Genomic DNA, 95,439 nt, shown 5'->3' on the forward strand with positions numbered 1-95,439 from the left:
ACCTTTAAAGTCTGACTTTCCTTTGATTGCAATACTGGTATTGTCCATATTCCACTAGTTGGATTATATTTTCCCGCAGAAGCTTCCGAAGCTACATAAGCATATCCCGAAGGAAGTGCTTCGCTAATCGTTATATCCTTAGCTTGGTTAGTTCCAAAATTCTCTGCTGTAATCGTAAAGACAACCTCTTTTCCGATAAACGGATTAGCATTATCTACTACCTTTTTCAAACCAATATCCGAACAGGAATTAATCGTTACAGGGAAATCTACAGATACCAAAGGATCGAATTTCGACACATCAATATAGTCCACTTTTACAATCGCTTTCCCTACACTATTCCATAGAACAGTTATGTAATCGTCTGTTAGCTGTCCTCCCGCAACGATAGTACCTTCTTTAGAAACAAACCAATTATAATTTGACATTCCACTAAGTACCTTGTAAGTTGTTTCATCAAAAGCACAACCGTTACCATTCCAGTTTGGCGCAGGCTCCGGTGTACAACTTTTTACAATCACTTTTACCTCCAGACGTATCGGACTCTCACAAGCGCCTTCTTTTAATGAACCATAATAGTCCTTATTGTGTTCCAAAAGTGTAGACGGATCTACTTTGTTGCCTCCTGTCGCAGCATCGTACCAAGTCACTCCTGATTCATTGGTGATTAAATCTCCTGCTGTTTTATTATCCGTTTTACAAAATTCCTGTATGGTATTGGCAGTTGTTGGTGTTTTTGGATCGCTCAAAGTAACTGTCACCGCCAATCTTGTCGGGCTTTCGCAAGTTCCTACTTTTAGAGAACCGTAATACACTTTATTGTTTTCTAAAGCGGTTGTTGAAGCGATAACATTTCCTGCTGTTGCAGCATCGTACCAAGTCACTCCTGATTCAGTGGTAGCCAAATCAGAAACTTTTTTATTATCCACTTTACAGAATTCCTGTGTCGTTTGATTTGTCGTTGGCGTTTGCGGATCACTCAAAGTAACCGTTACAGCCAATCTTGTTGGGCTCTCGCAAGTACCTACTTTTAATGAACCGTAATACACTTTATTGTTTTCTAAAGCGGTTGTCGAAGCGATAACATTTCCTGCTGTTACAGCATCGTACCACGTCACTCCTGGTTCAGTGGTAGCCAAATCAGAAACTTTTTTATTATCCACTTTACAGAATTCCTGTGTGGTATTGGCAGTTGTTGGTGTTTGAGGATCACTCAAAGTAACCGTTACCGCCAATCTCGTTGGACTCTCGCAAGTACCAACTTTTAGAGAACCGTAATAAACCATTCCGTTGGTTAATGTTGTCGTTGATGGTACAACATTTCCTGCTGTTGCCGCATCGTACCAAGTCACTCCTGATTCAGTCGTAGCCAAATCAGAAACTTTTTTGTTATCCACTTTACAGAATTCCTGTGTGGTATTGGCAGTTGTTGGCGTTTGAGGATCACTCAAAGTAACCGTTACAGCCAATCTTGTTGGGCTTTCGCAAGTTCCTACTTTTAGAGAACCATAATACACTTTATTATTTTCTAAAACTGCTGTCGAAGCGATAACATTTCCTGCTGTGGCAGCATCATACCATGTTACACCACTTTCTGTCGTAGCCAAATCAGAAACTTTCTTATTGTCTATTTTACAGAATTCCTGTGTGGTATTGGCAGTTGTTGGCGTATGAGGATCACTCAAAGTAACCGTTACAGCCAATCTTGTTGGGCTTTCGCATGTTCCTACTTTTAATGAACCGTAATAAACCGTTCCGTTGGTTAATATTGTCGTTGATGGTACAATATTTCCTGCCGTTACAGCATCATACCACGTCACTCCTGATTCAGTGGTAGCCAAATCAGCAACTTTTTTATTGTCTATTTTACAGAATTCCTGTGTGGTATTGGCTGTCGTTGGCGTTTGAGGATCACTTAAAGTAACCGTTACAGCCAATCTCGTTGGACTCTCGCAAGTGCCAACTTTTAGCGAACCGTAATAAACCGTTCCATTGGTTAATGTTGTCGTTGATGGTACAACATTTCCTGCTGTGGCAGCATCGTACCAAGTCACTCCTGATTCAGTCGTAGCCAAATCAGATACCTTCTTATTGTCTATTTTACAGAATTCCTGTGCAGTATTGGCAGTTGTTGGCGTTTGAGGATCGCTCAAAGTAACCGTTACCGCCAATCTTGTTGGGCTTTCGCATGTTCCTACTTTTAATGAACCGTAATAAACCGTTCCGTTGGTTAATGTTGTCGTTGATGGTACAATATTTCCTGCTGTTGCAGCATCGTACCAAGTCACTCCTGATTCAGTCGTAGCCAAATCAGAAACTTTCATATTATCCACTTTACAGAATTCCTGTGTCGTTTGATTTGTCGTTGGCGTTTGAGGATCGCTCAAAGTAACTGTTACCGCCAATCTTGTTGGACTTTCGCACGTTCCAACTTTTAGAGAACCGTAATAGATTTTATTATTTTCTAAAACAGTTGTTGAAGCGATTGCAGTTCCTGCTGTGGCAGCGTCATACCAAGTCACTCCTGATTCTGTCGTAGCCAAATCAGCAACTTTCTTATTATCCACTTTACAGAATTCCTGTGTGGTTTTGCTGGTCGTTGGTGTTTGAGGATCGCTCAAAGTAACTGTTACAGCCAATCTTGTTGGGCTTTCGCAGGTTCCTACTTTTAGAGAACCGTAATAGATTGTTCCATCGATTAGTGCCTGAGTTGATGGTACAACATTTCCTGCTGTTACAGCATCGTACCACGTCACTCCTGATTCTGTTGTAGCCAAATCAGCAACTCTTTTGTTGTCTATTTTACAGAATTCCTGTGTGGTATTGGCTGTCGTTGGTGTTTTTGGATCGCTCAAAGTAACCGTTACAGCCAATCTTGTCGGGCTTTCGCAAGTACCAACTTTTAATGAACCGTAATAAACCGTTCCATTGGTTAATATTGTCGTTGATGGTACAATATTTCCTACTGTTGCCGCATCGTACCAAGTCACTCCAGATTCTGTTGTAGCCAAATCAGCAACTTTTTTATTATCCACTTTACAGAATTCCTGTGTAGTATTGGCAGTTGTTGGCGTTTTTGGATCGCTCAAAGTAACTGTTACCGCCAATCTTGTTGGGCTTTCACAAGTTCCAACTTTTAGAGAACCGTAATAGATTTTGTTATTTTCTAAAACTGCTGTCGAAGCGATTGCATTTCCTGCTGTGGCAGCATCGTACCAAGTCACTCCCGATTCAGTCGTAGCCAAATCAGCAACTTTTTTATTATCCACTTTACAGAATTCCTGTGTGGTATTGGCAGTCGTTGGCGTTTGAGGATCACTCAAAGTAACTGTTACAGCCAATCTTGTCGGGCTCTCGCAAGTACCAACTTTTAGCGAACCGTAATAGATTTTGTTATTTTCTAAGACTGCTGTCGAAGCGATTGCAGTTCCTGCTGTTGCCGCATCGTACCAAGTCACTCCTGATTCAGTCGTAGCCAAATCAGAAACTTTCATATTATCCACTTTACAGAATTCCTGTGTAGTATTGGCTGTCGTTGGCGTTTGAGGATCACTCAAAGTAACTGTTACAGCCAATCTTGTTGGACTCTCGCAAGTGCCAACTTTTAGAGAACCATAATAGATTTTGTTATTTTCTAAAACTGCTGTTGAAGCGATAATATTTCCTGCTGTGGCAGCATCGTACCAAGTCACTCCTGATTCAGTCGTAGCCAAATCAGAAACTTTCTTATTATCCACTTTGCAGAATTCCTGTGTGGTATTGACAGTCGTTGGTGTTTGAGGATCACTCAAAGTAACTGTTACCGCCAATCTCGTCGGGCTCTCGCAAGTGCCAACTTTTAATGAACCATAATAAACCGTTCCATCGGTTAGTGCCTGAGTTGATGGTACAATATTTCCTGCTGTGGCAGCATCATACCATGTTACACCACTTTCTGTCGTAGCCAAATCAGATACCTTCTTATTGTCTATTTTACAGAATTCCTGAGTAGTTTGATTTGTCGTTGGCGTTTGCGGATCACTCAAAGTAACCGTTACAGCCAATCTTGTTGGGCTCTCGCAAGTACCAACTTTTAGAGAACCATAATAAACCGTTCCGTTGGTTAATATTGCCGTTGATAGTACAATATTTCCTGCTGTGGCAGCGTCATACCAAGTCACTCCTGATTCGGTGGTAGCCAAATCAGACACTTTCTTATTGTCTATTTTACAGAATTCCTGAGTAGTTTGATTTGTAGTTGGCGTTTTTGGATCACTTAAGGTAACTGTCACCGCCAATCTTGTTGGGCTTTCGCAAGTGCCAACTTTTAATGAACCATAATAAACCGTTCCATTGGTTAATGTTGTCGTTGATGGTACAATATTTCCTGCTGTGGCAGCGTCATACCAAGTCACTCCTGATTCTGTTGTAGCCAAATCAGACACTTTTTTATTATCTATTCTACAGAATTCCTGAGTAGTTTGATTTGTAGTTGGCGTTTGAGGATCACTCAAAGTAACCGTTACAGCCAATCTCGTCGGACTCTCGCAGGTTCCTGCTTTTAGAGAACCGTAATAGATTGTTCCATCGGTTAGTGCCTGAGTTGATGGTACAACATTTCCTGCTGTTGCCGCATCATACCATGTCACTCCTGATTCAGTCGTAACCAAATCAGAAACTTTCTTATTATCCACTTTACAGAATTCCTGAGTAGTTTGATTTGTCGTTGGCGTTTGAGGATCACTCAAAGTAACCGTTACCGCCAATCTTGTTGGGCTTTCGCAAGTACCAACTTTTAGAGAACCATAATAAACCGTTCCGTTGGTTAATATTGCCGTTGATGGTACAACATTTCCTGCTGTGGCAGCATCATACCATGTTACACCACTTTCTGTCGTAGCCAAATCAGAAACTTTTTTATTATCCACTTTACAGAATTCCTGTGTGGTATTGGCTGTCGTTGGTGTTTGAGGATCACTCAAAGTAACTGTCACCGCCAATCTTGTTGGGCTTTCGCACGTTCCTACTTTTAGCGAACCGTAATACACTTTATTGTTTTCTAAAGCGGTTGTTGAAGCGATAACATTTCCTGCTGTTGCCGCATCGTACCAAGTCACTCCTGATTCTGTTGTAGCCAAATCAGAAACTTTCTTATTGTCTATTTTACAGAATTCCTGTGTGGTTTGATTTGTAGTTGGTGTTTTTGGATCACTCAAAGTAACCGTTACGGCCAATCTCGTTGGACTCTCGCAAGTACCAACTTTTAGAGAACCATAATAGATTTTGTTATTTTCTAAAACTGCTGTTGAAGCGATTGCATTTCCTGCTGTTGCAGCATCGTACCAAGTCACTCCTGATTCAGTCGTAGCCAAATCAGAAACTTTCTTATTATCCACTTTACAGAATTCCTGTGTAGTATTGGCTGTCGTTGGCGTTTTTGGATCACTCAAAGTAACTGTTACCGCCAATCTTGTTGGGCTCTCGCAAGTACCCACTTTTAGAGAACCATAATAGATTTTGTTATTTTCTAAAACAGTTGTTGAGGCAATAACATTTCCTGCTGTTGCTGCATCGTACCAAGTCACTCCTGATTCGGTTGTAACCAAATCAGAAACTTTCTTATTATCCACTTTACAGAATTCCTGAGTAGTTTGATTTGTAGTTGGCGTTTTTGGATCGCTCAAAGTAACTGTTACCGCCAATCTTGTTGGGCTTTCGCAAGTTCCTACTTTTAGAGAACCGTAATAAATTGTCCCATCAGTTAGTGCCTGAGTTGATGGTACAACATTTCCTGCTGTTGCCGCATCGTACCAAGTCACTCCTGATTCAGTGGTAGCCAAATCAGAAACTTTCTTATTGTCTATTTTACAGAATTCCTGTGTGGTTTGATTTGTCGTTGGCGTTTTTGGATCCCTTAAGGTAACCGTTACCGCCAATCTTGTTGGGCTTTCGCACGTATCTAATTTTGAAGATCCGTAATAAATTTTATTGTTTTCTAAAATAGTTGTCGGCACCACTACATTTCCTCCTGTCGCGGCGTCATACCATGTTACATTTGATTCTGTTGTTACTAAATCAGCAACAGTTGAATTATTTACTTTACAAAATTCTTGTATTGTATTTGCCGTTGTTGGCGTTTTTGGATCACTCAAAGTAACCGTTACCGCCAATCTTGTTGGACTTTCACAAATACCTGCTTTTAGAGATCCGTAATACACTTTATTATTTTCTAAAGCCGTTGTCGAACTGATTACATTGCCTCCAGTTCCAGCATCAAACCATGTTACATTTGATTCTGTAGTCAATAAATCAGCAACTGTAGCATTACGTACCTTACAAAATTCCTGAATTGAAGTTCCTGTCGGTGTTTTAGGATCGCTCAAAGTAACCGTTACAGCCAATCTCGTTGGACTTTCACAAGTACCTACTTTTAGAGAACCGTAATAAATTTTATTGTTTTCTAAAATAGTTGTCGGCGACACTACATTTCCTCCTGTAGCGGCGTCATACCATGTTACATTTGATTCTGTTGTTACTAAATCAGCAACTTTTTTATTGTCAACTTTACAGAATTCCTGACTTGAAGTTCCTGTTGGTGTTTTAGGATCACTTAAAGTAACTGTCACAGCCAATCGCGTTGGACTTTCACAATTTCTCTCTTTCAGCGAACCATAATAGATCTTATTGTTTTCTAAAGCCGTTGTCGAACTGATTACATTGCCTGCTGTAGCGGCATCGTACCAAATTACATTTGATTCTGTGGTCGACAAATTGGCAACAGTTGCATTGTTTACTGTACAAAATTCCTGATTTGAAGCTCCTGTTGGTGTTTGTGGATCATTAACTGTAATGTTTACAGATTCGGTAAAATAACATCCGCCTAAGGTATTTAACTCGACTTTATACAAACCGCTTTGAGCTGTCGTTAAATTATCCAATGCCAATTCGGTTGTGTTCAAAGTACTGCCATCCGGCAATGTCCATTTAATAGAAGCAATAGGCCCCATTGGATTTAGACCAAGTTTTAAACTTTCGCCTTTACAATAATAAGACGAGTTACCGGCTATTAATAGAGAAGAGGGTACCCTTAAAATTAGGGGCTGCTCAACATCATAACAATTCGTTCTTGCTCTTACCACATAATTACCTGCCGTGAGTCCTCTAAATACCAAATCAGTCTGCCCCGTTGCGGGAAAATTAGTGTCAGTATCCTTCTTTAAAAAATAAGTAGCAGTAGCGTCTACGTTATTTACTTTGGTATAAAGATCACCGGTTGTATTTCCGCTACAAATTATACCTCCGGATTGAGATAAATCAAAAACCGGAAAATTGGTTTTGATTTCTATCGTCTTTGTTGTCGTGCCTTCCCATAAATTGGCGGTAGTTAAAAAACCACCTGGAAGAAGATTTCTCGAAAGGCCTATTTCGTAAGTACCATAGGTTTGATCAGGATAAACAAACTCGTAAGTTCCCTCTCTTAAAAGGTCGTTAAGAGAACCTGAGGACCCTGCAGAACCAGTTCCGGATACCGGGCCGGAAACTGTGCGTACGTATATAACGTGACGTGAAAAAGGGTCAGAAATAGATGAAAAAGAATCTGCCGTACCAACCATAGAAACCCTAACCCCTACCCTTTTTACATATCGGTCGCAGGCTGTCGCAGAGAGCGTTGACGAGATGGATGTAATTTCGATTTGAGAAAAGTAACAATTCAGCACCACATCAAATACCTCATCAAAACAGCCCGAATCCTGTACCCTGATTTTGTAATTCCCCTGATTTAAATTTTCACCTAAAATAGAGTGTCCCGTTCTGGCAGTCACTGTTAATGGCGAAGGGCCGTTTACCAGGCTCACAGTAACTATTCCCTGTAAACCAGGGGTGTACACTGCTAAGGCCGACTTACCAAAATTAGTACCACTGGGTCTGCGATAAAAACGTATCTGACTTTTTTGATCGATTGGTGCCGGAGTAAAATAAACAGGATCTATAAAGACATTATTAGGACCTGTTACAGCAGGCAGCGGCTTGTTTGGATTTGATGTAACATTAAGAAAGCGATAGTCTGGCGCTTCTGCTCCGCTCCTGTCCGTCAGTTTAAAAGTATAAGTTTGGCCAATATCTACCAAAAAATCAACAGTAGTATTAGTTCCAGTACTAGTATAACTTTGAGTCGTATTAGTAGCCGTATCGGTCACCTGCACTGTATAAGGCGCACATCCTCCACTACCATAAGCAGTTATGAAAACTTTTCCGGTCGTACCACAATTTGTATTTGCCGGATCATCCGCAATTCTAAAACTTGAAAGTTTAAGAGCTTCTACTTTACCCTGACTGGAGGCTCCATAATCCATTGTCACTGTTTTTGAAACTCCGCAATAGCTAGCTGTCAAACGAACGAGTCCCCATTTAGATCGATCGGTGGGTAGTGAAAAACGTCCAATAACCTGTGTATAAGTTAAATTATCATATACATCCCAATCAGCTCCATTTTGTATTTCCAATTTATATGAAAAAGAATCTCGAGTAACGGCACTAAAGAGCGCGGGCGAGATAGACTGAGTGTAAGCAAACCCGCCCCTATAAGAAGCGCTTGCAATACCGGAACAAACATCTCCGGGAGTATTGTAAATTATCTCTAAACTACCAGAACTCATCGTTATGTTATCAGAAGTAAACTTTACATTGGCAGCAAGTGTAACAGTATTGATACTAGCGGTCTTTACTCCGCAATTGTCCGTTAATTCTACTCTATAGGTTCCGGGAAGCACATTTTTAAAATCATAAGAGGAAGTAGCGGCTGTTGTTATTTTTTGGACTTCACTGTTATCCGAGGCTCTGAAAAGGCTTATCGTATAAGGCGGATTTACTCCTGCCATACCAACTCTAATAGTACCTAAAGGATCCGGATCGGTACCGCAATACGTGTAATTAAACCCGGCAAAATATGTGATCGTAGGGGAAACTGTGGTATAAGCCCCTCCTACACTTATTGGGTTCGTTGCTCTAACAAAGGTAGTCCCATTATAATAACCGTAGTAGTAGTCACCCCTCGCCAAATGCGTAATTAATGGATCAATTGACCTGATCACAGTAGCTTCATCAAATGGCAATTTTGCCACAGCATAAATGATAGGTCCTGTAGCATTAGTAACATTTATGCTAATTGTTCCATCTCCTACACAAACCGCATCAGTCGCGGTAGCCGTGATAGTTACCTGAGAATACCCCGCAAAAGGTATTAAGTATAACAAAATAAGTAATACTTTAAATAATCTAATGTTAATTGCCATTCTTATTGGGTTTTATACAGTTAAATCCGTGCACTGTGGCACGTTGAAATTTTGCACAAAACTACCCTACCACTAGTGTATCCATAATCCATTTGTTACAAAAGGCAGATTGATGTAATAATTGGTCGAACTACGTAATAAGTGGTAATTAACAACTTCTTTTTATACTATTAAATACCCCAAAAAGGTCTCGATAAAACCTTCCGAATACTCATTTTTTAAAATATAAACCCGACGGATTTTAAAAAACTGCCGGGTTAGAAACAGAAAAATAGAGATCTTATACTACCTAATAATCAAAATATAACCTGCGGTTTCAACCGCAGGAACACAATACAAAACACCCTAACTAATGCATCCCGCAGTTGAAACTGCGGGCTATGTTGAAATATGTGAAGATTCAAAAGATCGTTTTCAATTTATCTAATCATCCTGATTCTCAAAACCAATTTGACACATAGAAATAGAGATCTTATACAATCAAATAATCCGAAGATAACCTGCAGTTTTAACCGCAGGAACGCAATGCAAAATACCCTAACTAATGCATCCCGCAGTTGAAACTGCGGGCTATGCTGAAATATGAGAAGATTCAAAAGATCATTTTCAATTTATCTAAGCATCCTGATTCTCAAAACCAATTTGACACATAGAAATAGAGATCTTATACGATCAAATAATCCGAAGATAACCTCTAGTTTAACCGCAGGAACACAATACAAAACACCCTAACTAATGCATCCCGCAGTTGAAACTGCGGGCTATGTTGAAATATGAGAAGATTCAAAAGATCGTTTTCAATTTATCTAAGCATCCTGATTCTCAAAACCAATTTGACACATAGAAATAGAGATCTTATACTACCTAATAATCAAAATATAACCTGCGGTTTCAACCGCAGGAACACAATGCAAAATACCTAACTAATGCATCCCGCAGTTGAAACTGCGGGCTATGTTGAAATATGAGAAGATGCAAAAGATCATTTTCAATTTATCTAATCATCCTGATTCTCAAAACCAATTTGACACATAGAAATAGAGATCTTATACGATCAAATAATCCGAAGATAACCTGTAGTTTCAACCGCAGGAACACAATACAAAACACCCTAACTAATCCACCCCGCAGTTGAAACTGCGGGCTATGTTGAAATATGAGAAGATTCAAAAGATTATTTTCAATTTATCTAATCATCCTGATTGTCAAAACCAATTTGACACATAGAAATAGAGATCTTATTCGATCAAATAATCCGGATATAACCTGCGGTTTTAACCGCAGGAACGCAATGCAAAATACCCTAACTAATGCATCCCGCAGTTGAAACTGCGGGCTATGTTGAAATATGAGAAGATTCAAAAGGTTATTTTCAATTTATCTAATCATCCTGATTCTCAAAACTAATTTGACACATAGAAATAGAGATCTTATACTACCTAATAATCAAAATATAACCTGTGGTTTTAACCGCAGGAACGCAATGCAAAATACCTAACTAATGCATCCCGCAGTTGAAACTGCTGGCTATGTTGAAATATGAGAAGATTCAAAAGATTATTTTCAATTTATCTAAGCATCCTGATTCTCAAAACCAATTTGACACATAGAAATAGAGATCTTATACTACCTAATAATCAAAATATAACCTGCGGTTTTAACCGCAGGAACGCAATGCAAAATACCTAACTAATGCACCCCGCAGTTGAAACTGCTGGCTATGTTGAAATATGAGAAGATACAAAAGGTTAAAAAAAAAACCGACAGGTCTTAAGACCTGTCGGATTTAGAAGAAAAGATGACTTCTCTCTTAATTTTTAACATAGAGATACCCGCTTTTTTCGTTCATTGTACCATGTGCTTCATATCGAAGAACATAGAAGTAAGTTCCCGTTGGTACTCCGCGTTGTTTATCGATTGTAACTCTCCCTTCTGAAATTCCTCGAAAAACATTGGCATTACTTCCATAATTACTAGTCTTGAAGATCTGAACGCCACCTCTATTAAAAATTTCTACTGTATTATTGGGGTACTTATCCAATCCGTCAATTTTAAAATAATCGTTCAAACCATCTCCATCAGGCGAAATCGCATTGTAAACAATCACACCCTGAGCGGTAACCGAAGCTTCTGCTCTATTATTTGCTTCATTGTTATCTACGGGATTTGAAGCTTTTAAATAGGCTATATTCAGATAATCGCCCGATCCTTTCACTTTTGCTATGATCGTAAGAGTTTGATCTTCGTGTATCTGTAATATGGGCAATGTCCAAATACCGTTGCCAGCATTATAATTTCCCGAAGAAACTTTTGATGTAACATACTCATATCCTGAGGGAAGTTTTTCGCTAATGATTATGTCTTTAACCTCATTTGTTCTTAGATTCTCTGCTGTAATCGTAAAAACTACCTGTTGTCCCACATCTGGTGTGGCATTATCTACTGTCTTTTTTAAACCAATATCCGACGAAACAGTATCCGAAAAAAGATTAACTGTCACAGAAAAATTCACAGACACCAAAGGATTACATTTCGAAAAATCCATATAGTCGGCTTGTATCGTTGCTTTCCCGGCACTATTCCATTCAACAGTTATATAATTGTCTGTTGGCTGACCACCAGCAACTATAGTACCCTCTTTAGAAACTAACCAATTATAGGAAGACATTCCATCTAATAAGCTATAGGTTATTTTGTCAGAAATATAAGCTACAGAGTTCCAATTGGGAGCCGGTTCTGTCAAATCACTTTTTAAAATTACTTTTACCGCAAATCGTATTGCACTTTCACAATTTCCTGCTTTTAAAGAACCGTAGTAAATCTTATTATTTTCCAAAGCACTTGTTGAAGCGATTATATTTCCTCCAGTTACAGCATCATACCAAGTCACTCCCGATTCAGTAGTCGCTAAATCAGCAACGGTATTATTATTTACTTTACAAAATTCTTGTTTTGCAGGTCCCGTTGGAGTTTGCGGATCGCTCAAAGTAACCGTTACAGCCAATCTTGTTGGACTTTCACACGTTCCAGCTTTTAGAGAACCGTAATACACTTTATTATTTTCTAATGCTGTTGTTGAGGCGATTGCAGTTCCTGCTGTCGCAGCATCATACCATGTCACTCCTGATTCTGTTGTAACTAAATCAGCAACAGTTGCATTGCTTGCTTTACAAAACTTCTGCGTTGCAATTCCTATAGGAGTTTGAGGATCACTCAAAGTAACCGTTACAGCTAAACGTGTTGGACTTTCACACGTTCCGGCTTTTAGAGAACCATAATAAACCTTATTATTTTCTAATGCTGTTGTTGACGCGATTATATTTCCTGCTGTCGCAGCATCATACCATGTCACTCCTGATTCTGTTGTAACTAAATCAGAAACAGTTGCATTGCTTGCTTTACAAAACTTCTGCGTTGCAATTCCTATAGGAGTTTGAGGATCACTCAAAGTAACCGTTACAGCCAATCTTGTTGGACTTTCACACGTTCCTGTTTTTAGAGAACCATAATAAACCTTATTATTTTCTAGTGCTGTCGTTGAAGCGATTGCAGTTCCTGCTGTCGCAGCATCATACCAAGTCACTCCTGATTCTGTTGTAACTAAATCAGAAACTTTTTTATTATCAATTTTACAAAACTCCTGCGTTGCAATTCCTGTTGGAGTTTGAGGATCGCTCAAAGTAACTGTTACAGCTAAACGTGTTGGGCTCTCGCAAACGCCCGCTTTTAGCGAACCGTAATACACTTTATTATTTTCTAAAACTGTTGTTGAAGCGATTGCAGTTCCTGCTGTCGCAGCATCATACCATATCACTCCTGATTCTGTTGTAACTAAATCAGAAACTTTTTTATTATCAATTTTACAAAACTCCTGCGTTGCAATTCCTGTTGGAGTCTGAGGATCGCTCAAAGTAACTGTTACAGCTAAACGTGTTGGACTCTCGCAAGTTCCTATTTTCAGAGATCCATAATAAACCTTATTATTTTCTAAAACAGTTGTCGAAGCGATTATATTCCCTCCAGTTGCGGCATCGTACCAGATTACGCCTGTTTCGTTGGTTGTCAAACTAGCCACGGTAACATTATTTGCTTTACAAAATTCCTGGTTTGCAGCTCCAGTCGGTTCCTGCACTTGGTTCATCGTAACAGTAACAAACTCAAAAAAATTACAGCCTCCTTGCGTGTTTGCTTCAACCTTATATACACCAGCATCTGTTGTTGTTAAATTATCAAGTTTTAAGTCTCTAGTGTTGTAAACCTTTCCATTTGGTGCTGTCCAGTTTACATTGCTAAGAGGTACTGTAGGAGCCAAAGTAAGTGACAGACTCCCTCCCTCGCAAAAACTTGGAGTACCCGAAACGAGATTGTTTAATGGTGGTCTTAGAGTTAGAGGTTGTTCTACTTCATAACAACCTATTTTTACTTTTACCACATAGTTACCAGCCGTTAAGCCGGTAAATATCGAAGATTGCTGGCCAGTGGCGGGAAAAACTGCATCTGTATCTTTCTTAATAAAATAAGTTTCGGTACCATCTACATTATCTACTTTCACATATAGATCACCAGTAGTATTTCCGGTACAGACAATTCCTCCTGAGGCTTTTAAATCAAAAACGGGGAAATTCGATTTTACTTCCAGCGAAGCCGTAATGGGTTTTGCAACTCCTTCAAATGCAGTATACAATCCTATTACATAATTCCCGGCTACTTCCGGGGCATAAACCATATTACTAATTCCTCCTCTGATTGCATTTTTTCGGTAATCATACATTGGGTAAGCTTCATCATTTGCACTGCTTATTACGGGCCCCGTTACAGTACGAACATAAAATAAATAATCAGTTGTGTAAAACTCCATCAATTCTTTGTCTGCCATTGCATTGCCCACATAGGAAACGTTAACTTTCGCAGATTTAACGTAACGATCACAATCTGTAATAGAAGGTACAGAAGACACGGTGGTAAATTCAACATTGGTAAAATAACTGTCTAATACCACATCATATAGTTCGTTAAAACAGTCAGAATCCTGTACTCTTATTTTGTAGGTTCCGGGTGCCAAATTATTTCCTAACCCAAATCTCCCGTATTGATCTTTGTTTATGTCCAGAGTCGAAGGACCACTCTCCAGAGTTATCGTTGCGGTCCCTTCTAATCCAGAGCTTGCCGGAAATGCTGGGTCTCTGTAGATAATTTTAGCCATTAATGCTGATTTTCCAAAATATTTCCCACTAGGTCCCTTGTAAAATAGAACAGAACCTCTACGATCCTTAGTCGCAGGAGTAAAGTAAGCCGGATCTATCAATATATTTTTAGCATTGTTTAAGATTGGCTGTTTAACTGCCGATGTGGTATTATTTTGATAAATATAAATTGGCGGTTCGACACCTTTAGCATCAGTGATTTTAAAGTTATATATTTTCCCGACAGATAATAAGGCATCAAAAGTACTACCACTACTATAAGTCGTTATAGTACCGGAATCCATCTCTGTTACTTCAAGGGTATAAGGGCCACATCCTCCACCTGGCCTCACATCCAATCTAACTTTTCCGGTACTCGCACAATCTTTATATGCAGGATCGTTTAAAAAATAGAAACTAGCCGTGTCAAAAGGAAAATCTTTTCCAAATGAAGAACTGCCGTAAAACAGTGTCAATGTCTTGGATACACCGCACGCACTTGCAGTTAATCGCACCAATCCCCATTTAGAACGATCCGCAGGCAAATCAAAGTCGGTAGATAAATCCGGATTAGACCAGGATAAATTATCGTATACTTCCCAATTAGATCCGTTTTGAATTTCAAGCTTGTAGACAAATTTAGGTGTAAAACCGGGCGCAAAAGATGGTGTCATGCTCCCAAAATAAGCACCACTATCTCTGTAGGTATTTGTAACCAAATCGGTGAGTTTAATCGTGGCTTTGCTAATACCCGAACAAGGATTAGCGGGGTCGTTGTAAACTATGGTTCCCTTAGGAAAACCTGCCGTAAAGTTTATTACACTGTTAGCTGGCACTGGTACATTTGCAGGAAGATTAACTGCTACGGGATAAAAAACAACCGTACCACATCTGTCAACAGCTTTTAAATTATAATCACCCGGAAGTACATTTTTAAAGCTAAAACTACAACCATTGCACCCCACGACAGAGCTCACTTCGCTATTATCTGATACCTTTGTTAAAGTTACCGTATAAATGCTATTCCCGCCTCCCACAATTCCGGTAATTTCACCAAATGAAGGCAAATCTCCAGGGCAATACGTATAATTTCTTGCTGCGACATTCCTAATGGTGGGTGAAGAGGTGGAATAAGATGCGACAATACTAATAGTTGCCGGGCTCTTAATAAAGGTTGTACCATCATAATACCCAAAAACATAATTCCCAACATCTAAATTGGCAAAAACAGGGCTACTGCTTGTTATAACATTAGCTTCCAAATAAGGCATTTTTGCAATAGCATAAGTAATAGTGCCTGGCAAATTAGTAATCGAAACGGTGATTTTCCCGCTACCCGGGCAACTTGCGTCCTCACTAACAGCCGTAATACCAACTCCGGTACATGGACTACTACCTACGGTAATTTCTTCAATGGATTCGTCGTACTCCGTAAAATCGTTCTTGAAAAAACCATAGAAATAATTCCCTGGATTTACATTTGAAATTACATTGCTACTGCTTTCTAAATAGTCAACATCATTATAAATATAATACGTTATATCCCCACTGACATTATCAGCCGTAATAGTGATTGAACCGCCAAAGCAGGAGGCAGCTGTTGCTGTTGCCCTTAAATTATACTGAGCCTGCACTGCAATAGGCAATACACACAATAAAATAAATAATAACCGAAATAATCTAATATTTGTAATCATTCTTAGTGGATTTTATATAGATTAAAATTTGCGTGCTGTTGCACCTTGGAAATTTTATACAAAGTTAGCCTTACAGCTGTGGGTTCACACCCTACTTGTTACAAGAGGTAGATTGACGTAATAAGTGGTGCCATCTACGTAATAAATGGTAATCATAAGCTTATTCTTGTACTATAAGCCACACAAAAATACTGTTTATAAAATCTTAAAAGTGTTAATTTTTTCTAAAAAAACAAGCCCAAAGGGTCAAAATAACCGGTCGGGGTTTGAAATAATATCATTCTATAAAACACTTTTTTTTAATTATCAAGTCATTTCATTGGAGCAATTACTTTAAATATTATAAAAACTTGTTTTTTTATTATGAAGTATCCAAACATTGTCTGCGGTTTCAACCGCAGGAACACAATGTAAAACATCTTACTAATGTATCCCGCAGTTGAAACTGCGGGCTATGCTGAAATATGAGAAGAAGTAAACGCTACAGGTTTAGAATATTGCCAATATAAAAGCACTGTCTTCAAACTAACTAATCATCTTGTTTGTTACCACCAATTTAATACATAAAACTAAAGATCTTATACGATCCAATAATCCGAATATAACCTGCAGTTTCAACTGCAGGAACGCAATACAAAACATCTTACTAATGTACCCCGCAATTAAAACTGCGGGCTATGCTGAAATATGAGAAGCTCTAAAAGGTTTAAAACGAAGAAACCCGACAGGATTCAAAAAAATCTGTCGGGCTTATCAACATTCTAATAGCTGTCTACAACACTCCCATAAATTTTAAGTAGGGAGTCATTAATTTTTTATCAAAAACCGGTGGTTTTAAATTCGCGTCCGATAAAAAATGTCTCGTATTACTTCTGTCATAATAATAGGTATTTTCATAGGCTTCAACCAGTGATTTTCCTTCATGTACGTCTTCGGTAAACAAACTCAATAAAGGATAAATTGGCAAACTACTGTCATGTTTCCATTGGTTTAGCCACTTATGATACTCCATTCCTTCTAAATCTGTAGTATAATATTCGTTCATTTTAGCACAAAAATCGGTGAGAGATACATCATTTTCAGCCAAAGGAGACAGATGGAAATTTAAACCAACTGCTTCTTTCTTTTTACTAATATGTGTGATGGCTTTACACATATAGTCTACTGTTGTGAGTTCATCTTTTAACCCCATTACCAGCGGAAAAGATTTGAGTTTAACACAGCTTCTGATTAATGCCCCCCACCACTGATTTAGTACTGTCGCTCCCGAGGTACTGTGACATACAGCGAAACCAAGTCTGAAATTGATAATTGGCAGCCCTTTTGCCCGTGCTTTTTCGGCAATACTTTCCATCACCCATTTGCTTTTAATATATCCCAAATCGCGGGAGACAGCGGCCATATTCTGGTCGATCGTATCATCTTCATACATCCATGTTTTTTGGGTAAAAGACCTTCCCCAGCTAAAAACACCCATTGAAGATAAAAGTATCAGATATTTTACCTTTTCTTTTACGGCAAGCTCAATTATAGTATGCAAACCGTCGATGTTTGATTTTTTTATTAAAGAATACGGCTGTACATAACTCACAGAACTTCCGGAATGATAAATAAGGTCGATTTGTTGTGCAATAAAAGAATAGTCATTCACCGTCATTCCAAACTGAGGCAATGACAAATCCCCTGTCATAGCCACTACCCGATCGTTATATCCTGGAAGCCATGTCAATTTAAATTTATCAAATGTCGTTTTAATTCTTTCCAATCCGCTTTCGGGAGACAAAGCCCGTACCAGACAATATATTTCAGCAGCGGTATTATGCAAAAGTTCTTCTAACAAATGCGATCCAACAAAGCCGGTAACGCCTGTTAAAAAAATACGTTTCGGATTAGCCAGCACCGCAGCATCCGGTATTTCCTTTATATCAAAATCAATATGCAATTCTGAGTCGCCAATTAATTCATCAACCATCAGCCCGGCTCTCTTCTGTTGAGAAATTTCGGTTTCCTGCATTCTTTTTTCAACTTCTTGTACAAAGGTCGAAACGGTCTTAAAAATGTAAAGCTCCGGAAGACTGATGCAATTTTTAACGGGTTCAGGAAGCAGTACATGAAGTTGTGTCAGAAGTAAAGAATGTCCGCCTAACTCAAAAAAGTCGTCGTCGTCGTCAATCTCATCTATAGCAAGTAAACTTTTCCAGATGTCTTTTACCATTTCGGGAAGATTGCCTGTCTTGCGTTTCGCAACTGCTTTGTTGTGAGGATGATTTTCGGGAATTTCCAATAATAATTTATCAATTTTTCCGGCATGTGTCAGCGGCATTTTATCGATCACAATAATTTTATCGGGCAACATATATACCGGCATAACCTGTTGCAGTTTTGCTCTTATGTGTTGCAGTGATTGTATTTCGTCATCGTGTGCGGTCATCAATTGTATAAAAGCAATCAGAGCGGGAAGACCATTCTCTTTGCGATGGACTTTTATCGCTGCCTTAGAGATCTGTGGAAGCTTTGCCATATGATGTTCGATTTCACCCAATTCAATTCGGTAGCCTCTAATTTTGACCTGATCGTCTTTTCGTCCATAGAACTCTAAGTTTCCATCAGACCTTTTCAGAACTAAATCTCCCGTTTTGTAGATTATTTGTCTTTCCTCTAAATCATTTGTAAGCCATTCAGGAGCCTTTACAAAAGCTTTTTTAGTATCCTCCGGACGGTTCAGGTAACCTAAAGCCAATTGCGGTCCGCCAATATAAAGTTCTCCAACCGAACCTTCTTTCACCGGTTTTAAATCTCCGTCCAGAATAAATAAATGAGCAAGTGGCATCGCAGCTCCAATAATTCTGGGATTGGTTTCTTCTCTAAATTCATAATTTGTAACAGCAACGGTAGCTTCCGTGGGACCATAACTATTGATAAGCCGAATCTTTTTGTACCAGAATTTAATAGTAGCCTCACTACAAGCCTCACCTCCTATAGCAATCGTTTTTAGGTTTCCAATAGGCCTGTTCACTGGCAGTGAAGCCAGTACCATAGGTGGTAGTAATGGAATAGTATCTATATTTTGCCTGACTATAAAATCTAAAAGAGGTTCGCCAACAATTTTGTTATTGGGATACAAATACATCGTTGCGCCTTTAATCAAAGGTGTCCAGATGTCGATAACCGCGGCATCAAAACTTGGAGAAGCAAATTGCAGTGTTGTACTTGCTGTAGACAATCGCAAGACAGCTGATTGATATTCAACAAAATTGTAAAAAGACTCATGGCCAATAATAACTCCTTTGGGTAATCCCGTACTTCCCGAAGTATAAATAATATAAGCAGGGCTTTCGGGTGCAATAGAAATTTCAAAATCGGCTTTGGAGCTCTTTTTGTAATCCTCATTTTGAAACAAAAAATCCAGGGCAATACTTTCGTTGGTATTGTTGTAAACTTTATTCAAATACTGTTCGACCGTTAACATCACATCTATTTCCGAGTCTTCGATCATCATTTGTATGCGGGACTCCGGCAATTCTCCGTCAATAGGAAGATAAGCCGCACCTGTTTTTAAAATTGCCAAAAAAGCAATAATCCGATCAACCGATTGCGGAATACAAACCCCAACCACTCCATTTTGTGTAATCCCTCTTTCTCTCAAATAATGAGCCAATTGATTCGTTTGTTCATTAAGTTCTTTGTAGGTGATTTTTTCAATGTCGTCAATAATTGCTATTTTTTCGGGATACTTTTTAAAAATTTCTTCCATCTTCCTGACAATATTAAGGGAAGATTCTTCTAAATTATTGTTCAAAAAAAGACCTTGATTCTCATTCACAGTTGCATTCATTTCTTCGTTCATGGTGATTTCAATTTAGGGTTAAACATTAATTACTTATAAAAATCTAAATAACAAACAGTTACGTATTTTTAATATTTAAAAACGGACAATAAATTTAATTCAAAAAAGTCTTACCTTTTACAATGAGATTATTAAATCGGTGTTAATAAAAAACACCTTAAACAACTCATATTCACAACATTAAATCACTACCAATCGTTAATCAAGTTATCTAAAAACATGATAATTAGGAGTATGTTTGCCTCCTTCCCGGAAATAAAATCCAACAAGTTTTAAAAACCTTTACGGTTTATTGGATAGTTGCTGATTTTATTGACCTATATCAAACTTTTGCGTTTGAAACAAGGCTAGCTTTGCTGCTCTTTAATTCAAAAAACTCACATAAAAATGATCACTACATTACCTTATCCTTTAGAAAAATTTGGTTTAACCAGCATTGAACGTGTCGAAAATGCCCTACAGCAACTGCGAAACGGAAAAGGAATTTTACTAACCGACGACGAAAACCGGGAAAACGAAGGCGATTTAATTTTTTCGGCACAACATATCAACGTACAAAACATGGCCATGATGATACGCGAATGCAGCGGAATCGTTTGCCTGTGCCTGACCAATGAAAAAGCAGATCAGCTTGAATTACCTTATATGGTAAAAGAAAATACCAGTAGTTTCCAGACTCCTTTTACGATCACGATCGAAGCAAAAGAAGGAGTAACCACCGGAGTTTCGGCAGCAGATCGAATTACTACCATTAAAACAGCATGTGCACCAAATGCTAAGGCTTCGGATTTGGCAAGACCCGGACATATTTTCCCATTACGAGCCAAAAACAATGGAGTTCTTGAACGAAACGGACACACTGAAGGCAGTGTCGATTTAATGAAACTGGCGGGTTTACAGCCCGAAGCCGTTTTATGCGAACTAATGAACGAAGACGGAACCATGGCCAAACTGGACAAAATCATTAGCTTTGCAGTACAACACGATTTGGTAGTATTATCGATAGAAGATATCATTTACTACCGAAAATTTGTAAAAGACTATTTTTAATTGTTGATGGTTAATGGTTGATTACCCAATAACTAATTTTCTAATTACCTAATTATCTAATTATCTAAATGCCGTACGAACAACTTGGTGCTTATATAAAAAATCGTATTGCTGTTTCTGAGGAAAATCTCGATACTATTTTATCTTATTTTAAACCTTTAAAACAAGGCAAAAATGAATTGTTGCTTTCGGCGGGACAGACCAGTCAGCATACTTATTTTGTGAGTAAAGGCTGTTTGAGAATCTACTTTATCAATGAAGAAGGAAAAGATGTTACCCGTTATATTGCATTCGAAAACCAAATTGCTACGGCTTTGGTCAGTTTTATCACCAAAATGCCTTCAACAGAATACATTCAGGTTATTGAGAAGTCGGAATTATTATACATCAGTCATGACGATTTTAATCATTTGATGATCATTATTCCGCAATGGCGGGAATTTTATTGTTCCTATTTAGAAAAAGCCTATGTAAATAATACCAACAGACTGATGTCCTTTACCACTATGGATGCCTTAGAAAGATACAGTCAGTTGCTTAAAATTAATCCGGCAATTGTAAAACGACTTCCCAATAAAATTGTAGCTTCGTACATTAATATTTCGCAGGAAACACTAAGCAGGCTAAAATCTAAGGTTTCGATTTAGTTTACATTTTACATTTCACATCTCACATTTTACATTTTACATCTCACAACAATGGACATCGATACAATTCTTGACGACATATTTCAGCTTCCGGAGGAGTCCAAAAATGCATTAAAACTAGGCATTAATGAGATAAAATATCCCAAAGGACATATTCTGTTAAATGCGGGAAAAGTTGAGTCCACGCTCTATTTTATAAAAAAAGGAATCGTACGGGCCTATGTTGATGAGAATGATAGTGAAATTACTTTTTGGTTCGGAAAAGAAGGACAAACTGCTCTTTCGATGAAAAGTTATGTCGAAGAGCAAAAAGGTTATGAAACGATAGAGCTTCTGGAAGACTGTGAGCTCTACGAATTAAAGAAAGAACACCTTCAGCAGTTGTTTGAAACCGATATCAATATTGCTAACTGGGGCAGAAAATTTGCCGAACAGGAACTTATTAAAACCGAAGAACGCTTAATTTCAAGACAATTCAGAAACGCAACTGACCGTTATCTGGAACTGATGAAATACCATCCCGAACTGATTCAAAGAATTCAATTAGGACATATCGCTTCCTATCTTGGCATTACACAAGTAAGCCTAAGCAGAATAAGAGCCGAGTTAAAATAAATTCATTTTTTATCATATGTTAAATTTTTATTGCTGGAGTTAAAGGAACTTTGCCCTATAAAATTTTAACAATTATGAACTGGATTATTCTAATTATTGCGGGACTTTTTGAAGTCGCTTTTGCAACCTGTCTCGGAAAAGCCAAAGAGGCAACTGGTACCGATGTTTACTTATGGTACACAGGCTTTTTTGTATCACTAACTGTAAGCATGCTGCTTTTGATTAAAGCTACCGAAACCCTTCCTATTGGAACAGCTTATGCGGTCTGGACCGGAATTGGCGCTGTTGGAACAGTGCTGATGGGAATTTTTGTTTTTAAAGAACCTGCTGCCTTCTGGAGATTGTTTTTTCTTTTTACCCTGGTAAGTTCTATTATCGGACTTAAAGCGGTATCACACTAATCAGACTATACCATTTACAATAGTTACTTCAAATTCATTTGTCAATTCAAGGGACGGGAAATCACAAACAATAGTAATGTGGTTACTCGTTCCCTGAGCTGATACAAAAAATCAGACTCATTCTTTATTTCAGATTTATCTTTCTAATTTTTTCTTTATTTTTTTAATGAAACAATGTTGCATTTACAAATAAGAATTCTATATTTGTATTCCATTGTCCTATAAGTTATGGATTCATTAGAATGAAAAAGGAATTTAAATTTATAAATCTTTTGATGCCGTTGGTGGTAGTATTTGCAATACTATTTCCGGCGATACATTCATATGAACACATTCAAAGTCACAATTCAGCTTCTAAAACAGCCGTACATTATCAGACAGATAAAAGCGAATTTAAAGTACACGATCACTCCAATGAAGAGTGTGCCATTTGTCATTTTAAATTTAGTCCTGTTGGTACTTTCAACTTTGTAACTTTTCAGTTTTATAAAAATAGTACGCTAATTCCTTATGTACATTTTTATTCTCAATCCAATACTCCTTTTTTCAAAGGTTCTTTATTTGCCCTTAGAGCACCACCTATTTTCTAAAACGATAAAAAGTAAATCATTTCAATTCTGAAATGGTGTGTCTCTATACGTTTTAGATATTTCAAATACCGAAAAAGTATCACTTTTTCAGGACAGCTGTTATTTTATATCTTTTCTATACCCTACCGGCTTTAGAAAAACCTATTTGACTGATACCGACTGCGGATTCATTTCTTTACGGATGAGATCTTTTGTTTGAAAATATCAATTCAAAGCCCACACTGCTGTTAATTGATTATCCACTACTACGCAATTCAATAGCTGTAATCAGGTATTGTCTGAGCCTGGCTTCACACCTTTTTACTTTTTAGTTTATCGAACTCCATACCGATAAAAGTAATGCTTTTTGCGACATAATGCCGTGTCGTAAAACCGCTATTCTTTTGCTATTTCCTATGCGAAATAAGGCTTCCGTAACCCACATTTTTTACATATGAATACCGTTAAACTCAAATTAAACCGAATGAAAACGCCTAAAATTCTTCTGGCCTTTTTGGCGATTGGCTTTATTTTCACAGCCTGTAACAGTGACAAAGACGAAATTGACACGGAATATCCCGTAATTGATATTTCGGCAGCAAATGCATTTCCGATACAATGTAGTACAGTTTCCCGTGGTCAAAAAATTACTTTTAGAGCAAAATTCACAGACAACGCTCAGTTAGGTTCTTACAGTCTGGACATTCACCACAATTTTGACCATCACACGCACAGCACTGAAGTAATGAACTGTACCGCCGATCCTATCAAAAAACCGGTAAATCCAATGCTTTACATCAATTCGGTTACGATTCCTTCCGGACAAAAAAGTTATGAGGCTCTTCAGGAAATCAGCATTCCTGCAGACATTGACCCGGGAGATTATCATTTCATGATTCGTTTAACGGATAAGGAAGGCTGGCAGACGATTAAAGGCTTAAGCATTAAAATTTTATAAGTTGATTTTAATGAACAATTATAATTCCAGTCCCTTGCGAACGTATTGTCTGCTGCTCTTTTGTTTTGCTTTGGTTGTGGTTACAAAAGCTGCAGCGCAATCTGTTCGTGTTTCCGGCAGTGTATTTTCTAAAGAGCGAAAGCCTTTAGAAAGTGCTGTCGTTACTCTTTATCCGGCTCATATAAGCACTGTTACCAACAAAAAAGGGCAATTCTTTTTGAATCAGGTTCCTAAAAATACAAAACGGTTAACGATTACTTATTCCGGGTATTCTTTTTATGAAATGCCTCTTTCTATAGACCAAAACACTATTGCGCTTCCTGACATTTTTTTAAAACCGGAAGTAAATGAATTACTGGAAGTTGTGATTAGTGAAGGTTACGAAACAAAACGCAAAAAACAGGAGTCACTGAATCTTGAAATTGTAAACAGCAGTTTTATCCAACGGAATCTTGGAGGAAGTCTGATGCAGTCTTTACAAAGACTTCCGGGAATTAAAACCATTTCTATAGGTTCAGGAGGTTCAAAACCACTAATTCGCGGACTCAGTTTCAATCAGGTTATTGTGGTCGAAAACGGCATCAAACATGAAGGCCAGCAATGGGGCGCCGATCATGGTTTAGAAATCGATCAGTATGCGGTAAACCGTCTGGCAATTATCAAAGGTCCTTCATCGTTTATGTACGGTTCTGATGCAATTGGAGGTGCCATAAACATACAGCCAGTTCCCTTTCCTGCCCAGCATGTTCTAGGCGGAAGTGCTAATTTTACAGGCAAAAGCAATAATGCGCAATTTGGAGGATCGATGAACCTCTACGGACGGAATGAAAACTGGTTCTTTGACACCCGAATTACCGCTATGGAATACGGAGATTATCGCGTTCCGACCGATACGGTGCATGTTTATAATTATGCCGTTCCATTATACAAAAATCACTTACGCAATACGGCAGGGCGCGAACTCGATGTGCACGCCAGTACCGGATATGTCTCTGATAAGTTCAAATCGGTTTTATATTTCAGTAACATTTATACCAAAAGTGGCTTTTTTGCCAACGCACACGGACTCGAACCCCGAAATGTAGATACCCAACTTCATGATCGCTCGAGCAGAGATATCCTCATGCCTTTTCAGGAAGTTACTCATACGAAAATCAGTAATACAACTTCCTTTACCCTGGGTTCACATCGTCTGGAAACGCAATTGGGATTTCAAAAAAATTTCCGTCGTGAACGGAGTCATTATGTCAATCATGGATATATGCCACCACTATATCCTGTTGATATGTATGCTCCGAAAGATTTAGAAAGACAATACGATAAAGAAGTGTTTTCTGCTGCTCTAAAAGATGAATTTACCATTCAAAATCATCAATTCACCGCAGGAATTAATGCCGAACAACAACAAAATAGTATTAACGGCTGGAGTTTTTTAATTCCCGCTTTCAAACAATTCAATGCAGGAGCGTTTGTGTATGATAAAATTCAACTTAGCGAATTATGGCTGCTTCATGCTGCCATACGACTGGACTACGGCAGAATCAAAATGAAACAATACACCGACTGGTTTCTAAGTGAAGTCACTGAAAATGGACAAACTACTTCCGAATATTTAAAGCGCTCGCAAGAGCTGACCCGAACTTTTCAGAGTTTCAACTGGTCTGCGGGTGTTAATTATACTCCGGGGCAATGGTCTTTAAAAGCCAATCTGGGAACGAGTTTCAGAATGCCAATTGCAAAAGAACTGGCTTCAAATGGTGTTAATTATCATTATTTCAGATTTGAAAAAGGCAATGCCAATTTATCTCCCGAACGTTCTTATCAGTTAGATCTTGGTATGGAATGGCAGGAAAACAAATGGTCCGTGCAGTTGAGTCCATTCTTAAATTATTTCTCTAATTACATTTATCTCAATCCAACTTCGCAACATGACATTTATTATGGAGCAGGCAATCAGGTTTTTGAATATGAGCAAAGTAAAGTCCTGCGTTATGGTGGTGAATTACAAGTGCGGTACCAGTTTCTAAAAAATTTAAGTGGTGAAATCCTGGCGGAATACCTTTATAGCGAGCAAATGTCGGGGGATAAAAAAGGATATACATTGCCTTTCTCTCCTCCCCCTTCTGTTTTGTTTGGTGTTACGTACAATCCGGAAATAAAAAACTTAAAAGGAACCTATTTCTCCCTTGATTATCGTTTTACCGCCGAACAGAACCAAATTGTTCCGCCGGAAAGGAAAACAGCAAGCAGCAACGTCTTTAATCTTGCCATGGGAACCCAACTAAAAGCCGGACAGCAAGATTTTATTCTAAGTCTTCAGGTTCAAAACCTATTCAATACAAAATATCTTAATCATACCAGCTTTTACAGGTTAATAGAACTTCCTGAGGCTGGCAGAAATATTATTCTATCGCTGAAAATTCCATTTCTAATACACAAATAAATACAACATGAATTCAATTAATCAATCCAATTTCCTTATGAAAAAACTAAAATTAATACTACTCTTTGTAGCCGTAAGTACAGCTTTTACAGCCTGTAATAACGACGACGACAAAGAAGCTACAAAACCCAAAGCCGAAAATATTGAAATTGGAACTGCCAATAATAAAAAAGCCCTGATTGGCCGCGATTTTCACTTTAATGCCGATGTACTTGCCGGAGATAAAATTGCCGATGTACAGTTAAAAATACTTCCAATAAAAGGGGAAGTCTATACCAAAGACTGGAAGTTCGAATTGTCCTGGGCAGAATATAAAGGCACAAAAAATACCAATGTACACAAGCACTTCAATATTCCCGCCGATGCTCCGGAAGGCAAGTTTGATTTCCTTTTTATTGTTCTGGATGAAAACGGATCGAAACTAGAAATTAAAGAGGTAGTAACCATTACCGATCCTGCAAATATGCCTGTCGATCCTTTAATTGGCCGCGATAATCTATCCCGAAACGATAATCTGATTTACTATATGAATACCTGGGTTGAACCGGAACTTATTTTCAAAAAAAATGATCTCCTGACTGCGCATGCGCAGGTAAGTCAAATTATGGGGGATGGAATTTTATATTCTGTTTTGATTAAAAAAAATGCCAATTACTATCCTGAAAGTATCGACAAGCTCGATTTCAAAAAAGTAATCGTCATTTCAAAAGTCGAACATAAAGGTCTGGGGGCTGCTTCAAAAATTACTACACTTCAAAAAATAAATGGTGTTTTTGGTGGTCAAAGCATCACTATTGGTGCAGATACAGATTTCGTAGGAACTCCAATAACCGCAGACAAAGCGTGGCAATCCGGAACATACAATTGGGTTGTCCTTTATAAAAACACAACTTACAATATGAGTGTCTACAAGTCGATGCCTATTACAATTAATTTTTAAATATCAACTTTAATATACCATTACAATGAAAAACAACTATTACAAACTAATTTTCCTATTCGCCTTATCTACCGCTGTACTTTCCTGCAGCAACGACGACGACAATACTCCTGAAACACCTAAAGAGGCCTTAACAGAATATAAATTCTTAAGAATTTTACTTTCTGATGAGAAAACAACCGAGATTACGCTGGTTAATCCGGTCGATGCTACTGCAAACTCTTTTAATGCCAAATTTGCAAAATCTACGCTTTATACCACAGAATCTAAACGATACGCAGGAATTATTCACAGAGCCAGCAATACAGTTGAAACTTTCGATAGCGGTTTTGAAGGTCATGGCGATCATGTTGATGTAGACGGAATTCCGAAATTTGGTACTTTAATTGGTCAGGCTCCTATGCCTACACATTTTAAAAGCAAAAGCGGAGAACTGATGACTTTTAACGATGGAGACGGAACACTGGCTGTAGCCAAAGAATCTGAAGTCAATACTGCGGGATCTAAATTTAAAATTATAAATGCAGGATTATTAGCCCATCACGGTGCCATGGCTACTTTTTCTAACGGTAGTTATGCCATTACCGAAAAAGACAATTCGGTAGCAGGAACTCTTCCTGAGAAAGTAAAAATCATCGATAATTCGGGTAAAACTCTTTTTCCTGCTACTGTTATAACCAAAGGAATTCACGGAAATGCTTCAGACGGAACCTATGCCGTTTTTGGATCGGCAAGCGGTGTTCTTGTAGTTGAAAGTACCGGAAAACAAAAACTTATCGCACTTCCTGCCGATTTTGGAACTGCCTGGTTTGGAACTATTTTAGAAACCAAAGCCAAAGGGAAATTTGTAGGCTATACTGCTGCTAAAGGAGCTTTCCTTATTGATGTGGCGAGTGAAACGATTAAACCTATTTTACAAAATACTACTATCATGCAATGTAAAGTGAGTTTCAATGCCACTAAACTTGGGATTCTGTTGCATAACGGTGAATTCAAACTATACAACCTTACCAGCCTGCAACTTGAAAAAGAAGGTAAAGTTATTGCCGAAACTGCTACAGACGCAGCTTTAAAACCACAAGTTCAATTAACAGAAAACTTTGCTTACCTTACTTCTCCAACTACAGGAGAATTACTGCAACTGAATTTGTCTACTATGACAATTGCAAAGAAAATAAAGGTTTCGAATACACCTTATATGATCACAATTCTTGGTTTTGAAAACAGTAAAGGTCACTAAATGTTAATTTTATCATTTATTTTATCAAGAAGGCTGGATCATTTATCCGGCCTTTTTAAATATACTTCAATCTGAAATTGTAAATCCGGAGAAGGAATAAATCTCGCAAAGTCACAGAGTCACAAAGCTTTTATATTTTTTGGCGTTATGACAACTATTACTATTTGGATCAAAGATTAAAATTCATTCCTAGAATATCTTCCCGGGAGGCATAAATCTCGCAAAGTCGCGGAGTCGCAAAGATTTTATATTCTTTGGTGTTATGACTAGTATGACTATTTGGATCAAAGATTAAAATTCATTCCTAGAATATCTTGTCGATCAAGACGCTCGCAAAAACAGTTCCCTAGGAACGCTCTATTTTATAGCAACGGATTTTAATCCGTTGAAAAAAAACACAAAACGGGAAAGTTCCGTAGGAACGATGCATATAAATTATGATTGCGCGGAGTTTTTGCCACAGATTAAAAGGATTATGTAGATTGTATATCTGCTAAATCTGCCAGATCTGCGGGAGGCATAGATCTCGCAAAGTCGCGGAGTCGCAAAGGTTTTATATTCTTTGGTGTTATGACTAGTATGACTATTTGGATCAAAGATTAAAATTCATTCCTAGAATATCTTGTCGATCAAGACGCTCACAATAGTAGTTCCGTAGGAACGTTGTATTTTATAGCAACGGATTTTAATCCGTTGAAAATAAAACACAAAACGGAAAAGTTCCGTAGGAACGACATATTATATCTGCGGGAGAAATAAATCTCGCGAAGTCGTGGACTCGCAAAGGTTTTATATACGATGGATTTTAATTCGCTACGACCAAAATTCCCTTATAAAAACAGAAAAGCCGGATGATACATCCGGCCTTTTTGTTTATGATTCGCAGCTGCTGCAGCTTACCAAACTTGTCACAAGTTCTTTAGATACACTTTGACTGCGTTGGTAATACAAACTCTTGATTCCAAGTTGCCAGGCTTCTATAAGCAGTCGGTTTACTTCTTTAATAGGTAAATCAGCAGGGATATTCAAATTGATACTTTGTCCCTGATCTACAAACTTCTGACGTATTGCGGCCTGCTGTACAATTTCTAACTGACTGATTTCTTTAAAGGTTTTAAAAACATCTTTTTCTTCTTTTGTCAGTTGGGTCATGTGCTGTACGCTTCCGCCATTTAGCATAATCTCTCTCCATACCTCTTCATTATCCAATCCTTTTTTCTCCAGTAAAATTTTAAGGTATTTGTTTTTACGCATAAAATTTCCTTTGCTCAAACCTGCTTTGTAATAATTGCTGCTGAAAGGTTCAATTCCAGGTGAAGTCTGTCCTAAAATAGCCGAAGATGAGGTTGTTGGAGCAATAGCCATAGTGGTCGTATTACGTTTTCCGTATCCTTTTAGCAATTCTGGTTCACCATAAATTCTGGCCAGATCCTGAGTAGCTTTATCGGCCTTATCACTAATATGTTTAAAAATTTCTGTGGTTTTCATCTTAGCTTCCATTCCTTCAAACGGAATCATGTTTTTTTGCAGATACGAATGCCATCCCAAAACGCCAAGTCCAAGCGCACGGTGTCTTTTGGCAAATCGATTGGCTGCTGAAAGGTAATAATTGCCCTCTGTTTTTTCTATAAATTCCTGCAATACAGCGTCCAGGAAAAAGATTGCCAGTTTTACTGCTTCTGTATCTTTCCATTCTTCATAAAGCTCCAGATTCATTGACGAAAGACAGCAAATAAACGATTCATCAATGCTTGAAGGCAGCATGATTTCGCTGCACAAATTACTGGCATTAATACGCAGATTCTTGTCTTTATAAACTTGTGGTTTGTTTTTATTTACGTTGTCACTGAAAAAGATATAAGGCAATCCCTTTTGCTGACGGCTTTCTAACACCTTAGCCCAGATTTGTCTTTTATCAGAATCTCCATCAATCATTTCCTGCATCCAGTAATCCGGTACACAGATTCCGGTAAACAAGTTCTGAATTGGATTTCCAATACTCTTAATCTTCAAAAATTCCTCAATATCCGGATGATCCACGTCTAAATAAGCTGCAAATGCTCCGCGACGGACTCCTCCCTGAGAAATAGTGTCCATCGTCGTATCAAAAAGCTTCATAAAACTTACGGCTCCACTACTCTTACCATTGTCTGTAACAGCACTTCCTCTTTCTCGTAGCTCCCCAAAATATCCCGATGTTCCTCCGCCAATTTTGGTTTGCATGATCACTTCACCCAGTTTATGTGTAATTCCTTCTATTTCATCCGGAACGTGTACATTAAAACATGAAATTGGTAAACCACGTTCGGTTCCCATATTGGCCCAAACGGGAGAACTAATACTCATCCAGCCTCGTTCGATCATTTCTACAAAAGATTCCTTTAATTCGGGTTTGTATAATCTTCTGGCTGCAGCCGTGCAAATTCTGTCAATTGCACCTTCTACAGTTTCTCCTTTTAAAAGATAACCACGATTTAAAATTTGCTCACTTTCAGAGTTTTTCCACCACATTTTATTATCGGCCTCACTTAACGGAAGGCTGTTTGCTGAAGTTGTATCTATTGTATTCATAATTGTAATTTGCTTTTTAGAACAGGTCGTTTGCGGTAATGCTTTTGTCATGTTTGGTATATTCTACCGGTCTTTTTGCAAAGAAATCATCAAGGCTGTTCGCAAAAACTTCTTCTTCAAACCATGCCATTGCTTTATAATCGTGTGCTGCAACATTAAAAATTGTTGGAATGTTAATTTGAATAAGGCTTTCGTCTATTCGAAACTTCATAAAATTAACTAAATCTGTTTTATTAATGGTTTCGATTTCTCCCTCTTCAAAAATCCAGTCTAAAATATCGGCCTCTACTTCAATCGAATTTTTAACCGTTTCACGAACAAGGTTTAACGTCTCTTCATCAAAATAATCCGGAAATTCTTCACGGATTTTGTTTACGATATAAATTCCGCCATTGGCATGAATTTGCTCGTCGATAGAAGTCCATGCGATAATATTGCTCACATTTTTCATGTATCCTTTAAATCTTGTAAAAGACAATAAAATCGCAAACTGACTGAAAAGCGATACGTTTTCGATCAAAATACTAAACAGAATCAGAGAAATAACATATTTTTTGTTGTCCTGGGATTTGGTATCCTTAAGTACATCTGACAGGTAATCGACACGTTTGCGGATTACAGGGATATCCATGAGTTTTTCGAATTCATCGTTGTATCCTAAAACTTCCAGAAGACGTGAATAGGCCTCAGAGTGTCTGAATTCACATTCGGCAAAAGTACTCCCCAGTCCGTTGAATTCCGGCTTTGGAAAATGTTCGTAGATATTTCCCCAAAAACTTTTTACAGCTACTTCTATCTGAGCAATTGCCAGTAAACTATTCTTAATTGCCGTTTTCTCTGCGGAATTTAAATGCGAATGAAAATCCTGTGTATCAGCTGTAAAATCAACCTCTGTATGGACCCAATACGCTTTATTTATGGCTTCTGTAAACTGCAAAACCTCCGGGTACTCGAAAGGTTTATAATTGATTCTTTTATCAAATATAGACATATATGTAAGTATTAAATGTTTGACTGAGTTCGAATAAAAATGCTTCGTTCTTGGGGAGGTTTTGACGACATTTCTATAATTACAAATTTAACCCGGAGATCTTCTTTCACCCCTTTTTTGATGTTAAAAAACAACGCAATTATCAACAGGTTGATCCTATGAAATACTCCACCCATTTTACGTTTTATCAACAGCCGGAAAATAAACTGTAAGAGACGATATGTCAGTTATTTATACTAAATCTAAATAGAGTTATCAACAGGAAAGTAGGCAAAAAACCAGCTCTACTTGTAAACAGTTATCAACAATTACTTTCAAAATTTTAGTCTTTATACTACAATAATACCCATTTTCATAAAAAAGTAAAACGCCGACTGTTACACTTTTTTAAATATTAGAGTTTGGATAAACATGCGAAAAAGCACACTCAGAAACACATGTAAACACTTAAAAACAAAACACTTAACATTTACAAGTCACGTATCACATCGTTGATTATTCTCTTAAAAATTAAGAAAAAAACAATTATTCAGCAAAAAATTTAAGCAAAAATGATTGATCTGTGAAAGTTGGCGTAATTTTGCAGACTAAACGCATTTATCATGATTATCAGAAAAGCAACTATTGAAGATTCAGAAAATATTGCAGCACTTTTATTGCTGGCAATGGAGGACATTATCTATAAATTTATTGGTGAAAAGAATCCTAAAACAGCCTATTATTTCTTGCTTCATTTTGTTGAAACCGAAAATAACCAGTACTCCTATCAAAACTGTTTTGTAGCAGAGGAGGAAAACGAAATCATAGGAGCAGTTTCTGTTTACGATGGAGCTCAATTGCATCCGTTACGAAAACCAATTGTCGATTATGTCCGCCTGAATTTCAATTCTGATTTTAATCCGGAAGACGAAACACAAAGCGGTGAATTTTATATTGATTCGGTTGGGGTAAGTCCAAATCATCAGGGAAAAGGAATTGGCTCAAAACTCCTGCAATTTTTAATTGATGAATATGTAACGCAAAACCACCGGACTTTAGGTTTATTGGTAGAAGAGGCCAATCCTAATGCCAAGAAACTGTACTTAAAACTAGGCTTTAAGATCGTTGGCACCAAAACTTTGGTGGGAAAAACGATGGAGCATTTACAGATTTCGTAGGTTTTTGTTTCTGATTTCAGGTTTCAGGTTTCAGGTTTCAGGTTTCAGGTTTCAGGTTTCAGGTTTGAAATGTGGGTAGAATTACGATATGATTTAACCGCAAAGTCCGCAAAGATTTTCGCATGGCTTGCAAAGTTTACATAGAGCTTTGCGGTTAAATTTTAATTTGTAAATCAACTATCTCAGTATAAAACCATTTTTCATAGGATCTTTTGGATCTATCAAAAACGTATTTACTCCTGTTACAAAAGCCGTTCCTTCAACTTGCGGAATTACAGCCTTGAAAGGTCCAAATTTTTCTTCTCTGACAAGAGATCCTGTAAAAGTACTTCCTGTTATACTTTCTATCGTAATAAATTCGCTCTTATTTATGGCGTTTCTGGCCTTTTCAATAGCAATTCTTCCCGAAACACCAGAACCTGTTGGAGAACGATCGACTTCTCCATCGGCAAAAACACAAACATTTCGACTGTGATTAGCAGTATCCAACGGCTCATCGATGAAAATAGTTCCGTATAGAAAACTCAAATCCTTCTCAAACGGATGCTGAATTTCGCTATCATGATTCATTACTGCATGTTTTATAGCTACACCATTTTGAATAATGGCACGGTAATTTTCCTCGGTTAATCCAAAATTCAAATGCGGATTTTTTCTCAAATCAACATAAGCATAAAAAGCGCCACCATAAGCCAGATCATAAACAACATCACCAATGCCCTCAACATTTACAATACGATCTAAACCTACAGCAAAACTTGGTACACAATGAAACCTTACTCCTGTTACTTCGCCATTTAATACAGTGACAAACGAAAAAATTCGACCACATGGAGCATCAATTTTCAATTCATTCTCCCCTTCTTTTACCGTTATCCAATTCATTTTTGCCGCCAGGGTGCTTATGGCAATAATAGCATGACCACACATACTGCTGTATCCTTCATTATGCATGAAAAGAATACCAAAATCTGCATCTTCATCATTTGGCGGAAGCAAAATACAACCGTACATATCAGCGTGACCACGAGGTTCAAACATCAATGCCGTTCTTAAATAATCATAGTTTTCTTTTATATCTCTTCGGTATTCCAGAACAGTACTCCCTTTAAGTTTTGGAAAACCGGAAACAATTACACGCAAGGGCTCACCGCCTGTATGCATATCAATTGTTTTGATCTGCAATACAGAAGCGTCTGCTTTATAATCCTTATTATTACAAATGTTTTGGTATGTATTAGGCATTTTTTTGTGTTTTTAAATTATATTCTTCATAAAAATATCCCGCTGCAACAAGATCTTCTAAAGCATGTCCAACGGATTTAAAATAGGTAATTTCAGTATCAGACGTTCTGCCTGTTTTTGTATTACTGCACAATTCAAACAAATCTGCTTTGATTGTTTCTTTCGTGATAATTCCATTCGTCAGCGGAATCAAAATATCTCCGCTTTCCTTTAGTCCGCCTTGATACGTATCCAGAAATAGACTTGATTTTAAAACCGCTTCATCATCTGCCTCGCGCATGTCTTTTTTGTAAGCCCCAACAAGATCTAAATGCTGACCTGGTTTCAGCCATTTCCCAAAAACAAGCGGAACCGGTGATAAAGTTGCTGCCGAAATAATATCAACCTGAGAAATAACTTCTTCTATAGTTGAAATGGGTTTACAGGTAAACGGAGCGTTTTTGAGCGCATCGCAAACCAATTGTGCTTTTTCAATCGTTCTTCCCCAAACATAAACCTCTTTGATAGGTCTTACACTAGCATGCGCCTTAATGAGATTGATGGCTAATGCTCCAGTACCAATCATCAGCATAGACGAGGCATTTTTTCGCGAAAGATAGCTGCTTGCTAAAGCTGATGTTGCCGCAGTACGTTTGCCTGTTAGTGATTTAGCATCAAGAATTGCCTTTATATTTCCTTTGTGCCCATCGAGATAAATATAAGTTCCCTGAATCGAAGGTAAATCGTATTTACCATTATTAGGACTTACCGTAACTATTTTTACTCCTAAATCTTTACCTGCCTCAAACGCCGGCATTAGCAGCAGTGTTGAGTCTTTACCTTCTTCGGGATTAGGATAATCGTGATGGTGGCGCATAGGCACCTCAATTGCCAAAGTCGAAAACCCGGCTCGAAGTCTTTCTATGAGTTCTTTAAAATTACATTTTTCTTCAATAAAATGATCTGAAATAAGTTGTATTGGTTCCATGTATTGTGTTGAAATTTCATTAAAAATAGAAGTTTATTCCATCATAATACTATTTCATCTATAAGCAGATAACATACGTCAATTCAGGGTTAATATAATACCAATTCATTAAGTTCTAAGATCCTTTTTGACCAATTTGAAAAGTAATGAAAAATTAAAAAACACATTTTACTAATGTCTGTTTTCTTAACATTCTGCACCAGTTTTACTCAAACTGAAAGAATTGTTTCCTAATGCTCCTATCATTTGAATTGCACTTTACTTTCAACACCAAATTTGAAATGTCAGGATACAGCAAAAGTATTCTAAAGCTTTATAAAAATAGAAAAGACGACCAATTGGCCGTCTCTCCGCTATTCAAATTACACATTCTTTTTCAGCTATTTACATTGAAATTTTGTAAAAAAAACTAATCTAAAACATTATCGCAGTACTGCTCATCTTTGAATTATTCATGGTTAATATTTACTCTATTTCATTATGTTAGAAATAAAAAATCTTATATCACTAACTCTGAAACACTACCGGATTACATTGTTGGAATATACCAAGCAATTTTTTCTATTTTCAAATCTATTAATTTATCACGTAATTCTTTTGTTACAAAAATCTTTTTTCCAGCAGATGCTCCACTACCAAAATATTCATAACTCTTAAAAATAGGCGCAATGATATCTTTATGCATTGGGTAAAAACCTTGTGGCATTGCTTGATATTTAGTTCTCTTACACACATTGCAGTTTTCAGTTGGATATCCTTCTAAATTTAATTTTTCTTTAGTTTCTTCTAAAATTAATTGCACTGTATTTTCAAAAGGAGTGTCTTTTTTATACTTTAAAACCTCTCTAGATTTAATCCCTAATGGTTTAAATATTTCTTCATATACTGTTTTTTCGACAAACAATTCATCAAAAATCCAACCCAAACTAAATATTTGTTTTTTACCAACAGGCGGGACATTTTTAAGTCTAAAAGCATCTTTTTGTTTAAAGCCTATACCGCAATTTGGGCAGTAATCACTTAAATCATAAGTTAGTTCTCTATATCCAAAATTGATATCAGGCATTGGGTAGCCGTGCTCATTACCACCATTTTTTTCAGATAATAATGATTTTTTTAATTCTTCTTTTGTAAATTCAGGATATCGTATACCACCACTACCACACCATTTGTAAATATAATCTTTGACCTTAAAATAGGTTTCTTCATCTATTTGAACTGCTGTGTGTCCTTTGACAGGATAAACACCAAACTTACTCATAATCTCAATTTGAGCATCATTCCAATCAAGTGCTACGTGATACTTTATTATCATAGTCCTAAAGCTTTTAATATTTGTGGATAATCTTTATATACTTTTTTTGCTGCAGATTGAATTTGATCTTTCGTTGCATTAGTTGTTCTTATCAATGCTTTATCACTTTTATAACCTATTTCAGCTCTCCAGGCATTGGTAAATATTTGATGTTCTTCTGCGGTTACTGCAATAGCCTCCATACTCTCTGGACTAACTCCTAAAGTGGAAGCAAATCGTTGTTCGATTAAGTGATGCGCTTGTAACCCAGCTCTGCAAAGTATTCTTTAATTAAATGTGCTGCGCAAATGTCTCTGACTTTGTGCTGCAACTAACAAATATATTTAAAAACATAGTCCCTCAAAAGTCTCCGACTTTAAAATAATTTAAAAATAAGCTAAATTTAATCCCATCAATAAGTCTATTAAAAAAGTCAGAGACTTTTGAAACGTTTATGATTATAAGTAAAAAAAAGCGCAAAGTCAGAGACTTTTGCGCAGCTTTTCAATTGAAATTTGAACACTTCGGAAAGCAGGTATCGTCACTAACTCTGAAACACTACCGGATTACATGGAGTCCGGTAGTCTGTCGGCCTCATTCTTTTTGCGGTTGAAACGATAAATCACGGTCAGTCTGACGTATCTTCCTTGCGCTCTAAATTCTGATTCTAAATAATAAAGCGGTGCACTGACTACCTGTTTTGTTATTTGTGAATTAAAAAGGTTGTTTACGTTTAATGTTACCGACATTTTATCGTTAAAAAAGTCCCTATTCAAACCAATATTGGCGGTGTACTGTGCCTCTGTAAGCGACTGCACTCCCTGATTTTTTCCACGGTATTTAAAACTAAATTCACCCGAAATAATTTTAGGAAACTTAACAACCGAACGAAAATTAGACAACCAGGTCTGATCTTCCACATCATACACTACCGTCTCATAAGTGCCCTGCTGTTTAAATTTGTAATAGTTAAAATCCAAAGACAGTCGTAGCCAGTTTGCCGGGCTGTAGGTAGACGACACCTCAACTCCGTAACGATCTTCAGTGTCAAGATTTACCGGTGTTGTCACAAAATAATTCTCAGCCGTACGTTGCAGAATATATTCAAAGAAATTGGTGGTATGCTGATAATATACCGACGGATTAATACTGAATTTTCCGCGCTTGGCCAATAGCGTCAGTTCAAAGGAATTGGTAAACATTGGATTTAAATCGGGGTTTCCGACTGTGAGGTTACGCAAATCTGAAAGTCCCGAAAATGGATTCAACTGCCAGAATCTAGGACGGTTAATACGTTTACTGTAGCTGAGCTGCAAATCTGTTTTTTCGGTTAAATTGTACACCAAATGTAGGGTTGGAAATAAGTTAATGTAGTTTTTGGTGTTGCTGAATGTGTTTTTGGTGTCGGCAATTTTTATATCCGATAGCTCTGTTCGTAGGCCCACCAGATAATTGAACTTTTTAATTTTACTTCCAAACTGAAAATAAGCACTGTACAGATTTTCATCATACTTTAACTTATTGGTAAACTGATCCTGCAGCACCTCATCAAGAATCGTATAATAATCACTTCTTAATGCCCGCAAATCACTTCTGATTCCCATCTCAATTTTAGAATTTTCACCTATCGGGTTTACAAAGTCCGATTTTATAAAAATATCATTACTGCTTTCAATATCTCTTGTGTATAAATTAGAAACCTCCGGTTCATAAGGCAATGTTTTCTGCTGATCTATGTATTGATTTTCATCATCATTCCAAAAATCATACTGCAGACTGGTTGTCCATTTTTTATCCTTTTTATCGAATGTTTTTACATAGTTTAATTCCAGAGCATTGTAATTTTTAGGTTCCTTATAATTTTCAAATCTGTTAATGATACTGTCTGTTGTCTGCGCTGCATTGGAATAACGATACGTATAAGTCGTTTTGTAATTGTTGTTGTTTCTATCGTGGTAATAACTTCCCGTCAGTGTATTTTTAGCATTAATATAATAATCACCGCCTATATAAATATTGTAAATGCTGTTATTGCGCTTGTTATCGTCGTATTGATGCAGCGTGGTTACCACATTGTTGTTTGTATTCTGCTGAAATTGTCTGTTTGAAGCATAAACATCAATATAGCGGTATCCAATATTCGAAAACAGATTTACCTTTTCCGTTTTGTAGCTCACATTAGCATTCAGATTATGATTCGCCGGATTGCCTACCCCGACCTGTAGCGAGCCGTTAAAACCCTGCATACTGTTTTTCTTCAGTACAATGTTGATGATCCCCGCGCTCCCCTGAGCTTCATAAGCTGCTGACGGATTTGTGATGACTTCGACCTTTTCAATATTTGCGGCCGAAATTTGAGACAATCCATTATTTGCCGTTAGCATAGAGGGTTTTCCATTAATCAAAACCGTAACACCATTATTGCCTCTAAGACTTACGACACCAGCAATATCAACATTTACAGAAGGAACATTATTCAGGATATCATTAGCCGATCCGCCTTTTGAAAGAATGTCTTTTCCAACATTGAATACTTTTTTATCCAGTTTTAATTCTACAGCCGATTTTTCAGCAACCACATTCACCTCGTTAAGTTGATTGATCTCCTCTTCCAGCAAAACGTCTTTTAATACAAGATCTTTCTGAAGTGAAAATGTATTTACTACTGATGGTTTGTAAGACATGAATTCAATTCGTAACTGATAATTTCCCGGAGGAATTTTAAAAACATACATCCCATTCTTGTCAGAAGAGACGGTTCTCTTATCCTGATTAGACGATTGCAGTATTACGGTAACGTAAGGCAGGGATTGTTTGGTTTTTGAATCCACTACTTTTCCTTTAAGCGTAAATTCATTGGTCTGTGTCATTCCTTCAAAGCCTAGAAAGAGGATGATGAGTAAGAAGAGCTGTTTCATTTTTGGTTGCGTTTATAATTTTCACCAAAACTCCTCATTAATCACTTGCAAAAATGATACGCATGATATACAGTTCTTTCAGACCTACAAACAATTTAACTGACACTACAGACTTTGTTGATCGCCGTTTTTTGCCCGTTAATGTCTTTTTTGGGCCTATTTGTCGACAGGCAATTTCTCTTTCCAAATAAATACTAACTTTGATCTACTATGTCAACATTCGAGAAACTCATCAACTATACTTCAGCCCATCGGGTCACAGCTCATGTCCTTTTCTGGACTTGTTTATATATTATGTTTCTTGGCAAGAATAATTTTGATGATCCTACTTTTAATTTTCGAAATGATATGCTGGCAATCGCATTCGACCTGTTCTTTGCGCTTCTCATCGCTTATTTTATTTCTTATCGCATTCTGCCACGCTTAATGACAGCCAAAAAACAAACTATAGTGTGGATTGAGTTTATTGTCTGCAGTTATTTTATCGCGGCCATTAACCGGACAATGGTAATTTATGTCCTGGAGCCTATTGTTCGTACTCCTCCTTTTGATCAGGAGCCACTTTTTGAAATTTTCACTGATCTTTCGAAACTGTTTCGATCGTATTTTATCCAATCCATTTTTCTCTCTTTGTTTTTTGTCTTTGTAAAACTGATAAAAGATCAGTATGTCGTTCAGAAAAAAGCGTTACTGCTGGAAAAGCAAAAAGCCGAAACGGAGTTAAAGATTCTGAAAGCCCAGTTAAATCCTCATTTTTTATTTAATACACTAAACAATATTTATTCGCTTTCGCTGAGTAATTCTCCTATTACCTCGCAATCTATTGCTGTTTTATCCGAGATATTGGATTGCATTTTGTATCGCTGCAGTAGTACGTACGTACCCATTTCACAAGAGGTCACGCTGCTTAACAATTATATTGCACTTGAAAAATTGAGATATGATGAAAGGCTTAGTGTGATTTTTACCACCGATATAGACCATAATGGTGTTATAGCCCCTCTAATTTTACTTTCGTTAGTCGAAAATGCCTTTAAACATGGTGCTGGCGAAGACACTGGAAACTCACCAATCATCGCTATAGACCTAAAAGTGGTCAACAATCGTTTTATCTTTACGGTGAAAAACACAATTGGGAAAAGTGAAACTGAATCTGAAAACGACAAGATTGGTCTGAACAATATCGTTCAGCAACTGGACAAAATTTATCCGGAAAATTATACTTTTAAGGTAACAAAGAGTGATACCCATTTTACGGCTCATTTAGAAGTCAACCTGCAAAACGATCAACACTAAGCGAAGAAAGATGAAGATACGATGTTTATTAGTCGATGATGAGCCTTTGGCCATAAACCTGCTGCAAAACCACATCAGTAAGCTGGATTATTTTGAGATTGTAGGCACATGTCCAAACGCTTTAAAAGCCGCTGAAGTATTAAGAACAACGACTGTTGATCTTATGTTTTTAGACATTAAAATGCCCCAGATAACGGGAATTGATTTTTTAAAAACACTAAAAAATCCACCTTCCATTATTTTTACAACGGCCTATCGCGAATATGCGCTGGAGAGTTACGAACTTGATATTATAGATTATTTACTCAAACCCATTACTTTTGACCGCTTTTTTAAAGCCACCGATCGTTATTTACGCATCAGTGGCCCTACTAACAATAAGATTATAACTCCGCCTCTGGAGAATTTTATTTACATCCGAAACGGATCTAAGTTTCATAAAATAAATACTGATAGTGTTTTATTTATAGAAAGCGTGAAAGATTACATTGTGGTTCATCAAAAAGAAGGGGTAAAACTTACCGCAAAATACAAGATCGGCGATATCGAAATGGAACTTCAAGGAAAAGATTTCCTTCGGGTACACCGCTCTTATATTATTAATTTAAAAAACATTACTGCATTTACCGCCTATGATGTTGAAATTGGGACTATCGAAATCCCAATTGGAGCAAGCTATAAAGAATATGTTTTTAAAATATTGAAAAACTCTTAGTGGCTTACTCTGTTTTTAGCTTTAAAATTTGATCGCAATCTTACCAATAGTTTTCCCTGACTCTAAAAGCTCATGTGCTTTTTTAAAGTTCCCGGCCGTTAAACCATTAAGCGTTAGATTGAGCGTCGATTTTAGAATGCCTTCGTCTAAAAGATCAGCCAATTGATTAAGAATAACGTGTTGTTCCTGCATATCATCGGTTTCAAACATTGATCGTGTGTACATCAGTTCCCAAGAGAAAGAAGCGCTTTTATTTTTGAGTTTGTTCAACGCAACCGGATCACTGCTCCCGGTAATAGAAGCAATGTGCCCTTGGGGTTTAATTAATTCTGCCATAATATCCCAATAGGAATTAGTATCGACAAAATCCAAAATAAAATCTACCTGTTGAAACCCTGCTTCCCGAACCGAAGCAATCAGGTTTTTGTGATCGACTACGAAATCTGCGCCCTGCTCTTTACACCAAGCGATAGTTTCGGGACGCGATGCTGTTGCAATAACAGTTAAACCTGCAATTTTCCTGGCCAGTTGAATAGCAATAGAACCTACTCCTCCTGCACCTCCAATAATCAAAATTGATTTTCCTTTGTCTTTTTTAGGATTGATTCGAATGCGGTCAAAAAGAATTTCCCAAGCCGTTAAACCAGTCAGCGGTATCACGGCCGATTCTTCAAGGCTTAAGGACTTTGGTTTTCTGCCTACAATTCGTTCGTCAATACTTTGGTATTCGGCATTGCTGCCTGGTTTGGTAATATCTCCGGCATAAAACACTTCATCGCCTACCTTAAACAAAGTCACTTTCTCTCCTATCGCCTCGACAATACCTACAGCATCCCAGCCTATAATTTTTGGTGTTTCTAAAACCGTATCTTTCGCACTGCCCTGACGAATTTTAAAATCAACCGGATTAACGGATACTGCACTAATTTTCACTACTAAATCACGTTCTCCGGGAACTGGCTTTGGAGTTTCAAATGCTATAAAACTCTCTTCTTCAGTAATTGGCAACGATGTTTTAAATCCTATGGCTTTCATCTTTATAATTTTTAAGTTCTATTATTATTACAAAGATAAATACAGTCCGAATCTTACAAACGGTATAATTTTATACTAAACCAGTATATTCTTATCAAAAGTCAATATCACTTTAGAATTCGCAAATACTAAAAAAAGCTGATCCTAAAACCAGCTTCTTACTTTTACTATTTAAAACTTAGCTGCAAATTCTTTTGCAAAATCTTCCAGTTTAGTTCGTCCGTCAACAGAACTATAATCGCTTAAAAAATGTGCTGCGATTTTACCGCTTCTTAAACCTGATCCCATCTCGGTATACAGTTCGGCAATTTCTTCCGGCAGTCCCGCTTGTTTCATTCCGTCAAGAGATTGCACATCGGTAAACTCTACCCATGGTAAATCAGGTTTTCCAATGGCTAAGCCTAAAGTTTTGGCTACTTCATTTGGAGTTCGCACATCACTTACAATATAACGAATGTTCTTTCCCGCTATGTTTTTTAGTAATTCTTCAGAAACTGCCGCTGCAATATCTTCAGGATGTACAAAAGGAATCGTAGTGTTAGAAGGATAATTTGCTCCAATAATTCCCGCTCCTTTAATCATTGGAACATCATGGTACAAATTCGTGTAGAAAAAGCCCGCACGAAGATACGTAACCGATACGTTCTCTAATGATTCATACAGTTTCTCGATATTATGAAGTCCGGCAATTGGACCATTTCCTCCCGGTAAATCTGCACCTATACTGCTCAGCATTACAACACGTTTTACTCCGGCAGCTGCTATGGCTTTTGCAAATGCTTTACCGGCATCCGTAGTATTGGCAATGATATTAACTCCTCCCATATTAGGCGGAGTCATTGCAAATACAGCATCAGCTCCTTCAAATGCGCTTTGCAAAAAAGCGGCATCACTTACAGAACCAATCACTGCTTTGGCTCCTGCTGCTTCAATCTCTTTTACCCGGTCTGCACTGCTGCTGATTACTGTTACCTCATGTCCTGAGGTAATAAGTTTTTGTGTCAATGGTTTCCCTATGTTTCCTAATGATCCTGAAATTGTAATTTTCATCTCTGTTTATTTTTTTATGTTGTGCAACAAAGGTATATTTGTACTTACTTTTATACAAGTACTTACCCTAAAGTATGCACTATGACCGCAATCAAAGAATCGTCGACTATTCAGGAAAACAAGCAATACGCTTTAGACAAATGTCCCGTAACCTATGTTATGGAAAAAATTGGAGGCTATTGGAAACCCATTATCATTTACCATCTTTCAGGCGGAAGCAAACGTTACAGCGAACTAAAAAGGGCCATCCCTGCAGTTACCGAAAAGATGCTGATACAACATTTAAAACAGCTCGAAGCCGACCATCTTGTCATTAGAGAAGCCAAACCAGTTGTACCTCCTTTTGTAACGTATAGCTTAAGTGCTTCTGGAAAAGGTTTAATGCCAGTTATTGAAGCTATGGCGACATGGGCCTTCAAGGATAAGGAAGATGGATTTAAGAATTCTTAAAATAATACCGTCTCAAAAATAATCATCCAAATTAGCCCAACATCTTGTTATCTTTACATAAAAAGATCTCAATGAAAAAAATAGGTACAGCACAGGCAGGTTTCGTTTTAAGAATTGTTTTGGGAATTACGATGCTCTCTGCCGTTGCCGACCGTTTTGGTCTTTGGGGTGTACCCGGCGCTCCCGGAGTAGCGTGGGGAAACTGGGACAATTTTATTCTTTACACCCAAACCTTAAACTCCTTTGCCAGTAAACCCTTAGCAGAAGTATTGGGAGCTTTGGCTACTTTTTTCGAAATTATCTTTGGCTTATTTTTAATCCCAGGATTTAAAACCCGTCAGGTTGCTTTGGGAACTGCTGCTTTAATGCTGCTTTTTGCCCTTTCAATGGCTGTTTCGGTTTCGGTAAAAGCTCCTTTTGATTACTCGGTTCTAACAAGTGCTGCAGCTGCTTTACTGCTTTCCGCCTTAGACAAAACTTATCTTGCTTTAGACAATCGGTCAAAATAAGATTTTTAAAATCCTTACACCCTAAAAAATCCGCAGGATCATCTACTCCTTTTTTGTATTCTTCAACCTACAAAACACCTAAGTGACAGGTTTTCAAACACCTGACTTCTTAGCGTGCAAATTTTATAATGTGCTTTGAAAATTTTATAACATTTCTTAAATCTAAATTCCCAATTTGAACGTATGTAAGGGAATACGATACTCTGGAGGAATTAAGCTCAAATGGAAATGGTTTTTGGGGCATATTGAGCTTAAAATCTTCCGGATTATCGTTTGTTTTAATAATTTTTAAACGAAGGAAGAGATTGGAAAAATTAATGGTTCAGAGATTAAAAAAGAGTTTAGATTATCTCAAAAGTAAACAACGGGAGTTAAAGAAACTGAATGAGGAGGATACCCGGACTCTAGAATCCATCATCAAATACTTAAAAAAAGACATGATCGATCAGTATAAATTAAACGAATACGATTTGTACATCAAGCAAGATGTCAAAAACACAGAGACTTTTATCAGCAGTGTCCAAAAAATAATAGACGATAACCTGTAAGTTCCTCTTTTTTAGCGTTTCATTCTTAAACTCTGGTTTTTACCCTATAATCAACCAGTTAAGTGCTTTTTTGTGTTTTTTCTCAAGATTTAAATTTCAGAATTAAACAATTTTAGTTTTTAATTATGAAATAAAACATTTCTTCACCAAATATCAATTCGTAAATTAGCGGTAACAAAATTGATCCGAATGACAGTACTTACGTTTACCCTGATTATGATTCTTGGTGCTTTTTTAGCAGGTTTTATTGGTTCATTGTCAGGTTTAGGTGGCGGGATTATCATAATCCCACTTTTAACAGTCATTCTTGGTGTTGACATTCATTATGCAATTGGTGCGGCTCTGGTTTCGGTAATTGCTACTTCCTCCGGTTCTGCTGCCGCTTATGTCAGGGAGGGAATCACTAACATGCGACTGGGTATCTTTCTTGAGATTGCTACTACAATTGGTGCTGTTTGCGGGGCCTTACTTTCAACCATCGCTCCTACTTCCTTTATTGCCGTTTTATTCGGACTTACTTTGATCTTCTCGGCTATCAATTCTCTTCGAAAAAAAGAAGAACATATTGTTTTAGAATCTAGTCCTTTGGCTAAAAAACTGAGGTTAGAAGGTACTTATCCCTCGCATCACGGTGAAATAATTCGTTACGGAACCAAAAACGTCGTGGGCGGTTTTGGTATGATGGGAATTGCCGGAATGATGTCAGGTTTATTAGGAATTGGTTCCGGTGCTTTTAAAGTCATTGCAATGGACAATATTATGAGAATTCCGTTTAAAGTTTCTACCACAACCAGTAATTTTATGATGGGCGTTACGGCAATGGCGAGTTCTGTAATCTATATTCAAAAAGGATACATCGAACCCGGAATCTGTATGCCAGTAGTCATCGGCGTACTGTTTGGTGCTATGGCGGGAGCCAAAGTTTTAGTTAAAACAAATCCTAAAAAACTACGTATATTCTTTGCCTGTCTGATATTTGTACTTGCGGTAAATATGATCTATAACGGAATTAATGGAAAAATCTAAGATTATGCAACACGAAAAATTTGGAGAAAAAGATTTTCAAACCATTATTGGGAATTTATTGCGTTATGGCGTTTGGATTTCCCTATCGGTCGCTTTTATTGGCGGAATTGTTTATCTAATGGCGCACAGCACAGATATTGAAGATTACTCGGTCTTCCATGAAAATGACCGCAATATTTTTGAAGTAATTTCGGCAATATATCAGGGTGTAATTCAGGGAAATGGCGAATCGTTGATCTTTTTTGGGATCATCCTGCTTTTCTTAACCCCAGTTTTACGTGTTTTACTATCGCTATTTTCGTTTTTATTGGAAAAGGATTATCTGTATGTAGGGATCACCTTAATTGTTATTGTGATTATTCTAATTAGCGTTTCCTTTGGCTTTTCACATTAATTATGCGGTTTAGGCTTTAGGCACTAAGCTTTAGGCTTTAAGCTATAGGCTTTAAGCTATAGGCTATAGGCACTAAGCTTTAGGCTCTGGGCTTTTTGAAAAAACATATTGCTTAAAGCCTATGTCTAAAAAAATAACTGCAACAAGCATTGGACTTTAGGCTTTACGGAAAGCGTACAGCCTAAAGCTTAAAGTTAAAAGCCTAAAGCTAAAAAAAACAAACCGCGATAAGAATGGCTGCAGGCTTTAAAGGAAAGCGTACAGCTTAAAGCCTAAAGCTAAAAAAAACAAACCGCGATAAGCATTGGGCTGCAGGCTTTAAAGGAAAGCCTAAAGCTTAAAGCCTAAAGCAAAAAAAAATGGAAATAGGAATTGACAGTTTCGCTTCGGCGATGTACGGAAACCACAATACGCTAAACAGTGTTGATGCAATGGAACAATTACTCCAAAGAATCGAGCTGGCAGATCAGGCCGGGCTTGACGTTTTTGGAATTGGTGAACATCATAAAAAAGAGTTTTTAGATTCGGCTACCGCAGTAATTTTAAGTGCTGCCGCGGCGCGAACAAAACGCATTCGATTGTCAAGTGCTGTTTCGGTTTTAAGTGCTGCCGATCCGGTAAGAGTCTATCAAAGTTTTGCAACCCTTGACTTAATTTCAAAAGGAAGAGCCGAAATTGTAGTAGGCCGCGGATCTTCAATCGAAGCTTACCCTCTTTTCGGATTTAATCTGAATGACTATGATGAGCTTTTTAAAGAAAAATTAGAGCTCTTACTTCAAATCAGAGACAATGAATTTGTAACCTGGTCGGGGAAATTTCGTCCCGCTTTGAATAATCTTCCGGTTTATCCGAGGGCTTTACAGGAAAAACTACCGGTTTGGTTGGGCGTTGGCGGAACTCCTGAATCTTTTATAAGAGCAGGATCCTTAGGTTTGCCTTTAATGGTAGCCGTCATTGGAGGTCAGACACATCGTTTCCGTCCGTTAGTAGATTTGTATCGTGAAGCAGGAAAAGCAGCCGGTTACCAGCCCGAAGAACTTCAGGTAGGCCTACATTCACCTGGGTTTGCAGCAAGCACTACCGCAAAAGCCATCGAAGAATATTATCCGGGTTATGCTGAACTTTGGACAAAATTAGGCTTAGAACGCGGCTGGCCACCAGTTACCAGAGCCAAATTTAACGGTTTAATTGACGATCTGGGTGTTCTGGTTGTAGGTGATCCTGAACGCATTGCCGATAAAATCTTACGACACAGTGAATCTCTTGGCGGAATTTCAAGATTTACATTTCAAATGGACAATGCAGGCCTGACCCATACACAGCTAATGAATGCAATAGAACTTATTGGCACAAAAGTGATTCCACTCGTTCAAAAAGGGTAATTATTTGGTACAAAAGAGATTCAGCTCGTTCAAAAAAGGGGATTCACACAAAATGTTGTGGGGTTGATAGAAGTTATTCCTTTTATTAACAATTTCAGCTCTTCATTTAAGAGATCATTTTATTACAGCTGATTTTACAATTAGTGTTCTCTTTCGGTATAAATATTTGAAATGTTTAAAAAGGGCTGAAAGCCCAGAAGCATAAAAATAGTGCAACGCACTATAACTTAAGATAATGAATCATATTGCCCTGAAGGGACTTAAGCAGTTATAAATAAAGCATAAGATCTTGGCTAAAAGTTGCTAACTTTAGGAAATGTCATAAAATAAGATATGTGCTTTTTGGGTTATGCTTTCGCCCTTACAGGGCTTAAAGAAGTGCTCACCAGTATTCATGGCACTTTGTGCCATGTTACTGCTAAGGCTCTTTCAGAGCAACAGATTCCAAATACTTGTCTCTTACGGAGTAAGCTGTAAATTATTATTGCAATTAAGAAATTTTAGGAAAATGTTAAAAAACCCGACAGGTTAAAAACCTGTCGGGTTACTTTTAAACACCCAGCCCCTTAGCATCTCAGAACCTAAGCGCCTTAGTACCTAAAAAATCAGAACTTATACGTTACCCCCACTCTAAAGTTTCTTGGTGCTTCTGTTTGCCAATAGTAAGCAGAAAGCCATTCATAGTAAGATCCACTGTACAGGTATTTGTCCAGAATATTAAACACATTTGCTGTAACCTTAAACTTCCCGGTTTCATAAGATAAACCTCCATCCAGTTTAAAATAGTTGGGTAAGCTTATACCTCCTACACTCCAACTGTCCGTTTGACGGCCTGCAAGATAAGTCCCTCCTATAGAAGCCCCCAGTCCTTTTAACTTTCCGCTTTGAATGCTGTAGTTCAACCACGCATTTGCACTATGTTTAGCAAATCCCGGTACAACTGAACCCACCGTTATTTTTGGAATAACCGAACTTGTTACTATAGATTCTGTAAAAGCATAATTAGCAACAAGATTAAGTCCGTCTAATAACCTTCCTCTAATGTCAAATTCAATACCCTCCGCTCTTTTTTCTCCTAAAACAATTTTATAAATATCATTTGGTCCGTTCGTTGGATCGGCAGCAAGTTCATTCTGTTTTACGATTCTATAAGCTGCTAATGTAGTACTCCACGATCCGTCAAACCAATCTTTCTTAATTCCAAATTCCACATTATTTCCAGTTATCGGTTTTACCTGATCACCATTTTTAATAATTCCGGACTGCGGTATAAATGCCTGATCGTACAAACCATAAAGAGCTAAATTATCGGTCACAGAATAACTAAATCCTACACGTGGTGTAATATGACTATCAGATTCAATTGTTCCCCAACTGTTTTGGCTAATCCAAGTATATCGTGCTGCAAGAGTCAATCTCAATTTATTCTCAAAGAAACCAAGTTCATCCTGAATATAACCTGCTGCGTATTCTTGTGTTAATTTACCACCAGCTCTGACTGAAAGCGGTGTTGTACGATTGAAAACGGGAAAACCGTTAGAAGGCGTCCCGTAATTTGGACTGTAAACATTAAATGGATTTGCAGCTGTATCAAGATCATGAGACTGTCCCCAATCTGCCATATAATCTTTACTTCCTAAATCTACACCGCCTAATAGTTTATGCGTAACTTTTCCGGTCGTAAACTTTCCGTTTACGAATATCTGCCCCAAATACATATTACTTTCTGCGTCCCAAATACCCACATTTCTGATAATGTTGCCTTTACCAAGAGTATTTTCACTTGAACCAATTTTGCTTGGCCATGAACTGTATCCTTGCTGAATGTACTTGAAGTAAGAAGTTTGTGCTGTCAGTTTCCAATTATCATCAAACTTATGCTCAAACATAAAGTAGCCGTTATGGTCTTGAATATTAGTATCCGGAATACCAGGCTGTGTCAAAGTAAATCCAACCGGTAAAGTGGCATATCCATCAGATTTAGGTCCAAACACATAATAAGAACCTACTTCAGTCATGTTGGCATATTGAAAATTATACTCCGCCGTAATTTTCGTTTTATCATCAATCTGATACGTAAGCACGGGGGCAATTACATAACGGTTGTTGCGTTCAAATGCACGATGCGCACCTCTGTTTTGGGCAGCAGCATTAAAACGATACAATAGCTTTCCTTTTTTATCCAGTTTCCCATCAAGATCGATACTCGCTCTGTAAAAATCATAGCTTCCCGCCATTACACTGGCTTCTCCTTTTGTAATTCCGGTTGGTTTTTTAGTCACTACGTTATACAAACCACTTGGATCACCAACGGAAAGCATAAATCCTGCAGGTCCTTTCACAAACTCAATATGATCTACAAAACTCATGTCTTCAGTAAGCGGTCCCCAGGAAGAAGAAACTACGTTGAAACCATTACGGAACGCCTGAACCTGTGAACCACGCATTTTTATATTGGTATACAAATCTCCCCAGTGCTCAGAACGTATTGCCCCACTCACATTTCGAATTACTCCGTCACTCATACTTACAATCTGTTGATCTTTTAATGTCTGACCACTCACAATCTGAATATTTTGTGGAATTTCCAATACAGGTGTTTGAAGACGTAAGGATAAAGAAGGCTTGTCTTGCTTGTATTTGTTTTTAGTAATTACAACTTCGTCCAAATCTTCCTGGCTCTCCGAAAGCATGAAGTTTTTAGTTGTCGTTTGCTTTGATGTCACTGTAATTCTGTCTTCAACCGGACGAATTCCAACTGCACTAATGCTGATAGTATAACTGGCAGGTTTAATATTTTTAATTTCGTACTGTCCGTGTTCGTTCGTAATAGCACTGTACCTTGTTCCTCTAAGAGCAACAAAAACATTTTCTGCCGGCACATTTCCGGTTAAGGAAACTCTTCCGATTACTTTTCCGTGTTCCTGCCCCATCATCACTAATGAGTTTAGGAAAATCAGAAAAAATAAAACTTTTTTTATTCTCATGGTATTCATTATTATTTTTTATTGGTTTTTATTTCGCTGGCAAAAGTAATTGCTAAAACATTTTTTTGCAAATTATTTTTAATTATTCTAAATAAATATAATTCAAAATGAAATCACTGAATAAAATGCCAAGACTTATTATTTTGAATTATAAATCCGTCATTAGTAAATAACTCTGCTTATCTTTAAGGACAAAAACACCATCTTCATTATGAATCACACAAACACACTCAAAAAAGTAGCTATTGTGGGATACAACCGTATTCCGTTTGCAAGAGCTAATACCGCCTACACCGAAGTTGGAAATCAACAAATGATGACCGCCGCTCTCGATGGTCTTGTGACCCAATACAATCTGAAAGGAAAATTAATTGGTGAAGTTGCCGGAGGGGCCGTAATCAAACATACTTACGACAATAATCTAATGAGGGAATGTGTCCTGCAAACAACACTCGATCCCGCTACTCCTGCCTGCGATTTGCAACAGGCTTGTGATACCGGAATCGAAAGTGCTATTTATATCGCCAACAAAATTGCATTGGGACAAATTGAATGCGGAATTGCCGGAGGTGTTGATTCTATAAGTGATATTCCGATGGCGGTGAGCGACAAACTTCGAAGAATTCTACTCCATGTCAGAAATGCAAAATCAATTACTGAAAAAATAAAGTTCTTTTTAAAAATTCGACCTGGAGATTTGGCTCCGCTGGTTCCTAAGAATGAAGAAGTTCAAACCGGACTTTCAATGGGAGGTCACACCGAAATCACTGCCAAACATTACAAAATCTCTCGTGAAGATCAGGACAACTTTGCACTTAAAAGTCATCTCAATATGGCGAAAGCCTATGATGACGGCTTTTTTGACGATATGATTACTCCCTTCAACGGACTTGACCGGGACAATAATTTAAGAAAAGACAGCACGCTGGAAAAATTGGCCAGGCTAAAACCAGCCTTCGACAAAATCAATGGAACCTTAACCGCAGGAAATTCAACTCCACTAACGGATGGCGCTTCCTGCGTTCTTTTAGCCAGTGAAGAATGGGCCAAAGAACAGGGACTTCCAATTTTAGCCTACATCACTTTTGCAGAAATTGCTGCTATTGAATATGTCAAAAATCAGCAAAACCTTTTGCTCGCTCCTTTGTTTGCGGTCAGCAATATGCTCGACAAAGCAGGTTTAACTTTACAGGACTTTGATTATTATGAAATTCACGAAGCTTTTGCCGCGCAGGTTTTAGCCACTTTGAAGATCTGGGAGAGTCCGGAACTGAGTACTCAAATAGGACTGTCTAAAACCCTCGGTGCTATTGACCGCGAAAAACTAAACGTGAAAGGAAGCAGTCTCGCAGCCGCACACCCCTTTGCTGCCACAGGAGGCCGTATCATTGGCGTGATGGCCAAATTATTAAATGAAAAAGGATCAGGACGCGGACTAATTTCTATTTGTGCCGCCGGAGGACAAGGCGTTACCATGATTATCGAAAAATAAAAAAGACAAACCAATTGAAATAGAAATAAAAGAATTAAAACTGTAACATTAGCAAAAAAAAAGTCTCTATAGTATAAAAAGCCGTTAACAAATTAACCCAAACATTTTTATATGAGAACCTTAAAACTTGTTACCTTACTTATTTTCATTCTTTTTTCGTTTTCGAAAATAAACGCGCAGTCCATTCAAAATGACAGTATAAAACTGGATTATACCAAAATCTATTCTCTTGCTTTGGATGGAAATCCAAAATTGGCATTGCCTCTACTAGACACCGATCCAACCAAAAAAATAGCAGAAAAGGATTTAAAATTCAAAACCAACTTTGAAAACCGCTTTAAGTTTGAAGAGGACAAAAGTGATTTTCTGGAAACCAGAAAATCAAAAATAGATCAACTGTTAAAAATTTACAGAGATTACTGGCGCTTCTCTTTCTCGAACAAGGAAAAGAAAACAGATTCACTGATCCTAAAAAACGTTTCTAATTTTCTTAAAACGAATTTTCCTGCTGCCAAAAACTTACCGCTAAATGAAGACAGCATTAATGTTTACCAAAAAAAGTATATCGCCAGTCTAGGCTATCATACTACAGGATTTGGAAAAACCGGAGGCTTGTATGATTTATTGGTTTGGAAAACAGAGAAAGACACCATTTATAAAGTCAATTATGACGGAAAAGAAACACCAATCAAAATCTTTTTTATGGATGATTTCGTAACGTTGGGCTGGAGCGAATACGCCACTTTAGGGCGTTACTATCCTGCAGGTTGGGCAACTAAAGAAGCTTTGTTTTGTGTAAAAAAGGCTTATGACTTAAAATCGGAAAATTTCAGAGTGAGCTACATTGGTCACGAAGGCAGACACTTTGCCGATTACAAATTGTTTCCGAAATTAAAAGGAGTTGGTTCTGCCGATTTGGAATACAGAGGTAAATTAACCGAGTTGTCCCTTTACTCTGAAGAAGGCCTGATGAAACGAGTACAGTTTTTTATTAATACCGGAAACTATGATAGCGATAACGGCCATTCCATAGCAGCCTATTGTGTGATAAGAGATTTATCCCGAGTTTTATTCCAAAACGACTTCGAAAAAGATATCAATAAATGGAAAGCAATTCCGGTAGGTAAAATAAATGAAGCTGCAGCTAAACTTCTTGCTGAAAATACAAAGGCACTGGAGAAAATTCTAAATGTTGAAAAATTCATCAAATAAGACTTAGCTGAAAAAACTTATGCTTTCCTAAATCATAATTTTAGAGCCGCGTTCTGCTCTTTCTAATCTCGCCAAGGTGCAAAATCGCAAAGTTTTTTTTAATGAAAAATCAATTAAAAAAATCTGCAGCCCGAGCGATAACGAATTGACAAAGCAAATCAACTTGAAAAACATTTAACACATAGAAACAAAGATCTTAAACGCAATAAAAAGTGTCGAAAAGAAATACATTTCTTTCGCATAGCGGTATGCGGTTTATTTTAAGTGAAATGCCTTTTACAAGCATTTTGAGCTATGTTTCTATGTGTTAAAATACAATTGCAGCTAACGGATCAATCTAACATCCGTTCTCAAGTATTAATTCTTATTTTGAATTACAATAAACAGTTCAAATAATAGCGTTTTCTTTACAAAAAACCATTTTTTTATAGTAAATTAGGCCTTCTAAAAATTTAAGTCACTTATAGAATTGGTGTATAAATTCATTTTAAACTAAAATAAAAATGATTGACTCAAAAATACCCGAAGGCCCACTAGCCGATAAATGGAACAATTACAAAGCAAAAGCGAAACTCGTAAATCCCGCCAACAGAAAAAAACTAAACGTTATTGTGGTCGGAACCGGTCTTGCGGGTGCTTCCTGCGCAGCATCTCTGGCTGAACAAGGTTATAATATCCAATCCTTTTGCTTTCAGGATTCTGCCAGACGTGCCCATTCTGTTGCAGCACAAGGAGGTGTTAATGCTGCCAAAAACTACAAAAACGATGGTGACAGTACCTTCAGAATGTTCTATGATACCATCAAAGGCGGTGATTTCAGATCCCGTGAAGCCAATGTCTACCGCTTGGCCGAATGTTCTGCACATTTAATAGATCATGCCGTAGCACAAGGCGTTCCTTTTGCCAGAGAATATGCGGGTTACCTAAACAACCGCTCTTTTGGTGGCGTTCAGGTTTCAAGAACCTTTTATGCACGCGGACAAACCGGGCAGCAGCTTTTACTAGGTGCTTATCAGGGATTATTACGTCAGGTTTCCTTAGGAAAAGTAACGATGCATACCCGTCACGAGATGCTGGAATTAGTTGTTATTGATGGAAAAGCAAAAGGCATTATCGCCCGAAATCTGGAAACAGGAGCTTTGGAGCGTCATGTTGCCGATGCTGTTGTACTGGCTTCGGGAGGCTACGGAAAAGTATATTATCTTTCTACACTGGCAATGGGCTGTAATAGTTCGGCCATTTGGAGAGCTCATAAAAAAGGTGCTTATATGGCGGGAGTAAGCTGGATTCAGTTTCATCCTACTTCACTTCCTCAACACGGAGCCAATCAGTCCAAACTCACTTTAATGTCAGAATCTTTGCGGAACGACGGACGAATCTGGGTTCCGAAAAAGGCCGAAGACCAGCGAAATGCCAATACAATTCCCGAAGAAGAACGAGATTATTATCTGGAACGCCGATATCCCTCTTTTGGAAATCTTGCGCCCCGTGATATTTCCTCACGGGCTGCCAAAGAGCGAATTGATGCCGGACATGGTGTAGGCCCCATGAAAAATGCCATTTATTTGGATTTCTCAGATGCTATAAAAGCACAGGGAAAAGATAAAATTGAAGCCAAATACAGCAATCTATTTGCCATGTATGAAAAAATTACCGGAATCAATGCTTACAAAGAACCCATGTTAATCTCCCCTGCTGCTCACTTTACGATGGGTGGACTTTGGGTAGATTATGAACTAATGACCAGTATTCCCGGATTATTTGCTTTGGGAGAAGCCAATTTTGCCGATCACGGTGCAAACAGACTGGGGGCTAATTCCTTGCTTCAGGCTTGTGTAGACGGTTATTTTATAGCTCCCTATACGATTCCTAATTATTTGGCTGGAGAATTAAATGCACCCAAAGCTACGATCAGCCATCCTGCTTTTGATGAAGCCGAAAAAGCAGTTCGAACTCAGCTGGATCATTTCTTAAACAGTAAAGGCACACTTTCTACCGATCACTTTCATAAAAAAATTGGAAGATTACTTTACGAAAAATGCGGTCTTTCCAGAAGCAAGGAAAAACTCGAAGAGGCTCTTGAGGATATCAAAGCCTTAAAAACTTCTTTTGAAAAGGATTTACTGATTACCGGAGATGATACTTTAAATAGTGAACTCGAAAAAGCCGGCCGAATTGCCGATTACATCGAGTTGGCCGAACTAATGTGTTACGATGCTTTACAAAGAGAAGAATCCTGTGGTGCCCACTTTCGGGAAGAATTTCAAACTGCCGATGGTGAAGCAGTTCGAAATGATACCGATTTCTGTTATGTCTCGGCCTGGGAATGGAAAGGTCCAGCGAAACAGCCCGAATTACATAAGGAACCTCTTGTATTTGAGTCGGTTGAACTTGCTGTAAGAAGTTATAAATAATCAAAAGTTAAAGCAATATGAAACTATATCTTAAAATATGGCGACAGTCTGATACTTCTTCTAAAGGAAAAATGATAGATTATGAAATCGATGAAGTTTCAGAACATATGTCATTTCTGGAAATGCTTGATCTTTTAAATGAATCTTTAATTCAGAAAAAAGAACGTGTTATTGAGTTTGATCACGATTGCCGCGAAGGAATTTGCGGACAATGTGGTGTTATGATTGACGGAAGAGCACACGGCCCCTTAAAAAACACCACTACCTGTCAGCTTCATATGAGAAGTTTTAAAGATGGGGATACCATTTATATTGAACCTTTTCGGGCAAAAGCCTTTCCTGTACTGAGAGATTTAAAAATTGACCGCTCCGCTTTTGATGCCATTATTGAATCTGGTGGTTTTATTGGAGTCTCCACGGGTCAGGCGCCTGAAGCCAATACGATTCCGATATCTTACGAGACTGCCGAAGCGTCTTTTGATGCCGCAGCCTGCATTGGTTGTGGGGCCTGCGTAGCAACTTGCAAAAACGCCAGCGCTGCCTTGTTTACAGGTGCCAAAATCACACATCTGGCTTTATTACCACAAGGACAAGTCGAGGCTTCAAAAAGAGTGCTAACTATGGTAAACCAGATGGATGCAGAAGGTTTTGGAAACTGCTCCGATACCAGAGCCTGTGAAATTGAGTGCCCACAAGGTATTTCGATTCTTTCGATCGCAAAAATGAATGCCGAATATACTAAAGCTTTAATTTTTAAAAAATAATAAAACACAACCTTAGTTAATTTATTAAACACATAGAAACATAGATTTTCAAACTCAGGAATATCATTTCATAAGTTTACAAACTATGCCGAGGAAATGTATTTCTTTTTCGAAGCCTTTTTGCCCCTACAATGTCTGTGTTTCTATGTGTTATTAAAAAATAAAACCGACAAGTTTCGAAAACCTGTCGGATTTGCTATAAAGTATCATACCGCAAAATAAGGCGTTAAAATATCTTCAAAATTATACAGCCCTTTGGGTTTGTTTTCTAAATTTTCGGCAACAAAAACAACTCCGTTTCCAAACGCTTCCCTCGAAATTGATTCATGTATTAAACGAACCGTCTGAAAAGGGAATCCAAATATAACTTCATGTTTACCAACTATTCCTCCTGCCCTGACTGAATTGATATTGCTTTTATCAATATCCAGAGCTTCTGCAATTTTTACCGCAGTTCCCGAAGTTCCTACTTTCTTTTTAAAATGTTCTTCGTTCACCTCGATATCAACCCAAGGCGCAATCTTTTTTAAAAATTTAGCAGCAAAAAGCAGATAATTCACCCCAAGCGTAATATTTGGCGACCAGAATACCGTCGTTTTATGTGCCAGTTTCTTTAATAATTGCAATTCCTTTTCTTTGTAATGAGAAATTGCCGAGATAATCTTGACCTTTCGCTTTGCAGCAATTTCTCCATACGTATAAATACCTTCATTGGAAGAAAAATCAATAATTACATCAACCGGATGCTTGTCCAGTAATTCTTCCATTGTCGTTTTAGAACCCGAGTAAATTAAACCCGGTTCTTTTGAAGGAATGCCAAGAAATTCTGAAACCGATCTGTGTTCTAAAACGGTACTTTGTCTTAAAACCCACTCCAGACAAAATTTATTGTTTTCCAGCAGTACAGAAGCTACCGATTTTCCTGTTTTTCCGAATCCTATTAAACCTATTTTCATAATTTACCTTTTTATGAGCAGATTGCCCGTTTATAAAATTGACACTTTTGAAACTTCATGCCAAATCAAAAATTCAATTATTATCTAAGCAGATAATTATCCACTTCTAGTAAAAATAAAGATTATATGACGAGATCACTAATAACAACTTATATAACTAACAATAAACAAACACGTTAACAGGAATACTACTGTGAAAATATTTTATAAGAAGCTGTAAAGATGTTTTTAAAACGATTGCCTGAAGAATATTACTTTAGCTGTGTTTTTAAACATAATTAGACTTTACAAAAAATAGAGAATTTGTTCTCCAAATAAAATAATAGACGATTCTTGCGCATTTTTAAATAAGATATCTATATTTGCAACAACGTTGCGTTAGTTTAAAAGCTAGAAAGTCCGCCAGAAACAGGACTTTCTCCATCAAGAATGAAAAAGAAAATTGTGTTAATTAATCTTTTTATGTCTGTTACTGTATTGTTTGCAATGCTGTTTCAGACGCTGCATTCTTACGAACATGTTTACAAGCAGCTTACAAGCAAACATTGCGACCATACTTATATTGACGGACAAAAGCAAATTACGCACAGCCATACTGCTGATACCAATTGCCAGATTTGTCATTTTACATTTAGTACTTTTATTCCGGAAACCTTTCAGTCTTACTCCTTTCTTAAAGTAAGTATTGAAACTTGCTGCGCGTTCTTTTATGTAAAAACCGCTGCTGTCTTTTTCAAAGGCAGTCTTTTTGCTCTTAGGGCACCACCTTCAATTTATTAGTTTACTGCGTTTTTATCCAAAAAACTAAGAACATCACTTGCTTGTCTTTTTAAAAGTCAGGCAAAACCCATTTGTAGTTTTATCTGCTGCCTTTTTCAAAAAAAATGCTGACCAATAAAACCTGAAAGGCCATTCTCGCTTATCCAATACAACTGTTTTTTTTTTTGGGGGGTTCAATCGTTGTAAACACCATTTCCCTTACTTCCTTCATTGCAAAGATGCCTTAGCTGTAAACCAGTAGGTTGGACTTTGGCTATGATTGGCAGTAAAGACTCCTGTTAAAAATCATCCAAATACATAATAACTATGCTTATAGCTGAAAATCTGACAAAGAAATATGGCGATCATATTGCTTTAAACAAACTGAATTTAACAATTAACGAAGGCGAAATCTTTGCCTTACTGGGACAGAACGGTGCCGGAAAAACAACCACCATCAATTTGTTTCTAGGTTTTATCGCTCCAACAGACGGAGAACTGAAAATCAACGATATCTCGGTTATCGAAAATGCGCAGGAAACAAAAAAGTATGTCGCTTATATTCCGGAAACAGTGATGTTGTACCCAAATCTTACCGGTTTAGAAAATTTAAAGTTCTTTTCGTCTCTGGCGGGATTCAAATATTCAGAAGGAGAACTCACCTATTTCCTTTCAAAGGCAGGACTGCAACTTAAAGCACACCATCAAAACTTAGGTGGTTATTCGAAAGGAATGCGTCAAAAAGTTGGAATCGCAATCGCAATCGCCAAGAAAGCCAAGGTTCTCTTATTGGACGAACCTACCAGTGGTTTAGATCCTAAAGCTTCCAACGAGTTTTCTCAAATATTAAAAGAGCTTTCTGCAGATGGAACGGCCATACTGATGGCTACGCACGACATTTTCAGAGCCAGAGAAGTTGCCTCTCATATTGGCATTATGAGACAGGGAAATCTCGTTACCGTTATAGAAGCCGATAAAATCTCGGCAAATGAACTGGAAGATTTGTATTTACAAACTGTATAAAAGGAAATTACATTTTTCCAAACCCATCCAAAAAAAATGAAACATTTTATTCTCTCACTGTTTTTAATAATTATTAGTCAGTTTGCACAATCGCAAACCGTTAATAAAAAAGCATCCGATACCATATCTAACAAAACAGAACGCACCGAATTGCAAACGGTCGAAATTATAGGCCGTTCGACCAAAAAATATAATAGTGATTATTCTTTTGCAGCAACAAAAACAGCCGCCCTCAACAAAGATATTCCACAATCTATAGCAACGATCACCAAAGAACTAATTGCAGATAAAGGCGCCATTTACCTGGCCGATGCTGTCAAGATGGCCAGTGGTGTTATTCCCGCAAGTTATTACAATCAGTATACGATTCGCGGAATCAGTCAAAACGAAGAAGGCCAGATCATAAACGGCATGCGAACACATCAACATTACTTCTTGCAACCTTTAACGACCAATATTGAACGAGTTGAAGTGATTAAAGGACCTTCGAGTGCTACATTCTCTTCTGTCGATCCGGGTGGAAGCATTAATATGGTTACTAAAAAACCACTGGCTGTTGATCGAAAAGAGATAAGTCTGAGTGCAGGAAGCTTTAGCACTTTGCGCGGAACTTTAGATTTCACTGGCCCATTGAACGAATCAAAAACCCTTTTATACCGTGTAAATGGTGCCTATCAGGAAGCCAAATCGTTTCGGGATCTGGTTCGCAATAAATCGTTTTTGATTTCGCCATCCTTCAGCTACATTCCGAATGAAAAAACAGCCATCAATACCGAATTAATTTTGAGCAACATGACCGGAGTTCTGGATCGCGGACAGCCAATTTTTGGTGCCGTTGCGGGAGTTACAAGTCTAAATAAAACTCCAATTAGCTTAAATTTAGGTGCCCCAAGTGATTTCTATAAATCAAAAGAAATGATTTTGACGACCAATTTCGTTCATAAGTTCAACTCTAAAATAGGTTTTAATGCATCGTACATGAAACAAACCTGGACAGAAGATCTTCAGGAACACAGAACTACAAATGCTTTTGCAGTCGACATGAACAATAAACCTGTCAGTAGTCTGGCCATGATGCAATTTGTACAGCGTCAGCAATATTGGGACGTTGATAACCTGAGTGCTTATTTCAACTTTGATGTAAATACAGGAAAAGTAAAACATAAATTATTGGCAGGTTACGATTTAAACAGCTGGAACAAAACCAAAGGCGGTGGACAAAATGCTGCCAGAGGTTATTTATTGAAAGACGGAACGGTAGCCAGTTCATTTGTTGCTGCCAATGCTGCCAATTATCAAACCATAACAGTCGATGGGGTGGTTTTACCAAAACCAAATGTAAATTATTTTAATCTGAACAATCCCAATTATACCTTAACAAGTCCTGACGATTATACACTCAATGTTCGTACTGCCTTGCCATCTGCATTAACCAGTACCAACGCAATTTATATCCAGGATCAGGTACAATGGGAAAGATTTACCGTTTTACTGGGCTTGCGTCAAGAATGGTTTAAAGACATCACAAACTACAAATCCAACAATGAACTGACTGTTAAAAAGTCGGCTTTACTGCCGCGTATTGGAGTGACTTATGCCGTAAACAATCAAATAAACGTTTACACAACTTATCTTGAAGGTTATCAGCCACAATCGAATACGGTATCTTTGATGCCTCAAACAGGAAGTTTACCAGCCGGAAGTTTGTTTGATCCACTGAAAAGCAACTTGAAAGAAGTTGGACTGAAAGCTACTTTTTTCAACAATTCCGTAAGTTTCAACGCCGCTCTTTATGAAATCAACCAGCGTAATATCCTAATGAATGCCAACGACCCGGCAAATCCTGATTTGCTGGTAACAAGAGGTGCTGAAAGAAGTCGTGGTTTCGAATGTGACGTAGCAGGTTTTATTACGGCCGACTGGCAAATAAACGCTTCGTACAGTTATATTGATGCCGAAATTACCAATGATCGCGATCCTTCGTTAATTGGAGCCCGAAAACAAAATACACCAAAAAACAGCGCCAATTTGTGGACACGCTACAATTTCAACTCTGATTCGGCTCTAAAAGATTTGGGTATTGGTTTCGGAATGCAATATCAAAGCAGCAAAGTGCCTTGGTTTACAAGATCTTTTACACTGCCTGACTTTACTGCTTTTGATGCAGCTTTGTACTACAAACCAAACAAAAGTAATATGCAGATCGCCCTGAATGCGGGTAATTTATTCAATAAAACGTATTGGTTGGGTGCCCAGAATTATCTAAGACTATTTCCCGGAGCACCGCGAAATTTCACTCTTACTGTAACTTACAAATTTTAAACTGTATCATGTCATTACACATCGAAATTTTAATTGCCAGACATCTTAAAAATGCTGTTTTTAAAAATACGGCCGTCTATATCATCACACTCTTTATTGGTATCATACTCCTTTATGCTGCTTTTTCAGGTTGGGAAAATTACAACAACCAAAATCAGACCAGCGAAAAATACCAGCATGAATCACGCGAAGACTGGCTTAACAATCCAGATAAAAACCCGCACCGAATGGCACATTACGGAAATTTTGCCTTTCGAAAAAGTACTCCTTTGAGCGTTTTTGAATTTGGAATGGAACCCTTCTTTGGGAATGCTATATTTCTTGAAGCACACAAACAAAATAGTGCCAATTTTTCTGAAGCGGGATTCTCTAACAGTATGCTCCGTTTTGGAGAAATCAGCATTGCAATGGTTTTACAAATTTTACTGCCTTTACTGATTTTTTTCTTAGGATTTAATGCGGTCGCAGCCGAAAGAGAAAATGGGACTCTAAAACTACTTTTAAGCCAGGGAATTAGCTGGAAACAGCTCTTAACCGGAAAGATAGTAGGAATTGTAAATGTAATCCTGCTGCTTTTTGTTCCTACCATACTAGTCCTTGTACTTCTATGGTTGCTGCTTCAGGATTTTACAATTTCAACAGATGAAACCATCAAAATGCTACTGTTTATTCTGTTTCATTTTATTTACCTGATCTTCTTTTGCGTGATTGCTGTGCTGATTTCTGCTTCAAGCAAAACCTCCAAAAAAGCCTTGATTTCCTTAATCGGAATCTGGCTGGTTCTCACCATTATTTTACCCCGAACTACTCAGGCAATCGGAGCATATCTTTACGAAGCACCCTCAAAAATACAATTCAACAGTGCTATCGAAAAAGACATCCTGAAACAAGGTGACAGTCATAATCCTAACGATTTACATTACAAGGCCATCAAAGATTCCTTGCTGAGCGTTTACAAAGTCGATTCGGTACAAAAACTGCCTTTTAATTATTCGGGGTTTATCATGACCGAAGGAGAGAAAATCAGTTCGAAGATTTACAACCAACACTTAGAAGAGCTGCTAAAAGTTTACGACCAGCAAAATAGCTTCTCCAAAGCCGTTTCATTCCTGAATCCGTACATCGCGATCCGAAACCTGTCAATGGGTCTATCCAATACCGATTATAGTTCGTATGTCGATTTTCAGAAACAGGCGGAGCGTTATCGCTATACTATGGCACAAAAAATGAATGCTTTGCAGGTTAAATACATCAGTAATAAAAAGCCGGGACCAAACGACAAGCCTTTATCCATCAGCAAAGAACACTGGGCTGATCTGGAAGAATTTCATTATGAGCCAAAAGAAGTCCCGGCTATTTTAAAGTCCGAAATACTCTCTGTAGTTTCTATTTTTCTGTGGATTATCCTGCTTTTTGTTCTTATACGAATTGCAGCTAAAAACCTTAAAGCCCTCTAATATGCTAGCATTACTTTTTAAAAATTTCATACGCTCAAAAGGTACCAAAATTGGATTGGTTTTCCTGTTGCTCATCGGATTCATCAGTCTTTTAATTGGAAAGCAATTTCAACAAAAGCAGCAGAATAATATTGTAGAAGCTGCATTATACCAAAAAGAACATATTGCGCGAAATGCCGCTTTTCACAAAGACGAAATGGGACTGCTGCTCTATTATATCAAATTTTCGCTAATCAATAAAACATTGCCTGTTAACAGTCTGGCGATTGGTCAGCGCGATGTAAATCCGTCGATTCAAAGCGTCACGATTCGGGGTTTGGAAGGTCAGAAATACGATGCGGAACTCAATAATCCCAACAATCTGTTGTCCGGGAATATCGATTTTAGTTTTGTACTGATTTACCTTTTTCCACTTTTAATTATTGCATTCTCTTACAATCTGGTTTCGGAAGAAAAAGAAAGCGGAACCTGGAAAATTGTGTCTACGCAAAGTGAAAATACATTTTTATACATTCTGAAGCTGTTTTACATCCGGATCTTAAGTTTAATTGCTTTGTTGACCTTTTTAGTTCTTTTAGCCGTTTTAATCTTAGGGATTCCCTTTGATGCGGCGCTCCTCACCTTTTACATACTGGGTGTTATGTATATTTTGTTTTGGTTTGCTGCCTGCTTTTTTATCGTTTCCCTACAAAAAAACTCCAACTTCAACGCGGTTATTTTACTTACGATCTGGCTGTTTCTAATTGTTATTCTGCCGGCAGTAATCAATACGTATATCGTCAATAAATATCCGATTCCCGAAGCTTTGGAGTTAACGGTAAAGCAACGCAATGCCTATCATGAAAAATGGGATATGGATAAGAAAATTACAATGAATGAATTCTATCAGCATTATCCGCAATTCAAGCGTTATTCTTTGCCAAATACCGAATTCAACTGGCTTTGGTATTATGCCATGCAGCAGGCGGGTGACGACGATTCGGTAGAGCAATCTCAGGAACTGCAATCCAAATTAGAACAGCGCAACAAAGCCAGTCAGTTTATCTCACAGTTCTTTCCTACTTTGCATGCTCAGCTTCAACTGAATGAAATTGCAAAGTCTGATTTAGGAAACCAGCTTTTATTTTTGAAGGAAACCAAACATTTTCATGAAAAAATGAGATTGTATTTTTATCCAAAAATATTTGATAATGCCCCTGTGGTTAAAGAAAACTGGTCAAAATTTAAGGTAGAGACTTTCACAGATCCTACTAAAATTAATTATACGAGAGCTTTTTTGCCTCTACTGTTTTTCAATCTGTTACTAATCGGTTTGGGCTGGATGAATTTCAAAAACAACAGAAAAGAAACCTTTTAAAAAGGATTGTCTCAGTATAAGATAAATTAGGAAGATTATTTTAACACATAGAAACATAGTTCTAAATGCAGGAAAAGGCGTTTCACTTCAAATAAAAACACATAACACTATGCGAAAGAAATGTATTTCTCTTTTGTATGCTCTTTTAAGCATATAAATCTATGTTTCTATGCGTTTAAAAGTTTAGCGTTCAATCATTAAAAAATCTATTCTAACACATAGAAACATAGTTCTAAATGCCGGACAAGGCATTTCACTTCAAATAAAACACATAAACTATGCGAAAGAAATTGATTTCTCTTTTGTATGCTCTTTTAAGCATATAAATCTATGTTTCTTTGTGTTTCATCATTTTAGCGTTCCAACATCGAAATCAATATTTCAATTTACCCTATTTAAAAATTTTAAAAAAGATTCTTTGATTTTAAATTAATATCGTAATATTGCAATATTATATTTTAAATCACATGGGAGCTTCTAAAACAGAACATTTTACCGACAAACAAAATCAGATGGCTACTATCGCCAAAGCACTGGGACATCCGGCGAGAATTGCTATTATTGAGTATTTGCTTAAAGTAAACGAATGTATTTGCGGAGATATTGTAAACGAATTGCCACTTGCACAGCCCACCGTTTCGCAACACCTGAAAGAACTAAAAAACGCTGGACTTATCAAGGGAAACATTGAAGGGAACGCCATCTGTTACTGTATAAACGAAGAAACTTTTGATATTCTAAATACCTATTTTTCCGCTATTATCGCGGTTACAAAAAATCAAAAATGCTGTTAAAGGCTTTTTTTAGCCACCTATATCGCAATATTGCATTATAACTATAAAATAAAAAAAATGAAACTATCAGACATTAAAACCATACTGCCAACCCTTGAAAACGTAGCATTTCAACTGGAAAATGGAACTTTTGTTCCGGAGCATTTTCACGTCACTGAGGTGGGAATGATCACTAAGAATTTTATCGACTGCGGCGGTGTAATTCGTCAGGAAAAAAGTGTAAACTTTCAGCTATGGAATGCAGACGATTATGAACATCGACTAAAACCCGGCAAACTATTGCACATCATTAACCTTTCAGAAGAAAAATTAAACATTGAAGATCTGAATATAGAAGTCGAATACCAGAACGAAACTATAGGCCGATACGATTTAGAGTTTAATGGAAATCATTTTGTATTAAAAAATAAAGTTACAGCCTGTCTGGCACAAGATGCCTGTGGAATTCCGTCACCATCCGGCTTTATCGAATTAAACAAGGACAATACAAACTCCTGTTCCCCTAATTCAGGCTGTTGCTAAGCTATGAGTACTTTCTTTCTTAAATATAAAAAACCAATTATAATCACTACAGCTGTTATTGTACTGCAACTGATTTATGGCTTTGAGCCTAAATTTTGTCTTATCAATATCATTTGGTTACTTGTTTAAAACTATGACAAAAAATATTCTCGTGCTTTGCACAGGAAATAGCTGCCGAAGCCAGATTGCCGAAGGTTATTTGCGCCATTTCCTGGGCAACAAAGCCCATGTTTACAGTGCCGGCATTGAAACTCACGGGGTAAATCCCAGAGCCATTGCCACTATGAAAGAAGACGGAATCGATATTTCAAAGCATACTTCAAATCACATCGACGAGTATCAAAACATTGTTTTTGATGTTGTCCTTACGGTCTGCGATCATGCTAAAGAGCAATGCCCTTTCTTTCCTTCAAACGCATTAAAGTTACATCACAATTTTCCGGACCCTGCCAAAGCAACAGGGACAAAAAAAGAAATTATGCAGGAGTTTCGCACCGTGAGACAAATGATCAAAGAATATTGCAGTGCATTTGCAAAAACGATCAACACCGATTATTAAACACAAACCTATGTCTCTATGTGTTTAAATTTTAGCGTTTCAACATCCTAACTTCTATTCTAACTTCTATTCTAACACATAGAAACATAGTTATAAATGCCGAGCAAGGCGTTTCACTCCAAATAGAGCACAGAACACTATGCGAAAGAAACGTGTTTCTCTTTTTTATCCTCTTTTAGTGATACAATCTATGTTTCTATGTGTTTAAATTTTAGCGTTCCAACATACTAACCTCTATTCTAACACATAGGAATATAGTTCTAAATGCTGAAAAAGACATTCCTTTTCAAATAAAGCACAGAACACTATGTGAAAGAAATCTGTTTCTTTTTGTCCCCTCTTTTAACAATACAATCTATGTTTCTATGTGTTTAAAAAAAATTACCGCTACGCTACTTCTCATCATAATTTGTTATTCCTTCATCGAAGTATAAAATGATACAACGATGAGAATACAGTTGCCCTTTTTTAAATTTGTTTGAAACGAAAAGAAGCTTCTGCCTCTTTGTAAATCTACCTCATCATGAAACTACAACACCTTCAGATTCAAACCAACAATATTCAAGAAACAACAACATTCTATCAAGACGTACTTAATCTTTCAATTCTCGAAAAAGATTCCAACTCAATTAGCATTCAGGCAGGTAAATCGATCTTAAAGTTTATCGAAAATCCGCAATTTGATTCCATCTATCACTTTGCTTTTAATATTCCTCAAAACAAGCTTCAGGAAGCCATTAAATGGGCCACAAACAAACTGGATTTAATTATTATTGAAGACACGAATGTAATTGCCAATTTTGAGACTTGGAATGCCAATGCCATTTATTTTTATGATAACAATGGTAATATACTGGAATTCATTGCCAGATACGATCTCGACAATTCCCAAACGGAATCTTTTAGTTCTAAATCCATACTAAACATTAGTGAAATTGGAATTGTCAACGAACATCCTTTGGATTTAGCAAACCAGTTAGTAACCGAACACGAGTTAGAACTCTTCAGTAAAAATGACAATAACGAGCTCTTTGCTGCCGTTGGAGATGATGAAGGACTGCTCATTATCGTACGTCCGGGTCGAAATTGGTATCCTACGAAAACACCTTCTAAAAGCAATTCAACGGAAGTTAACATAGAAAATAACGGAGCTCAGATTGAATTGAAGTTTTCCTAAAGATTTGTCCGCTCCTCTTCTATTTTTTTTAATTTTATACAAAACTCAAAATCTAAAAAATGCCATTTGTACGAATCAGTTTGCCTAAGAAGCTTTCCTTAGCAACCAAAAACAATATTTCAGAAGCGATTCATCAATCTTTAATAGCAGAATTCCATATTCCAAGTGCTGATTATTTTCATGTAATTGAAGAATTAGAGCAGCATCAGATAAAATATCCTGAAAGTTATCTTGGTGTTTCACATTCTGAAGAAATTGTATATGTTCAGATCACCGCAGGACAAGGTCGTACAGTAGAACAAAAAAGGAAATTATACCACCAAATTGCTACGAGAATTGCCGCAACAACAGAGATTCTAATTAATAATGTGATTATTGTTTTAGTAGAAAATAACGGTTTGGAAAACTGGTCCTTTGGTAACGGAGAAATTCAGGAACCAACACATTTAAAAAAATAAGTTTTTATTGCATAGTCTTTATACCGCTCTGGTCATTCCGGATGCGAATAAAGCAAAAAAACAAAACCGTTTCAGCTTAGGTACTGAAACGGTTTCTTTATCTTAAAATTTCATCTTCTGAATCCTTACGGCATTCAATATGGCCAGTAAAGCTACTCCAACATCAGCAAAAACAGCTTCCCACATGGTTGCCAGTCCGCCAGCACCCAGAATCAGTACAAAAGCTTTTACAACAAAAGCCAAAGTAATATTCTGCCAGACAATTTTCTTGGTTTGTTTCCCAATGTTTATCGCCATAGGAATCTTACTTGGCTTATCGTCTTGAATGACAATATCGGCGGTTTCGATCGTGGCATCACTTCCTAAACCTCCCATCGCAATGCCGACGGTGCTCAAAGCAATTACCGGAGCATCATTTACACCATCGCCCACAAAGGCTACGGTTTCATTTTTAGCTTTAATTTCGTTTAGTTTATTCACTTTATCTTCAGGTAGCAAATCGCCAAAAGCATTTGTAATTCCCAGCGTATTCGCAACAAACTGCACTACATTAGTTTTATCACCACTGAGCATGGTTACTTTAACGCCTAACTCTTTTAGCTTCGTTACAGCCTCTTGGGCATCTGCTTTAATTTCATCGGCAATCGTTAAATAACCTGCAAACTTTTTGTCGTAAGCTATGGCTATCGTCGTGTAAACAACGGCATTGGGGTTAACATCGTAATTGATATTGAATTTATCCATCAATTTGAAATTCCCTACATGCAGTTCCTTTCCGTTTATTGCTGCTTTTAAACCGTGTCCGGAAATCTCTTCTACATTTTTTAGCGTTATTGCGGGGTCAATTGGTCCCACATGATTATGAATCGCTGTCGCAACTGGGTGTGTACTCTGACTTTCCAATGCATTTACGAGTTTTAAAATTTCATCTTTATCAAAACCCTCCTGAAGGATAACTTCCTGAACTTTAAAGACACCCTCGGTCATGGTACCTGTTTTGTCCATCACAACATTCTGAATGGTTGAAATACTGTCTAAAAAGTTACTTCCTTTAAACAGGATTCCGTTTTTACTGGCTGCTCCTATTCCGCCAAAATACCCTAACGGAATACTGATCACCAAGGCGCAAGGACAAGAAATTACCAGAAAAACTAAGGCTCTGTACAACCAGTCACTAAACACATAATCGGACACAAAAAGCATCGGCAACAAGCAAATGGCAATCGCCAGATAGACTACAATGGGCGTATAAATCTTAGCAAATTTTCGAATGAACAATTCTGCAGGAGCTTTTTTAGTAACAGCATTTTGTACCATTTCTAAAATTTTAGACAATTTACTGTCGTTATAAGCTGTAGTTACTTTTACCAGTGCAATGGTGCTTCCGTTAATCATTCCGGCCAAAACAGCTTCTCCTTTTACTTTGGTGTCCGGTTTGCTTTCTCCTGTAAGTGCTGCAGTATTAAAGGAAGCCGAATCGGAAAGTAATTCTCCATCCAGCCCCAGTTTTTCACCCGCTTTCAATTGAACTATTGCACCAATGGCAACATCCGCAGCTTTGACTTTGGTAGAAATGTTGTTTTCCAGTACATTTACCTCATCAGGACGCTGGTCCAATAAGCTTTTAATGTTTGATTTGGCACGACTGACTGCTAATCCCTGAAAGTTCTCTCCAATGGTATAAAACAGCATCACAGCAACGCCTTCCGGATATTCTCCGATGGCAAACGCCCCCAGGGTCGCAATACTCATCAGGAAAAACTCAGAAAACACATCGCCTTTTCTGATGCTTTCGTAGGCTTCTTTTAAAACAGGAAGTCCTACCGGCAAATAAGCGATAACGTACCAGGCAATTCTAACATAACCTGAAAACCAATTTTGTTCAAAATAGTTATCAAATCCAATTCCGATCAGCAGTAAACCAAGAGAAATAATGGCTGGCAAAAACATTTTAAACAAACTACTGTCGCCATTATTACTGTGATCGTGTCCGTCATCATCCGAATGAACTGGTTCGTCATGTGCACAGCTGCAAGACGGTTGGTTTGTTTTTTTCTTTTTAATCTTTTCTTCTTTATGTAGATGTTCCATGAGAAATTTAAAGTTTTAGGTTTCAAAGTTTCAAGTTTAAACTTTGTTTCAATAATGTTCTAAATTTACGGATTTTGTCTTAATAGTTTTTAGGTACCACAAATTAATCTCGCAAAGGCCGAGAAAAGAGATCTAAGATTTTTGATTAACGATTTTTGATTTCGGATTTGGTGTTACTTAAAAATATAATTGTCGACTTTATACGGTTTCAAACATCTGAAATCTTCAATCGTTAATCTTCAATCTAAAATCCAGAAGACTATTCAGGAACGCACTGTTATGCATCACTCCAAAAAACCTCTGAGCCTTTGTCCCTTTGTGCCTCTCAACCATTAAAAAAATCTAATGATCATGTTCTCCTCCACCTTTCATCGCCGAAAGCAAATAAAAAGCTCCTTTGGTTACAATTTTTGCATTCGGGGCAACTTTATCTACAAACTTCACTTCTGTAAAGCCCAGATCTGTCGTACCCGGGATGACCTCAACTGCTCTAAAATGAACCTCTTTTTCATGATTCCCTTCTGCCGGTGTTTTCTTTTCTTCGTGGGCTTCTTCTTCCACATATACAAAGTATTTATCGGCATTTCGAACCACAGCATCCTTTGGTAATGCAGGAACGGTGGTGTTCGTGATGTTGATGTTTGCCGAAACGTACATCCCCGGAATCAGTCCTTTAGCATCAGCCGATTCGATTTTAGCGTGTACTGCAACGGTTTTACTTTCATTAGAAAAAGACTTATTAATACCGAAAATCTTCCCTTTAATTGATTTGTTCGACTGATTGGTTAAAACAAAATCAATGACCTGACCAATCGAAATAGATCCCAGGTCTTTTTCATACACATTCAAATCCAGATGCATCTGACTGTTATCGACCACTTCAAACAAAACAACACCTGTTTGGGCATAAGCGCCTTTTGCGATACTTATTTTCCCTACATAACCGTTTATTGGAGCTACAACTGGTACTAACGAAGTGCTTCCTTTGGTGCTTACATGTAGCGCTTCCAGTTTGTTCTTAGCAGCCTGTGCACGGGCTCTTTCTGCAGCCAATTTTGATTTTACTTCCTGAAATGTTTTCCTTGGATTTACATTTTCATCACTCAGGGTTTTCTGACGGTTGTATTCCAATTGCAGGTATTCAATATTGGCTGTAGCCGAATGGTATTCTTCCTGCATTTCAATTACTTCCAGATTTTGAATGGTCGCCAGTACTTTTCCTTTGTTAACGTACGTTCCTTCCAAAACAAAAATATCCTTAACCGTTCCTCCTATTAAAGTCGAAACTTCTGCTGAATTTTGTGGCGGGACAGTTGTGTAACCATTGGCTTTTATCACTTTATTGAGGTTTCTATTTTCGACTAAACCTGTTTCGATCCCAACCGTTTTATATTGAGATTCGTTTAAAGCAACTTCGTTTTGTGATTTTTCTTCTTCTTTTATTTCTTCTGCTTTCTTTTGACCACACGAAGTTAAAACGATGATAGAGGCTATAAATAATGCCCAACTACCTAGCTTCCTTTGCGATAAAACTGCTGCAAATTTTACTGTTAAATGCTTATATGTCTGTTTCATTTTAATTGTTTTTGATGGTTGGAAATTGCAATTCGATTGCACTTTGATTAAAGTTATGGGTAGCCTCTGTATATTGTTTTTTAATATCAATCGCCTGATTTAAGAAACTGATGTACGACCAGTAACTCAGATCACCATTCGCATAACTTTTCTGGGCAGTACTGATAATCTGATCTGCATACTGCAATCCCTCTTTCTGATAATAGTCCATTGCTTTTTGCTGTTTCTCAAAATTGTTTTGCAATTCTGCTTTTTGCAGATTCAGCGTTAGCCTGTTCTTATCCAAAGCCAGTTGCGACTGGGAAATGCTGACTGCCGAAGCTTTTGCTTTTGCGGTATTCACTCCTCCAAACAACGGAATTTGCAATCCTGCCGTAAATCCCTGAAACAAAGATTCAGTATTGATTGTTTGTGCAAAATAACCCAATCCTACTTTTGGCGTTCGCATCGCTTTGTGCGTATTGGCTTCTTTCTGGTACACCGAAATTTGCTGTTGGTAAAAATCTGTCATTAAAACTTCTGCTTTCGAGTTTCCTTCTTCTTTCACCATAACATACTGCAATGTGGTTTGATCGTCCGGAATGATACTTTGATCCGTCTGAATAAAAAACTGCAACTGCTTTTGGTAAATCGCCAAATCGTATTCTAACTGTGCCTTTTGAGTTTCAATCTCTTTCACTTTGGCTTTGGCGCTAATGACTTCAATATTTCCGCTTTCTCCGGTTTTAAAACGTAGTTCTGCATTCTTCAAAAACTTGGTATAAATCTCATTAAGTTCCGAGTTCAATTTCTGAATCGAAACGCCATACAGATATTGATAATAAGCCAGGGTTACTGCCTTTTCTACTTCATAAGAAGATAAGGCTTTTCGTTTTTCTGCCAGCTTTGCCAGTTCTTCCTGTAGCTGTCGATTGGCTTTTGTGATATTTCCCAACGGAAAAAACTGCTGAATCGAAACATTATGGTCGTAATCTGCACTATTGAACTGCCCTCCCTGGTATTGTACCTGAAGCGGATCTGGCTGAAATGCCGTCTTTTTTAAAATCGTTTGTTTCTCGATTTCCTTATCGGCAATCTTTAAATCGATATTATTTGATTTTGCCAGTTCGATTGCTTTCTCAAGACTTATTTTTTCCTGCGCTGTTGCGAATGTGGTTGCGAACAAGAGTGCAAGTACCAGCTTTTTTGCCTTCAAAGCGCGCAATGCTTCTTTCGCAAGCTGCACAAAGGGGGTTTTATTATTATATATGGTATTCATTTTTTTCTTTTTTAATTCTTATTGTTCTCCTTGTAAATCTTCCTGCTCTTTGCGGTCAAATTTCTTCTCCAATAACAAATACAGAATTGGTAAAACGATTAAAGTCAATAAAGTTGCTGAAACTAATCCTCCAATTACAACGGTTGCCAAAGGCTTTTGTACCTCTGCTCCACCGCTTGTTGACAATGCCATTGGTAAAAACCCTAATGAAGCAACAGCTGCGGTCATTAAAACCGGACGTAATCGGGTTTTGGTACCAATTAAAACTCTTTGTAGGGGATCAAGAACTCCCTCGGTTTTGAGCTGATTGAAATACGAAATCAATACAATTCCGTTTAAAACTGCAATACCAAACAAGGCAATAAAACCAATACCGGCCGAAATACTAAATGGCATTCCACGCATCCACAGTGCAAAGACTCCACCAATTGCCGACAATGGAATGGCTGTAAAAATCAATCCGGCCTGTTTGAAACTTTTAAAAGTAAAATAAAGCAGCACCAGTATTAATCCTAATGCAATTGGAAGCGCTACCGAAAGTCGTTTAGTGGCTTCAATTAAATTTTCGAACTGACCGCCATAGGTTACATAATATCCTGCCGGAAGTTTATAGTCCTTATCCAGCTTTTGCTGAATTTCCTCTACCACACTTTTTATGTCACGGCCACGAACGTTTAATCCAACCGTAATTCTACGTTTTCCGTTTTCACGAATTACCTGCACAGGACCTTGTTCGTACTCCACTGTAGCAACTTGCGAAAGCGGCACCTGTTGTCCGTTAGGCAGCGGAATAAACAAATTGCTCACGTCTGTAATATCCGCGCGATTGTTTTCAGTCATGCGCACTACTACATCAAACCTTTTGCTTTCGTCGTAGATTTTTCCGGCACTTTCACCGGCAAAAGACGAACGTATAATCTGATTGATATCGGAAATATTCAATCCGTATAAAGCGATCTTATTGTAATCGTATTTCACTGTGATTTGTGGTAAACCTGTTACTTTATCGGCTTTTAGATCGCCAATTCCTTCAATACTCTTGATTTTAGAGATTAACTCTGTAGCTTTAGCATCCAGGATCTCCAGATCGTCTCCAAAAATCTTAATCGCAATATCACTACGACTTCCGGTCATTAATTCATTAAATCGCATCTGAATAGGCTGAGAGATCTCAATGTTGGCTCCCGGGATAACTTCCATTTCTGCCTTCATGGCATTTGCTAAATCTTCCCAATTATCATACTTTCCTTTCCATTCTTTCTTATCCTTCAAAACAATAATCAAATCACCACTCTCAATAGGCATTGGATCGGTTGGAATTTCCCCGCTACCGATTTTGGTTACGATTGTTTTGATCTCCGGGAATTTGGCTTTTAAGATCTGTTCGTATTTAGTCGTTGTTTCTACCATTTGTGTAAGCGAACTTCCCGTCATAATGGTAGCGTTTATAGCCAAATCACCTTCTTCGATGGTAGGAATAAATTCTCCTCCCATTGAATTAAAAATGACTAATCCTAGTGCAAATAAACCCAGTGATACTCCTAAAACTATCTTTTTAAACTGTAATGCTTTTTTCAAAAAAGGTGTGTAAACCGATTCCAGCCAGGCCATCATTCTGTCGCTGAAATTTTCTTTGTGTTCTGTACTTTTAGATAAAAATAAAGCACTCATCATAGGCACATACGTCAAAGAAAGTATAAAGGCTCCGGCAACGGCAAACCCTACTGTCATTGCCATAGGCTTGAACATCTTACCCTCTGTTCCTACTAAAGCCAGAATAGGCAGGTACACGATCAGGATAATAATTTCTCCAAAAGCGGCACTATTCCTTATTTTGGAAGCCGAATTGTAAACTTCAGCATCCATTTCGTTTTGCGATAGTTCTTTTTTACGTTTGAGTTTCTGCAAGTGATGCATCGTGGCTTCAACAATAATAACAGCTCCGTCCACGATGATTCCAAAGTCGATCGCACCAAGGCTCATTAAATTCCCGCTTACGCCAAAGGCATTCATTAAAATAATGGCAAAAAGCATGGCCAGTGGGATTACAGAAGCTACAATTAAACCTGCACGAAGATTCCCTAGAAATAAGATCAGTACAAAAATAACGATCAAAGCTCCTTCCAATAAGTTTTTTGTAACTGTTCCAATAGCATTATCGACCAATTTCCCTCTATCGATGAAAGCTTCGGCAACGACACCTTCCGGCAAACTTTTATTGATCTGAACCATTCTTTCATGGATTCTATTAACTACTGCACTGGAATTTTCTCCTTTTAGCATCAAAACCATTCCGGAAACAATTTCACCTTTTCCGTCTTTCGTTGAAGCTCCGTAACGTAAGGCAACACCTTCACGAACTTCGGCCACATCACGAACCAGAACGGGAGAACCATTTCGGTTTTTTACTACCACGTTTCCTAGGTCTTTCGTTCCCTTTGCCATACCAACACCTCGGATGAAGTACGCAAACTGGTCTTTTTCGATATAAGCACCACCCGTATTTTGATTGTTTTTTTCGAGTGCGTCAAAAATTTCTGTAATCGTAACTCCAAGGCTATTTAGCGTATTTGGATTTACAGCAATTTCATATTGCTTCAGTTTCCCTCCCCAGGTACTTACATCGGCTACGCCTTTGAGACCTTGTAATTGCGGAATGATGATCCAATCCTGAATGGTACGCAGCTTTATCGCATCGTATTTATCTTCATAGCCTTTTTTGGCATAAACGTCGTATTGGTAAATTTCCCCTAAACCGGTGCTGATAGGTGCCAGCTCGGGCGAACCCGCATAGGCAGGAATATTTTCCTCGGCTTGTTTGAGTCGTTGAAATATTTGTTCTCTGGCCCAGTAGATATCAACATCGTCCTCAAAAACTACGGTAACCACCGATAATCCGAAACGCGAGATACTGCGGAGTTCTATGATATCCGGAACGGTCTTTACAGCCTGTTCTAATGGATACGTAATTAATTGTTCGACTTCCTGACTTGCCAAAGTAGGTGCTGTAGTAATGATCTGCACCTGATTATTAGTTACATCAGGTAGAGCATCTAACGGCAATTGTTTGAGTGAATAGCTTCCCCAAGCTATTAATACAAGGGTAAATAATAGTATAACGAATTTATTCTTTATACTAAACTGTATGATTTTATCTAACATTTTAATGGTATAATGACGTGAGAAATGAGACAAAGTATTGCCTATTTTACTGTTGCGGAATAATCGCAACGCTCTTACCCGAATCCCGATTCGTCGGGGCGGGCATCATTATGCTATTTGAGGGGGTTGCCAAATGCTTCCGTAGAAATTGGAAGCAAAAACAGAAATGTAATTGGGTAACGGACTTGTGATAATAGAATGCGCAACAGGGAAATCAAAACTTAAAAAAGTCTGATAACTTAAAACCTGAGCACCACAACAATTGCACGCACAGAAGGGCGAACATAAATCGTTGTCTTTATCGTGTGAGTGATTTGCTTCAGAAGAAAACTGAGCAGTTTTGTGTGCAGCACTGTTTATTTCCATATCTGCACAGGGCATATTGGAAAGTGCCAGTAAATAAATCGATAATATGATTGTTATCCATTTCACATTGCAAAAATAGTATTTATTTCGATTCCAAAATCTAAATAATTGAATTTGATGTTTCTAAAAAAGATAAATGAGTCAGAAAAAACAGCAAAAATCTACCTTTTTTCAAAACATACTTTCTTAAAAAATAATATCGGTGATAAGAAATTTTAGTTAACCTTAACAATAATTAACTTTTTTTTCAGATTCATTATTCCATAACAAAAACAAACTATCTACCTGTAAAACAAAAACATACATACTTAATTTCTTAAAAAAAATACTAGCTCTTAATTTATTTGATGCCATTTTATTAATTAACAATAATAAACACGAAAATTAAGGAGAAATAAATACTAGTACCAGTCTCTTTCTTACTTTTAAATATCTAAATTTTCTTATAAATATACAGCGATAAAATTGTGGGAGGAAAAAATTAACTATTAAAAGAAAGTCTAAATGCATACAATACATAGTTGTGCCTAATAGCCAAACTATCTATTGGAAAAGGAAAAACAGCACAAAAAAGAGCCGCAAAAAAAACAGAACTGAATAAAATTATTCTTCCCGAAGATGAAGAACCAAAACCCAAAAAATAATCACCTGACTCCTCAATTTATGCTTTTTTTTGTTTTTAAAGCATACTGCACGAAAAACGAATACCACCAACCTTTACTAAACTAATTTTTAAAACATTAGATCCCTTATTTTAACTCTTGCTTTATCCACAAAACAGAAATCGTACAGCGAACCCAATTGGTCTAAATTTGAACCAGTAACATGAACTTAAATAAAGTACAATCGCAAAATTCTAAATTCAATTTTATTTAAAATCAGTTACAAAAAAAACACTTCAAAATAAAAACATAATAAACTAATTTAAAATAAATTAGACACTTTATATAAAGTAATAACTTAAAACAAAATTCAAACAAAAAAATCACTTTTTAAATAGTTCAGCTGATGATATCAAGGCAAATTCTAACGTTAAAACCACAATAATTTTCCCTCTAAAAAACTAAATAATTTGAAAGTGTACTTTTCATCTAAAAACAACGATAAAATCGAAGATTAGCCTTTTACATGCTTTTTTTGACAAACACACTTTTTGAGGGACATTTTTCTCTGAAATTTAAAATTTAGCCCCGTTTTTCTATATTTTTTAAAAACAATATCGTCTTCTAAAACCTACAGAAGTTTTATTTTAGATAACAACAGATAAAACGCTGGAAATAAAAACACAACAACAACCAACAAGACAATGTGTCAGGCTTAAAATCAATCTTTTTGCGCAATATTTTGCCACCGATATGTAATCCCTCCGGGATATTTTATCTTGCATTAATCAACTACCAATATGTAATCTCTCCGAGATATTTTTGCTGTTAGTAAAATGCCGACGCATTTACTGACGAAACTTTAGTGGGATACTCCGCTAGATATAAGATATCGGTACCTCTCACACCCATCCACTTCTTTTGCAGTGAATAAAATATCGACGCACTCAGAAATGAAACCTTAGCGTAATACTCCGCCAGGAGTAAGATATCGGTAACAAAAAAAAACTCTTAAGGGAATTAATTCCCTTAAGAGTTTCTTTTACCATAAAGATCCAGAGATACAAACACAAAAAGAAAACCTTTGCAACTCTGCCCCTTTGCCTCTTTGCCCCTATAAAGAAGCCATATCAATTACAAAACGGTACTTAATATCCCCTTTTAGCAATCTTTCATAGGCATCATTTACTTCATTCACACCAATCAGTTCAATATCAGCAGTAATATTATGTTCAGCGCAAAAATCAAGCATTTCCTGAGTTTCTTTGATTCCGCCAATTGCAGAACCCGCAAAGCTTCTTCTTCCTAAAATAAGACTGAACGAAGTTACCGGAAGAGGCTCCATTGGCGCACCAACCAGAGTCAAAGTCCCATCAACTTTTAGCAAATTAAGATATTCGTCGATATTATGCTCTGCCGATACACAATCAAGAATAAAATTCAGACTTTTAGCATGTTGCGCCATTTGTTCCGGATCTGTAGACAGCACTACCTCATCTGCGCCCAGACGTTTTGCATCTTCAGTTTTAGACAATGAAGTTGTAAAAACCACAACATGTGCCCCCATAGCTTTCGCTAATTTGATTCCCATATGTCCCAAACCACCAATACCAACGATCCCTACTTTCTGTCCGGGACCAACATTCCAGTGTTTTAATGGTGAATACGTTGTGATACCGGCACAAAGTAAGGGAGCAACTCCCGCAAGATCTAATTTATCAGAAATATGCAGTACATAATTTTCATCCACCACTATACTTTGAGAATATCCTCCAAACGTCTGTCCGCCTAAATGAGTATCCGGAGAATTAAAGGTTAAAGTGCTGCCGGCATCACAAAATTGCTCTAAATCGCCTTTGCAATGCTCACATTCTCTGCAAGAGTCAACCATACAACCTACTCCGACTAAGTCGCCAACCTTGAAGTTTTTTACATGATCTCCTACTTTTGTAACTCTTCCCACGATCTCATGACCCGGAACTATTGGATAAATTGTGCCATGCCATTCGTTTCTCGCCGAATGCAAATCCGAATGACAAATTCCACAGTATAGAATTTCTATTTCAACATCATGAGCCAATACCGCTCTGCGTTGAATGTCTAAGGTTTGCAACAGCGCGTCTGCAGCCTCTGTACCAAAGGCTTTTATGTTTTTTACTTCCATTTTTTATTGTTTTTTTTTAGTTTTATTTGTTTCAGGTTTTATTTGTTTCAAGTTTCACATAATCAAAACACAGCTCTTCCCATTGAGAATTTTCTAATTATCTAATTAAATCACTTCCCGTAACTGTAATACTCCTCATCGGTTACACTATCGAGCCAGATTCCGGTTCCTTTATCAATTTCAGTGATAATGGCAATGTGAGAAAACGAACTAAAGGGTGTCGCCCCGTACCAATGTTCGATTCCGGGCAGAATCGTAACCACTTCATCTTTATGAAGCAATCGAACCACCTTGCCTTTTTCCTGAAAATAACCAATTCCGTTTGTAGCAATAAATAACTGCAGCGTTGGATTAACATGCCAATTACATCTCGATCCGGGTTCAAAAGAAACCTCTTTAATAACCGTATTATCAGGATGAATGTTGCTGGTTTGTTTTTTATACGAAACATCGCCAGTCATATAAGTATTGGGGACTTTCCCCTCTTCAATAACAGAAGTATAAAGTGTTGACATAAAAATTGTGTTTTTTGAGATTGATTTATTAATTAACATGATCCGACAAAAGCCGCTCCCTTGAATTGCAGAACAACGCAACACTTGCACCTAAAATCATTTAAAGCTGTTGTACTGTTCATCAGTGACCGGTTCAAGCCAGTCTACAATGCCTTTTTCAATATTGGTACTAATTGCGATATGAGTAAATTCAACGTCCGGAGAAGCTCCATGCCAATGTTTTATTCCTGGCTGAATATTCACAACATCTCCCTCCTGTAGCAATTGAATTGATTTTCCTTCTTCCTGATAAAAGCCTTTTCCTTGGGTGACGATCAAAATTTGTCCACCAGGATGCGTATGCCAATTATTGCGGGCTCCGGCTTCAAAAACCACGTTACCAACCGCAGTATTCAAAACCGGATCACTTAGAACCAGCATTCTAACCCACACTTTCCCTGTAAAGTAATCCGCTGAAGCTAAATCTCCTTTAGGAAAAATGGTTTTAACAAATTGATTTTCTGAAGTATTCATAATTATTTGTTTTTTACCACCAGTTTAAACTAAATCATGAAAGCGGGAATGTGCTTTGTGAAGTATTATTTAGCTTATCGAAAACTGATTAATGATTAATACTAATTATTTCAATGCAAATTTACAGTGGCAAAGACGCAGAGCGATAACAATAATCAAACAAAAAATTAAGAATATGAAACAATTTACACTCTAAGTGATTTTGGAATTGTTCCTGTAATTCTTTTAAAGTAGTTATTAAAATAGCTTGGATATTCAAATCCCAGAGAATATCCGATATCCGAAATACTCCAATCTGTATGCTGCAACAAAGCTTTGGCCTCACCAACAATTCGCTCTGAAATATGAGTCGTTGTAGGTTTTCCGGTAATTTCTTTCACTGAACGATTCAAATGATTCACATGAACAGCCAAACTCTGCGCATAATCCTGAGGTGTTTTTAGCGCTAATGGTTCATTTTTGGTTTCTATTGGAAACTGTCTTTCCAACAACTCTAAAAATAACGAAGTAATTCTGGAAGAAGCATTTCTCGGTTTAAAGAAATTCTCAGAAGGCTGCATTTTCATAGATTCATGCAAAATCAAATTGATATAATTGCGTATTAAATCATCTTTGAAAATATAATCTGTCTCTTGTTCTTCGATCATCTTCTGAAATAAAGAATCTATAAACAGCTTTTGATCAACTGATAACGAAAAAATAGGCGTACCTCCAATTTTAAAAAGTGGCGATTCGTGAAGGCTTTCTGAACGGTCTTTTACCTTCAGAAAATCTTCGGTAAAAACACAAGCATACCCTTCATAAGAAGGCGAAATGATTTCCCAAGAGTATGGAATATGTGGATTTCCGAAAAACAATATCGTTCCGTCCGTTTCGATTCCCCTGTCTGCATAATGAATAAAACTTTTGCTGGTATTGATGCAAATCTTATAAAAGTCCCTGCGGTTGTAAGTTGGAATCTTACTCACATCTCCATTTACTTCATATACTTTAAAACCTTTTAGCTTTAAATCACTAATACCAAGTTCTGAACCCTGTTCTTCTAGTTGCTCTTTCATGTTACAAAGTTATGAAAATCAAACAAACAATATTGAAGTTGTTTTTTTGTTTCTGGTTTCAAGTTCCAAGTTTCAGGTTTCAGGTTTCAGGTTGAAACCAGTTTTGTGGTGAAATTGCTAAAGTTCAATTTTGTTGACCCGCTGCTTAAAAAAACGGCTGTTTCTTATTTCATAATCAAATCTCAACCATCAGGCATTTATTTTTCATAAAAAAAGCTTGTTATTTTATACCAATCGGTATATATTTGTGTTTTTATTTTCAATTCTCATGAGTAAAGCCGAAAGAACCAAACAATTTATTATAGAGGAAACCGCTCCCATTTTCAATATGAAAGGGTACAGCGGCACTTCTATGAGTGATATTACCGAAGCAACGGGGCTTACAAAAGGGAGCATTTACGGTAACTTTGAAAACAAAGACGAGGTAGCCCTGGCCGCTTTTAAATTCAATGTAAAAAAACTTCAGGATACTTTTACACAGGAAATCGAAAAGCAAATCACTTTTAAAGACAAATTACTTGTTTATCCAAGACTCTACTCCGATTATTATGAGTTAAGAATCACTCAGGGTGGATGCCCTATCATCAATACTGCCACCGAAGCTGACGATACGCACCCGGTGCTTAAAAAAAAGGTTGAAAGTATAATTATTGCATGGAAAGAAAAATTGGTCTATTTTATCAAACAGGGTATTGCGGCTGGAGAATTTAAAGCCGAATCAATAGATCCGGAAAAAACCGCTCTAACCATCATTGCTATTATCGAGGGTGCCGTTATGATTTCTAAAATAACGGGCGACCTGTCTAATTTATCCACTATTATGCTTTCACTAAAAAAGATAATCGATGACTTAGAATAAAGTCAATAAAACAACATCCTTTTTTTTAATTAAAAATATACCGATTGGTATAAAATATTTTTCTATGACACCATTAAACCGTAAACTGCTTATTCTGACCGTCATATTAGCTGCCATTATGGAACTAATCGACATATCGATTGTAAATGTTGCACTTTCTCACATGAGCGGAAATCTGGGCGCTACACTTGAAGACACCTCGTGGGTGATTACGGCTTATGCCATTGCCAATGTAATTATAATACCCATTACGAGCTTTCTAAGCGCCAATCTCGGTCGACGCAATTATTATATTGGTTCTGTTGTTTTGTTTACGTTCTGCTCTTTTATGTGCGGGCATTCGTCTAACATCTGGATGCTCGTCTTTTTCAGATTCTTTCAGGGAATTGGAGGCGGCGCCTTATTATCCATCTCACAAGTTGTGGTTTTCGAACTTTTCCCCAAAGACAAACAATCGACAGCCGGAGCTCTATTTGGAGCCGGAATTTTCATCGGTCCCACTATCGGCCCTACATTGGGCGGTTATATAACCGAAAATTACGATTGGCCCTGGATTTTCCTCATCAATGTTCCGATTGGAATTCTCGTAATGATCTCCTGTTACTTTTTGTTGCAGGAACCTCCTGTAAAACCAGAAATTACTAAGGTCGACTGGACTGGTATCGCTTTACTTGCCATAGGAGTTGGTACTTTACAAACAGTTCTCGAAAGAGGCGAAGTCGAAGATTGGTTTGAAACCCGCTACATCGTCGTTCTTACTATTATTGCCGTCACAAGTCTGCTATTTTTTATTTATTGGGAACTTACGATCGAAAAGCCTGTAGTAAATCTTCGGGTACTCAAAAGTAAATCTTTAAGTATTGCTGCAGTCCTAACTTTTGTAACCGGATTTGGTATGTTTATTTCCATCTATATCAGTCCGGTTGTCGCACAGCGTTTATTGAGTTTTTCCCCTTACCAAACCGGATTGCTTCTATTGCCAGGGGCACTTTTTGCCTTACTGGCCTTAAAAATGTGCGGAACCTTACTGCAAAAAGGCGTTTCGCCGGTACTTATTATCGCAGCCGGATTTCTTTTGTTTATTTATTTCAACTGGAGAATGTCCGGAATGACTTTAAATACCAGTGCTGCTGAAGTAGCAACTTCCCTAATTTTTCGTGCGTTGGGCATGGCTTTACTTACGGTTCCACTTACCATGCTGGCCGTCTCCTCTTTAGAAGACAAAGATGTTGGTCAGGGCGCCGCTTTGAATAATATGATGCGGCAACTGGGCGGTTCCTTTGGTGTTTCGATTATCAATACGTATGTCGTACATCGATTTGCAGCACACCGAAACGAACTAATTTCGACTGTTACCCCAGACAACACTATTGCAATGGACCGGATAAATGCCTACATCAGGTATTTTCAAAGCAAAGGTTTTGCTTATAACGAAGCTAAGTTTAAAGCACTCAGACTTATGGAAAATGTCGTTTTAAGACAATCTTCTTTATTGAGCTATCGAGATGCTTTTTTTCTTGTTGGATTGTTTTTTGTGATAACCCTGCCCTTACTTTTGTTTGTAATGAATAAATCGAAAAAGAGAAAAACCGACCTCATTCTCTCCGATCATTAGGCAGAGCTTTCTTTCTGATAAACAAGCCGATAAAATCATTCTATAAAATTTAGAATCATTCTATTGCCTCTCTTTTAACAAATCACTTTGTTTTGGTGTAATTTTATATTGAAATTAACCTTAAAGTAAAACACAGCTAATAATATGAGTGTTATTAAAGATGAAAATAAGCTTATTAGCACCATTAAACGCGTTGATCAGAAAATCGACAAACTTAATGACCAAAAGATCATTGCGTTTTTTGAAGCCCTTGGACTGACAGAAAGAGCAGATGTGCCTAAAAATTTTCTGGAATGGGAGACAATTCTTATCGTTGTCCCGGATCGACATATTTCTCACGAATTAAAGTATTACAAATACTCTATCGCGAGGCTTTCATTTGTAACCAATCCAAATGCCACTGAAATTCATGCTTTTGATTTTAATGAATGGAAAAAAGTCACTCAGAATAAAACACAATTTCAAATTAGAGAATTTCTAAAAAACAATTTTGGCGGTGTTCGAAATCATGCAGACAGATTGAATTAAGTTCATTTCAGCTTCAGGCCATCATCTAAATAATAAAACCTTTGTCAAAATACAGAATTGACAAAGGTTTTATTTTTAAAGTTCTATCTGTTTTGGAAATATTGCTCTGAAAGAGCTTCAGCAACAGGATGGTGTGCAGCACCATCAATAACGATAACAAATATCGGTTACGCCCTGAAAGGGCATAAGCTTACGCGCAAAAAGTTGGTCTTATATCATTTTGAATTATATTTTACAAAAGAGCGGTTTGTTCTTTATTGAAAATTATAATATATAGTTTGCTTTTGCCCTTTCAGGGCAATTCTGCACCTTAATCCAATTCATAGTGCTGCGCACGATGCTGTTTCTTTTGAGCTCTCAGCCCTTTCTTCCTAACTTTTGTTCTTGATTAGTTCTATCACCAATCTCTTTTAATTTCAAAAATCCTGAGAAACTTTTTCTCTAATTTCTTCCGTTTTCTTTCTTCTTTCCATCTGGAATAGAAAATAGTAATAAGTAAGAACAAATTCACAATACTAGAAGCTCTCCTAAGCCCTTTTGCAAATAGAACAAAAAACAAGTTAATTACAATTATAGCAACTATAGGTGAATATTTCACCCAGAACAATTGAATTTTACTATTTGGCTCAATCGTATAATCTACTTTAAGTCTGTTATCAACATTTTTGTAGCTTCCTTTTACAACATAACAAGTGGGAGATGTTGCCGAATTTATGGTCAAACGAAAATTTTTATCATCAAAAAGACCGTAAAAAGGCTTTAATTCGCCAAATCTCGGAAATATTCTCAAGTGACTGAATTTTATTTTCAAAGAACCAATTTCGGTATTGTTTTTTAATCTTGCCCTAAATTCAGCTATACTTAATTTCGATTCCATTCAATCCATTTTATATTCTTTCCGCATACACTCTTTCTCAAAACAATACTATTCTCAAAGCTTTTATTTTTACTGAGCAGTAAGCAAACTTTTCAGCATTTCATTCAACGCATTTCCATGAATGTTTTTGGCCAGTATGATTCCGTTTTTATCAATCAGAAAGTTTAAAGGGACCGACTGAAGCATGTAATCGCTTGCAGCAGGGGAATTCCAGTACTTTAAGTCACTCACTTGTGTCCAGGTCAATTTTTGCTTTGCAATGGCTCCTAACCAAAGCGCTTTTTTCGTGTCCATTGAAACGCCGTAAATAGAAAACTTTCCGGAATAGGTGTTGTACAACTTTAGCAATTCGGGCTGCTCTTTAATACAGGGACCGCACCACGATGCCCAAAAGTCGACCAAAACAAGCTCTCCTCTTAAAGAAGAAAGTACAATGTTATTTCCTTTTGTATCCGGTAAATCAATTTCGGGAGCAATGTCGCCAATATCAGTCCCTATAACCTGAGCTTTCGAACTCATGACAACACAGCATAGGAAACCTAAAATAAGTAGTATTTTTTTCATAATCATTATGGATAAATTTGGGGTTATTATCTTTAAATAGTCTCTCAAAAACCGAAGAATCACAGAATATTTCCTTTTAAAAATTCTGCAACCTGAGCCAAGAAAGTAAAAACAAATATAAATACTTCTGCTACAAATTATCTCCCCTGCTCTTAAAATTATACTAAATAACTTTCTTTAAATTGGTATATCGGGAAAAGTCGATATATTTGCCTTATGGAATCTATAGAAATCTTTAAAGCATTGTCAAACAAGTCCAGATTACAAATGTTGGAATGGTTAAAAGAACCCGAAATTAACTTTCCGGATCAGCTCCAACATTCAGGATTTGAACATGGAGTTTGCGTAGGCCAGATACAGGCCAAAGCCGGACTTACGCAATCCACAGTATCCGAATACCTGTCTATTTTACAACGCGCCGGATTTATCGAGGCAAAGCGCGTTGGACAATGGACTTATTATAAACGCAACGAAGGTGCCTTTGAAGCACTTAGTAAATTAATTCAATCTAATTTGTAAATTACTATGAGTACAAACAACCTGTTTTCGCCATTTAACTTAAAAACGTTAAATCTTAAAAACCGAATCGTAATGGCGCCTATGACGCGCTCATTTTCTCCAAACGGAGTTCCAACTGACGAAGTGGCTTCTTACTACCAAAAAAGAGCTGAAGGTGAAGTTGGTTTAATATTATCCGAAGGAACTGTTATTGACAGACCTTCGTCTTCAAACGACGCAAATGTTCCTCATTTTTATGGCAATGAAGCCTTAAACGGATGGAAAAAAGTAATTGAAGACGTTCATACGGCCGGTGGTCAGATGGGGCCGCAAATCTGGCATATGGGAATTATGGACAATCATCATTCAGGCTGGGTTCCACCAGTACCTTTTGAAGGACCGTCAGGCTTAAACCGACCTGATTTTAGCAACGGAAACACTATGTCGGAAAAGGATATTGAAGATACGATTATTGCTTTTGGAAAAGCAGCTGCCGATGCCAAAAGATTAGGCTTTGATACCATAGAAATTCATGGCGCACACGGTTATTTAATTGACCAGTTCTTTAGAGCCGAAACCAATTTACGTACTGATCTTTACGGTGGAAAAACATTACCGGAACGCAGCCGCTTTGCTATTGAAGTCGTAAAAGAAATCAGAAGACAAGTAGGCAACGATTTTGCCGTTATTATGAGATTTTCTCAGTTTAAACCTTCTGATTACAATTATAAACTGGCTAAAAATCCACAGGAATTAGAGGCCTGGTTAAACCCTATCGTTGATGCAGGAGTAGATATTTTACACTGTTCTCAACGTCGTTTCTGGGAACCTGAATTTGAAGAATCTGATTTGAATTTTGCAGGCTGGGCTAAAAAAGTTACCGGAGCACCAACTATTACAGTAGGTTCTGTGGGACTTTCAAGCGATTTCTTTGGCGCTTTTGCAGGAGAAAGTTCTGAACCAACTTCTTTAGAAGAATTAAACAGACGTTTCGACAGAGGAGATTTTGATTTGGTTGCAGTAGGAAGACCTCTTTTATCTGACCCTAAATGGGTTGCAAAAATAAAAGCAGGTCATACGGATCAATTAAAAGGTTTTAGCAAAGAAGCTTTAGGACAATTGGTTTTAGAGTAATTTTAGGGACAAAGGTTCAAAGGGACAAAGTTGCAAAGGTTTTACCTCTTTATCACTTTGAACTTCTTTTTAAAAACTCTTATAAATAAAAAAGGGATGAAAACAGTACTGTTTTCATCCCTTTTTTGATTTAGTTCAAAGGTTTTACCTCTGTCCCTTTGAACCTTTGCCCCTTTGAACCTCCTCTTAAGAAACTTTTCTTTTTTGAAACTTATTCTGAAGCCAGTTGCGAACAGGTTCGTCATAAAATTTCAGACACAGGTAAGCTATTGCAATGCTCGAAATTAAAACACCTATTCCGACCACATAACCATCCTTTAACGGGATTTTATTTTCGAACACCCACGCCATATAGCAATAAATCAGCGGATAGTGTATAATGTAAATTGGATACGAAATATCCCCTAAAGCTTTACAGATTTTAAGCGAAAGTGGATTTTTGATCTCCCCTCCTGCTCCTATAGCCACGATTAACGGAAACAGCAAAATGATACAAACTGACTCATACAAGCCATTCATCCACAAACTGTTTTCATCACCAAGCCTCGGGATGCTAAAAATAACTATAATCAAAACGCTGCAAACCCAAAAGGCACCTTTGATATGAATCAGTTTTCCCAAACGGGAAAGTAAAACTCCGGCAAAGAAAGGATACAGCAAACGGGTAAATCCAACATATAATTCCTGCATCGTTAGGGACCAACCGCCAATAACATCCCCTTTAGGGCCAAAAACGGTATAATGAATAATCATTCCGGCAAAAATCAATACCAAAAAACCCAGCACTTTATTTGAAAATTTACGAAAGAATAGCGCATACAGGATATTGGCAATATATTCGAAGAAAAGAGACCATGCCGGCCCGTTAAGCGGAAATGTTTCGCCCCAGCCTCTAATTTCCATTGATGGCGGAAGTGGTATCAGTACAAAACCGGCCAGCATCACCAAAATTACTTTCCAGACTGGCATAGTCGCAATTTGAGGAAAAGCGACATTCGAGGCCTGAAGGTAATACAGCAGTGCTCCAATGACCATTCCCATAATAACCATGGGCTGTAAACGGATTAAACGTCGTTTGTAAAATTCCCATTGTGACATTTTCTCCCAGCGATCGTCGTAGGCATACGCTACCACGAATCCTGATAAAAGAAAAAAGAAATCGACAGCCAGATAACCATGATTCATAAGCTGTTTAAATCGGCTTCCTTCATTAAAAGCTTCGAAGGCGTGAAAAATAACGACTAAAATTGCAGCTACCCCACGTAAGCCGTCTAAAATTTCATAATGTTTTTTGGGTTTAATTTCGATTGAACTTGAATTCATAAAATAGTTTTGGTTGTTAAAAGGTTAGATAATTTTTTGGTGGAAGCTAAAATAACGATATTTCCCTAACAGGCTGGCGGATTGAAGCTTGTAATCCTAAAGAAAGTCTGGTTATTTGTTACAATAATTACAGTAAATCCTAATAGGATAAGAAAAATCCTTTCTTCATTCATTTCCAGCTGAAATTTGGAATTTGAATTCTTAGAAAATTGGTTTTTAGCTTTACTATTCCTGGTTCTTCTTAAGCCATTCCAGTCTGCGTTGGTCCGGTAAATGGGTTACTTTAAAATTTTCGAATTTGGCTTCAAAACCTTTTCCATCAGGTGATGCAGCCATCAGTCCTACCATAACCGGAGTATTGTCCTGCAAGGGCGCATTTCGGGTCAAAATATAGTTTTTATCATCATATGAAAAGAAGACTTCGACGGCGTCCACTCTTCTCACCACTTTTATCCATACAAATGGTGGTGCTTTTTCTAAAGTGGTTACACTCCAATCGCTTTTATCGTGTGTGACAACGGTGCTTATATTAAATTTTCCATCCACGAATTCAACTCCGGTTTTGATGTAATTTTTTTCATCTATACGAAGCATGAGTCCCATTTGATCAAAGCGGGCGATATAATTACCGGTTAACTTTACTTTGGCTTCAAACTCTCCGCCGTAAGTAGCATAATAAAACGGTGCGTCGTCTACAGTAAAACCATAATGTGAAATGCGCCAATAATCACTATTCGCTGTGACATTCATGATCAAAGCATTGTTTTTAACTTCCCATTTTTCAGGTTCGTTAAACCATTGCATTTTGTTCAGGCTTTGTGCCGAAAGACTTTGTGTTAAAAATAAGGTGATGACACCTAGTATGGCTTTTTTCATAGTAGTTTTTTAAATAATAGACTTTTTATTTAACGTATTGGTATAATTCATTTTTAACACATAGTGACATAGATTCTATATCTAATAAAAAAGGCGTTTCACTTCATTTAAATGCGTGTAGTTTTTCTATGTGAAGAAATATGTTCCTATTTTTTTCTCTTCTTACAGCCAAAATCTATGTTTCTATGTGTTATTTTTTTGATAATTCCCCACAACAGAGTTCATAAAAGTAAAGCCACAAGTTTTTACACTTGCAGCTTTACAACCAACCAATTTTGGAAACATGAAATTATTGAAGTGAGAAACTCACTTTAGATTTTATAGCTGTAGAAGATGCTCCAATGATGGCTTCAAAAGCTCCCGGTTCAGCAACCCAGTCGTGTTTTTTGTCATCAAAAAAGCTAAGTGCTGTTTTATCGATGGTAAAAGTCACTGTTTTTTCTTCTCCCGCCTGAAGCGAAATTTTCTCGAAGCCTTTTAATTCCTTAATCGGACGCGGTAATGAAGATTTTAAATCGCTGATGTAAAGTTGAACTACTTCTGAACCTTCCCTTGTTCCGGTATTTTTAACTTTTACCGAAAAAGTGATCTGATCTCCCGCTCCCATTTGTTTTTTGTCGGCTGTCACTTTTCCATATTGAAAAGTAGTATAACTCAAACCATGACCAAAAGAGAATAATGGTTTTGCTTTTTGTTTGTCGGCCCAACGGTACCCTACAAAAATGCTTTCTTTGTATGTTACGTCATCTCCGCCCGGAAATTCACCTAATGCATGAGCTCCGTTATCTGATAATTTTACCGGAAAAGTAAACGACAATTTCCCTGAAGGATTGACATCTCCTACCAAAACAGCCGCTAAAGCATTTCCGGCTTCTGTACCTAAGAACCAACCTTGTACAATTCCAGGAACTTCTTTTACCCATGGCATTGCCACTGCATTTCCTGAAATATTCACAAAAACGATGTTTTTATTTACTTTCACCAATTCTGTTATCAACTGATCCTGACCATAAGATAAACCTAAATCCAGACGGTCGTAACCTTCTGCATCTTGTTTGTCACTTTTATTTGTACCTCCTATAAAAAGAACTACATCGGCTGCTGCAGCTATTTTTAAAGCCTCAGCGGTTAACTCGGCAGGAGAACGTTTGTCTTCAAGACTTACTTTTGCTATTACTCCATTATAGTTACTTGTTGGATCACCAACATATCCGCGGGCATAAACGATCTCTGCCTGATTCCCAATTCTTTTCTTCAATCCTTCAAGAGGAGTGATTTCGTATCTCGCTTTCAATGAAGAACTTCCTCCTCCAACAGTCATCATTTTGATCGCATTTTCTCCAATCACCGCAATTTTCTTTGTTTTAGCAAGATTGATTGGTAAAATGTTATTGTTGTTTTGAAGCAACACAATTCCTTCTTCAGCAATTTTCAAACCTGCTTTGGCGTGTTCCTCTGTTCCAAAAGAACCAAAAGGTCTGTTTTTATCCATTGTGGTTAAAAATGACAAACGTAAAATACGACGCACCTTTTCGTCTAATTCTTTTGTCCCTACTTCGCCTTTTGCAATCATAGTTGAATAGGGTTTGGCCAAGAAGTAATTGTCATAAGCATTACTCGTTCCCCATGAAAGTCCGTTTGTCCAGGAACCAAATTCCATATCCAAACCATTATAAATCGCTTGTTTAGTATCATGTACTCCACCCCAGTCAGACACTACAACTCCTTTGAAACCCCATTCTTTGCGAAGAATGTCGTTTAGCAAAAATTCGTTGTGGCAGCAGTGTTGCCCTTTGTATTTATTATACGCCCCCATAATTGCCCAGGCATCTCCTTCCTGAACAGCAGCTTTAAAAGCCGGTAAATAAATTTCATATAAAGCACGGTCATCAACGATTACATTAACTGTGTTACGCCCTATTTCCTGATTGTTTAAAGCGAAATGCTTAACACAGGCTGCCACTCCGTTTGCTTGTACTCCTTTAATGTAAGGAACAACCATTTTTGAAGTTAGGAAAGGATCCTCTCCCATGTATTCGAAATTACGACCGTTTAGAGGTGATCTGTAGATGTTAACTCCTGGTCCTAATAGTACATTTTTGTTACGGTAACGTGCTTCTTCTCCTATTGATTTCCCGTACAACGAAGATAACTCTTTGTTCCATGTCGCAGAAAGTGCAGTTAGAGCCGGAAAAGCAATACAGGAATCATTGGTCCATCCTGCCTGATCCCACTCGTCCCATAAAACCTCGGTACGAATTCCGTGTGGTCCGTCGGTCATCCAGTTTTCCGGAATTCCCAAACGCGGTACACCCGGTGAACTGAATTTTGACTGTGCATGTATCATGGCAATTTTTTCATCAATTGTCATTCTCGCAAGCGCATCCTCTACGCGCTCATTAATCGATTTTTTATCATCTAAATAAACTGGAATTTTATGCTGTGCACTCACACCAACAGCACCCAGCAATAGTAAAACAACAATTGTTTTAACGTTTTTAAACATAACTATAAATTTATTAAAGCATTTAATGTACAATCTAAAGAAAGTAGAAGTAGTATCTTTCTTTTTAAGAATAGTGTAAAGCTAAAACGTTATAGTTCGTGTTGGATTTTTAAATGGAAAAAAGTAGTGGAATAAAAAACCAAACACTTACAAAACAAATAGTTAACCAAAATAAAAAGCAAAAAAAAGTAGTGGTTTTAAATGTTTTTTTTAAAGTTTCAATGATATTAAGCCAATTTTCATGACCATTTCTTCAAAATCATTTCGGGAAACTGCGGCTTTATTTCGTGCTCTGGTTCGGTAATTGTAAATCGTACTCAAAGAGTAACGCAAAAATGCTGCAATTTTCACACTGTCGGTAATCCCTAAGCGAATCAAAGCAAAAATTCGAAGCTCTGTATTCATGAGTTCACCTTGCTTTAAAACGATCTGTTCTTCCTGAATTAAAAGCGCGTTAAAATCTTTTACGAAAGTGGGATACAAATTCAGAAAGATGATATCGAAGTTCTTGTATAGTTCTTCCAGTTCGTTGTCGACCAGAGTGGTTGATTTTAATATTTTATAAATTTCATCAAACTGTTTGGCTGTTGCTTTTTTATTTAAAGTAATGCGGTAATTTTCTAGTTTATTGATGTACGTTGAACAAAGACTGAAAAAATGTGCAATATATTCCTCTTTAACATGGTTGGATTCCGATAATTGAGCATTTCGTTCCTGCAACTGATTGTTGGTTTCCGTAATATCTTTATTTAATTCCGCTAATTTTTGACTTGTAATATAAAGTTCTCCCCTGATTCGCGATACTTTTTTCATTTGTTTGTAAACGTAAATGACCGCCACAATCAAAAATACCGACAACAGGCTGATGCATAAAAGATACAATTGAAGTTCTGTTTTTCTTTTGGCCTCTTTCTCCAGGTAAACGGTGTTAATAATCGAATAGAGTTCGGACATCAGCAGTGTGCGAAACTGAACATTGCAATACAAAGTGTCTTCAATAGCCGATTGGGTAAGTTTGTAAGCCATATCGACATCGTCGGCTTCATAAAAAATTAAAGCCAGTTCCTGAAGTGAAGCATTGTCCTTGTTTGCGGTTTTTAAATCAGAAGTAGCCGAAAGGGCGTAGTATTTTTTTCGGAGCTCCAGTCGCTGCGTTTTTTTATAGATCGTTGCCAAAAGATAAGTCATCATAGCATATTGCGGATGGTCTTCCTTTGCATTTTTTAGTAAATCCAACAGCTGTTTTTCAGCTACAGCAAACTTTTTCTCCGACATGTCCTGTTGAATTCTGGTAATCTGATAGTTGAATGTAGAAGGATCCAAAACATTAAGCAGCGAATCACGGTATTTTATAATTTGCTCAATGTATTTTACATCATAGCTATTGGCAGCATAATGTTCCAAAAACTCGCGATAGGCGGTATAATAGTTAGGAAGCAGTTTTTTAGGCAATTCCTTTTTAGGAATGCTTTTCAAAATGGCTTCAGATTCGCGATATTTTCCCGATGAAGAATACAGGGTTACCAATTGCAGATTGGCCAAATTTAATAAATCGGAATTTTGAAGTTCTTTGGCAATCTTCAGGTTCTTTTTGACATATAAAATAGCCGAATCGGAATTGAATTTTAAGTATTGAGTGTACAAACTTTTGTTGTAATTGTACTCCTGCTCTTTCGTTAACTCATCGGATTTGATTTTTTTGAAATTTAGAATGCGTTCTTCTCTGAGACGAACATAATATCCTTTGTTTTTTAAAGCTTCATTCAGCTTTTCGATAATACCATCTGTACTGTCCGATGAATAAACGGGACTTCCTAAAAGAACGAACAGAAAAAACAATAAATAATTTTTCAAACCGATTTGGAATATAATGAGACTTGCAAATATAAGAAAGTGTAAATAGAAAAATGAATTATTTAGAAGTCCTAAACTTTAGCTTTTATGTTAAAAAAGAGGAGGCAAAAAAACACCAGCACCCATTCTCGATTGGATTTTCGTAAATTTGTTTGCACTTCATTTTTTCTAACTTAAATAATACACCAATGCCACACTTTGTTATTGATTGCTCAGAAAATGTAATTCGACTAAAATCTGCAGACGATATTATGCAAGAGGTTTACCATACAGCCTTAGCCACTAATCTTTTTATTCCTACTGATATTAAGGTTCGCATCAATCCCTTCACCTATTACAACAATGGAAATTCTTCAGACGATTTTATCCACGTCTTCGGCTACATTTTGGAAGGCCGAAATACTGACCAAAAAGCAGCCTTATCAAAAGCAATTGTCACTAAACTAAACGAAATACTTCCTGAAGTCCCTATTATTTCGATCAATATTATGGATTTTGAAAAAGCCAGTTACGTTAATAAAGCTATGGTTTAAAAACACTTCTAGCCACATAGTGATATAACAGAAGTAATAACAAAATTTTCTTGTTACATCAAAACATAATACCAACAAATTAAAAAACAAACACTTAACACTTAAAAAAAGCTACAACTTTAAAAAAGTTAGCCATGAATTCACGAATTTCTTTAAACCATACAGATTAGAAAAAATTCGTGAATTCGTGGCTATTTATTACATACTCTTTACTCTTTACTCTTTACTCTTTACTCTTTACTCTTTACTCTTTACTCTTTACTCTTTACTCTTTACTCTTTACTCTTGACTCATAACTCTATAAT

67 protein-coding genes are annotated in these 95,439 nt (G+C 37.4%); 38 read left to right on the forward strand and 29 right to left on the reverse strand.

The features are described 5' to 3' along the window. The 3 genes from FLA105534_RS01045 to FLA105534_RS01055 form a co-directional block, all read right to left on the reverse strand. On the reverse strand, window positions 1–9,272 hold a 9,272-nt coding region (locus tag FLA105534_RS01045; RefSeq protein WP_173964193.1), incomplete at its 3' end, for an Ig-like domain-containing protein. 1,810 nt (window positions 9,273–11,082) lie between these two features. Further along, a complete protein-coding gene (locus FLA105534_RS01050; RefSeq protein ID WP_173964194.1) occupies window positions 11,083–16,152 on the reverse strand; it encodes an Ig-like domain-containing protein in 5,070 nt (1,689 codons plus the stop codon). A 772-nt stretch (window positions 16,153–16,924) separates the two neighbouring features. Beyond that, window positions 16,925–19,999: a non-ribosomal peptide synthetase gene (locus tag FLA105534_RS01055; RefSeq protein ID WP_246253141.1), complete on the reverse strand. Its 3,075-nt coding sequence runs from the start codon at window positions 19,997–19,999 to the stop codon at window positions 16,925–16,927. Between the two features lie 387 nt (window positions 20,000–20,386). Here FLA105534_RS01055 and ribB point away from each other — a divergent pair, with 387 nt between their 5' ends. The 9 genes from ribB to FLA105534_RS01100 all read left to right on the forward strand — a co-directional run bounded on the left by ribB (window position 20,387) and on the right by FLA105534_RS01100 (window position 28,862). After that, window positions 20,387–21,049: a 3,4-dihydroxy-2-butanone-4-phosphate synthase gene (ribB, locus tag FLA105534_RS01060; RefSeq protein ID WP_173964195.1), complete on the forward strand. Its 663-nt coding sequence runs from the start codon at window positions 20,387–20,389 to the stop codon at window positions 21,047–21,049. Window positions 21,050–21,117: 68 nt separating this feature from the next. Beyond that, window positions 21,118–21,696 carry a Crp/Fnr family transcriptional regulator gene (locus FLA105534_RS01065; protein WP_173964196.1) on the forward strand — a complete coding sequence of 193 codons (579 nt, stop codon included), beginning with the start codon at window positions 21,118–21,120 and terminating at the stop codon, window positions 21,694–21,696. Between the two features lie 51 nt (window positions 21,697–21,747). Beyond that, complete coding sequence (locus FLA105534_RS01070; protein ID WP_173964197.1) at window positions 21,748–22,311, forward strand: Crp/Fnr family transcriptional regulator; 564 nt, start codon at window positions 21,748–21,750, stop codon at window positions 22,309–22,311. A gap of 74 nt (window positions 22,312–22,385) precedes the next feature. Further along, entirely contained in the window at window positions 22,386–22,712 is a 327-nt protein-coding gene (locus tag FLA105534_RS01075) for a DMT family transporter (protein WP_173964198.1), read from the forward strand. Window positions 22,713–22,954: 242 nt separating this feature from the next. Next, the gene (locus FLA105534_RS01080; protein WP_173964199.1) at window positions 22,955–23,302 is read left to right on the forward strand and encodes a hypothetical protein; all 348 of its coding nucleotides are present in this window, start codon (window positions 22,955–22,957) and stop codon (window positions 23,300–23,302) included. A 463-nt stretch (window positions 23,303–23,765) separates the two neighbouring features. Continuing rightward, window positions 23,766–24,239, forward strand: coding sequence for a DUF4625 domain-containing protein (locus tag FLA105534_RS01085; protein ID WP_246253143.1), 474 nt, complete (start codon window positions 23,766–23,768; stop codon window positions 24,237–24,239). A gap of 10 nt (window positions 24,240–24,249) precedes the next feature. Beyond that, window positions 24,250–26,682: a TonB-dependent receptor gene (locus tag FLA105534_RS01090; protein WP_246253144.1), complete on the forward strand. Its 2,433-nt coding sequence runs from the start codon at window positions 24,250–24,252 to the stop codon at window positions 26,680–26,682. Window positions 26,683–26,719: 37 nt separating this feature from the next. Next, window positions 26,720–27,622, forward strand: a complete 903-nt coding sequence (locus FLA105534_RS01095; RefSeq protein ID WP_173964201.1) for a DUF4625 domain-containing protein — start codon at window positions 26,720–26,722, stop codon at window positions 27,620–27,622. 25 nt (window positions 27,623–27,647) lie between these two features. Continuing rightward, on the forward strand, window positions 27,648–28,862 hold the full coding sequence (locus FLA105534_RS01100) for a hypothetical protein (protein ID WP_173964202.1): 1,215 nt from the start codon (window positions 27,648–27,650) through the stop codon (window positions 28,860–28,862). Window positions 28,863–29,735: 873 nt separating this feature from the next. On the opposite strand, the gene FLA105534_RS01105 is transcribed toward FLA105534_RS01100, so the two are convergent. Then, entirely contained in the window at window positions 29,736–31,433 is a 1,698-nt protein-coding gene (locus FLA105534_RS01105) for a ribonucleoside-diphosphate reductase subunit alpha (RefSeq protein ID WP_173964203.1), read from the reverse strand. Between the two features lie 16 nt (window positions 31,434–31,449). Then, window positions 31,450–32,424 carry a ribonucleotide-diphosphate reductase subunit beta gene (locus FLA105534_RS01110; RefSeq protein WP_173964204.1) on the reverse strand — a complete coding sequence of 325 codons (975 nt, stop codon included), beginning with the start codon at window positions 32,422–32,424 and terminating at the stop codon, window positions 31,450–31,452. 602 nt (window positions 32,425–33,026) lie between these two features. On the opposite strand from FLA105534_RS01110, the gene FLA105534_RS01115 reads away from it, so the two are divergent. Continuing rightward, window positions 33,027–33,581: a GNAT family N-acetyltransferase gene (locus tag FLA105534_RS01115; protein ID WP_173964205.1), complete on the forward strand. Its 555-nt coding sequence runs from the start codon at window positions 33,027–33,029 to the stop codon at window positions 33,579–33,581. 177 nt (window positions 33,582–33,758) lie between these two features. Here FLA105534_RS01115 and FLA105534_RS01120 read toward each other — a convergent pair whose 3' ends face one another. The 5 genes from FLA105534_RS01120 to FLA105534_RS01140 all read right to left on the reverse strand — a co-directional run bounded on the left by FLA105534_RS01120 (window position 33,759) and on the right by FLA105534_RS01140 (window position 40,005). Next, window positions 33,759–34,826, reverse strand: a complete 1,068-nt coding sequence (locus FLA105534_RS01120) for a proline racemase family protein (RefSeq protein ID WP_173964206.1) — start codon at window positions 34,824–34,826, stop codon at window positions 33,759–33,761. Then, the gene (gene lhpI / locus FLA105534_RS01125) at window positions 34,819–35,793 is read right to left on the reverse strand and encodes a bifunctional Delta(1)-pyrroline-2-carboxylate/Delta(1)-piperideine-2-carboxylate reductase (protein WP_173964207.1); all 975 of its coding nucleotides are present in this window, start codon (window positions 35,791–35,793) and stop codon (window positions 34,819–34,821) included. Before lhpI ends, FLA105534_RS01120 begins: the two co-directional genes overlap by 8 nt. A 529-nt stretch (window positions 35,794–36,322) precedes the next feature. Next, entirely contained in the window at window positions 36,323–37,108 is a 786-nt protein-coding gene (locus tag FLA105534_RS01130) for a hypothetical protein (protein WP_173964208.1), read from the reverse strand. Next, the gene (locus tag FLA105534_RS01135) at window positions 37,105–37,290 is read right to left on the reverse strand and encodes a hypothetical protein (RefSeq protein ID WP_173964209.1); all 186 of its coding nucleotides are present in this window, start codon (window positions 37,288–37,290) and stop codon (window positions 37,105–37,107) included. Before FLA105534_RS01135 ends, FLA105534_RS01130 begins: the two co-directional genes overlap by 4 nt. Window positions 37,291–37,653: 363 nt before the next feature. Next, window positions 37,654–40,005 (reverse strand): outer membrane beta-barrel family protein, encoded by a 2,352-nt coding sequence (locus tag FLA105534_RS01140; RefSeq protein WP_173964210.1) that lies wholly within the window; start codon window positions 40,003–40,005, stop codon window positions 37,654–37,656. A gap of 210 nt (window positions 40,006–40,215) precedes the next feature. On the opposite strand from FLA105534_RS01140, the gene FLA105534_RS01145 reads away from it, so the two are divergent. Both FLA105534_RS01145 and FLA105534_RS01150 read left to right on the forward strand, forming a co-directional pair. Further along, window positions 40,216–41,301 (forward strand): sensor histidine kinase, encoded by a 1,086-nt coding sequence (locus FLA105534_RS01145; RefSeq protein WP_173964211.1) that lies wholly within the window; start codon window positions 40,216–40,218, stop codon window positions 41,299–41,301. A gap of 10 nt (window positions 41,302–41,311) precedes the next feature. Next, window positions 41,312–42,016, forward strand: coding sequence for a LytR/AlgR family response regulator transcription factor (locus FLA105534_RS01150; RefSeq protein ID WP_173964212.1), 705 nt, complete (start codon window positions 41,312–41,314; stop codon window positions 42,014–42,016). A gap of 21 nt (window positions 42,017–42,037) precedes the next feature. On the opposite strand, the gene FLA105534_RS01155 is transcribed toward FLA105534_RS01150, so the two are convergent. Together FLA105534_RS01155 and FLA105534_RS01160 are read right to left on the reverse strand one after the other, a co-directional pair. After that, window positions 42,038–43,051 (reverse strand): zinc-binding alcohol dehydrogenase family protein, encoded by a 1,014-nt coding sequence (locus FLA105534_RS01155; RefSeq protein ID WP_173964213.1) that lies wholly within the window; start codon window positions 43,049–43,051, stop codon window positions 42,038–42,040. Window positions 43,052–43,222: 171 nt separating this feature from the next. Then, the gene (locus FLA105534_RS01160; protein WP_173964214.1) at window positions 43,223–44,101 is read right to left on the reverse strand and encodes an NmrA family NAD(P)-binding protein; all 879 of its coding nucleotides are present in this window, start codon (window positions 44,099–44,101) and stop codon (window positions 43,223–43,225) included. Window positions 44,102–44,182: 81 nt separating this feature from the next. Between FLA105534_RS01160 and FLA105534_RS01165 the strand changes: the two genes are divergently transcribed. The 6 genes from FLA105534_RS01165 to FLA105534_RS01190 all read left to right on the forward strand — a co-directional run bounded on the left by FLA105534_RS01165 (window position 44,183) and on the right by FLA105534_RS01190 (window position 48,410). Beyond that, complete coding sequence (locus FLA105534_RS01165; RefSeq protein ID WP_173964215.1) at window positions 44,183–44,551, forward strand: winged helix-turn-helix transcriptional regulator; 369 nt, start codon at window positions 44,183–44,185, stop codon at window positions 44,549–44,551. Between the two features lie 71 nt (window positions 44,552–44,622). Then, the gene (locus FLA105534_RS01170; protein WP_173964216.1) at window positions 44,623–45,060 is read left to right on the forward strand and encodes a DoxX family membrane protein; all 438 of its coding nucleotides are present in this window, start codon (window positions 44,623–44,625) and stop codon (window positions 45,058–45,060) included. Between the two features lie 305 nt (window positions 45,061–45,365). After that, window positions 45,366–45,608, forward strand: a complete 243-nt coding sequence (locus FLA105534_RS01175) for a hypothetical protein (protein ID WP_173964217.1) — start codon at window positions 45,366–45,368, stop codon at window positions 45,606–45,608. 189 nt (window positions 45,609–45,797) lie between these two features. After that, on the forward strand, window positions 45,798–46,634 hold the full coding sequence (locus FLA105534_RS01180; RefSeq protein WP_173964218.1) for a sulfite exporter TauE/SafE family protein: 837 nt from the start codon (window positions 45,798–45,800) through the stop codon (window positions 46,632–46,634). 4 nt (window positions 46,635–46,638) lie between these two features. Then, complete coding sequence (locus FLA105534_RS01185; protein WP_246253146.1) at window positions 46,639–47,028, forward strand: DUF1634 domain-containing protein; 390 nt, start codon at window positions 46,639–46,641, stop codon at window positions 47,026–47,028. 359 nt (window positions 47,029–47,387) lie between these two features. Then, the gene (locus FLA105534_RS01190; protein ID WP_173964220.1) at window positions 47,388–48,410 is read left to right on the forward strand and encodes an LLM class flavin-dependent oxidoreductase; all 1,023 of its coding nucleotides are present in this window, start codon (window positions 47,388–47,390) and stop codon (window positions 48,408–48,410) included. Window positions 48,411–49,015: 605 nt separating this feature from the next. On the opposite strand, the gene FLA105534_RS01195 is transcribed toward FLA105534_RS01190, so the two are convergent. Then, window positions 49,016–51,397 (reverse strand): TonB-dependent receptor, encoded by a 2,382-nt coding sequence (locus FLA105534_RS01195; RefSeq protein WP_246253148.1) that lies wholly within the window; start codon window positions 51,395–51,397, stop codon window positions 49,016–49,018. A 211-nt stretch (window positions 51,398–51,608) separates the two neighbouring features. Here FLA105534_RS01195 and FLA105534_RS01200 point away from each other — a divergent pair, with 211 nt between their 5' ends. The 4 genes from FLA105534_RS01200 to FLA105534_RS01215 all read left to right on the forward strand — a co-directional run bounded on the left by FLA105534_RS01200 (window position 51,609) and on the right by FLA105534_RS01215 (window position 57,279). Continuing rightward, window positions 51,609–52,889, forward strand: a complete 1,281-nt coding sequence (locus FLA105534_RS01200; protein ID WP_173964222.1) for an acetyl-CoA C-acetyltransferase — start codon at window positions 51,609–51,611, stop codon at window positions 52,887–52,889. A gap of 111 nt (window positions 52,890–53,000) precedes the next feature. Continuing rightward, window positions 53,001–54,101 carry a hypothetical protein gene (locus FLA105534_RS01205; RefSeq protein ID WP_173964223.1) on the forward strand — a complete coding sequence of 367 codons (1,101 nt, stop codon included), beginning with the start codon at window positions 53,001–53,003 and terminating at the stop codon, window positions 54,099–54,101. A gap of 503 nt (window positions 54,102–54,604) precedes the next feature. Beyond that, a complete protein-coding gene (locus tag FLA105534_RS01210; RefSeq protein WP_173964224.1) occupies window positions 54,605–56,515 on the forward strand; it encodes a fumarate reductase/succinate dehydrogenase flavoprotein subunit in 1,911 nt (636 codons plus the stop codon). Window positions 56,516–56,532: 17 nt separating this feature from the next. Beyond that, window positions 56,533–57,279: a succinate dehydrogenase/fumarate reductase iron-sulfur subunit gene (locus FLA105534_RS01215; protein WP_173964225.1), complete on the forward strand. Its 747-nt coding sequence runs from the start codon at window positions 56,533–56,535 to the stop codon at window positions 57,277–57,279. Window positions 57,280–57,485: 206 nt separating this feature from the next. Here the strand turns inward: FLA105534_RS01215 and FLA105534_RS01220 are convergent, their stop codons facing one another. Continuing rightward, window positions 57,486–58,235: a 4-hydroxy-tetrahydrodipicolinate reductase gene (locus FLA105534_RS01220; RefSeq protein WP_173964226.1), complete on the reverse strand. Its 750-nt coding sequence runs from the start codon at window positions 58,233–58,235 to the stop codon at window positions 57,486–57,488. 429 nt (window positions 58,236–58,664) lie between these two features. On the opposite strand from FLA105534_RS01220, the gene FLA105534_RS01225 reads away from it, so the two are divergent. The 10 genes from FLA105534_RS01225 (at window position 58,665) to FLA105534_RS01270 (ending at window position 68,663) form a co-directional block, all read left to right on the forward strand. After that, window positions 58,665–59,015, forward strand: coding sequence for a hypothetical protein (locus FLA105534_RS01225; protein WP_173964227.1), 351 nt, complete (start codon window positions 58,665–58,667; stop codon window positions 59,013–59,015). A gap of 306 nt (window positions 59,016–59,321) precedes the next feature. Then, entirely contained in the window at window positions 59,322–60,017 is a 696-nt protein-coding gene (locus FLA105534_RS01230) for an ABC transporter ATP-binding protein (protein WP_173964228.1), read from the forward strand. A 36-nt stretch (window positions 60,018–60,053) separates the two neighbouring features. Continuing rightward, a complete protein-coding gene (locus FLA105534_RS01235) occupies window positions 60,054–62,339 on the forward strand; it encodes a TonB-dependent siderophore receptor (RefSeq protein ID WP_173964229.1) in 2,286 nt (761 codons plus the stop codon). Between the two features lie 8 nt (window positions 62,340–62,347). Then, window positions 62,348–63,796, forward strand: a complete 1,449-nt coding sequence (locus FLA105534_RS01240; protein ID WP_173964230.1) for an ABC transporter permease — start codon at window positions 62,348–62,350, stop codon at window positions 63,794–63,796. A 1-nt stretch (window position 63,797) separates the two neighbouring features. Next, on the forward strand, window positions 63,798–65,153 hold the full coding sequence (locus FLA105534_RS01245; RefSeq protein ID WP_173964231.1) for a DUF3526 domain-containing protein: 1,356 nt from the start codon (window positions 63,798–63,800) through the stop codon (window positions 65,151–65,153). 467 nt (window positions 65,154–65,620) lie between these two features. Then, on the forward strand, window positions 65,621–65,947 hold the full coding sequence (locus FLA105534_RS01250; protein ID WP_173964257.1) for an ArsR/SmtB family transcription factor: 327 nt from the start codon (window positions 65,621–65,623) through the stop codon (window positions 65,945–65,947). A gap of 57 nt (window positions 65,948–66,004) precedes the next feature. Beyond that, on the forward strand, window positions 66,005–66,469 hold the full coding sequence (locus tag FLA105534_RS01255) for a DUF6428 family protein (protein WP_173964232.1): 465 nt from the start codon (window positions 66,005–66,007) through the stop codon (window positions 66,467–66,469). 133 nt (window positions 66,470–66,602) lie between these two features. Continuing rightward, complete coding sequence (locus FLA105534_RS01260; protein WP_173964233.1) at window positions 66,603–67,028, forward strand: arsenate reductase ArsC; 426 nt, start codon at window positions 66,603–66,605, stop codon at window positions 67,026–67,028. Window positions 67,029–67,551: 523 nt separating this feature from the next. Then, complete coding sequence (locus FLA105534_RS01265; RefSeq protein WP_173964234.1) at window positions 67,552–68,205, forward strand: VOC family protein; 654 nt, start codon at window positions 67,552–67,554, stop codon at window positions 68,203–68,205. A gap of 59 nt (window positions 68,206–68,264) precedes the next feature. Beyond that, complete coding sequence (locus FLA105534_RS01270) at window positions 68,265–68,663, forward strand: tautomerase family protein (protein ID WP_173964235.1); 399 nt, start codon at window positions 68,265–68,267, stop codon at window positions 68,661–68,663. 102 nt (window positions 68,664–68,765) lie between these two features. Here the strand turns inward: FLA105534_RS01270 and FLA105534_RS01275 are convergent, their stop codons facing one another. The 9 genes from FLA105534_RS01275 to FLA105534_RS01310 all read right to left on the reverse strand — a co-directional run bounded on the left by FLA105534_RS01275 (window position 68,766) and on the right by FLA105534_RS01310 (window position 81,967). Then, window positions 68,766–70,754 (reverse strand): heavy metal translocating P-type ATPase, encoded by a 1,989-nt coding sequence (locus tag FLA105534_RS01275; protein WP_173964236.1) that lies wholly within the window; start codon window positions 70,752–70,754, stop codon window positions 68,766–68,768. A gap of 342 nt (window positions 70,755–71,096) precedes the next feature. Continuing rightward, entirely contained in the window at window positions 71,097–72,329 is a 1,233-nt protein-coding gene (locus tag FLA105534_RS01280; RefSeq protein ID WP_173964237.1) for an efflux RND transporter periplasmic adaptor subunit, read from the reverse strand. A 1-nt stretch (window position 72,330) separates the two neighbouring features. Then, window positions 72,331–73,587: a TolC family protein gene (locus tag FLA105534_RS23770; RefSeq protein ID WP_173964238.1), complete on the reverse strand. Its 1,257-nt coding sequence runs from the start codon at window positions 73,585–73,587 to the stop codon at window positions 72,331–72,333. An 18-nt stretch (window positions 73,588–73,605) separates the two neighbouring features. Continuing rightward, entirely contained in the window at window positions 73,606–76,749 is a 3,144-nt protein-coding gene (locus FLA105534_RS01285; protein ID WP_173964258.1) for an efflux RND transporter permease subunit, read from the reverse strand. A 108-nt stretch (window positions 76,750–76,857) separates the two neighbouring features. Then, on the reverse strand, window positions 76,858–77,181 hold the full coding sequence (locus FLA105534_RS01290) for a DUF6660 family protein (protein WP_246253149.1): 324 nt from the start codon (window positions 77,179–77,181) through the stop codon (window positions 76,858–76,860). Between the two features lie 1,650 nt (window positions 77,182–78,831). After that, window positions 78,832–79,881: an NAD(P)-dependent alcohol dehydrogenase gene (locus tag FLA105534_RS01295; RefSeq protein ID WP_173964239.1), complete on the reverse strand. Its 1,050-nt coding sequence runs from the start codon at window positions 79,879–79,881 to the stop codon at window positions 78,832–78,834. 110 nt (window positions 79,882–79,991) lie between these two features. Beyond that, window positions 79,992–80,396 (reverse strand): cupin domain-containing protein, encoded by a 405-nt coding sequence (locus FLA105534_RS01300; protein ID WP_173964240.1) that lies wholly within the window; start codon window positions 80,394–80,396, stop codon window positions 79,992–79,994. Between the two features lie 96 nt (window positions 80,397–80,492). Next, window positions 80,493–80,909: a (R)-mandelonitrile lyase gene (locus FLA105534_RS01305; RefSeq protein ID WP_173964241.1), complete on the reverse strand. Its 417-nt coding sequence runs from the start codon at window positions 80,907–80,909 to the stop codon at window positions 80,493–80,495. Window positions 80,910–81,094: 185 nt separating this feature from the next. Beyond that, window positions 81,095–81,967, reverse strand: coding sequence for a helix-turn-helix domain-containing protein (locus FLA105534_RS01310; protein WP_173964242.1), 873 nt, complete (start codon window positions 81,965–81,967; stop codon window positions 81,095–81,097). Between the two features lie 268 nt (window positions 81,968–82,235). Here FLA105534_RS01310 and FLA105534_RS01315 point away from each other — a divergent pair, with 268 nt between their 5' ends. The 3 genes from FLA105534_RS01315 (at window position 82,236) to FLA105534_RS01325 (ending at window position 84,969) form a co-directional block, all read left to right on the forward strand. Then, window positions 82,236–82,826 carry a TetR/AcrR family transcriptional regulator gene (locus FLA105534_RS01315; RefSeq protein ID WP_173964243.1) on the forward strand — a complete coding sequence of 197 codons (591 nt, stop codon included), beginning with the start codon at window positions 82,236–82,238 and terminating at the stop codon, window positions 82,824–82,826. 64 nt (window positions 82,827–82,890) lie between these two features. Next, window positions 82,891–84,441 (forward strand): DHA2 family efflux MFS transporter permease subunit, encoded by a 1,551-nt coding sequence (locus FLA105534_RS01320; protein WP_173964244.1) that lies wholly within the window; start codon window positions 82,891–82,893, stop codon window positions 84,439–84,441. Window positions 84,442–84,585: 144 nt separating this feature from the next. Then, on the forward strand, window positions 84,586–84,969 hold the full coding sequence (locus FLA105534_RS01325; RefSeq protein ID WP_173964245.1) for a hypothetical protein: 384 nt from the start codon (window positions 84,586–84,588) through the stop codon (window positions 84,967–84,969). A 397-nt stretch (window positions 84,970–85,366) separates the two neighbouring features. On the opposite strand, the gene FLA105534_RS01330 is transcribed toward FLA105534_RS01325, so the two are convergent. Further along, window positions 85,367–85,846, reverse strand: a complete 480-nt coding sequence (locus FLA105534_RS01330) for a hypothetical protein (protein ID WP_173964246.1) — start codon at window positions 85,844–85,846, stop codon at window positions 85,367–85,369. A 69-nt stretch (window positions 85,847–85,915) separates the two neighbouring features. Continuing rightward, window positions 85,916–86,410 carry a TlpA family protein disulfide reductase gene (locus FLA105534_RS01335; RefSeq protein ID WP_173964247.1) on the reverse strand — a complete coding sequence of 165 codons (495 nt, stop codon included), beginning with the start codon at window positions 86,408–86,410 and terminating at the stop codon, window positions 85,916–85,918. Window positions 86,411–86,626: 216 nt separating this feature from the next. On the opposite strand from FLA105534_RS01335, the gene FLA105534_RS01340 reads away from it, so the two are divergent. Both FLA105534_RS01340 and FLA105534_RS01345 read left to right on the forward strand, forming a co-directional pair. Beyond that, window positions 86,627–86,929 carry an ArsR/SmtB family transcription factor gene (locus FLA105534_RS01340; protein WP_173964248.1) on the forward strand — a complete coding sequence of 101 codons (303 nt, stop codon included), beginning with the start codon at window positions 86,627–86,629 and terminating at the stop codon, window positions 86,927–86,929. A gap of 6 nt (window positions 86,930–86,935) precedes the next feature. Continuing rightward, complete coding sequence (locus FLA105534_RS01345) at window positions 86,936–88,042, forward strand: NADH:flavin oxidoreductase (RefSeq protein WP_173964249.1); 1,107 nt, start codon at window positions 86,936–86,938, stop codon at window positions 88,040–88,042. Window positions 88,043–88,228: 186 nt separating this feature from the next. On the opposite strand, the gene FLA105534_RS01350 is transcribed toward FLA105534_RS01345, so the two are convergent. The 4 genes from FLA105534_RS01350 to FLA105534_RS01365 all read right to left on the reverse strand — a co-directional run bounded on the left by FLA105534_RS01350 (window position 88,229) and on the right by FLA105534_RS01365 (window position 94,601). Next, entirely contained in the window at window positions 88,229–89,365 is a 1,137-nt protein-coding gene (locus FLA105534_RS01350; RefSeq protein WP_173964250.1) for an acyltransferase family protein, read from the reverse strand. A 225-nt stretch (window positions 89,366–89,590) separates the two neighbouring features. Continuing rightward, window positions 89,591–90,241, reverse strand: a complete 651-nt coding sequence (locus tag FLA105534_RS01355; protein WP_173964251.1) for a DUF1349 domain-containing protein — start codon at window positions 90,239–90,241, stop codon at window positions 89,591–89,593. A 289-nt stretch (window positions 90,242–90,530) separates the two neighbouring features. Further along, window positions 90,531–92,747 (reverse strand): glycoside hydrolase family 3 C-terminal domain-containing protein, encoded by a 2,217-nt coding sequence (locus FLA105534_RS01360; protein WP_173964252.1) that lies wholly within the window; start codon window positions 92,745–92,747, stop codon window positions 90,531–90,533. 210 nt (window positions 92,748–92,957) lie between these two features. Next, window positions 92,958–94,601 carry a DUF6377 domain-containing protein gene (locus FLA105534_RS01365; RefSeq protein WP_173964253.1) on the reverse strand — a complete coding sequence of 548 codons (1,644 nt, stop codon included), beginning with the start codon at window positions 94,599–94,601 and terminating at the stop codon, window positions 92,958–92,960. Window positions 94,602–94,789: 188 nt separating this feature from the next. On the opposite strand from FLA105534_RS01365, the gene FLA105534_RS01370 reads away from it, so the two are divergent. After that, a complete protein-coding gene (locus FLA105534_RS01370) occupies window positions 94,790–95,134 on the forward strand; it encodes a 5-carboxymethyl-2-hydroxymuconate Delta-isomerase (RefSeq protein ID WP_173964254.1) in 345 nt (114 codons plus the stop codon). Window positions 95,135–95,439 lie beyond the last annotated feature (305 nt).

Source organism: Flavobacterium collinsii (genome assembly GCF_902804485.1).
Taxonomy (GTDB): domain Bacteria; phylum Bacteroidota; class Bacteroidia; order Flavobacteriales; family Flavobacteriaceae; genus Flavobacterium; species Flavobacterium collinsii.

Bases quoted from the DNA above. Each gene is read 5' to 3' on its own strand.
- FLA105534_RS01050 (WP_173964194.1), bottom strand. From the start codon at position 16,152: ATGATTACAAATATTAGATTATTTCGGTTATTATTTATTTTATTGTGT.
- FLA105534_RS01055 (WP_246253141.1), bottom strand. From the start codon at position 19,999: ATGAACGAAGAAATGAATGCAACTGTGAATGAGAATCAAGGTCTTTTT.
- ribB (WP_173964195.1), top strand. From the start codon at position 20,387: ATGATCACTACATTACCTTATCCTTTAGAAAAATTTGGTTTAACCAGC.
- FLA105534_RS01065 (WP_173964196.1), top strand. From the start codon at position 21,118: ATGCCGTACGAACAACTTGGTGCTTATATAAAAAATCGTATTGCTGTT.
- FLA105534_RS01070 (WP_173964197.1), top strand. From the start codon at position 21,748: ATGGACATCGATACAATTCTTGACGACATATTTCAGCTTCCGGAGGAG.
- FLA105534_RS01075 (WP_173964198.1), top strand. From the start codon at position 22,386: ATGAACTGGATTATTCTAATTATTGCGGGACTTTTTGAAGTCGCTTTT.
- FLA105534_RS01080 (WP_173964199.1), top strand. From the start codon at position 22,955: ATGAAAAAGGAATTTAAATTTATAAATCTTTTGATGCCGTTGGTGGTA.
- FLA105534_RS01085 (WP_246253143.1), top strand. From the start codon at position 23,766: ATGAAAACGCCTAAAATTCTTCTGGCCTTTTTGGCGATTGGCTTTATT.
- FLA105534_RS01090 (WP_246253144.1), top strand. From the start codon at position 24,250: ATGAACAATTATAATTCCAGTCCCTTGCGAACGTATTGTCTGCTGCTC.
- FLA105534_RS01095 (WP_173964201.1), top strand. From the start codon at position 26,720: ATGAAAAAACTAAAATTAATACTACTCTTTGTAGCCGTAAGTACAGCT.
- FLA105534_RS01100 (WP_173964202.1), top strand. From the start codon at position 27,648: ATGAAAAACAACTATTACAAACTAATTTTCCTATTCGCCTTATCTACC.
- FLA105534_RS01105 (WP_173964203.1), bottom strand. From the start codon at position 31,433: ATGAATACAATAGATACAACTTCAGCAAACAGCCTTCCGTTAAGTGAG.
- FLA105534_RS01110 (WP_173964204.1), bottom strand. From the start codon at position 32,424: ATGTCTATATTTGATAAAAGAATCAATTATAAACCTTTCGAGTACCCG.
- FLA105534_RS01115 (WP_173964205.1), top strand. From the start codon at position 33,027: ATGATTATCAGAAAAGCAACTATTGAAGATTCAGAAAATATTGCAGCA.
- FLA105534_RS01120 (WP_173964206.1), bottom strand. From the start codon at position 34,826: ATGCCTAATACATACCAAAACATTTGTAATAATAAGGATTATAAAGCA.
- lhpI (WP_173964207.1), bottom strand. From the start codon at position 35,793: ATGGAACCAATACAACTTATTTCAGATCATTTTATTGAAGAAAAATGT.
- FLA105534_RS01130 (WP_173964208.1), bottom strand. From the start codon at position 37,108: ATGATAATAAAGTATCACGTAGCACTTGATTGGAATGATGCTCAAATT.
- FLA105534_RS01135 (WP_173964209.1), bottom strand. From the start codon at position 37,290: ATGGAGGCTATTGCAGTAACCGCAGAAGAACATCAAATATTTACCAAT.
- FLA105534_RS01140 (WP_173964210.1), bottom strand. From the start codon at position 40,005: ATGAAACAGCTCTTCTTACTCATCATCCTCTTTCTAGGCTTTGAAGGA.
- FLA105534_RS01145 (WP_173964211.1), top strand. From the start codon at position 40,216: ATGTCAACATTCGAGAAACTCATCAACTATACTTCAGCCCATCGGGTC.
- FLA105534_RS01150 (WP_173964212.1), top strand. From the start codon at position 41,312: ATGAAGATACGATGTTTATTAGTCGATGATGAGCCTTTGGCCATAAAC.
- FLA105534_RS01155 (WP_173964213.1), bottom strand. From the start codon at position 43,051: ATGAAAGCCATAGGATTTAAAACATCGTTGCCAATTACTGAAGAAGAG.
- FLA105534_RS01160 (WP_173964214.1), bottom strand. From the start codon at position 44,101: ATGAAAATTACAATTTCAGGATCATTAGGAAACATAGGGAAACCATTG.
- FLA105534_RS01165 (WP_173964215.1), top strand. From the start codon at position 44,183: ATGACCGCAATCAAAGAATCGTCGACTATTCAGGAAAACAAGCAATAC.
- FLA105534_RS01170 (WP_173964216.1), top strand. From the start codon at position 44,623: ATGAAAAAAATAGGTACAGCACAGGCAGGTTTCGTTTTAAGAATTGTT.
- FLA105534_RS01180 (WP_173964218.1), top strand. From the start codon at position 45,798: ATGACAGTACTTACGTTTACCCTGATTATGATTCTTGGTGCTTTTTTA.
- FLA105534_RS01185 (WP_246253146.1), top strand. From the start codon at position 46,639: ATGCAACACGAAAAATTTGGAGAAAAAGATTTTCAAACCATTATTGGG.
- FLA105534_RS01190 (WP_173964220.1), top strand. From the start codon at position 47,388: ATGGAAATAGGAATTGACAGTTTCGCTTCGGCGATGTACGGAAACCAC.
- FLA105534_RS01195 (WP_246253148.1), bottom strand. From the start codon at position 51,397: ATGAGAATAAAAAAAGTTTTATTTTTTCTGATTTTCCTAAACTCATTA.
- FLA105534_RS01200 (WP_173964222.1), top strand. From the start codon at position 51,609: ATGAATCACACAAACACACTCAAAAAAGTAGCTATTGTGGGATACAAC.
- FLA105534_RS01205 (WP_173964223.1), top strand. From the start codon at position 53,001: ATGAGAACCTTAAAACTTGTTACCTTACTTATTTTCATTCTTTTTTCG.
- FLA105534_RS01210 (WP_173964224.1), top strand. From the start codon at position 54,605: ATGATTGACTCAAAAATACCCGAAGGCCCACTAGCCGATAAATGGAAC.
- FLA105534_RS01215 (WP_173964225.1), top strand. From the start codon at position 56,533: ATGAAACTATATCTTAAAATATGGCGACAGTCTGATACTTCTTCTAAA.
- FLA105534_RS01220 (WP_173964226.1), bottom strand. From the start codon at position 58,235: ATGAAAATAGGTTTAATAGGATTCGGAAAAACAGGAAAATCGGTAGCT.
- FLA105534_RS01225 (WP_173964227.1), top strand. From the start codon at position 58,665: ATGAAAAAGAAAATTGTGTTAATTAATCTTTTTATGTCTGTTACTGTA.
- FLA105534_RS01230 (WP_173964228.1), top strand. From the start codon at position 59,322: ATGCTTATAGCTGAAAATCTGACAAAGAAATATGGCGATCATATTGCT.
- FLA105534_RS01235 (WP_173964229.1), top strand. From the start codon at position 60,054: ATGAAACATTTTATTCTCTCACTGTTTTTAATAATTATTAGTCAGTTT.
- FLA105534_RS01240 (WP_173964230.1), top strand. From the start codon at position 62,348: ATGTCATTACACATCGAAATTTTAATTGCCAGACATCTTAAAAATGCT.
- FLA105534_RS01245 (WP_173964231.1), top strand. From the start codon at position 63,798: ATGCTAGCATTACTTTTTAAAAATTTCATACGCTCAAAAGGTACCAAA.
- FLA105534_RS01250 (WP_173964257.1), top strand. From the start codon at position 65,621: ATGGGAGCTTCTAAAACAGAACATTTTACCGACAAACAAAATCAGATG.
- FLA105534_RS01255 (WP_173964232.1), top strand. From the start codon at position 66,005: ATGAAACTATCAGACATTAAAACCATACTGCCAACCCTTGAAAACGTA.
- FLA105534_RS01260 (WP_173964233.1), top strand. From the start codon at position 66,603: ATGACAAAAAATATTCTCGTGCTTTGCACAGGAAATAGCTGCCGAAGC.
- FLA105534_RS01265 (WP_173964234.1), top strand. From the start codon at position 67,552: ATGAAACTACAACACCTTCAGATTCAAACCAACAATATTCAAGAAACA.
- FLA105534_RS01270 (WP_173964235.1), top strand. From the start codon at position 68,265: ATGCCATTTGTACGAATCAGTTTGCCTAAGAAGCTTTCCTTAGCAACC.
- FLA105534_RS01275 (WP_173964236.1), bottom strand. From the start codon at position 70,754: ATGGAACATCTACATAAAGAAGAAAAGATTAAAAAGAAAAAAACAAAC.
- FLA105534_RS01280 (WP_173964237.1), bottom strand. From the start codon at position 72,329: ATGAAACAGACATATAAGCATTTAACAGTAAAATTTGCAGCAGTTTTA.
- FLA105534_RS23770 (WP_173964238.1), bottom strand. From the start codon at position 73,587: ATGAATACCATATATAATAATAAAACCCCCTTTGTGCAGCTTGCGAAA.
- FLA105534_RS01285 (WP_173964258.1), bottom strand. From the start codon at position 76,749: ATGTTAGATAAAATCATACAGTTTAGTATAAAGAATAAATTCGTTATA.
- FLA105534_RS01295 (WP_173964239.1), bottom strand. From the start codon at position 79,881: ATGGAAGTAAAAAACATAAAAGCCTTTGGTACAGAGGCTGCAGACGCG.
- FLA105534_RS01300 (WP_173964240.1), bottom strand. From the start codon at position 80,396: ATGTCAACACTTTATACTTCTGTTATTGAAGAGGGGAAAGTCCCCAAT.
- FLA105534_RS01305 (WP_173964241.1), bottom strand. From the start codon at position 80,909: ATGAATACTTCAGAAAATCAATTTGTTAAAACCATTTTTCCTAAAGGA.
- FLA105534_RS01310 (WP_173964242.1), bottom strand. From the start codon at position 81,967: ATGAAAGAGCAACTAGAAGAACAGGGTTCAGAACTTGGTATTAGTGAT.
- FLA105534_RS01315 (WP_173964243.1), top strand. From the start codon at position 82,236: ATGAGTAAAGCCGAAAGAACCAAACAATTTATTATAGAGGAAACCGCT.
- FLA105534_RS01320 (WP_173964244.1), top strand. From the start codon at position 82,891: ATGACACCATTAAACCGTAAACTGCTTATTCTGACCGTCATATTAGCT.
- FLA105534_RS01325 (WP_173964245.1), top strand. From the start codon at position 84,586: ATGAGTGTTATTAAAGATGAAAATAAGCTTATTAGCACCATTAAACGC.
- FLA105534_RS01330 (WP_173964246.1), bottom strand. From the start codon at position 85,846: ATGGAATCGAAATTAAGTATAGCTGAATTTAGGGCAAGATTAAAAAAC.
- FLA105534_RS01335 (WP_173964247.1), bottom strand. From the start codon at position 86,410: ATGAAAAAAATACTACTTATTTTAGGTTTCCTATGCTGTGTTGTCATG.
- FLA105534_RS01340 (WP_173964248.1), top strand. From the start codon at position 86,627: ATGGAATCTATAGAAATCTTTAAAGCATTGTCAAACAAGTCCAGATTA.
- FLA105534_RS01345 (WP_173964249.1), top strand. From the start codon at position 86,936: ATGAGTACAAACAACCTGTTTTCGCCATTTAACTTAAAAACGTTAAAT.
- FLA105534_RS01350 (WP_173964250.1), bottom strand. From the start codon at position 89,365: ATGAATTCAAGTTCAATCGAAATTAAACCCAAAAAACATTATGAAATT.
- FLA105534_RS01355 (WP_173964251.1), bottom strand. From the start codon at position 90,241: ATGAAAAAAGCCATACTAGGTGTCATCACCTTATTTTTAACACAAAGT.
- FLA105534_RS01360 (WP_173964252.1), bottom strand. From the start codon at position 92,747: ATGTTTAAAAACGTTAAAACAATTGTTGTTTTACTATTGCTGGGTGCT.
- FLA105534_RS01370 (WP_173964254.1), top strand. From the start codon at position 94,790: ATGCCACACTTTGTTATTGATTGCTCAGAAAATGTAATTCGACTAAAA.